Below are 91,183 nucleotides of genomic sequence, written 5' to 3' on the forward strand. Positions count from 1 at the left end.
ACAAGGTGTTCACGTTCCACACTGACAAGGCGACGATCGATGTCAAGGTCGTCAAGCTCCCGACGTACTCCACGCTCGAGGTGGTCGGGTTGGACGCCGCGCCCGGTGCCGACGTGCAGACCCTGCTGTGGGGTCCGGTCCCGACGAGCGTCACCCAGACCATCGGTGAGACGGCGGGTGTGGTCCGTAACGACTCGTTCGCGTTCGGGTTGCATCCGCTCAACGACAAGACGGTGGGTGGTTGGCCGAACGAGCACCTGTCCTACGGGTTCGGCCCGGACCTCATCTGGAATCCCTACCGCCTGCAGACCGGCGCGAGGGATGAGTGGCTGGCCAGTAACGTCGCGGCGAAGACCACGTGGGGCAGCATTCTGCGCGCTTCTACGTATGACTACAGCCGGGTGCGGATCCGGCAGCGCACCACCGGGTATGAGATCCCGCTCGGGCCGCTGCCGGCGCCGGAGGGCCGGATCGTGGGGTCGAAGATCGCGTTGTTCGGCAGTGCTCCGGATCTCGCGCTCAGTGTGCTGAGTGAGATCGCCCAGGGTCAGGGCCTGCCCTATCCGACCATCAACGGCCAGTGGCAGAAGGTGGCCCAGCGCACCTCGCAATCCCACTTCTGGGTCCACGGCCTCAACACGAGCAATGTCACCGCCGCCAGCCGGTATGCCAAGCAGGCCGGGATCAAGAACATTTACGCGATCTCCGGAAACGGGCCGTGGGTATCGCACGGGCACAACCAGTTCAACAGCTCGTTCGGTGGCTCGGACGCGGCGGCGGCCCAGTTGGTGGCTACGGCGGCGAAGGAGGGGATCGAGGTCGGCGTACACACCCTGTCCGACTTCATCGACGTTCATGACCCGTACGTGAAGCCGCCGGCTGACCCGCGGCTGGCGGTGGGGGGGAGTGTCAAGCTGACCCGTCCGCTCGACCAGTCGGACACCACGCTGTACGTGGACGCCGACCGCCCGTTGGGGCCCGGCCTCGACGGTAAGCGGCTGCGTATCGGTGACGAGTTCGTCACCTATGGCACCGTCACGAAGGTCAGCGACACCGAGTGGCGGGTCAGCGGCCTGGCGCGGGCGCAGTGGGGATCCGCCGCGAAGTCCTACCCGGCCGCCACCAGCGCCGCCCGGGTCAACCAGAACGGCTACGGCGGGGCGATCGGTGATCTGCCGATCATCGATGAGATCGCGACCCGGCTGGCCACCGCGTACAACAACACCGGTATTCTGGCTACCTCCTACGACGGGTTGGAATCGGCGGGCTACACCGGCTGGGGTGGCTACGGCTTCGCGCGTCTGGTTAACGGCGTCTACCGGCAGCTCGATTCCACGGACTTCATCACCGAATGCAGCAACCTCTCGTCCAACACCTGGGACGCCCAGTCCCGAGCCAGTTGGGGCGAGATCGGCCCCACGGACTACGCCCAGATCATTCGGAGCAACATCTTCTACCGCGCCAACTATCTGCCCGGGATGATGGGCCAGCAAGGGCTCTCCGGGAACTCCAGCCTTCAGACGATCGAATCCACCCTGGCGCGTGGGGCCTCTCTCGACGCTGGCATCAACTACGAGACCAGCGTGAGCAGCCTCGCCTCCGGATCGAACACCGCCGCGGTGCTTCAAGCTGTCAACCTGTGGGAGTCCGCGCGCAACAGCGGTGCGTTCACTCCCGAGCAGAAGAAGCTGCTGGGCGATGCCAGTACCTACTGGCATCTGGGTGAGGTCACGCCGGACAGGGCGTGGTCGCTGCAGCGGTTGGATTCGGCTGGTGAGCCGGTCGGGGAGCCGCAGCCGGTCACGGCTCCGGAGCCGGGGTTCACCACCCCGCAGCCGCCGGACGCTCAGATTGGCAAGCTGTACGAGTTCAAGGTCTCCTCGAGTACTCCGCAGACGATCCGGTACGAGGTCACCTCGGGTGCTCTGCCGGCCGGGTTGAGTCTGAACAAGGACACCGGTGCGATCACCGGTATCCCGACCGCGGAGGGTGGCAGCGAGTTCACGATCACCGCCCGTAACGGCGGGGTGGTTCCGGACGCGTCGATCAGCTACGAGATGAAGGTGACTCCGTTCCTGGCACCGCCGCAGATCACCCTCACCGCCGCCGTCGCGCGCGGCACGCTGGCCCGGGGCGACTCGGTCAATGTGTCGCTTACCCTGCGCAACGACAGCCCGCAGCCGGCGTCGGGTGTGCTGTTGCTGACCGGGCCGGACTCGGTGGGTGTCGACCCGGGCTCGGTGGAGTTCTCCGGGCTCGGATCCGGCAGGGCGGTGACCCGGACGTTCCGCGTCAGCGCCAAACCTGATGCCGCGCAGGGTGAGGCAGTGCTGACGGCCTCCGCCCAGGGGACCGGAAAGCCGGTGGCACCGGTCCAGGTGCCGTTGACGATTGTCAACCCCGTCAACATCACCGCGAATTCAGCGAGCCTGGATCTGGTCGCGGGGCAGGCCGGGCCGGTCACGGTCACGGTCGCCAGCAACCTGACCGGCACCACGACCACCACGGTGCAGGCGGACGTCCCGTCCGGGTGGACAGCCGGCGAGCCGCAGTCGGTCACGCTCGGTGCCGGCGAGTCCAAGACCCTCACGCTGTCGGTCACCCCGGCCGCGGATGCGTTCGGCAAGGCCACGCTCACGGTGTCTGCCAAGGGTGAGTTCGCCACGGTGAGCCACACCCTGCCGGCCGTTGTCAGCAAGCCGGTGACGATGGTCGGCAAGGCCGACGCCAGCACCCGGGAACTCGCGTTGAGCCCGGACCGATACAGCGCCTACCCGACGACGTTCCCCAACGACGTCAGCTTCACCGCGGGCGTGAATGACCCCGCCACCGCCTGGAGTTACATCCAGCCCGGCCCGGCCGACACCTGGGCCGGAGGCAAGCCACACACGTTCCAACTGACCTTCAACCTCACCGAAGCACCCAACGCCGATCTCACGTTCACCGCCTGGCTGTACGACACCCACGACGCCGCCCCACCCACGCTCCAGATCGGGCTCAACGGCACCACCGTCGGCACCGCCCAAACCCCGGCCGGCGCCGGCCGGGGCCACCGATGGACCGACGACATCAAACCATCCACAGTGAACATCACCCTGCCCACCACCAACCTCAAAGCAGGCGACAACACCATCACCATCACCACCACCAACGGGTCATGGATGGTCTACGACGCCGCCGCCGTACGACAACTCCCCGTGAGCTGAACCAGCACATCGGACCGTGATGCGGTAGGCGCGGCTGCTGACCAGAAACCAACAACCATCAGCAGCCGCGCCCACCCCAACACCGCCCTGCGCGACGGCGATCATCAAGCACACGCCGATCGCTTCGTTGCCGAACCCGCCGGGCTCACGGACCCCGACTGCCCTCATCGCCTCCCGGCACCGCGCCGCGCTCCGCCTATCAGCCGAGGACTCCGCCCGAGCTTCGCCTGTGGCGGATACGCGTCAAGGCGGCAACCCGCCGTCCCTGCAGGTTGAGCACCATTCTCGGCGACCGTCAGCATGAGCAGACCGTATTCATGCCGTTGTATGAGGAGTCGCATGCTGTCGTCCTTCGGCCGGAAGGTCGTCCCTCTCCTGGTCGGTGCTCTGGCGAGCATTGCGCTCGGGGCCTCGCCCGCACTCGCGAACGACACCCGCGATCCCGCAGCCCTGGCCGGGCACCGTCCGCAGCAGACCGGAAAGCCACCCAAGCCCGAGCGCCCCGATGCCTCCTTCGGCCAACGCAGCAAGGGCGGCCGCGCGCTTCACGCGAAGTTGGGCGACTACGACCAGCGAATGTTGCAGCGCGCACAGGCCTCCGGCCAGCGTACCGTCACGCTGCTGATGTCCGCCCGGCGCGGCTCGACCAGGTCCGTCGCCGCGGCGATCAGGCGGGCCGGCGGGTTCGTCGGCCGGATCGAGGATGATCTGGGCTACGTCCGGGCGGCCGTCCCCACCGGGGTGGTGGTGAACGTCGCCGAGCGCGACGACGTGCTGGCGATCGACCTCAACGACACGTTCCAAGTCCCGGACCCTCAGCAGACAAAGGCTGCCGGGGAGCCGGTGGACAGAATTGCGCCCCCCGACAAAACCACCCCCGCGAACAACCCGTACCTGCCGGTCGGCGAGACCGGCGCCGTCGACTTCGTCGACGCGCATCCCGGATGGGACGGGCGGAACGTCACCGTCGGAGTCCTGGACGGCGGTGTCGACCTCGACCATCCAGCCCTGCAAAAGACGACCGACGGTCGGCGCAAGGTCGAAGGGTGGTTCGCCGCCACCGACCCGTTGATTGACAACGACGCCACCTGGCTCCAGATGACCACCAAGGTCACGGGGCCGTCGTTCAAGTCGGTCGGTCGCACGTGGACCGCCTCCGCCGGCCAGTTCATGTTCGCCGTGTTCAACGAGGCGTCGTCATCCAGAAGCGAGGCGGCCGGCGACCTCAACCGCGACGGCGACACCACCGATCGGTTCGGGGTCCTGTACGACCCCGCAGACCACCGCATCTGGGTGGACTCCGACCTCGACGCCGACTTCACCGACGAGCCGGCGATGCGGCCGTACGGGGTCGACCACCAGATCGGCCACTTCGGGGTCGACGACCCGGCCACTGCAGTTTCGGAGCAGATGCCGTTCGTGGTCGACTACCGCGAGGACGTCGACCTGTCCCCGCTCGGCGGCGGTAACGTCGGCAAGGTCGCCGACTACGTCAACATCGGCGTCGTCGCCGGATCGCACGGCACGCACGTCGCCGGGATCATCGCCGGCAACGGGCTGTTCGACGGGCGAATGCACGGCGCAGCCCCGGGTGCCCAGATCGTGTCCGCCCGCGCCTGCACCTGGAACGGCGGCTGCACGGCCGTCGCGCTCACCGAGGGCATGATCGACCTGGTTGTGAACCAGCACGTCGACGTGGTCAACGTCTCGATCGGCGGTCTTCGGGCGCTCAACGACGACTCGGACGCGATCGCCCGCCTCTACGGCGAGCTGATCCGCCGGTACGGCGTTCAGATCGTCGTCTCCGCGGGTAACGACGGACCCGGCGTCAATACGGTCGCCTCGCCCTCCACCGGGGACGGCGTGATCAGCGTCGCCGCCTCGGTCAGCAAGCGAACCTGGTGGTCGAACTACGGTGCGAAGGTGCGAGCTGGTCAGAGTACCTTCGGCTTCTCCGCGCGCGGCCCGGGTGAGGACGGCAGCCTCAAGCCGACCGTGGCAGCGCCCGGCTCCGCGATCTCGGCGACCCCTGCGTGGCTTGACGGGCAGGCCGTGCCTGAAACGGGCTACCACCTTCCCCCTGGGTACGCCATGTACAACGGCACCTCGATGGCGGCTCCACAGGTCACCGGTGCCAGCGCGCTGCTGCTTTCCGGCGCGAAGGCGACCGGTGTCGCCGCGCCGGCATCGAGCCTGCGCACGGCACTGACGGACACCGCCCGGCTGATCGAGGACCTGCCCACGGCGGCCCAGGGCGCCGGTCTGATCGACGTCTCCGCCGCGTGGGACCTCCTGGCCAAGGGCATCACCACCGCTGGCTACGACGTCCAGGCCCCGGTCTGCACAGCACTCTCGGCATACCTCGCGACACCCGGCACGGGCAAGGGCGTCTACAACCGCTGTCTGCCGGAAGCGGGCGGCCAGCGGGTCGGCGTCAGCACGACGTACGACGTGACGGTGACCCGGCTGGGCGGCTCCGGCTCGCCGATGACCCACCAGCTGTCCTGGGTAGGGAACGACGGCACGTTCGAGGCCCCGCCGACGGTGCGCCTCGCCCACCGGCAGGCGACCCCCGTGCGAATCGTCGCCACACCGGCCAGCCCCGGCCTGCACTCGGCGATCCTGCGGATCGACGACCCTCGGACGCCCGGCACGGACCAGCTGATTCCGGTCACGGTGATCGCGACCCAGGCTCCGGCCGCACCCGGCTGGGCGGCGACCAGGCAGGGGTCCGTGCAGCGCGGGGACACGGAGTCGTTCTTCGTCGCGGTGCCTGAGGGTGTCGGCAACCTCCAGCTGTCCCTGGACGGCGTGGGTGACGGCCAGGTACGCGCCTTGGCAATCGACCCGACCGGAATGCCCGTCGACGGCACCGCAAGCAACCGCTGCTACACCAACCACTCTGACCCGGCGGCCTGCGACCCGAACGATCGCGCCTACCCGACCCCGATGCCCGGTGTCTGGGAGTTCCAGGTGGAGGCGCGTCGTACGTCGCCTCTGCTGGACAACGACTATCGGGCCCGAATCGCCCTGCAGGGCGCCGAGCTGTCGCCGTCGAAGGCCAGGATCCCGTCGCTCTCGGTCTACCGGCCGGCGAACGCATCCTTCACGGCCACCAACACCTGGGGCCCGGTCGACGCGAGGGCCGCGGAGAGCCAGCTGGGCCGGGTGCGCGACCTGTGGAGTACGGTCGCCGACGGCGCGACGACCGGCGCCCTGATCCAGGTGCCGCGCGACGCCACGGGACTCGACCTGACGCTCACCCCTCGGCAGGACGACGCCGACCTCGACGCCTACCTCATCTCCGCGTCAACGGGTGAGCGATGGAGCGCCAACCGGGTCGGCCCGGGCAGGGAGCGGATCACTCTGCGCAACCCGCGACCGGGGACCTACGTCATCGTGGTGGCCGCCGTCAACGTGCCGTCTGGTTCCACCGAGTTCGACTACCACGAGCGGATCCTCTCCTCGAGCATCGGCAAGGTGGCCGTCGGCGATGCGTCGCCGACGACACTCGAGCCTGGCGACCAGCTGGGTGTCGACGTGGAGGTGACCGCCTTCGCCGAGCCCCTCAACTCCAGCGGGCTCGCTGGACTGGTCTCGGTGGTCAACGCCAAGGGCGCGGTCATCGGCGAGGCAGAGGTGCTCGTCGACGAGGTGCGGACCCCGCAGGCCGAGGTCCTTGCCTCCTTCGCCCCCATGGTCGGGTTCGACCTGAACAACGCGGGGCAACTCGCGGGAGACAAGCAGATCAACGCCCGAACCAGGCCCGTGCGCTGGACCCAGGCCGGCGGCGTCGAGCCGCTGGGCATGGGTACCGACGGCCTCAGCGGCACCGCCCTTGACATCAACGAGGCCGGAGCCACAGCGGGCTTGATCGTCACCACTGCCAGCAAGGTCAAGGCAGTCACCTGGCACCCGGACGGCACCCCGGAGTTTCTGGGCGTCCCGGACTGGCGTCCGTACACCAGCGCCCGTTCATTCGCGCTCAACGACCACGGAACCGTCGTGGGCAACGCGACGGTCATCCAGCGCGAGGCCGACGGCCGCCAGCAGCTGTACAACGACCCCTTCGTGTGGACCGCGACGGACGGGTTCCGTCGGCTTCCGCACCTGGGATCCAACCCCAGCGCCACGGAGCCGCTCGCGATCAACGACGACGGGTACGTCGTGGGCCACTCGCTGGTTGACGGGGTCTCGCACGCGGCGCTGTGGCATCCCGACGGAACCGTCGAGGACCTCGGCAGCCTGCCCGGCATGCATGGCGGCACCGCGATGGCCATCAACGCCGACGGGGTCGTGGTGGGCGAGAGCGGGGACGACGCGTTCGTCTGGACCAGGACCGGCGGTATGCGACGGCTCCCCGACTTCGGCTTCGACGCCACCGCCACCAAGGTGACCTCCGACGGGTGGATCGTGGGTACCGCCGAGGTGCTGCCCGACGAAGAGCGGCCGGTCGTGTGGGACCCGCAGGGGCGGATCTACAACCTCAACAACATGGTCGGGCAGGATGTGATGTACGCGCTGCTGCCCATGGGCATCAACGACTCGCACCAGCTCGTGTTGTACGGCTACGTTGGTTCCGGCTCGGGCAACGCCCTCATCCGGCTCCCGAAGCAGCTGCCATGACGGGCCGCTGTCGGTGACATGAGTGCGTCGGCGTCCCGGAACTCTCCGGGGTGCCGACGCACTCATCGGTTGGCTCAACCGTCGAAATTCCTGAAACCAATCGAACGCTAGGCCAGGAGCACCGTTACGCCGGCCGCCCGCAGATCGGCCACGACCTTCTCGTCGGCTGCGTCATCAGTGACCAGGGTGTCCACGGCCGATGCATCGCAGATTTTGGCGAAGGAGTGGCGCCCGAGCTTCTCCGAGCCGGCCGCGACCACCACCTGGCGGGCCCGGCTCACCATCAAGGCGTCGATGCCCGCCTCGCTCTCGTCGTGACACGACGTCCCCTCGATGGAGAACCCGTCGACGCCGAGGATGAGGATGTCCAGCCACAGGGACTGCATGACCATGCTGGCCAGCGGCCCGGTCAGCTCGTACGACTGGGGCAGGGCGACCCCGCCGAGGATGACAGTGCGTAGGGACGGCCGCAGCACCATCTCGGTGGCGATGTTCAGCGCGTTCGTCACCAGCGTCAGGGCCGGTCGGTGGGTGGCCCGCGCCAGGTCGGGCCGCGCCGCGATGTGCCGGGCGGTGGCCGATGTCGTGGTGCCCCCGTTCAGCCCCACCACGCTGCCCGGTTCGACGAGCCCGGCGGCGGTGATGGCGATGCGCTCCCTGGTGCTGTGGTCGCCGCCGTGGCGGTAGCGGACCGGCAGGTCGTAGGCGACCGAGCTGGCCACGATGCCACCATGGGTGCGAGTCACCAGATGCTGTTCGGCCAGGGCGGTGAAGTCACGGCGGACGGTCGCCTCGGAGACCTGCAGGGCGGTGGCGGCCTCGGTGACGGACAGCCGCCCACCACGCGCGGCCAGGATCTCCAGCAGAGACTGCAGCCGGCGGGCGCGATCGGCCATCCCGCCCCCCGCGGCGGCTTCCGTCGTGGTCTCGGTCGAGGTCATTTGACGGCTCCGGCCGTCAGACCGGCGACCAGGCGCTTCTCGACCAGCGCGAAGAGGATGACCACGGGCACGATGCTAACGATCGAGACGGCGAACACATAGTGCCACGCGGAGTCGTACTGGCCGACGAACTTCGTGATCGCCACCGACAGCGGCTGGTTTTCCGCCGTGCTGAGGATGACCAGGCTCGCCGCGAACTCGTTCCAGCAGGCGACGAAGGTGAAGATGATGGCGGTGACGATGCCGGGCCATACCAGCGGCAGCGTCACGCGGCGCAGCGTCTGAAGCTTGCTGGCGCCGTCCATCATCGCCGCCTCGTCGATCTCCTTCGGCAGCCTGGAGAAGAAGCTGTGCATGATCCAGACGGCGAAGCTGAGGTTGAAGGCGGCGTTGACGAGAATCATCGCCAGCCAGGTGTCGTCGATTCCGAGCGCCAGGAACTGCCGGAACAGGCCCGGCGCCAGCACGGTCGGCTGGAGCATCTGGGTGGCCAGTACGAGCAGCAGGAACACCCCGCGGCCGGGGAACCGGTGTTTGGCCGTGTAGTAGGCGGCGGGCAGGGCGACCGCGAGCACCAGCAGGGTCCCGCAGAAGGAAATGATGAGGGTGGAGACGAGGTTGTACGGCAGTGGCGTCTCCGGAGTGGACCACATGGTGACGTAGTTGGACGGGCTCCACTCCGTCGGCAGGTACGTGGGCGGAATGCGCAGGATCTCCGCGTGCCGCTTGAAGGACCCGATGAGCATCACCAGGTATGGCGCCAGGAACACCACCGCCACCACCATGCCGGCGGCCGTCTTCAGCCAGCGCCGGTCTCGGCGGCCCCTGGTGCCCCGGTGCGCGTCCGTCGCGCCTGCGGTGGCTCGCCTGCCGGTCGTCTCTCGGGTCGTCGTAACCACGGCTACTCGTCTCTCATCGGCCGCAGAGCCGCCAGGTAGATGCCGATCACCGCGAGGACGATCAGGAAGTTCACCACGCTGAGCGCGCTGGCGAGGTCGACCTGACGGTCCTGCTGGATGTACTTGAAGATCAGTGTTGTCGTGGTGTCCGCGTCGTACCCGGGGATGCTGCCGGTCATCGTGCGCAGGATGGGCAGGGAGTTGAAGACGTTGATGATGTTGATGAGGACCGCGACGGCGATCGCGGGCCGTAGGATGGGCAGGACGACCGTGCGGTAGATGCGCCCGGGCCCGGCACCGTCCATCCGGGCCGCCTCGATCACGTCGTCGGGCACCATCTGCAGTCCGGCGAGGATGGTGTAGGTGGTGAACGGAAGGGACACGAACACCGCCACCACCATGGACACCACGAACGCGGGCACCGGTCGGCGGGTGAAACCGAACCCCGCGTCGAGGATGCCGAGGTCGACCAGGAACTGGTTGAAGATGCCGTAGAACGGGTCGAGCGCATAGTAGAAGACGGTCGAGGTCATCACGACGCTGGCCGCCCATGGCACGATCACCGCCAGCCGGACCAGGCGCCGGCCGGGGAACGCCTGGTTCAGGAGCTGAGCCAATGCCAGGGAGAGCAGCAGCGTCAGCAGGACCACGCCGACCACCCAGATCACGGTGTTTCCGAACACCCTGCCCAGCGCGGGGAGATTCAGCAGCGCCAGGTAGTTGTCCAGCCCCGCCGGGCCGCGATCGACTCCGGCCTGCGAGACGTCCCGGGAGGACGTCCACACCATGTAGGCGGCGGGGAACAGGACGATGGTTCCGATCAGTGTCAGCGCGGGCAGCAGCCAGGGCAGGGCCGTTGCCAACTCCCGGTGCGCCGGTCGTGCCGGCCTGCCGGTCGACACCGGCACCTGCCTGGTCTGCTCGCTCATCGTGTCCTCGATCAAGGCGTCAGGCGTCGGCCTTGGCCTGAATGTCCGCCAGCACCGTCTTGGGATCCTTGCCCTGCCCGATCTGGCCGATCAGGCTCTGGATGGCACCCTGGGTCGCCGACCAGCGGGGGTTGGTGCTCGGGTAGAACTGGGCGCTCGGGAGGACCTCCAGGAAGCTGGCGATCTCCTTCTTGTCCTTCAGCGCCTCCGCCCCCGACTTGGTGGTGGGCAGGAAGCCCTCCGTGTCCACGAACTTCTTGTAGACCTCGGCGCTGAAGAAGTAGTCCAGGAAGGCCTTGGTCGCCTCCTTCTTGCTGCCGTCGTTCTTGAACGCCATGAGGTGGTCGGCCACCCCGAGGGTCATCGGCTGCCCGTCGCGGGTGGGTATCGGCGCGGTCCCGTACTTGAGCTTGGGGTTCTTCTGCGTGATCTGCCCAACCGTGGGGGGCAGCCCCACAGCCATGGCGATCTTGCCCTGAATGAACACGTCCAGCATCGGCGTGCGGTCGCTCGCCCCGGGGTCGGGCTGGGTCAGCTTGGCATCGATCATCCGCTTCATGAACTGCACCGCTTCGACGTTGCGCGGGTTGTTGACGGTGATCTTGTCGCCCTCGTTCCACGCGCCGCCGTTGCCGAAGTTCCAGATCGAGGTCTCCGCCTGGGCCTCCTCGCTGCCCAGCGGCATGCCGTAGCCGTAGACGCCGGCGTTGAGATTTTTGATCTTCTGCGCTGCGTCGTACAGCTCCTGCCAGGTTGCCGGGGGCTTGGCCACGCCTGCCTTGTCGAGCAGTTCCTGGTTGTAGAAGAGTGTGCGGGCCGAGGCGATCATCGGCAGGCCGTACATCGTGCCGTCGATCGAGGCGTTCTTGGCGAAGGAGTCCTGGAAGTCGGTCAGGGTCTCGGGGGAGACGACCTCGGCGGCGGGGTAGAGCAGCCCGTCGGAGGCGAAGCCGGAGAACGCGTCGATGTTGAGGATGTCCGGCGCGGCGTTCGCCTGCACCTTGGTCCGGATGACGTCGTTGATGTTGTCCCAGGACTGGATCTCGAGGTTGACGGTGATGTCCGAGTGCTTCGCCTTGAAGTCGGCGATGATGCCCTCCCAGAGGGCCTTGGTGCCGTTGCTGTAGCTCGGGACCAGCAGCGACAAGGTCTTGCCGTCGCCGCTCTGCTCGTCGTTACCGCCGAAACCGCAGGCGGTCAGGGCCATGCCGGCGATCGCAAGCGTCGCCGACCAGCGCAGAAACCGTTTCACTCCTGCCTCCATCCTGAACGGATCATGAACAGCTGTGATCGAACGCGCGTGCCGACCCTTGTGGATGCCGCTCGCCGGCCACGACCTGGCAGAAGTGCGCCACCGTCTCGGTGATCGCCTCCCGGGCCGGCGCGAGATACCGGCGCGGGTCGACCAACTCCGGGTGCGCGGCCAGCAGGCCGCGCACCGTCCCGGTGAAGGCCAGGTTCAGCGCCGTACCGATGTTCACCTTGGCGATGCCGCCCACGACGGCGCGGCGCAGCTCCTCGTCGGGAACGCCGGACGAGCCGTGCAGCACCAGCGGCACCGCGACCACGGCCCGCAACCCCTCGATCAGGGAATGGTCCAGGAGGGCGCTGCGCGTGGTCATGGCGTGCGTGGAGCCGACCGCCACGGCGAGCGCGTCCACGCCGGTCTGCGCCACGTACGCCGCCGCCTCCGCCGGGTCGGTGCGGGACCCGGGGGCGTGCGGATCCAGCGGCGGCTCGCCGTCCTTCCCGCCGACCGTGCCCAACTCCGCCTCCACCCAGAGCCCCCGGGCGTGGGCGAACTCGGCCGCCGCCCGGGTGGCCGCGACGTTCTCCCGGTACGGCAACCGGGACGCGTCGACCATGACCGAGCCGAAGCCGTGCTCCGGCGCCTGCCGCCAGAGGTCGGGGGAGACGACGTGGTCGAGGTGCAGCGCCACGTCGACGGTGGCCGTCGCGGCGACGGCTCGGGTCGCGGCGGCGATCGGCGCGAGCCGACCGTTGTGGAACCGTACGGCGTTCTCGCTGATCTGCAGGATGACCGGTCGCCCCGCAGCCTCCGCGCCGGCGACGATCGCCTCTGCGTGCTCCAGGGTTATCACGTTGAACGCGCAGACCGGAGCCGCGGTGGTGATCTGTCCGGTCGGTACCAGTGGCATCACGCCTCCTTGACGATCACAGCTCGGCGCAACCGCCGGTAGTCGGACAGGTCCAGGCTTCCGGCCACCGGCGCCCTGACCGCCGCCGCTGACAGCGCCACCGCGTCGGCGAGCCGTTCCGGCCAGGGCCGAGGGTGGATCATGCCGTGCGCGAGCGCCGCGACACAGGCGTCCCCCGCCCCGGTCGGGTTGCCGGCGACCGGATGCGGCAGGAATGCGTGCCAGCTGCCCTGTTTGGTCAGGGCGAGCAGTCCCTCCGGGCCGAACGAGGCCACGACGGTACGCGCGGCGAGCGCGCGTAACGCGTCGAGGGCCGCGGCCGGCCGGGGGAGCGCATGCCCGACGAGGCCGGCGAGTTCCTCGGCATTCGGCTTGACCAGGTCAGGGCTGGCGCTCAGGCCGTGGCGCAATGCGTCACCGCTGCTGTCCAGCACCGTCCAGGCGCCGGCGCCGCGTGCCGCCTCGATCAGCGCACAGTACGCGTCGACCGGAACCCCCGGTGGCAGGGAGCCGGAGAGCGCGACCACCTCCGCGCCGCGTACCAGGTCGGCGAACCGGCTGAGGAACGCGGTCCACTCGTTCGGGGTGACGATCGGCCCGGGTTCCCACAGCCCGGTCGCCGCATCCGGCTCGGCCACCACCACGGTGCGCCGGGACTCGGCCGCGATCGGCACGAACGCCTCCCGTACCCCTTCGTCGGCCAGCAGGGACCGGATCCGGGCGCCACCGGCGCCACCAGCCAGCCCGGTGGCGATGACGGGGTCACCGAGGGTGCGCAGCACGCGGGCGACGTTGACGCCCTTGCCGCCCGCCCGCTCGGCCACCTCGGTGACCCGGTGCGTGGCGCCGGGCACGAGGGCGGGGACGCGGTACGTCACGTCAAGCGCGGCGTTCAGCGTGACGGTGAGGATCATCCGGCCGGCCCGTCGAGCACCGCACCGTCGGTCTCGCCACGGGTCGCCAGGACCACCGAGCGGGTCAGGTGGCGCGGCGCGTCGGGGTCGAGCCCTCGGTGGAGGGCCAGGGCGACGGCCAGCCGCTGCGCGAGGATCAGATCGGCCATCGGGTCGCGTGCGGAGTGGACGAAGGTGGCGCCGGTGCGCGTCACCTCGTCGGGCAACCCCGCCGGCACGGCCCCGAATGCCCACACCGCCCGACCGGGGCCGGCAATGGCGATCGGGCCGTGCCGGTAGTCCAACGCCGGGTATGCCTCCGCCCAGAAGCGGGCGGCTTCGCGGCATTTGAGCCCCGCCTCGTGGGCGAGGCCGACGGTCCAGTTCCGGCCGAGGAACGTCACCTGTTCCAGCGCCGCAGGATCCAGCGGCAGCGGTGCCGCCAGGGCCTCCGCCGCGTCGCGGAGCGCCCGGTCGAGGTTCTCGCCGAGGTGCGCGCGGAGCATCGCCAGCACGGTCGTCGCGAACCGGGTCTGCACCACCGACTTCTCATCGGCGAACGGCAGGCAGACGGGGTCGTCCACGAGGGCCACCGCCGGCGACCGCGCGTCGCCGAGGATGCCGGTGGTCCGGGTGTTGCCCGCGATGTCGCGCAGGACATCCAGCACCTCAGTGGTGGTGCCGGAGCGGCTGATCACCAGCACCCGGTCGTAGCGGCGCTGCTTCGGGAACTCCGACGCCGCGAACGCGTCGGTCTCGCCGTGGCCGGCCCGTTCGCGCAGTGCGGCGTACGCCATCGCCATGAACCACGACGTGCCGCAGCCGACGACGGCGACCCGCTCGCCACGTCGCGGCAGCTGGTCGGCGATCGAGCCTGCCAGGGCAACGCCTCGTTGCCAGCACTCCGGTTGGCTGGCGATTTCTTCGTCGACGTGTGTCATGACCGCTCCCGACCGCTGCCCACGATGCACCTCAGCCGGGGCGCGAAACCGCTCGGCTAGGCAGTGACCCGAGCGTAAATGAACAGCCGGCAGTTGAGCAATGCGTCGCACGCGATTCGATCAGGACAGCGCAAAGATGCTGGTCTACCACTTGCCATCGATGAGTGTTTGATTGACACTGCTCATCAGTTCGAGTAATCAGGCAAGTTCGATCAGAAACCGTCACAGAGGAGTGATCGCTGTGGTCCCACCGCCCCAGTTCAGTCCGTCCCGTCGTGACCTGCTCCGATCCGGTGTCGTGCTGGGCACCGCCGCCGGCCTGACCGGCGTCGTCGGCGCCCCCGCCGCAGCCGACCCCACCGGCGCCGAACCGTCGCGCGGCAGCGACGAGAAGAGCATGGCCAACGTGCCGTTCGAAGGCTTCGACCGCGTCCGCGTCGGGCTCATCGGCCTCGGCGAACGCGGCGGCGGCCAGGACCTGCGCTTTGCCGCGGTCGGCACGGTCACCGCGGTCTGCGACTTCCGTCCCGAGCGGGTCAACCGCACCATCGGCCGGATCATGCAGCAGGGCTTCCAGGACACCCCGCCGGTCGGCTACTCCGCCGGTGAGGAGGACTACCTCAACCTCCTTCGCCGCGACGACATCGACCTCGTCTACATCGCCACCCCTTGGGAGTGGCATTACCCGATGGCGAAGGCGGCCATGGAGCACGGCAAACACGTCGCCGTGGAGGTGCCGATCGCGCCGTACCTCGATCAGATCTGGGACCTGGTCCGCACCTCGGAACGGACGCGGAAGCACTGCATCCTGCTGGAGAACGTCAACTACTTCCGGCCCGAGATGGCGATGTTCAACATGGCCCACCGAGGGCTCTTCGGCGACCTGCAGCACGCCTCCGGCGGGTACGTCCACGACCTGCGCTGGCCGTACCTGTTCGGCGGCGCCTACTACCCCGAGCACTGGCGGCGCCGCTGGCAGACCAGGATGAACGCCTCGCACTACCCCACCCACGGCCTGGGGCCGGTGTCGGCCACCCTGGGCATCAACCGCGGCGACCGGTTCGAGGAACTGATCGCCGTGGCGTCCCTGCCCAAGGCGCTGGCGCTCTTCCGTTCCGAGGACCCGCGGGTGGGCCCCGACCACTCGTCGTGGGATGACGAGCCCTACATCTCCGGCGACCGGCACACCTGCTTCGTCACCACCACCAGTGGCCGGTTCATCCGGGTCGAGCACGACGTGAACTCCCCGCACCCGTACAGCCGGGAGACCACGCTCACCGGCACCCGAGGCACGATCCAGCTGGACAACAGCCGGGTCTACCTCGAGTCGCTCGGCCACCGGAACCACGCCTGGCGGACCGGCACCGACTACACGACGATCCTGCGGCAGCACGACCACTGGTTGTGGCCGACGCTGGAAGAGCTGGCCAACCGGTACGGCGGTCACGGCGGCGGGGACTTCATCGCCATCTGGCGTCTGGTCCAGACGATGCGGCTCGGCATGACCCCCGACATCGACGTCTACGACTCGGCGGCATGGTGCTCGGTGATCCCGCTCAGCCACGAGTCGTTGAAGACCGGCCAGATGCACGCGGTCAAGGTGCCCGACTTCACCCGCGGGCACTGGCAGGAGGCGCGGCCCACGTTCGACCGGCCGAAGCCCGAAGACCCCTGGCTGAAGGACAACTGAACCCGGTGCCCACCACCACACCGCCTCGCACCCACGCGTCGGAGGACCTCGTGAAACGACACTCCCGCCTGTCGCGGTGGCTGGCCCGGACACTCGGCGCCGGGCTGACCGCCGCCCTGCTCGCCGCGCCAGCACCGGCCGCCGGTGTGACACCAGCGGTCCCGCTGCCTCAGATAACGCCCGTTCCCCACCAGATCGCGCGCTCCGGCCACGACGTCGTCGTCCCCGGTAGGGTCGAACTGGTCACCGGCCAGGACACCGACGGCGCCGCCCGGCGGCTGCTCGTCGACCTGCTGACCAGCCACGGCGCCGACCGCGTCGACGTCGTGACCGCACCCTCGGGCCGCGCGCCGCTGTCGATACGGCTCGGCCCGGCAGACCGGCCCGACGTCGCGGCCGCGCTCGGCGCGACCGCCGTACCCGAGCACGCCGAGGGCTACGCGCTCACCGTTGCCCGAGCGGATGCGCCGCTCGGCACGGTCGCCCTCGGCGGCACCGACGCCGCCGGGCAGTACTACGCCGTGCAGACCCTGCGACAGCTGTTCCTTCCCACCGACGACGGCGGCTGGCGCATCGCTGGTGCCACCGTCAGCGACTACCCGGCGATGCCGCTGCGCGGCACCATCGAGGGCTTCTACGGCGCGCCGTGGACCCACCAGGAGCGCTTGAACCAGCTCGCGTTCTACGGAGACGTCAAGGCCAACACCTACATCTACGCGCCGAAGGACGACCCGTACCACCGGGCGCGCTGGCGTGAGCCGTACCCGGCGGCGAAGCTGGCCGAGCTGAGCGAACTGGTCGATCAGGCGAACGCCCACCACGTACGGTTCACCTTCGCGCTGTCCCCGGGCAACACCATCTGCTACAGCGGCACGGCCGACCGGGGCGCCCTGCTGGCGAAGTTCCAGGCGATGTACGACATCGGGGTGCGGGCCTACTCCATCCCGCTCGATGACATCGCCCTGCGCTTCAACTGCGCCGAGGATGCCGCCCGCTACGGCACCGCCACCCAGGCCAGCGTCGGCCGCGCCCAGGCCGAGCTGCTCAGCTACGTGCAGGAGACCTTCGTCGAGACCCACGGCGGCACGTGGGCGCTGCAGACCGTCCCGACCCAGTACGGCGACCTGTCCGAGACGCCGTACAAGCAGTCGTGGCGCACGTTCCTCGACCCCGAGGTCGTCGTGATGTGGACCGGCACCGCCGTCGTCCCGCCGAGCATCACCATCGCCGAGGCGGAGCGGATCTCCCAGCTGTTCGGCCGGAAGGTGTTCGTGTGGGACAACTACCCGGTCAACGACTACGGCAACACCAGGGGCCGGCTGCTGCTGGCGCCGTACGACAAGCGCGAAGCGGGGCTGTCGGACCATCTCGCTGGCATCGTGTCGAACCCGATGAACCAGGCCGCGGCGAGCAAGGTCGCGATTTTCGGCTTCGCCGACTTCACCTGGAACGACCGCGCGTACGACGCGGCACGCAACTGGCGGGAGGCGATGCGTTACCTCAGCGGAGGCGACCCCGCCGCGACGGAGGCTCTGCTGGTCTTCGGTGACCTCAACCACCTCGCCCCGAGCTTCGGCGCCCCGTGGCAGTCGCAGGCACCGGTCCTGGATGCGGCGATCGACGCGTTCTGGGCGGCCTGGCGGGGCGGCGACCGCAGCGGCGCAGTCGCCGGCCTTCGGGCCCACGTTGACCGGATCGCCGCCGCACCCGCCGACATCCGCGCCGGCGCGGTCGACCCCGGCTTCGTCTCCGACGCCTCGCCGTGGCTCGACGCGACGGAGCTGTGGGGGCGGTCGACGCAGCGCATGCTGGACGCGCTGCAGGCCAGGGTCGGCGGTGACGAGCCGGCTTCGGACGCGTTCACCGCACAGTCACAGGCGCTGATGGAGCAGGCGCGGACGCTCGTCGTCGACCCGCCGGACAACACGTGGGGCCGGGCACCGGTGCGCATCGCCGACGGCGTGCTCGACACCTTCCTGTTCGAAGCCAAGCTGACCCTTGAGCTGTGGGGGATCGGCGACGTCGAGAACCTGGCGCTCTCGGGAACCGCGACCGCCTCCAGCGTCGAGCAGAACCTCGACCGGCTCGCGCCGCGGTTCGTCAACGACGGCGACAACGCCACACGGTGGGCGTCCGGATACTCCGACACCGAGTGGGTCCAGGTCGAGCTGGCCGGGCCGTCGGTGATCGGAGCCGTGACGGTCAACTGGGAGTCCGCCTGCGCCACGGCATACCGGATCCAGACCTCGACCGACGGCGTCACCTGGCGGACAGCGCGGGACGTGACCGACTCCAGCTGCGCCCTCGACGTCGTCAGGCTCGACGACGACACACCGGTCCGCTTCGTGCGGATGCAGGGTGTCGACCGGAAGACGAACTGGGGCTATTCCATCTACGAACTGGGCATGTACGGCGCGGCCGGCTGACCGAGACCGTCGAGGCATCCTTCGGGGCTCTGCTGATCGGAGAGGTTCCGCACCGATCGCAGGCCCCGAAGGACCTCGCCCACTGGCGAGGCGCCTACCACTATCGGCGGAGCGCCTTGGTTGGTCGCCCCGCCTCGGTCGCCAAACGCGTCGCCGTTGCAGGAGACGATGCGAGGTGCAGGTCGAGCGGTCATGGAGGAGCGCCCGCTCGACCTGCACCTCGCGGACCTGCGTGTCACCTCGTCCACGACGACGGTGTCGAAGACCGGCAGTGGCGCATCGAGCACCCGGGACATCTCCCGGGGAGTCGGCGTGCTGCACGGTCGAGGCGAGCACCGTGTTGTACCGGGCCAGGTCCGCTCCACCAGTTCGAGGTCCTCCCGCAGGTCGTCCCGGTAGGCGCGGAGCACCTCGGCGGTGCTGTCGGCGGACGCGGCGTGGACCTGGTGCACCGCGTCCGCGATCTCGATCAGCAGGTCCTCGACGGGTCCTCCAGCACCTCGGAATGCGCTCTCCGGAGCTTCGCAGAGAGTGCGGGGAGCCCGCCCGTCCGAGGGTTCCCCGCACTCCGACTCGTGGAAGGGTCAGACTCCGACCCTGGCCTGTGCAGCCGAGATCGCCTTCGGTGAGCGGCGTCCGGGCATCCACCAGTTGGCCTCGCCGCACAGTTCCATCACCGCGGGGACGAGGATCATCCGGATGATGGTGGCGTCGACGAGTACGGCGACGGCCATGCCCAGACCGATCTGCTTGATCGAGACGTCGGGGCCGAGCAGGGCGGTCGTGAAGATGGCGATCATGATGGCGGCCGCGGCCGTGATGACCTTGGCGGTCCGCGCCAGTCCGCGAGTGACGGCCCCGCGGGTGTCGCCGGTGCGCTCGTACTCCTCACGGACCCGCGAGATCAGGAAGACCTCGTAGTCCATCGACAGGCCGAACAGGAGCGGGAACATCATCATCGGTACCCAGGTCGTGATCGGCATCTCGGTGGGGAAACCGAGCGCCGAGCCGAGCCATCCCCACTGCACGATCGCGACCAGCACGCCGTAGGCGGCGCCGATCGACAGCAGGTTCATCACGGCGGCCTGCAGCGCGATCGTGACCGACCGGACCAGCGCGACCAGCAGCAGCAGGGACAGCACGATGACGACCGTGATCATCAGGGGCAGGCGCGAGCTGGTGTCCTCGGCGAAGTCGATCGCGCCGGCGTTCGGGCCGCCGAGGTAGACCTCTTCGCCTCCGGGTGCCTTGAGCAGCACGTCGTCGCGGAGCTTGTGGACCAGGTTTGCGGTCGCCTCGTCCTGGTATCCGGTCTTGGGAAAGGCCATGAAGATGGCGGCCTGCCCGTCCCTGCTGACCCGGGGCGGCGTGGCGTAGGCGATGCCGTCGGTCTTCCTGACCGCGTCGACGACGGAACTCAGATCGGCGTCCTTGGAGTCGACCTCGGTGGCGAAGATCAGGGGTGCGCCGTAGCCGGGACCGAAGCCCTCGGAGATGATCCTGTGCGAGGTGTAGCTGCTCCGGTCGTGGGGCTGGACGCTGGCGTCGGGCAGGCTCAGCCGCATCGACAGCGCGGGGGCGGCCAGCACCAGCAGAATCGCGCTGGCCAGAATCGCGGCGACCAGCGGCTTGCGCTGCACCACGGCGGCCCAGCGCTCGGCGGAGGTGCGGCGCTTCGGGGACGGGACACCATCGGCCCTGGGCCGGCGGGACGTGCGACGGGGCAGGCGCAGAGAGTTGATCTTGTGGCCGATGAAGCCCAGGAACGCCGGCAGCAGGGTCACCGCGGCGATCATCGTCACCAGCACGGTCACTGACGCGCCGATGGCCACGCCGGTCATCATCTTCTGTCCCATGGCGATCAGGCCCAGCAGCGCGATCAGGACGGTCGTGCCGGCGAACAGCACCGCGTGACCCGCGGTGGTGATGGCCTTGACCGTGGCGCTCTCGGGCTCGTCGCCGTCCTGCAGGCTGTCCTTGTAGCGGGTCAGGATGAACAGTGCGTAGTCGATGCCGACACCGAGCCCGATCAACACGGCGACGAACACCGTGAAATCGGGCGAGGGGATCAGATGTCCCACGAGCTTCATCAGGGCGACGCCGCCGAGGACCGCCATCAGTCCGGTCACGATCGGCAGGCCCATCGCCACCAGCGACCCGAAGGCGATGAACAAGATCGCCGCCGCCGTCAGGAGGCCCACACCCTCGGCCGGACCCTGCGGGGGGGTCTCGGCCTTTTCCGCCTTGTCCCCGCCCAGCCCCAGCGTCACGCCGTCACCGGAAGCGTCCTTGACCGTGTCGACCAGAGGCTTGACCTCGGTCTTCGCCACATCCTTGTCGGTCAGCGGGATGGTCGTACGGGCGATACGACGATCCTTCGTCACCAGGTTCTCGTCCTGATACGGCGAGGTCACCGGCCCGGTGACGGGTGAGGCGTCCAGATCGGCGATGATCTTCTCGATCTTTTGCCGGGCGGCGGGATCGTCGATCCCCTTCTCCGCCTTGATCGCGAGAGTCAGCGTGTCCCCCTGCTGCTCGGGGAAGTGCTTCTCGATCAGAACCTGCGCCTTGGCGGAATCGGAGTCTCCACCGGCGTAGTCGTTGTCGGAGGCGGCGCCGTAGTTGAAGCCGACGAACGCCACGGCGATCACGCCCACGATCCAGGCCAGGAGGACCAGCCGGCGGCGCCGGTAACAGAACCGGGCCAGTCCCGCCAGAGCTCCATCCGTACGGGGAGCCTCGGTTGTCATCATCTTCTCCTCAAATCGTTGAACGATGCAATCAAACGCCTTGATCCGTCGCCTGCGTACGAAGCTAGGGATCAAGAAGGTCGCGGGACATCCAGGACGCCCACTCGCCGTGAACCAGCCATTTCCGTTCTCATGTCATCGGTGTTCATTCCGACGCCGAAAATGCGCGTCAGCGGAAGCGCTGTTTCCCATGGTGCGTTTCGCAGCGGGGCGAGAATCGCCGACTCGGCGAGCTCTTCCAGCACCGTGTTGATGACGTCCAAGTCGGCAGGGGAGAGGGACGGGGCTCGACGGGCCAGCCGATGCAGTTCGGCGTCGATGATGGCCCGGCTGTGCCGGTGGACCAGGGCAAGGAGTTTCGACTTGAGATCGTCCGCGTACCCAGCGGGCTGACGAGCGGCGCGAGCTGGATCAGTGGCCATGGCCCGGGCTTCCGCCGTGCGAGCCGCCGAATGGCGTCGTGACGCCGTCGTAGCGGAGTCGCAGCATCATGCCGCCCTGGTGGGCGTGGGGCAGGTTGTGGCAATGGTTCATCCAGATGCCGGGATTCGTAGCGCGGAATGCGACCTTCCATGTCTCGCCGGGCCGGACGTCGAATGTGTCCACCCACAGCGGGCTGCCCGTCGACGGCGTTCCGTCCCTGGACAGGATCAGCACGGGATGGCCGTGCAGATGCCAGGGGTGCGTTTCCAGGCTTCGGTTGACGACGGTGAACCGGACGATGTCGCCTTCGGTGACGAGCTGGTCGGGAATGGAGGGGTGGCCTCGGCCGTTGACGGTGTGCGCATACGCCGGTCGGCCGTCGACCATGGCCACTCCGCGGTCGAGGACCATGGTGAAGTGCCGGTCAGCCTTGCGGGGATCGAAGGGTACGGCGGCCGGAGCTCCGTACCGCAGCAGGTCGAGCTCCGGCAAGTCGGACGTGTCCTCGATGCGCGCCGCACCGGAGGTATCGCCAGGCGGGCGCAGGCGCAGCCCGCCGACGAGATCGTCGTCGACAACGAGTGCCACGACGGTGTCCGGCATGACGAACACCAGGTCGAATCGCCCGCCGGCCGGCAGGCGCAGGCCGACGTCACTGACCTCGCCCGGCTGGTTGAGGTCTCGGCCGTCGACGGCCGAGATCCGGAACGGGGTACCGGCGAGGACGATCCGGTGCGGATCCGAGTCGGTGTTGATCAATCGCAGCCGCACGGGTGCACCGGGTGGTGCGGGGTGTTCGGTCCGGTCGTCCCTGCCGGCGATCAGGACGACGCCGTCGAAGGTGTGCACGGGCAGGGTCAGGTCCACCCGCTCCGCCGCGGAGGGCTCGTCGGCTCGCTGTCCGTCGCGCGGTTCCACGACGAGGGTTCCGTACAGCCCCTTGCGTACGCCGATGTGGGACGCGTGATGGGTGTGGTACCAGTAGGTGCCGACCTGGTCGGCGCGGAACCGGTAGACGAACTCCTCACCGGGTGCCACCGCCAGCTGGGTCACACCCGGCGCGCCGTCCTCACCGCACGGTACGTCGTAGCCGTGCCAGTGCAGGGTCAACCCGTCCTCGATGTCGGCGTTGCGCAGCCGCACCTCGACCAGGTCACCCTGGGTCGCGGTGATCGCCGGACCGGGGACCTCGCCGTCGTAGGTCCACGCGTCGATCTCTCGCCCGGACGGGAGCCGTACGGTGGCCTTCTTCGCGGTGAGCACCTGCCGCCGCACGATGCCACCCGGTGCCGGTGAGCCGGAGCCCCGTAGGTCGGCCACCGACACGGCCGTTCGGGACGAGCGCCCGGGGCCGCCTCCCCTGGTCACCGATTCGGCGGGGAGGAACGACAGCCCGGTGCCGGCACCGGCCGCGGTAACCGCGACCGCGCCACCGGTCCAGCCGAGGAACCGGCGGCGCGAGATCGCGCGTCGGCCCTCCGGCGCCTGCGCGACGCCCGCATCAGCGGTGTTCTCGGCGGGAGGCGCGATCACGCGCGCGGTCAGCAACGCGCCGGCGCACACGAGCGAGATCGTGATCAAGGCCGCGCTCAAGGTGAGCGGGTATCCGACCAGGAAGGTCACCACAAGACCGGCCAGCGCCGAGTAACCCGCGGTGAACACCGAGACCACGCCACGTGCCGACCCTCCAGCTGCTCGCCCCCGTCTTACCGCGAGCAGTTGCGGGCCGGCGAGCAGCACGGCGACGGCCCCGGCAGCCCCTAGCATCGGCAGCCCCAGCAGCACCTTCTCCTGTACGAACCACCATCCCCGGCCGGCCAGCATCGCCACCGTGCCCACCCGGACAAGCGTCACGAGCACCGCGGCGACGAGGACGGCAGGCGCCAGCCGGATACGCCGCAGCGCCAGTGTGACGCCGGCCGCGAACCATGCGGCGATGCTCAGCAGCGCGACGACGTGGTCCAGAATGATCCACAGCCCGGTGGTCATGGCGCCTGTCGCGCGGGCGTGGCCGGCCTGGACAGCTGCGCGGCCGGCCTGGACAGCTGCCTGGCCTGACCGATGATCATCCCGGTCACTGCCACGATGGCGAGACCGTTGACCGCGTGCAGGCCGAAGACGAGCCCGCCGGCGGTGCCGTCGAGCGCCGTGGCGATCCCCTTGATCACGAACTGGACAACCGCGAGCCCGGCGACCAGGCCGCTCAGCCCGATGAGCCGCCCGGGCATCCGAGCTATCGCGGCGACGACGGTCACCAGGACCGCGATCAGGACGATTCCGCCGCCCAGCGCGCGGTGCGGCTGGAAGGACTCATCGTTAGGTGCCGTGTCGAAAGCACCGCTGGCAGCCAGGAAGAACTGCGTGACGACGGCCAGCATCAGCAGGGCCGCGAGGCCGGCGAAGAATCTACGCATGGCGCGCTCCTCGAAGTGGGTGACGGTGATCGCTCATGGCGGTGATCATCGCGCCGGGGAGGCTGCCGTGGCCTCTGACAGGGGATGGCAGCGTCTACGCAATTGGGCGTAGCCGGCCTCGTATCTCACTACGCCCGTCGGCGTAGCAGGTCGCGCATCTCTGCCGAGCGTTGTCCGTGGGCGAGAACAGTAGGATCACGGCATGCAACCACGTGCCGTGTCGTTTCCCGTGCAAAGGGTGGCGCAAGACGTGGCGCTCGCGCTCTTCGTCACCGTGATGCAGGTGCAGGGCACGGTCGCCAAGGTTGCCATCGAGGGGGCACCGCGCCCGCTCACCGACTTCGGAAACCTCGGATACGCGCTGTTGATGGTGAGTGGCCTGGTCCTGGCCGTCCGCCGCCGGTGGCCGGTTCCGGTGTTTGTCACCACCGCGCTCGCCAGCCTGGTGTATTACGGTCTCGACTTCCCGGACGGGCCCGGCTGGCTCGGGCTCTTCGTCGCCCTCTACACCCTCACCGCGTACGGTGACGGGCGCCGATCGCTGGTGGTAGCTGGTGTGGGTACCACGGTGCTCTCCGTCGGGTGGCTGGTCGCCGCAGCCGACATCGAGCCGCGCGCCGCCATCGGCTGGGTGTTCTTCCGGATCGGAGCGTCGGTCATGAGCGCAGCCCTCGGCGAGTCCGTCCGGTCTCGACGGGTCATCGCAGCCGAAGCTCAGGAGCGCGCTGAGCTGGCTGAACGCACTCGCGAGGAGGAAGCGCGGGCGCGGGTCGACGCCGAACGGCTCCGGATCGCGCGCGAGGTCCACGACACCGTTGCTCACGCCATAGCGATCATCAACGTCCAGTCCGGTGTCACCGCGCACGTGCTCGACAAGAGGCCGGAAGTGGCACGCGAGGCGCTGAAAACCATCGAGCAGACCAGTTCCCGGGCGCTGCGAGAGATGCGAGCCATCCTCGGGGTGCTCCGTGACGACAACAACGGGCGCGTGCCGTACCCCGGGCTTGAGCAGATCGACGAGCTCACCGCCAAGGCACGCGATGCCGGACTCGACATCAAACTCGAGCAGAGCTCGCCCGCGGCGCCGTTGCCGAGCGCGGTGGGGAGTGCTGCCTACCGAATCCTGCAGGAATCGATCACCAACGTGATACGTCATGTCGGCCCGACCCGGGTGACGGTAGCGCTGAACCCGGGGATCGACGTCTTGGAGATCCGGGTGACCGATGAGGGCCGCCGTGCCGCCCCTGGTGATGACCCCGCCTACCCGCACCTACCGGCCCAGCATCCGACCGGCACCGGCAGCTCGGCCAGGCCTGGCCGCGGGATCCTCGGCATGCGCGAGCGCTGCCAACTGCTGGGCGGAGAACTCGACGCCAAGCCGACTCCGGGCGGAGGGTTCGAAGTCATGGCCCGGCTGCCCCTCGCGCCGACCGGGTCGCGCCTGTGAACGCAACGGCCGCGTCACCGTCAACCAACGCTCCGATCAAAGTGCTGCTCGCCGACGATGAGGGTCTCGTGCGATCCGGCTTCAAGGTCCTGCTCGACGTCGAGGACGACATCCTGGTGGTAGGAGAAGCCACCAACGGCGCCGAAGCCGTCGAGCGGGCCCGCGCCACCCGCCCCGACGTCGTCCTCATGGACATCCGCATGCCAAAGCTGGACGGGATTCACGCCACCACCCAGATCACCGGGACGCACGGGTTGGAGCAGGTCCGAGTCCTCATCCTCACCACCTACGACACCGACGAATACGTCTTCGAGGCACTACAAGCCGGCGCCAGCGGCTTCCTGCTCAAGGACGCCGGACCGGCCGAACTCCTGCACGCCATCCGGGTGATCGCCGCCGGAGACGCGCTGCTCGCGCCGCGGATCACCCGACGCCTCATCGGCCAGTTCACCGCGCAACGAACAGCTACCCAGGCCGCGGAGGACCGGCTCGCGGTGCTGACCCAGCGCGAGCGCGAAGTGCTGGCCCTGGTGGGACAGGGACTGAGCAACAACGAGATCGGTGCCGAGTTGTTTCTCAGCCCGGCCACCGCGCGCACCCATGTCAGCCACTCGATGGCGAAACTGGGTGCGCGCGACCGCGCGCAACTGGTTGTCATCGCTTACCAGACAGGACTGGTCAGCCCCAACAAGGCATGAATGCTTGACATCCTCCCCCGCCTATGGGCAGGAGATTCCCGTTTCCGGCGTCGGTTGCCTGCGACGCTGGGTGGGTGGTCGACAGGACGCGTTTCGGCTCCTGTCCCGGACTGCCCGCCCGGTGAGTGGGGGCACCGCCTCGGTGGCGTCCCTGACGTTGATGGCCGCGTTCACGTCCGCGTTGGCCTGGTATCCGCAGGACCCGCACCGGAACATCGCTTGGCTTTCGCGGTTGTTCCGGTCGGTGTTCCCGCAGCGGCTGCACCGCTGGGAGGTGAACGCAGCAGGCACCTTCACGATTTGCGTGCCGGTGGTACGTGCACGGCTGGCCAGGGCTACCTCGAACAGACCCCAGCGCCCCAGCGTCCAGCCGTGGCTGGAGCAGGTGGATGATCCAGGGACTGGGCATCGGCCATGGCGGTGATGAGTTTGTCCACTGCCGCAAGAGCCGCGCCCCACCCGGTCCGAAACTGGTTTCGGACCGGGCGGGGCGCCGGTGACTCAGCGTGGATCAGGACACGTTGAGCGCGGTGTCATCGATGACGAACGAGGTCTGCAGTGAGGAGTCCTCCACGCCGTACCAGCGCAGCCGGACCGTCTGCCCGGCGTACGCGGCCAGACTGAACGACTTCTGGCTGTACCCCGTCGCCTTGTTCAGGTTCGAGTAGGTGGCCAGGGTCCCCAGCACGGTCGAACCGGTCGAGTTGAGCACCTCCACCTTGAGCGTGTCGTAGGCGGTGCTCGTGGTGGTCTCGGCACTGTCGACGTGCAGCCAGAAGCTGAACGTGTAGCTGCTGCAGCCGGAGGGCAGCGTCACGTTCTGGTACACGTAGTCGGTGTGGCTGGTGCCGTACCCGTCCAGCCAGGCGTTCCAGGTGCCACCGTGCGTCGGCTGGCCGCTGGAGCCGTGCTGGCCGATCACCCCGGAGGTCGAGGTCCAGCCGGTGGTGCCGGACTCGAAGCCCGGGTTGGTGATCTTCTGGCCGGGGCTGCTGCATCCGCCGCCGGAGCCGACGGTCAGGGTGTACGTCGTGGTACGGGTCACCGAGCCGGTACCGGTGACGGTGACGGTGTAGGTACCCGCCGGCGTGGACCCGGACGTGGTGATCGTCATGGTGGACGAGTTGCCGGAGGTCACCGACGACGGGCTGAACGACGCGCTCGCGCCGCTGGGCAGGCCGCTGGCCGAGAGGTTCACCGTCTGCGGGCTACCGGAGGTGGTCGTGGTGCTCACCGTCGCGGTGACCGAGCCACCCGGCGTGGTCGAGCCGGAGGTCGGGGAGACCGAGACGGAGAAGTCGTTCGTCTGCGTGCCGTTGACGACGTACAGCAGCTTGTTCGGCGAGCCGGTGCCCGGGCTGGTCACCACGTTGCTGGTGGCGTTGTTGACCAGGTAGTCGCGCACCTGCTGCGGGGTGTAGGAGGTGTTCTGGGCCAGCACCAGCGCGGCGACACCGGCCACGTGCGGGGTCGCCATCGACGTACCGCTGATGGTGTTGGTGGCGGTGTTGCTGCTGTACCAGGCCGAGGTGATGTTCGTGCCGGGCGCGAAGATGTCCAGGCAGGAGCCGTAGTTCGAGTACGACGCGCGGGCGTCGTTGTTCTGGGTGGCACCCACCGTGATCGCGGCGGCGACCCGGGCCGGCGAGGAGTTGCAGGCGTTGGTGTTCTCGTTACCGGCGGCGATGGCGTAGGTGACGCCGTCGTTGATCGAGTTGGTCACCGCGTTGTCGATCGCGGTGTCCGCCCCGCCGCCGAGGCTCATGTTCGCCACGGCCGGCTGGCCGGCGGAGTGGTTGCCGGTGACCCAGTCGATGCCGCCGACGACCTGAGCGGTGGTGCCGCTGCCGGAGCAGTTCAGCACCCGGACGCCGACCAGCTGCACGCCCTTGGCCACGCCGTACGACGAGCCACCGACCGTGCCGGCCACGTGCGTACCGTGCCCGTTGCAGTCGTCGGCGCTGCCGCCGTCGACGGCGTCGTACCCGGTCACCGCGCGCCCGCCGAAGTCGTTGTGGGCGAAGTTGATACCGGTGTCGATGATGTACGCCTTCACCCCGCTGCCCGTGACCGGGTAGGTGTACGAGTTGTTCAGCGGCAGGTTGCGCTGGTCGACGCGGTCCAGACCCCACGACGGGGTCGGGCTCTGCGTACCGTTGATGGTGTGGATGCCGTTCTGCTGCACGTACGCCACGGCCGGGTTCGCGGCGAGGCGCTCGGCGGCGGCGCGGGGCATCGCCACCTCGAAGCCGCGCAGGGCGTGCTGGTAGGTGTGCCCCACGGTGCCGCCGTACCGCGCGGTGAGGTCGGCGGCGGTGACCGCCACGCCCCGGCCACGCAGGGTCGCGGTGTCGTTGAGTACGACGATGTAGCTGTCGGCGACGACGCCGGCGGCACCGGCCGGCCGGACAGTGCCGGTGGCGGGCGCGGCCTGAGCCGCGGCGGTGCCCATGAGAGCGGCGGCGGTGGCCGCCACCGAGGCGATGGCGAGCGCGGCGATCCTGCCGCGTCGGCCCCGGCTGTTCGGGAGACTCATCCTCATCCTTCCTCAGATCGACGCCGGCCCGGTCGGGCGCTGGCCACCGGAACGGTGACGTGGGTCGATCGAGGAGAGAATATGGCTACGTCGATGAAAGGAGAATAGGCAGCGCCATCTACGGGGGGCCTGGACGTGTCCTACTCCGCGCGTTGTCGCGGCCGTCGGGCGGCGACAGGCCCGCCCGACTGCTCGGGCGGGCCTGTCGCATGCCTTCGTTACAGCGACTTCAGCGGGGTCTTCCAGATGCCGCGCCCATGGGTTGCGGCATAGAGGTTGCCGTCGCCGCTGACGTGCAGGTCGAACACGGCGGTCAGCGGCAGGGCGTCCCCGGAGGCGCCGGAGTTGGCGCCGACGCGCCGCCAGGTGATGCGGTCGGGCATGGCGCGCCGGTCGGCGACCAGGACCCCGAGGTCCGTGCTGACGACGAGCTTGTCGCCGACCACCACCACGTCCGTCGCGGGTACGTCCGGGAACCCGACGGACAGGTCCGTCCAGGCGACCGAGACCCCGGTGGCGGTCTTGGTCAGGTTGCCCCGGTAGACGTGCTTGACGCCGGCACCCGGCCCTTCGATGAAGCGCCGGTTGAACCCGTTGAACACGAGGTAGATGGTGGAGTTGGTCGGGTCGTTCGGGTCGAAGGTCACCGCGTTGGGGTAGCGGTTGGGCAGGCTGGTCATGTCGAGTTCCGTCCAGCTGCCGCCCCAGTTGGTGGCCACGCCCCGGTTGAAGCCCGCGCTGTTGCAGTTGGCCTGGCCGCACCAGGCCGCGAGGTAGGTGTCCTTGGCCGGGTCCGCCGGGGCGGCGGCGTCGGCCACGGCGTCCATGCCGACGATGAGCCGGGCGCCGGTGCTGTCGAGCGCGTACAGCTGCTGCCAGCCGTTCGCGTCGTCAGCGGCGGCTTCCGCCGGGGTGTACGCGAAGGCCAGGTCGTGCCGCCAGAAGGAGTTGCCGCCGGCCACCCACCGCTCGCTCGCCCCGTCGCGGACGTTCTTCGAGCCGCGGATGGCGCGGAACGGCGCGGTGAAGCGGGCGTTGATGTCCGGCACGGTGACGTCGAAGATGGCGCTGGTGGACCCGTTGCTCTGCCCGCAGTTGGTGGTCAGCCACAGCGCGAGGAAGACGTACTCGTCGAGGATCTGGCAGCCGTTGCGCGGGTTGACGATGATGTCACCACCGTCGCCGCCGAACGGGCTGACCATCTTCCGCGCCCCGCCGCGCAGCAGCGACCCGCCGTTGTCCTGCAGACCGCCTGCGACTGCCCAGCCACGGCCGTTGGGGTCACGCCCGGTGCCGACGGAGTAGTACTGCAGGGTACGCAGCGTCGCGTTGTGGTTCGTCCAGTCGGTGGCGTGGCCGTCCGCGTCCTCTTTGCTGGCCGCCGGCGCGAGCGGGCGGGAGTAGACACCACCGTCGTTGCCGATCAGGACGGTGCCGCCGGAGACGGCGATGGAGTGCTGGTCGGCGTGGGTGGTCGACGGGCAGCCGCCCGACGGGATCGACGGGTCGAAGCAGGGGAATCCGAAGTTCCAGTACGGGCCGATCGTCTTCCACGTCGCGCCGGCGTCCTCGGTCTCGTAGACCTCCTCCAGCCCGACGTAGACGTGCCGGGGGTTGGTCGGGTCGACCTCGACGAAGTTGTTGTACCAGGCCTGCACACCCGGCGGGTAACCCATGTCGGCGCCGATCGCCGATCCCGAGTTCTCGAGCTTGACCGGGTCCGCGATGCGGGTCCACGGACCGAGCACACCGTTGGTGGAGTGGTAGACACCGGACAGCGCGCTCGCGCCGGCGGCGAGCCCGGCCGGGCTCGACTGCACCGCGTAGAGGTGCCGGCCGTCGACCGACGCGGCGAACTCGGCGTTGCCGACATCGGCGTTGTTGATGTCGCCGGTCAGGGCGGCCCGTGTGAAGCTGCCCGGCTGGCCACCCTGGGTGGACAGGTAGTAGCCGTTGTAGGCCGCACCTGAACGCCACGCCGCGTTGATCAGCACGGTCTTGCCGCCCGTGCCGGGCTGGATGAGAACGTCGTTGATGATGTTGTCGTACGGCCTGGTGACGTCCGTGTCGGAGGCCGGGTTGGGCAGAAATACCAGCTGCCAGCGTTCGCTGTGCCGCCTCGGGTCGGTCGAGTGCCGCCACAGGCCCCGGCTGGTCGCCGCGTACACCCATCCGGCGCCGTCGAACTTCAACTGGTTGATGCTGCGCGACTCCAGCTCGTCCCCACCGACCCGATCGGCCTGCGAGAAGCCGCGCGCCGTGCTGGCCTTCCGCAGCCGGTACACCCCGGCGCCGGCGTAGCTGGTGGCGCCGGTGTTCGCCTCACCCGTCGCGTACCACAGCGTGTCCGCCTTCTCGTCGTAGACGAGGTCACCGGTGGACAGGGCGAGGATGCCGTCGGAGATCGGCCGCCACGTCCCGCCCTCGCCGAGCTTCTTGCGGAACACGCCGCCGTTGGCCCCACCGGCGAACGTCCAGCCGTTCCCGGCGGCCAGGCCGGTGACCCGGCCCGCCACCAGTCCCGCGCCGCCGCCGGAGTTGGAGAACTGCGGGTCTCGGTAGTTCGGGTCGTCGGCGTCGTACGCCTTGTCGGTCACCTCGTACCAGCGCGAATCCGTGCCACGCAGGCCCTTCAGGTCGGCCAGGGCGTCGCTGTACTCGCCCGCCGCCACCGACCCGTACGGTGCCGTCCGCGCCGCTGCCTCCTGCGAGGCGAAGGTCTTGATCCCCGCCTGACCGGCGTGCACCCCGGCCACCGGCTTCGGTCGCTTGACCGGCCGATCGTCCGCGTACGCCGGGACACCCGCCGCCACCGTGACCAGCGCCGCGAACCCGGCGACCGCGGCACGTCCCGCACCACCCCGCCGACGTTGCCCAATGATCATGTCCGATCCTTCCCGGATGGGCTCGGCCCACGCCGTGATCAGCATGGGTCCACGTTGGACGTTAGCCATCGATCCCGATCGCGTGAAGGCCTGCTGGTGGCACCCTTGGCCGAGGTCAGCATCCGAACTGGAGCCGAACGACCAGCCCATTGGTCCGTTCGGCTCGCATCCCCTCGGTCATGTTGCTGATTGCGCCGGCACCCGGGTGACAAGGGCGGGTCAACCACACCCACCAGCCGCGACGGAAGATGCCGATCGGTCGCGAAGGTGATAGCTGCCCACCGTGCGTTTCGCTTGGCCGGCTGCCCTGCTCACGTGGGGACTCTGCCTGCCGCGGGCTCGGCGTCCTCACGAAGTAGATCTCCTCAAGGCCCTGCGGTCACCCGATCCCGAGTCCACGTACGGTGTCCGCCGGCCGGACGCGCTTGATCTCGGCGTGCGTCGGGGTGGAGCTTGATCGCTTTCTCGGTGTTCATGGCCGGGAATTGTGGCGGTGGACGCCGAGAAGAGCCGGAGACGCGCTTCAGGAGTCACCCGGCTCGATCCGGACGGTGACGCCGTCGAGGATCAGCTCCAGCCCGAGCGAGAAGTCCGCGTCGGCGACCGTCGCGTCGGGGGTGCCCGGCGGCGGCGCCTCGAACAGCGCCGAGGAGAACAGCCGGGCCGTCTCGGGGAAGCGCTCAGGATCGACGAGCCGGACCAGCGCGCGGCCGTAGTCGCGCTCGGCATCGGCCTGCCCCTGGCCGTCGGCCCTGCCCTCGGCGAGTTCGCTGTGCTGCCGTACAGACTGGACGACGTAGCCGCTGATCAGTGACAGGACGCCGACCTTGTGCGCCCAGTCGAGGCGGGTGCGGGACATGATCGCCAGCGCGGCCTCCATCCAGGCGATCTGGTTCGGTCCGGAGGGCGGTCCGGAGGTGGGCACGTGCGTCAGCCATGGCCGACGCTGGAACACCGCGCGCTGCGCGAAGGCCCAGCTGCGCAGCCCTTCGCGCCAGCCGGCGGTGTCCATGTCCGGCGGCGGGCCCAGGGCGGAGTCGGCCATGAGCGTGAGTAGTTCGTCCTTGGATCCGACGTGCCGGTAGAGCGACATGCTCGTGAAGCCGAGGCTCTTGGCGACCTTGGGAAGCGTCACGCCGCCGAGCCCGTCGCGGTCGGCGATCTCCACCGCCGCGGCGACGACCAGGTTGACGTCGAGGGCCGCGGGCCGCCCGAGACGCGCGGGCTCTGATATTCCCCACAGCCGGCGCAGTTGCGCCGGAACGAAGTCCTCGCTGGTCATGGCTCCCACGTTCGCCCCCGGACAGTTGGGCCCCATCATGCCAGCCCTCATTAGTATATCTGTGATACTTTCTCTCTGAAACTATAGTGTGGATCTCGGGGAGAGCGACGAACATGAGCATTGACACCACACCGCGGACATCGAGAGGGCCGGTGCGGCGCGCCGAACGCACCCTCGCGCCGGACCTGGCCAGGGGAGCGATGCTGCTGATCATCGCGCTGGCCAACGTCGCCGGAGTCGTCTTCGCCGGCGAGCCCGGCCTCGACGCCACGCCAGAGGGCACCGACCGCGGCCTCAACTTCCTGCTCTTCGAACTCGTCCACGCCCGCGGATATCCGGTCTTCGCCGTGATGTTCGGCTACGGACTCGTCCAGCTCGCCCGCCGCCAGGACGCCTCCGGCGCCACGCCGAAGCAGGTCCGCTCGGTGCTGTTGCGCCGCAATCTTTGGCTCGTCGTCTTCGGGTTCGCGCACGCCGCCTTGCTGTACTACGGCGACTTCCTCGGCGCCTACGGGATCGTCGGGATCGTGATGACCCTGGTGCTGCTGCGCCGTGGCGACAAGTTCCACCGGATCGTGCTGGTGCTCTGGGCGCTGTCGGCGGTCGAGATCCTGGCCATTGGCGCCATCGTGGTGAGCGGCATCCTCGAAGGTTCGGGCGGGTCGGCCCCGCTGCCGTCGGGCCACGTCGACTCCCTCGCCGCGCCCGGGTACTTCGCGTCCATGGTGGACCGCCTCGCCGAATGGCCTGTGCACACGCTGACCGTCCTGCCCTTCATCATCATCGCCTGGCTGGGCATGTGGGCCGCCCGCCGCCGCGTGCTCGAAGAGCCGGCCCGCCACAAGACCCTGCTCACGTGGACCGCCGTCCTCGGACTCGGCGTCGCCGTCGCCGGAGGTCTCCCGGCGGCCCTGGTCAGCGCCGGATGGCTGCACGTCGACGATTCGGCCACCAGTCTGATGCTGATGCTCCACGGCGGCAGCGGCATGTTCGCCGGCCCGGGTTACGTGGCCGTCTTCGGCCTGATCGCCATGCGGGTCACCCGGCCCGGCCCCGTCGTCGGCGCGCTCTCGGCTCTGGGCCGGCGCTCCCTGTCGGGATACCTGTTCCAGTCGGTGGCCTGGCTGGTCCTCCTGGCGCCCTTCACGTTCGCCCTCGGCGACCGTTTCGGCAGCCCCACGGTGACCGGCCTGATCATCGCGCTGGCCGTCTGGCTGGTGACCGTTCTGATCGCCCGCCTACTCGACAAGCGCAAGCAGGTCGGTCCCGCCGAGATCGCCCTGCGCCGCCTGACCTACGGGCCTCGCGGCGTAGTCGGCGCGGAGTGAAACCGGCCCGGCCGGATGGCCGGGGTTTCCGGTAGTAGGTCAGCCGCAAGCCGAGCTGGGCGGTAGATCTTGACCAGGTCGGCCGGCATCGGTGTCCCGGATCGCGGGGTCGATGACTTGCCGACCGTTTCGGTGCTTATGACGCATCTAGGCCATCTGCCCGGGTTTGGTCCTTATGCTCCAGGTGACATCCCGTCGGCGCGGGCTTGCGCTGCTCGCTCCGCACGCCCTGAGGGCGCCGGCCGCGCGTCGGTTCGCGCGGCCTCGACCGCCGGATCCGACAGAAATGCGTGAGACACCATGATGGACGCGGACACCATAGTCCTGCCCCGGCTGGCGTCGACGGAGGTCAGCGTCGAGGACCCCTGGGGAGAAGACCACGGCAACGTCGCCGACCCGGCAACCGACACCCGCCGGTGGCGGGTCGCCGCGTGGCTGGTGCCGGCGCTGCTGATGGGCGCGCTCTGCCTTGTCAGGGCCGGCGCGCCCGCCCTGTCGAGGGACGAACCCGCGACCTGGGGCATGGTCGCTCCAGCGCTGATGCGCTGGTGGACGGAGGCGCTCGGCGCGTCCGGCCTGGCGGCGCGTGCGCCGTCGATGGTGGCCGTCACCGCTGCGGCGGCCTTCATCGGAGTGCTGGCGGCCCGGCTGTTCGCGCCGCGGGTCGGCCTGCTGGCCGGTGTGATCTTCGCGCTGCTGCCGACATCGACGCGGTACGCGCAGGAGGTCCAGCCGTACGCGCTGACGGTGCTCGCTGCCGTGCTCGCCACGCTCTTCCTCGTGCTGGCCATCGATCGGCCGACGTTCGGGCGCTTCGCCGTCTACGGCGCCTCGGTGCTGGTTCTGGGCTTGTGCCACGGTCCCGCGCTGCTGTTGCTCGCCGGGCACGGCTGGATCGTGTTCGCCTTTCGGCGCGGCGTGGCCGGCCGATGGTTGGTCGTCGCGTTCCTCGGCGCGCTACCCGCGGCCGCCGCGCTGGTACTGCTCGGGGAGCAGCCCGGCGCGCAGATCGCGCGGGGATCGGCTCCGAGCCTGGATGTGTTGGCCGCGACCCCTCGGGAACTGTTCGGCGTCACCGCCCTGGGAGTCGTGCTGCTCGTGTTGGCGCTGTTCAGCCTCCCGCTGCGGCGCTCCGCCGCCATCTACACCGCGTGGGCGGTGGTACCGCCGCTCGTGTTGCTGCTCGTCGCGCAGGCGACGCCGATCTGGCTGCCGCAGTTTCTGCTCTTCACGCTCCCGGCGTGGGCGACGCTCGGCGCGGTCGCCCTTGCCCGGGCGCGCGCCCGATGGTGTGCGGCTGTCCTGGTGTCGATCGCGTTGCTCGGGGCGTCGGTACAGGTGGACCCGCGCGTGGCGCACGTCGACGCACCGCAGGGGGCGCACGCCGGCTCGGCCGGTGAATGAGGGCGGTTGTGGGCGCCGCCTGGTCCCCCTGGCCGAACCTCAGGGTCATTTGCGCAACCAGCACCTTTTGACCGTATTGCCCGAATAGCATCAGCTGCGGTCGAGTTCGTGTCGGGCAGATTCCATTCCTTGGGGGCAACGTGGGCGTCGCCGGCGATACACGCCTGTCTCACGTCAGTGGGAGGGGGACGTCGGGCGGCGGCGCTCCGGTCGTCTCCTCAGTTCAGGCCTCGTCCGGCCAGCCCTCCGATCGTCGTCAGCGAAACGTCAGAGCTCGCCGCGCGTACGCGGCATGCGGCACCACGGCCGGACCCCTGGTCGCGCCGCGGCACCCGCAGGCGGCGGTTGAGTTCCGCCCTGCGGTCTCGCCAGCGTCACGGCTGATCCTGACGCTCTTCGTTCTCGTCAACAGTGCGGCCGGCCTGCTGTTCATCGGCTGGCTGCTGCTTCCCGCCCACGTGCCCGGACCGGGCGTGATCGGGGTCGGCAGTTGGCAGACGATGGCGGCCCGGCTCGGCTTCTGCGTGGTCGTCGGCGTGGAGCTGATCCGCCTCGCGCAGAACGTGGTGATCTGGGTGTTCGCGTTCAACGCGAAGGATCCGGTCCCGGTCGATCCGCCGGTCGGCCTGCGGGTGGCCCTGCTCACCACGATCGTGCCCAGCAAGGAGCCGATCGATGTCGCCGAGCGAACCCTGCGGAGGATGACCCAGATCGTGTACTGCGGCCAGGTCGACGTCTGGATCCTCGACGAGGGTGACGACCCGGCGGTGAAGGAGATGGCCGCGCGGCTCGGGGTGCGTCACTTCAGCCGTCGGGGCCGACCGGAGTACAACCAGCCGAGCGGTGAGTTTCGCGCCCGGACGAAGTCGGGCAATCACAACGCCTGGCGGGCGGAGCACGAGCACGGCTACGACGTGGTCGCCAACGTCGACCCGGACCACGTGCCGTTGCCGGGCTTCCTCGAACGGACCCTCGGCTACTTCCGCGACCCGGATGTCGCCTTCGTGGTGACGCCCCAGGTCTACGGCAACATGCACCAGAACTGGGTCGCGCACGGCGCGTCGGTCCAGCAGTACCTCTACAACGGGCTCATCGCGCGTGGCGGAAACGGTCTGGACGCGCCGCTGCTCACCGGCACCGGCCATCTCTACCGACCAGCGGCATGGCGGAGCGTCGGCGGCTACCAGGACTCGATCATCGAGGACCATCTCACCAGCATCCGGGTCCACGCCGCCGTCAACCCGCAGACAGGCAATCAGTGGAAGGGTGTCTACACCCCGGACGTGGTGGCCATCGGGGAAGGCCCGACGTCGTGGGCGGACTACTTCAACCAGCAGAAGCGGTGGGCGGCCGGGATCTGCGAGATTCTGGTACGCCCCGACCTGCGCGCGCCGCGCGAACTGCGGTCACGACGCCGCTGGCAGTACCGCCTGCTCCAGTTCTACTACCCGAGCGTGGCCGTCAGCCTGTTGCTGGGCAACGTCGCCACGGCCATGTACCTGCTCACCGGTGTGAGCACGGCCCAACTCGACGCCACCGTGTGGTCGGCGCTGTGGGGCTCGACCATCGGCACCTGGTTCGCGCTGTGGCTCTGGCTCCGCCGCTTCAACATCGCTCCCCACGAACGTGAGGAGATCGGCCTGGTCGGCATGGCGCTGGCGTTGTTCACCGGTCCCGTCTACGTGGCCGCCGCGGTCGGTGCGCTGCTGCGGCGCAAGCTCGCGTTCGTGGTGACGGCCAAGGGGAAGCTGCGCACCACGGAGTCGCTCGCCACCTTCCGGCTGCACTTCGGGTGGGCGGCCTTCGCCGCTGCCCTGCTCGGCGCGAGCTTCGTGCTGGACAACAGCGTGACCCTGCTCCGGGCGTGGCCGGTCCTGACCCTCCTGACCGGCCTGGGCCCGCCGCTGATCGCGATCGCGTCAGGCGTGACCGCCCGCGGCGGGCGGCGCGACGACAGCGCCGACGTCGCCGCTCCTGCCACGATCGAGGAGCACCGCCCGCCGAGGTCGCGGGTGTCGACCGACCGGGGTGTGCCATGGCGAGGCTGACCCTCCCGCGGGGCGCGATGGCGTTGATCGCCGCGCTGCTGCTGACCTACGCCTTCGTCATCGCGCCGAGGACCACGTCCGGGGGGCCGAGGGATGCCGCGGCGACCAGGGCTGCGACGGCCGAACCGAGCGTGACGGCGACGGCCGGACCAACCCCGTCGCCCCGACCGGACCCGGTGCTCTTCCCGCCGTCCGGAAAGACGTTCATCGGCGTCACGACGAATGAGGGCCCGTACGACTTCAGGACCGTGGACACCTTCACGGCGGCCGCGAAGCGCCAGCCGCAGGTGATGCTGTTCAGCTCGGGATGGGCATCCGCCACGTTCGACCGGACACTCTTCGACCGGATCAGCGACCGCGGCATGCTGCCGATGCTGGCGTGGGAACCATGGGACTACCAACTGGACATAGCAGCCCGTAAGAAGGGCTTCAGCGCCCGTAAGATCGACAGATTGCGGTCCAACCAACCCGGCTACCGGTTGTCCAGCATCTCGCGCGGGAGCTTCGACAGCTACGTGCTGTCCTGGGCGAGGGGGATCAAGTCGCTCGGCTACCCGGTCGCCATCCGGTTCGCCCACGAGATGAACGGCGACTGGTACCCGTGGTCCGAGACGGTCAACGGCAACCGGCCGGGTGATTACGTCAAGGCCTGGCGCCACGTCCATGACCTCTTCACGGCGGCCGGGGCCACCAACGTCATCTGGGTGTGGAGTCCGAACGTCAAATGGGACGACTCGACCCCGAAACTCTCCAAGCTCTACCCGGGCGACGACTACGTCGACTGGGTGGGACTCTCGGGTTACTACGGCACCGGGGCACTCTCGACGTACCGGTCCTTCGACGCGATCTTCAACCAGACGATCAAGGAGATCCGCACCTTCACCCCCAGGCCGTTGGTCATCACCGAGACCGGCGCCTCCGACGGTGCCGGGCGCAAGGCCGAATGGATCAGACAGACGTTCCAACTGCTGCCCCGCCACAAGGACATCATCGGCCTGATCTGGTTCGAGGTGAACAAGGAACTGGACTGGAGGATCGTGAGTTCTCCCGCCGTGACCAGTGCCTTCGCCCAGGCGGTCGCCGCCCCTCGGTACGACTTCAGCTGGTCGCCGGCCATGCTCCCGCGTACCGAGGTCGAGAAGTAGGCATGCCCTGCCGCAGTCTCTGACCGACGCCGACCACCCCGACTGGATGGTGCCAGCGTGACCGTGTCCCGATCAGCCAGCTCGGGTGGGCGCCCCGCTCCGACGGCGCCCGTCACGTTGGTGCCGGCCGACCCGCCGCGCAGCGTAACGAATGCGCCGGTGCCGCGAGCCCGCATCGCGTTGCCGGTCTCCCTCGCCGCGTTCACGATCGCGGTCATCGGCAGCACCGGCCGCCAGATCTGGTACGACGAGTCCGTCACCTGGCTGGCCACCACCATCTCGTGGGCGGAGTTGTGGCGCGTGCTCGGCAACCTGGACATCGCCCACGCCCTCTACTACGTGGTGATGCGGTTGTGGACCACGGCGTTCGGAGAGTCGACCCTCGCGCTGCGACTCCCGTCGATCATCGGCGTGGCGGTGGCTGCCGGTGCACTCGCGCTGCTGGGCCGGAAGCTGTACGACACCTCCGTCGGGGTCACCGCGGGGCTGCTGTTCGTCGCGATCCCGTCCGTCTCGCGGTACGGGCAGGAGGCGCGCTCGTACGCCTGGGTGGTCGCCCTTGCCGTGCTGGCCACGCTCGCGCTGGCCTGGGCGCTCGACCGGCCGTCGTGGCGCCGTTTCCTGCTGTACGGCGGCTGTCTGCTGGCGCTGACCTACCTGCACTTCGTCGCCGCGATGGTGCTGGCGGCCCACGCGTTGATGGTCTGCTCCGCGGTCAGGCGGGGACGTGGACGTCGAACCCTGGGGAGCTGGAGGGCCACGGTGCTGCTGCTGGCCCTGGCCGCGGCGCCGATGCTGTACGAGGCGTCCACCCAGTCCGGTCAGGTCTCCTGGATCACCCGGGACGGGCAGGCACTCGTCCGTTTCCCGACGGAGTTGTTCGGCTCCTCCGCGATCGCCTGGACGTTCGTCTCGGCCGGCCTGCTCGGCGCCGTCGTACTCTGGCGCTCCCGGCGTGCCCTGATCCTTCCCCTGCTTGTCTGGGCCGTGGCGCCTCCGGTGATCTGCTACCTGAGCTATCCGCTGGTGCACCTCTTCCTTGCCAGGTTCGTGCTGTTCACCCTCCCCGCCTGGTCGCTGCTGGCCGCGGTCGCGATCGCCGTGCCGGTGTCCGGTCTGCGGGGCAGGATTCCTCCCGGCACGACCGTCGCCGTCCTGGGCGCCGCCGTGGTGGCGGTCGCCGCCGTGGGTGTGCCCGGCCAGACGGAAGCCCGGCGCAGCCCGGTGGCCGGGGAGGCGGACTACCGCGCCGCGGCCGGCCTGATCGACCGGCGGTACGAGACCGGTGACGGCATCGCGTACTCGGGTTGGCGCGGCTGGAGTGCTCCCCTGCCGATGGCGTACCAGCTGCGGACGAAGCCGCGTGACGTGTTCGTTGCCGTGCCCGCGGGCAGGTCCGGGTGGTTCTGGGCGATCGACTGCGTGGACCCCGCTCCCTGCGTCGGGGATGTCCGACGGATCTGGCTGGTTGTCGGCGAGTCGTGGGATCCGTTCGACCGACTTCCGCCCACCCGGGCTGATCTGCTCCGCCACGAGTTCGACGTCACCAGCACGGACCGGTTCCTCGGGGTCACCGTGGTGCTGCTGGTCCGGGGGCAAACCGGTCAACACTGAGTGGGGTCCGCGCCGGCGTCCAGGGCCCGGGGGGCGTCCAGCACGGACCACCGGCTCGTGGCCCACGGTCGCGTTGCGCGGCCCGGCCCGACACGTCGACCACACCCGGCGGTTGCACCCCCGGTTCACCGTCACGCCGCCGGCCGGGTGAGCGGTGGCGTTCACCGACCTGCCCGAGGAACAGCTGCGGGCGTACCGCAGCGGGGTGCGGGAACCGGAGGACTTCGACAGGTTCTGGGCGGACACGATCGCCGAGTCAACGGGAGTGCGGCTGGCCGGTGCGCATCGAGCCGGTGGACACCGGGCTGGCCACGACCGACGTCCTCGACGTCACCTTTCCCGGGTTCGCCGGGCAGCCGGTCCGGGCCTGGCTGCGGCTGCCGCGTGGCGCCCGCGCCGTCGCGGCTGCCGTCGTGATCGCGGCGCGGTGACCGTCCTGCCGCGCCGGGGCTGTCACTGGTCGTCGTCGACGACCTCGGTCCGGTCCTCTCGCGTGACGGTCACCGGAGGGTGCTCGTCGGGCTGAGGCGCCTGCGCCACGGTGTGGTGGGGATCCCCGTCGGGGGAGTAGAGCACCCGGTCGGTCTTGGCGGTCTTCTCCCGGTCTTCCTCCGGTTCCGTCACGTCACCCTCCTGCTGCCGCTCGTGTCGCCCACGCTACGCGGCCGGCCCGCCGGCCGGTCCCGTTTCCGCCCGGTACATGGCGGTCGTTGTCAGCTGTCCACGTCGAGCAGCGCGCCGCCGCCGGTGGACACCAGGTACGGGGTCATGGATGCCGTCATCGGGCCTGGTGACGGTCGCGCTGGTGTCGCGGTTCGGGAGGATGTCGCCTCAGCTCGCGAAGGAGTGCGCGCCCAGTTCCCAGCGGCGCAGGTCCGCCGGGCCGCGCTGCGCGTTCATCCGGGCGATGTTCTCGCGGACGTGCCGAAGGTGCAGCGAGAACGCCTCCGGGTTGGCCCCGCCCCAACGCGCGAACACCTCCTCGGCCTCGCTGTTGGCCTGCAGCGCCTCGGTACGGCGGCCCAGCTGCCAGAGGTACCCGCTGAGGTTCGCCAGCACCGCGGCGAGGTCCAGTTCGAAGGCCACCGCGTTGACCCGGACGAGGTCGCGGTAGATCCGCACCGACCCCTCCGCGACGTCCACCGCCGCCGTCAGCTGCCCCAGGTCGGCGTGCCGCAGCCCGACCGTGTTGAGCGCCAGCGCGAGTTCGGGCAGGTAGACCGAGGGCCGCTCGGCACTGAGCCGGCGCCAGATGCGCTCCGCGCGCCCGACGGTGGCCAGCGCCTCCCGGCCCAGGCCCACCTGCGCCTCGATCACCGCGAGGTTGGTCAGCGCCCCGGCCAGGCCCAGCTCGCCGGTCACCGACCGGGGGCCGCCCTCGAAGCGGTCGACGGCGCGCCGTGCCACCACGACGGCGGCGTCGCCCTCGACGTACCCGGAGACGGCGACGCTGCCGGGTGTGCCGGCCCACGCGTCGCCGGTGTTCGTGACGAGGTAGCCGACGGGGTGTCGCCCGCCGAGCGGATCGCCGGTCATCGGTCGCGGCGCCGGATCCCGCTGATCGCCTGCCTGCCGCCGGTGGCCTCGGCGTCGCCGGTCCGGGAGACCTCCACCGGGGCGGGGTCGCCGGTGGGCGCGTCGATGCCCGAGGTGGCGTAGCCGGCGGTGCCGGCCGTCGCCCGGCCGGTCGCGTGGGCCCGGTCGCGGCCCCGACCGCCGGTGAGGGCGGCCCAGACGGCCACCCCGACCCCGGCGACGCCCGCCAGCGCCGATACCGCCGTCGCGACCCGGTTCGCCGACTCCCACCGCAGGACGACGAACGCCGTCGCGAGCAGGGCGACGAGCGCTCCCGTCGTTGTCAACGCCAGGTGACGGCCTCTGTTCATTCCGTCATGCCGGCCGCCCCGCCCGAGCGGTGGTATCCACCGCTCGGCTGCTTCCCCGGGCCACCCTCGGCGTCGCGGGCGCGATCCCCGCTCCGCCGTCGGCGAGGGCGGCGGCGATGGCGCGACGCGCCGTCCGGACGCCACACCTACCCCGGCGCCGGGGCGGACGATCGCCACGGCGCCGGGGACGGGCCGGCGGTCACCAGGTGGCGGGCGGCGGCGGTGGCACGACCGGCGGCCGGTCGTCGCAGGTGATGGTGTTGGGCAGTTGCCACGGGGCGAGCCAGCCGCCGTCGTTGCCGCCGAGGTCGGTCAGGCTGAACTCGGAGCCGGCGGGGGTGAAGTGGAAGGAGCCGCAGTTGTTGACGCCCACCGCTCCCACGTTCCGCGCGTCGACGTTGGCGAGGGACGCCGAGCCCGCCGAGCGGGCGCTCACCACGGAGGTCCCGGCCCCGTCGACCCTGATGTCCCTGAAGTGGACGTTCGTGATCGAGTACCGGTCCTTCACCGGCCAGTCGCTGACCAGCATGATGGCGTTGTAGGTGTTGTCGAGGTAGTGGTCGCCGACCACCTGGATGTCCGCGTCGATGCTCCGGTCCAGGGTGTAGAACCAGATGGCGCCGAGACCGATGTTCCAGTTCAGCTCGTAGGTGCCGGCGCGGACCGTGGTGTTCTCCGTGATCCGGAGGTGCCCGGTGAACGCCTCGGCGCCGAACCGCGATCCGACCTGGATGGCGCTGCCCTCCCGGACCGGGTCGGCGACCAGGTTGTGCGAGACCGTGTTGTCCGTGCCGCCGTAGATGGCGATGCCGTTGGCCAGCACCGGTGACTGCACGGTGTTGTGGTCGAAGGTGTTGCGGGCGTTGCCGGTCTTCTCCGACCACATGGCGAGGCCGTCGTCGCCGGTGTTGCGGACGACGTTGTTCCGCACCATGGAGTCGGTGACGCCGGTGTGGAAGTTCAGGCCGTCGGCGATCTGGTCGACGATGACGTTGTTCGTGACCCGCAGGTCGGTCATCGGCCCGTCGAACCAGAGCCCCACCTTGGTGTGGTGCAGGTAGAGGCCGTCGATGCTGGAGTGGCTCAGGGCACCCCCGACGCCGTTGACCTGGTCGGTGTCGATCCGCTCGCGGACGTCGCCCTCGATCGCGAACCCGGACAGGTGGACGTTGCGGCTGCCGCCCGCCGATGCCGCCCTGCCGTAGAAGCCGACTCCGGTGTGCACCGAACCGTCGGGGGTCGGGGCGTCCAGCGCGACCTCGCGTCCCTTGACGATCGTGTACCAGTTGCCGGCGCCCTCGATGGTGACGTCGTCGACGACGATGTGGCGGTTCACCTGGTACGTCCCCGGCGGCAGGTAGACCTTCAGATTCGTTCGGCGGGCGAAGGAGATCGCCCGGTCGAAGGAGTCGGCGGAGTCGCGCCGGCCGGTCGGGTCCGCGCCGAACGCCAGCACGTTCGCCGCGACCGGCGCGACGCGCGGCGGGCCGACCAGTTCCGAGTCGAGCAGGTCGATGACCGTCCACGGGGCGACGCTCCCGGTCGGGACCGCGAGCCGCAGCACGCTGCCGGCCGGGTACGTCCTGCCGAGCAGCAGGCGCTGCTCGTCGTAGAAGTGGTGCGGGCGGAACGGCGTGGCGATCGTCGGGGTGGGCGTGGTGGCGGCGGGGACGCAGGAGCACTCGGTGATCCACCATTCGGGGTGGAGCAGGCCGGCGGTGGGGTCGTTGGAGAACGGGTACTGGTTGTACAGCCAGGCGTACTGCGAGGTGAGGGTCATGGTCCGGGCAGGCCGGCGACCGACCGAGACGTCCAGCGGCGCGGTGATGCCGCCGCCGGTGGGCGCGTCCGGGATGCTGTAGCGCACGGTGATCGCGTTGGCCGCGGCCGGCAGGGTGAACTCGACGAACTGGCCCGGCGCCAGGCTCACCGCCCGGCGACCGGAGGCCTCCGACGCCAGGGTGTACGCCGTCCGTCCCGGGCCGATCACGGTGCCGTTCGTCGTGGCGTGCTCCGCCTCCTGCTCCACGAACCCGACCTCGGCGCCTCGGCCCGCGACGAGTGACGGGTCGAGGGCGGCCCGGGTGACCACCGGAGGCGCGGGGGAGACCCCCTCGGCGCGGGCCGCCGCGGCCCCGCCGGTCAGGGTGCCTGCCATGACCGCCGCCACCGCCGCCGCGCCCACCGGCAGCCAGCGTGCCGGTCTGCCCGGCCGTCCTGTGGTGATTCGAGACATCGCGTGATCCGTTTCTCCCGAGGGCCCGACGACCGTCATCGACGCCGCGGGCAGTCCCCGTCCTGCCTGCGGTGGGTGTCAGAAGCGAGGCGAGTTGCTTGTGGCGATGTTATTTCTACGAGCTGTCAATATTCAAGCACGTGTTTGTGCAGGAATTGCAGCGCTGACGTCCTGCCCCCGCTGGGCGCCTGCGACCCACCCGCCGGGACGTCGTCGCGGGTGATGTGGACCGGACTGAACCCCGGCGGACGCGCTCCGTACCCCACCAAGCGAGGGCCGGACGCCGTCGTTGAACCGTTCACGTCATCAGCTCCAAAGGGCCGCACGGACATGTCCACCCCCGCAGCACGCGCCGACCAACCCGGCCGACCGCCGGACCGCCACTCCCGCCCTCGCCCTCGGCCGCTGACGTGACACGTCAAGGCACAGTCCATTTCTTGCAGATCCTGTGCCGTATCATCGCGGCGTGACGAAGCGACTGACCGAGGTGGCGAGGAAGGCGGGCGTCAGCGAGGCCACCGTCAGCCGGGTGCTCAACGGTCGTGGCGGCGTCTCCGAGTCGACCCGTACCGCCGTCCTCACCGCCCTGGACGTGCTCGGCTACGAACGGCCGACGAAGCTGCGGGGGGAGCGGGCGCGACTGGTCGGGCTGGTGCTCCCGGAGTTGCAGAACCCGATCTTCCCGGCGCTCGCCGAGGTGGTCACCGGGTCGCTCGCCCAGCGGGGCTTCACCCCCGCGCTCTGCGCGCGGACCATCGGCGGGGTGTCCGAGGCGGACTACGTCGAGATGCTGCTCGACCACCAGGTCTCCGGCGTGATCTTCGCCGGTGGGTCGTACGCGCTGGCTGACGCCTCGCACGACCACTACCGGCGGCTGACCGACCGTGGACTGCCGGTGGTGCTGGTCAACGCCGGGGTCGACGCGCTGGACTTCCCCCGGGTCTCCACCGACGACGCGGTCGCGGTGGAGCAGGCGTACGGGCACCTGCGGTCGCTCGGGCACGAGCGGATCGGCATGGTGCTGGGCCCCGAGGATCACGTGCCGTCCCGACGCAAGCTCGCCGCGCTGGCCCGGATCGCCGGCTGGCAGGACCCGGACGGGCGCGTCGAGCGGTCCAGCTTCTCGATGGAGGGCGCGCGGGTGGCCGCGGCCAAGCTGATCGGGCGCGGCATCACCGGGGTGATCTGCGCCAGCGACGTCCTGGCGCTCGGCACGATCCGGGCGGTGCGCCGGCTCGGCTTCTCCGTACCCGGGGACGTCTCGGTGATCGGCTTCGACGACTCGGCGTTCATGACCTGCACCGATCCGCCGCTGACCACGGTCCGGCAGCCGATCGAGACGATGGGCCAGGCGGCGGTCGACCTGTTGGTCACCCAGATCGACGGCGCCGGTGTCCTCCGCGACGAGTTGCTGTTCGAGCCTGAACTGGTGGTACGCGGTTCCACCGCGCCTGCCCCCGGCCGCTGACTGAACGACGCTCCGTCCGTCGACCGATGCTCGCGGTCGGCGGCCGTTTCGTCGTCGCCGGCGCCGAGCAGCGCCGGCCCGATCCATCCGCCAGCGCGGCGCCACCTGGTTGAGCAGTTGCGTTGATTCACTCTGCTCCGTGACCGCGCTGACCAGGTTGGCCGCCAGATCTTCCGGCGGCCTCTGAAAGTCTGCGACCAGATGTGCGGCCTCATTGCTGCTCGGCAAAAGGGGCGAAAAGCTGCAGAGCCGGCTCCTCCCAAACCCCTGTCAACATCTGCCACCAACAAGTCGCATCCTTTCAAGGTGAGATCGATAGCTTGCCGAAATGAGTTCGCTTCGTTACAGTGACGTCGCTCACACCTGGCCTCGGCGCAGATCCAGGGGGCAGGTCACATGGCGGAGACAGATCAGTAGCAGGGCATGGCCGCGGTGACGATCACCGCAGGCCAGCGAAGGTCATGGAGACTCCCGTTCCCGAAGGGATGGACAGATGTCCGTACCGCAGTACCGGAAGGCTGCGGCGTTAGCGCTCGTGGCCGGCCTGGGGCTCAGCCTTGCGGCTTGCTCCACGAAGAGTGACGATGCAAAGACCGATGCAGGCGGCAAGGCCACCATCACCGTCGACTGCCAGCCGGTCGGCGCCCAGAAAGAGCTGTTGAAGAACTGGAACGACGATGTCATCGAGTTCCAGCGGCAGAACCCCGATATCGTCGTCAAGAGCGTCAGCGTCGGCGAGCAGTGCAACAACCCGCCGGACTTCACCGCTCGCCTCGCCGGCGGCACCGTTACCGACCTGTTCTACGGGTACATGACCGATCTCCAGCAGGTGCTCGACTCCGGTCAGGCGATGGACATCACCGAGTTCGCCGACAAGGACACGGTCCCGACCTGGGACAGCATCGACCCGGCACTCAAGGAGGTCTTCACCGACGGCGGCAAGATCTACGCCGTCCCGGTGAAGAACTACTCGATGGGCCTGGTCTACAACAAGGTCCTGTTCCAGCAGGCCGGGCTCGACGTGAACAGCCCGCCGAAGACGTGGGTCGAGGTCCGGGACGCCGCCAAGAAGATCTCCGCGCTCGGTAAGGGCATCGCCGGCTACTCGGAGTACAGCGCCGGCAACACCGGAGGCTGGCACTTCACGTCCTTGCTCTACTCCCAGGGCGGCCAGGTGCTGACCGCCGACGGCAAGAAGGCCGACTTCAACAACGCGATGGGCAAGCAGGTCCTGCAGAACCTCAAGGACATGCGGTACGGCGACAACAGCATGGGCGACCGCCAACTGCTGCAGTGGGGCGACCTGCTGACCAACGCCGGCGCGGGCAAGGTCGGCATGTTCATCGGCGCGCCGGACGCCACCCAGGCGATCGTCAGCCAGTTCCAGGGCAAGTTCCAGGACTGGGCGATGGCCCCGCTGCCCGGCCAGGACGGCGCGGCGAAGGGGACGCTCGGTGGTGGCGAGGGTTACTTCTTCACGAAGGGCCTCTCCCCCGAGCAGGTCAAGGCCGGTCTGAAGTGGATCGCGTACCAGAAGCTGACGCCGGGTAAGGGCCAGTTCGACTACGTCCGGGCCAAGCCGCAGAACTACCCGGTGGGCCTGCCCCAGCCGCTGCTCTTCGCCAACGGCAGCGACGCGCAGAAGCAGGAACTCGAGCTGCGCAAGACGAACGCGAACGTCGACACCGCGAACTTCGCGATCTTCGAGGCGACCCCAGTCCCGATCAAGGGTGAGCCCCGCAACGCGCAGGCGATCTACGCGGTGCTCGACGCCGCGATGTCCGGTGTGCTGACGAACCCGAACGCGAACATCGACGCGCTTCTCAAGACGGCCGAAGGAAAAGTCAACCAGCTCCTGACCGCCGAAGGGTGATCCGAGGGCGTGGGGGCTGGCCTGCCGCCGGCCCCCACACCGTCCGCGCCGCAGCGTCGGCGTCACTGACTCATGCAGGAGATGCCTTGGCGATCACCACCGCCCCGGGGACCAAGAGAGAACCGGGTCGCCCCGCGTCGCCGTACCGGGCAGGGCCGCAGCGTACGAGCCTCGGCCGAAAGGTACGAGACAACCTCACCGGGCACGCGTTCCTGATCGGCGCGGTGATCTGCTTCGCGTTCTTCTCCTGGTATCCGATGATCCGCGGCGTCGTCATGAGCTTCCAGCGCACCCGGCGCGGCGTCACGACCTGGGTCGGCTGGGACAACTACGACCGCATCATCGCCGATCCCAGCTTCTGGACGGCCTGGAAGAACACGTTCTACTTTACGATTCTCGCGCTCGTACTCGGGTACGCGGTGCCGTTCTTCGTGGCGATCCTGCTCAACGAGTTTCGCCACGCGAAGGGGTACCTGCGGATCCTGGTCTACCTGCCGGTGATGCTGCCGCCAGCCTCGGCGCTCTTTCTCTTCAAGTTCTACGGGTACGACCCCAGCGACGCGGGACTCTTCAACTCGATCCTCAAGGCGCTGCACCTGCCGACATCGCAGTGGATGCAGTCCCCCGAGATGACGATGCCGGCGATGGTGATCGCGTCGACCTGGATGAACATGGGCGGCGCGGTACTGATCTACCTGGCGGCACTGCAGAACATCCCCGGCGAACTCTACGAAGCGGCCGAGCTCGACGGCGCCGGGATCTGGCGGCGGATCCGCCACGTGACAATCCCGCAGACCCGGCTGATCCTCGCGCTCCTGGCGATGCTGCAGATCGTCGCCACGATGCAGTTCTTCATCGAGCCGCTGATCCTCGCGAACGGTACGGGCGCGGAGGACTCCGCGACCTCGGTGGCGTACCTCATCTACCAGCACGGGTTCTTCCAGAACGACCTCAACGGCGCCGCGGCGCTCGGCGTGATCATGCTCGTGGTGCTGGCCGGCTTCTCCGCCGTCTACGTGCGGCTGAGCTCGAAACAGGAATAGGACGGGGCGAGGAATGGCACAGGACTCCGGGACCCGGACCCTCATCTCCCACGCCCAGCTTCGGCGGGGGCGCGGCAGGGTTATCTACTGGACGCTGCTCGCCGTCGTCGTCGTGGGCTTCACGCTCGTCTTCCTCGGGCCGCTCTACTGGATGGTCACCGGCGCGCTCAAGTCCGGCCAGGAGATCGCGCAGACCCCGCCATCGCTGTTCCCGAAGGATCCCCAGGTGCAGAACTACGCTGATGCGTGGAACAACCTGGACCTCGCCAAGCTGCTGTTCAACACGTTCTACTACGCGACCGGCGCGCTGCTGTTCCAGCTCGTCCTCGACACCGCTGCGGCGTACGCCTTGTCGAAGCTTCGACCGGCGTTCGGCAACCTGATCCTCGGCCTGATGCTGGCAACGCTGATGATCCCGGCGATGGTCCTCATCGTCCCGCAGTACGTGACCGTTATCGACCTGCCGATCCTGCACCTCAACCTGCTCGACTCACCGTTTGCGATCTGGCTGCCCACGGTCGCGAACGCGTTCAACATCTTCCTGCTGAAACGGTTCTTCGACTCGATCCCAGAGGAGCTGATGGCGGCGGCCCTCATGGACGGGGCCACGCCGCTGCGCACGCTGTGGTCGATCATCCTGCCGATGTCGCGGCCCATCCTCGGCGTAGTTTCGATCTTCGCTGTGACGGCGGTCTGGAAGGACTTTCTCTGGCCGAAGCTGGTCATGCCGTCGCCCGAGACCCGGACGGTCAGCGTCGGCATCTACGCCTTCTCGGGTGGTACGCCCATGAACGTGGTGATCGCCGCGTCGGTCATCGCCGCGATTCCGACCGTCATCGTCTTTCTGATCTTCCAGCGGAACATCATGTCCGGCCTGACCACAGGCAGCCTCAAAGGATAGCCCCGAAGCAACATCCCGCGGCGAACAACGACCGTTCGCCCGATACACATTCAGGTCCGGCGAACCCGCCGACGTACTGACGCAGAAAGCAGGTGCTCGTGTCCACAGCAGCCAATAGTCCGTGGTGGCGTGGAGCGGTGATCTACCAGGTGTACCCACGTAGCTTCGCCGACGGCAACGGCGACGGGATCGGCGACATCGCCGGTATCCGGGCGCACCTGGACCACCTGTCCGGCCTCGGGGTCGACGCCGTGTGGCTCAGCCCCTGGTATCCCTCGCCGATGGCCGACGCCGGCTACGACGTCGCCGACTACCGGGGCATCGACCCGGTGTTCGGCAGCCTTCCGGAGGCCGAGGCGCTGATCATCGAGGCGCACCAGCGGGGCATCCGGATCATCGTCGACGTGGTGCCCAACCACTGCTCCGCGGCGCACCCCTGGTTCCAGGCCGCGCTGGCCGGCGGCCCGGAGGCGCCCGAACGGGAGCTGTTCTGGTTCCGTGCCGGTCGGGGCCCCGGCGGCGAGCGCCCGCCCACCGACTGGGTGTCCCAGTTCGGCGGCGGGACCTGGACCCGGACCACCGACCCGGACGGCACCCCCGGCGACTGGTACCTGCACCTGTTCACGCCGGAGCAGCCCGACTTCAACTGGGACCACCCCCGGGTGCGCGCGGAGTTCGAGGACGTCCTCCGGTTCTGGTTCGACCGGGGGGTGGACGGCATCCGGATCGACTCGGCCGCCCTGCTGGCCAAGGACCCGACGCTGCCCGAGGTGAGCGACGACCGGCCCAGCCCGTTCGTCGACCTGGCGGCGGTGCACGACGTCTACCGCGCCTGGCGACGGATCGCCGACGAGTACCCGGGGGAACGGGCGCTGATCGGCGAGGTGTGGCTGCCGGACCGGGAACGGTTCGCCAACTACCTGCGCCCGGACGAGCTGCACTCGGCGTTCAACTTCGACTTCCTCGGCTGCGCCTGGGAGGCGGCGGCACTGCGCCGCTGCGTCGACGAGACGCTCGCCGCGCACGCCCCGGTCGGCGCGCCCGCCACCTGGGTGCTGTCCAACCACGACGTGACCCGCCACGTCACCCGGTACGGCCGCGCCGACACCACCTTCAGCTTCGCCAGTAAGCGCGAGGGGGTGGCCACCGACCTGGAACTGGGCACCGTCCGGGCCCGGGCGGCGGGGCTGCTCACCCTGGCCCTGCCCGGCGCGGTCTACGTCTACCAGGGCGAGGAGTTGGGCCTGTGGGAGGTCGAGGACATCCGGCCCGAGCTGCGTCAGGACCCGATGTGGGAGCGCTCGGGCCACGGCCGGGACGGCTGCCGGGTGCCGCTGCCCTGGGCCGGCGACGCGCCGCCGTTCGGGTTCAGCCCGGACGCCGCGAGCCGGGCGCCCTGGCTGCCCCAGCCGGCGGACTGGAAGGACCGGACGGTCCGGGCGCAGACCGACGATCCCCACTCGATGCTGGAGCTGTACCGGTCGGCGATCGGCGTCCGGCGTACCGAGCCGGACCTCGGTGACGGGACGCTGCGCTGGCTGCCGGCCCCGGACGGGGTGCTCGCCTTCGCCCGTGGTCCCGGCTTCGCCTGTCTGGTGAACCTCGGCGCGACCCCGGTCCCGCTGCCTCCGCACGAGGCGCGACTGCTCGCCAGCGGACCGCTGGACGGCGACCTGCTGCCGCCGGACACCGCCGTCTGGTTGCGTACCGCGCCGCACTCGTCCGCCGCCGCCGGCACGCCGACCTCCTGACCCGTCCCGGCGCCGGCCGATCCGTCCCGACCGGCCGGCGCCACCCGTCGGCCGGTCCGTCCCGACCCGACGCCACACCGCCGGCCGCGCGCCGGCCCGACCGAACGGAGGTGCCGCCGCAGCCCGACACACGGGGGGACCCGGCCCGCCTGACGAAACGGAGAGCACCGCTCATGGCCCACCACACCATCGGCACCTCCCCTCCACCCCCGCGACGACCCGCCCGCGCCCTGCTGGCCGCGGTCGCCGGCGCCACGCTCGTGGCGGCCTGCGTCAGCGCCGTGGCGGTCTCCACCGCCACCCCCGCACGCGCCGCCGGGCTGTCCCCGTTCGACATCGCCGGCCGGGGCGCCACCGTGCCGTTCGTCGAGCACGAGGCGGAACGGGCCACCCACAAGGGTACGAAGATCGGTCCGACCCGCTACTACGGCCAGTTGCCGTCCGAGGCGTCCGGCCGGGAGGCGGTCACCCTCGACGCCGTCGGTGAGTACGTCGAGTTCACCCTGACCGCCCCGGCCAACGCGGTGACCTTCCGCTACAGCCTGCCGGACAGCGCCGCCGGCACCGGCCGGGACGCCAGCCTCGACCTGCGGGCGAACGGCACGCTGGTCAAGGCAGTGCCGGTCACCTCCCGGTACGGCTGGTACTACGGCGGGTACCCGTTCAACAACAACCCGGGCGACACCAACCCGCACCACTTCTACGACGAGACCCGGACCCTGTTCGGGACCACCTACCCGACCGGCACGAAGATCCGGTTGCAGGTCTCCTCGACCGCGCAGTCGCCCACCTTCACCGTCGACCTGGCCGACTTCGAGTTGGTCGGCGCGCCGATCGCCAAGCCCGCCGGCGTGCTCGACGTCGTCACGGACTTCGGCGCGGACCCGAGCGGCGCCACCGACTCGACGGCGAAGTTCCAGGCGGCGGTCGACGCCGGGAAGGCCCAGGGGAAGCCGGTCTGGATCCCGGCCGGCACCTTCACCCTCTGGGACCACGTGGTGGTCGACGGGGTGACCCTGCGCGGCGCGGGCCCGTGGTACTCGGTGCTCGGCGGCCGGCACCCCACCGACCGCAAGCGCGCGGCCGGCATCTACGGCAAGTACGTTCCCGGCGGCGGCTACAGCGGGGAGATCCGGCCGCACGAGGCCGGCGGCCCCAGCCGCAACGTCACCCTGCGCGACTTCGCCATCATCGGCGACATCCGCGAGCGGGTCGACGAGGACCAGGTGAACGCCATCGGCGGCGCGCTGAGCAACTCGGTGGTCGACAACGTCTGGATGCAGCACACCAAGGTCGGCGCCTGGATGGACGGCCCGATGGACAACCTCACCATCCGCAACAGCCGGATCCTCGACCAGACCGCCGACGGGGTGAACTTCCACTGGGGCGTCACCAACTCGACGGTGACCAACACGTTCGTCCGCAACACCGGCGACGACGCCCTCGCGATGTGGGCGCAGAACGTGCCGAACGTCGGCAACTCCTTCACCCACAACACGATCGGCGTGACCGTCCTGGCGAACCACCTGGTCACCTACGGCGGCCGGGACATCACCATCGCCGACAACGTCACCGCCGACTCGGTGACCAACGGCGGCGGCATCCATGTCGCCAACCGGTACCCGGGGGTCCAGGGTCCGACCGCGGTCTCCGGGACGATCACCGTCGCCCGGAACACCTTGATCCGCACCGGCAACTCCGACTACAACTGGAACTTCGGCGTCGGCGCGATCTGGTTCTCCGCGCTCAACGAGCCCATCCAGGGCGCCAGCATCCGGGTCACCGACACCGACATCCTGGACAGCTCCTACGCCGCCCTGCACTGGATCGAGGGCCAGACCAGCGGGATCAGCCTCACCAACGTGCGGATCGACGGCACCGGGACGTACGCGCTCCAGGTGCAGGCGCCCAGCCAGGTGTCCTTCACCAACGTGCAGGCCACCGGGATCGCGCAGAGCAACCCGATCCACAACTGCGTCGGCAGCGGCTTCCAGATCACCCAGGGCGCCGGCAACTCCGGCTGGTACACCCCCACCCCGTACTGCGGGCCGTGGCCGGAGCCGCAGTGGGGCAACGGCCCGACCAGCCCGCCCACCGGCACCCCGACCACCTCACCGACGACCACGCCGTCCCCGACCACGCCGCCGCCCACGGGCGGGAACCTGGCTCAGGGCCGGCCGGCGACCGCGTCGAGCGTGTCGCAGAACTACGTGGCGGGCAACGCTGTCGACGGCAACCCGGCCAGCTACTGGGAGAGCGCCAACGGCTCCTTCCCGCAGACGCTCACCGTCGACCTGGGCGCGGCGGTGAACACCGACCGGATCGTGCTGAAGCTCCCGTCCGGCTGGGAGCGGCGGACCCAGACCCTGTCGGTGCTCGATTCGACCGACGGCGGCACGTACGCGACGGTGCTCGGTTCCGCCGGCTACACCTTCGACCCGGCCAGCGGCAACACCGTGTCGATCAACCTGCCGGCCGGCAGCCGCCGGTTCCTCCGGTTGAACTTCACCGCCAACACCGGGTGGCCGGCGGGCCAGGTCTCCGAGTTCGAGGTGTACGGCGGCAGCGCGCCGCCGCCCACCACCACGCCCCCGCCGACCACGCCCCCGCCCAGCGGGAACCTGGCGCTTGGCCGCCCGGTCAGCGAGACCAGCCACGCCGACGTGTACGCCGGCGGCAACGCGGTCGACGGTAACGCCAGCACCTACTGGGAGAGCGCCAACAACGCGTTCCCGCAGTCGCTGACCGTCGACCTGGGCGCCGCGCGGTCGGTGTCCCGGGTGGTGCTGAAGCTGCCCCCGGCCACGGCCTGGCAGACCCGCACCCAGACGCTGTCGGTGCTCGGCTCGACCGACGGCTCGTCGTACGGCGTCCTGAAGTCCTCGGCCGGCTACACCTTCGACCCGGCCACCGGGAACACCGTGACGATCACGTTCCCCGCCGCCAGCCAGCGGTACCTGCGGGTGACCGTCACCGGCAACACCGGCTGGCCGGCCGGCCAACTCTCCGAGTTCGAGGTCCACTCCGCCTGAGGGCACCCGTCTCCGGGCCGGTCGGCGCTCCCGCGCGACCCGGCCGGCCCGGCCGCCCCACCCCGCCGCGGCACCCCCGCCCGTCGGCGGCACCACCACCCCCGAGAGAAGGTGCAGCTCCGCCATGCCCGGACAGCGCACGAGACGACGTACCCCCGGCCGGTGGCTGATCGCCGGCCTGCTCACCACCGGACTGCTGGTCTCCGGCGGCGGCCTGCCGGCCCCGGCGGCGGCGGCCCCCGCCAAGCCCGCCGCCGCCCGGGGCGCCGCGCCGGCCCCGGCGTCCGCGGCGGCCCTCGCCGGAATCTCCGCCACCATGACCGCCAGCAGCTTCACCCAGACGTACGGCCCGGCCAACGCCAACGACGGCAACCCTGACACCTACTGGGAGAGCGCCAACAACGCCTTTCCGCAGTGGATCCAGGGCGACCTCGGCGCCACCGTCTCCGTCGACCGGGTGGTGCTGAAGCTGCCCCCGGCCGCCGCCTGGCAGACCCGCACCCAGACGCTGACCGTGCAGGGCAGCACCGACGGCGGCACCTTCACCAACCTGAAGTCGTCCGCCGGCTACACCTTCGACCCGGCCACCGGCAACACGGTGACCATCACCTTCCCCGCCGCCAGCACCCGGTACGTCCGGCTGAACATCACCGGCAACACCGGCTGGCCGGCGGGGCAGGTCTCCGAGTTCGAGGTGTACGGCACGGCGAGCGGGGACACCCAGGCCCCGACCGCGCCCGGCAACCTGGCGTACACCGAGCCGGTCAGTGGGCAGATCAAGCTGACCTGGAACGCCGCCACCGACAACGTGGGGGTGACCGGCTACGACGTCTACGCCAACAACGCCCTGCGCGGCAGCGTCGCCGGCAACGTGTTGACCTTCACCGACAACCAGCCGGTCAGCGCCACCGTCTCCTACTACGTGCGGGCGAAGGACGCCGCCGGCAACCAGTCGGCGAACAGCAACACGGTGACCCGCACCGGCAGCGGCAGCGGCGGCACCAACCTCGCGGTCGGCAAGCCGATCACCGCCTCGTCGTACGTGCACACCTACGTGGCGACCAACGCCAACGACAACAACACGGCCACCTACTGGGAGAGCGCCGGCTACCCGGGCACGCTGACCGTGCAGCTCGGGGCGAACGCCGACGTCAGCTCCGTGGTGCTCAAGCTGAACCCGGACGCGGTCTGGGGCACCCGTAACCAGACGGTGCAGGTGCTCGGCCGGGAGCAGAGCGCCGGCTCGTTCACCAGCCTGGTCGGCGCGGCCAGCTACACCTTCAACCCGGCGTCCGGCAACACGGTGACAATTCCAGTCTCCGCGACCGCCGCCGACCTGCGGCTCACCTTCACCGCCAACTCCGGCGCGCCCGGCGGCCAGGTGGCCGAGTTCCAGGTGATCGGCACCCCGGCGGCCAATCCGGACCTGACCGTCACCGCCCTGTCGGCCAGCCCGGCCAACCCCACCGAGGCCGACGGGATCACCCTCTCCGCCACCGTCCGCAACGCCGGGACGGCGGCCTCCGCGGCCACCAGCGTCAACCTGTACCTGGGTGGCGTGCGGGTCGGCACCGCCTCGGTCGCCGGCCTGGCGGCCGGCGCGTCGACCACGGTCACCGCGAACATCGGCACCCGCGCGGCGGGCAGCTACCCGCTGAGCGCCAAGGTCGACGAGAGCGACACGGTCATCGAGCAGGACGAGACGAACAACAGCTACACCAGCCCGTCCCCACTGGTGGTGAACCCGGTGGCCAGCTCGGACCTGGTTGCCTCGGCGGTCGACTGGACGCCCGGCAACCCGGCGGCGGGCAACACGGTCAGCTTCTCCGTGACGCTGCGCAACGCGGGCAGTGTCGCCTCGGCGTCCGGCGCGCACGGCATAACGCTGACCGTGCTCAACGACGCCGGCACCGCGGTGCGCACGCTGACCGGCTCGTACTCCGGGGTGATCAACGCCGGGGCCACGGCCGGCCCGGTCAACCTGGGCACCTGGACCGCGGTGAACGGCCGGTACACCGTCCGGGTGGCGCTCGCGGTCGACGCCAACGAGCTGCCGGTCAAGCAGCAGAACAACACCAGCGACAAGCCGCTCTTCGTCGGGCGCGGCGCCAACCTGCCGTACGACATGTACGAGGCCGAGGACGGCGTGGTCGGCGGCGGCGCGGCCGTGGTCGGGCCGAACCGGACCGTCGGCGACCTGGCCGGCGAGGCGTCCGGGCGGCGGGCGGTCACCCTCAACACCACCGGCAGCTACGTCGAGTTCACCACCCGGGCCAGCACCAACACCCTGGTCACCCGCTTCTCCATCCCGGACGCGGCGGGCGGCGGCGGCATCAACTCGACGCTGAACATCTACGTCAACGGCACCTTCCACAAGGCCATCGACCTCACCTCCCGGTACGCCTGGCTGTACGGCAACGAGACCAGCCCCGGCAACTCGCCGGGCGCGGGCGGACCGCGGCACATCTACGACGAGGCCAACGTCATGCTCAACTCGACGGTGCCGGCGGGCAGCAGGATCCGGCTCCAGAAGGACCCGGCCAACACCACCACGTACGCGATCGACTTCATCAACACCGAGCAGGTCGCGCCGATCGCCAACCCGGACCCGGCCCGCTACCTGGTGCCAGCCGGCTTCACTCACCAGGACGTGCAGAACGCGCTGGACGCCGCCCGGCAGAGCAGCACGGCGCTCGGGGTGTACCTGCCGGCGGGCACGTACTCGACGGCGCAGAAGTTCCAGGTGTACGGCAAGGCGGTCAAGGTGATCGGCGCCGGCCCCTGGTACACCCGGTTCGCCGCGCCCTCCGGCCAGGAGAACACCGACATCGGCTTCCGGGCGGACGGCACGGCCAACGGCTCGACCTTCTCCGGCTTCGCCTACTTCGGCAACTACACCTCCCGCATCGACGGGCCGGGCAAGGTGTTCGACTTCGCCAACGTGACCAACATGATGATCGACAACGTCTGGGCGGAGCACCAGGTCTGCCTCTACTGGGGCGCCAACACCGACTACGTGACGATCAAGAACTCCCGGATCCGCAACCTGTTCGCCGACGGCGTCAACATGACCAACGGCAGCACCAACAACCTGGTCAGCAACAACGAGGCGCGGGCGACCGGCGACGACAGCTTCGCGCTCTTCTCGGCGATCGATGCCGGTGGCGCCGACATGAAGGACAACGTCTACGAGAACCTGACATCGATCCTGACCTGGCGGGCCGCCGGGGTGGCCGTCTACGGCGGCTACGGCAACACGTTCCGCAACATCTACATCGCCGACACGTTGGTCTACTCGGGCATCACGATCAGCTCGCTGGACTTCGGCTACCCGATGAACGGCTTCGGCGCCGACCCGCCCACCCGGTTCGAGAACATCTCCATCGTCCGGGCCGGCGGGCACTTCTGGGGCTCGCAGACCTTCCCGGCGATCTGGGTCTTCTCCGCCTCGAAGGTGTTCCAGGGCATCCGGGTCAGCGACGTGGACATCGTCGACCCGACCTACAGCGGCATCATGTTCCAGACCAACTACGTCGGTGGGCAGCCGCAGTACCCGATCACCGACACCGTCTTCACCAACGTCTCGATCAGCGGGGCGCGCAGGAGCGGTGACGCGTTCGACGCCAAGTCCGGCTTCGGCATCTGGGTCAACGAGATGCCGGAGGCCGGCCAGGGGCCGGCGGTCGGCTCGGTCACCTTCACCAACCTGCGGTTGAGCGACAACTACCAGGACATCAAGAACACCACCTCCACCTTCACCATCAACCGGAACTGACCGTCGTACCGGAAACCGGACGCCGTCGGAGGGCTCACCGCCGTCCGGCGGCGTCCGGCCAGGGACGCCGCCACGACGGACGTCAGCGGGTCGGGCGCGCCGCGCGACGTCGGCGGTGCCCGGCCGGGCACCGGGCGTAGGCTGACCTGCGTGGATCACGAAGATCGCATCGCCCTGTTCCTCGACTACGAGAACCTCGCGCTGGGCGCGCGCGACCATCGCGGCGGCATGGCCTTCGACTTCCGTCCCATCGCCGACGCCCTCGCCGAGCGGGGCCGGGTGGTCGTGCGCCGGGCGTACGCGGACTGGTCGTACTTCGACGAGGACCGCCGGATGCTCACCCGGTCCCACGTCGAACTCATCGAGATACCCCAGCGCATGGGCGCCTCCCGCAAGAACGCCGCCGACATCAAGATGGCGGTCGACGCGGTGGAACTGGCCTTCGAGCGCGACTACATCTCGACGTTCGTGATCTGCACCGGCGACAGCGACTTCACCCCGCTGGTTCACAAGCTTCGCGAGCTCAACAAGCGCGTGATCGGCGTCGGGGTGGAGAAGTCCACGTCGGCGCTGCTCCCGCCCGCCTGCGACGAGTTCCTCTACTACGACCGCCTGGAGGGGGTGGACATCCCACCGACCCGGGCCCGGCGTGGCCGCCCGGCGCGGCTGCCCAGCCCCGAGCCGCAGCAGGTGGAGCAGGAACCGGAGCCCCAGGCCGCGGCGGAGGAACCGGCCCGGGACGTGGACACCCTCGCGGTCCTCGTGGCCCAGACCGTGGCGGGCCTGCAGGGCAGCTCCAGCGGTGCGGTGACCGCCTCGACGTTGAAGCGCACCCTGCTCAGGAAGGACCCGACCTTCAGCGAGTCCGACTACGGGTTCCGCACCTTCGGTGAACTGCTGCGCCACCTTGCCAAGCAGAACGTCGTCGAGCTGGCGGAGGGCCCCGCCAAGGGCGACCCCGAGGTCTCCCTGCCCGAACACGGTGACCGGGAGGAGGCGTTCGGGCTTCTCCGCACCGTGGTCCAGGAGTTGGCCGGCAGCGACGGCGCGGTGGCGCTGTCCGGCCTCAAGAACCAGCTCCGGCGGGCGCGGCCCGACTTCAGCGAGAAGAAGCTCGGCTACCGCAGCTTCCTCCAGTTCTGCAAGGCGGCCGCCACCAGCGGCGTCGTTCACCTGGAGTGGAACGCCGAGGCCGACGACTATCTGCTCACCCCGCAGGCTTCCTGACGCAACGGGCTCAGCGCAGCGGCAGCCCCAGCCGCCGGCCCGCCTCCCACCGGCACCCCGGTCACCGGTCGAGCGCGGCGGTCAGGCGCCGCGCCTCGGTGACCAGCCGGCTCGACCCGCCGCGCGCGGCGACCTCGGCCAGCCCGGGCACCTCGATCCGGGCGCCGGTCGTGCCCGCCGTCTCCGCCGTCAGCGTCAGCAGATCCGGGGTGCCACGCGGGGTCTTCGGCGCCGCGAGCAGCGCGGGCAACGCGGCGGCGAGCAGTCGCCAGGTGCTCAGCGGGGCACCGGCGGCGGCCGCGTCGCGCAGCGGTTGGAGGGTGCGGGTGAGCGTGAGGTCACCGACGGCGGCGAGGGTGCCGAGGTGGGCCCCGACCGCGGGGGCGTCCAGGTCGCCGGCGGCGGCCAACATCAGGAGGGCGTCGAGGGTGGCGACCCGGTCGGACTCCTGCCGGGCGCCCAGGCCGTACGCGAGGGCGAGGTCGACGGCGGGGCCGCCGTCCCCGCCGCTCTCGGCGAGCAGCGGCAGGATCGCGGCGGCGCCGGGCAGGTCCTGGTCGGCGCCGCTGGCGATGTCGGGCAGTGCGTACGCCGCGACCAGTCCCCGGTAGCCGGGCAGCACGGCCGGCCAGAGCAGGGCCGCGCCGCCGATGTGGCTGTCGACGGATCCGGCCGGCACGGTCAGCAGGCCGAACGGGTCGTCGGCGCCGTCCGGCGGGCTGACCCGCACGTGCGTCCGCTGCCGGGGCAGGTGGTCGTATCCCCAGTCGTAGGCCGGTCGGCGTTCGCGGCGGGGCAGCGTGACCACCCGCTGGTCCGGGGTCGGCAGGCCGCCGGCGCGCAGCCACCCGGCGAGCCGGTCCCCGGCGGGCGTGCCGAGCGCCGCCGCCCTGGCCGCGAGCGGTTCGTCGACGCGCGCGGGCAGCCGCAGCAGGGCCTGCGTCAGGTCCACCTCCCACGCGCCGCGCTCGCCGAGTCGGGCCAGCCGGTCGTACAACGCCTCCGGGTCGATGACGCCGTTGGCCGCGGTCGGGGCCGCGAGCAGGCCAGGGTGGTGGGGCGGGCCGACCCGGTCACCGATCTCGGCCAGCCGGGCGCGCAGCAGCCGGTGCGGCGGTGGCACCCGCGGATCGGCGGACGGTCCGCCCGGCGTCCGGCGCCGGAACGCCGCCAGCATCGCGGCCCACCGTCCCCGCCGGACGCCCCCCTCGACCGGGTCGGCCGCCGCGTGCAGCACCCCGGCGAGGAGACCGCACAGGCAGCACGGATCCCAGGAGTGCTCCTGCGCGCCGCCGCGATGGCGGCGCAGCACCGGGGCCAGGGCGTCGCCCAGCCGGGGCCGGTCGAGGCTGGCCAGCCGGACCACGGCATCGAGCACCCGTTCCAGACCGGACGCCGTCGTGGGGCCGCCGAGCAGGGCGGCCACCTCCTCAGCCAGCTCGTCCGGGTCGGTGATCGCCGGTAGCGCGGGCAGCGGGCCGGCCGGTGGCGGCAGGTCGTCGCCCACCGTGCCGACCACGACCGGCGGGGCGACCACGTGCCCGTGCCGGGCGGCCAGCGTGCAGGCCCGGTCGCGGACGTCCGCCGCCGGGTGGTCGCCCGCCGTCGCGATGACCGCCGCGATCTCCGCCACCCGGTCGGGGTGCCGGCGGGCGAGCTGGTCGAGCCAGCCGAGCTGAGCGCGTACCAGCGCCTTGTCGGGCCGGACGAGGACGGCCCGGGACGCGTCGAGCAGGCCCTCGATCTCCAAGCCGTCGACAGCCCGCAGCGTCTTCTGGGCCATCGACGCGATGGACCCGGGGGCGTCAGCCAGCAGGCGCAGGTAGTCACCGCGCCGCCGGTCGGTCTCCGCGGCGGTGGGCTCCAGCAGGGTGTGCAGGGCGACGAACGCGCGCAACGCGCCCGGCCGGTCGCCGCGCAGCAACCGGCTCAGGCAGCCGTCCAGCAGCGTCGTCCGGTCGAGGCGACCTTCGCCGGCCAGCCGCGCCAGCGCGCGCGGCAGGGCGAGCTTCTCGTCGGTCATGAACTCGTCGAAGATCATCCGTGCCCCGGCGCCGTCCACCTCGAACAGGCGGGGCACCAGCGGATCGAGGAACGGGTCCGCCCGGAGCCGGTCGACCAGCGGAATCCGCCGCTGCGACTCCGGCGGCCACGCCATCCGGCCGAGCCAGCCCTCCACGAACCGGTCGCCGGTGGGTGGCGCGACCTTCTCGGCGGTGAGGAGATCCGCGACGAATCCCCAGCCGGACCCGGGGTTCGCCTTGTCGAGCCGGTCCGCCAACCGGTACGCCAGCTCGGGCAGCCAGGTCACCCCGCGCGTCCGCGCGACCTGGACCACCGGGCCCGCGTCGGTGGCCCGCAGCGACACGTTCCGGCGGCCCAGCAGCTCGGCCGCTCTCGCCGCGGTGGGCAGGCAGCCGACCGCGGCCACCGCCAGGGCCGTCGCCTCGTCGTTCCACCACCAGTTGTCGCGCCGTCGGCGCACGTGGGCCACCAGCCCGTCGGCGAACTGCCGCCGCCGCTCGTCGTCGAGGCCGGTGACCGCGGCGACGGCCGCGTCGACATCGCCCCGGACCAGGAACTCGAACGGATCCGTCATGCCCCGACCTCCACCGGCGCGGTCACCGTCGACGTGCCCACCATCGTCGTGGCGAGCGCGTGCTTGCAGGGCCCGCGCTGACCGCGGTGCCGCGCCCACCAGGGGCAGGAGCAGGTGTACGAGCCATCCGGCCGGCGACGGACCCGGTAGACCTCGTCACCGTGGCGTACGGTCGCCGCCTCGCCGTCGAGCGTGACCGCGCCCGCGTCGACCAGCGCCCGCGCCCCGACCAGCCGGGGGTTGTCCCGTTCGGCCCGGCCGGCGTCGTACGGCAGCACCCGGTGGAAGTACGCCGCCTCGGCCACGTCGAAGCCGACCCGGCCGGCGGTGCCCAGTTGGGTCAGCGCGGACCGGACCCGGTCCGCCGGGATCGCCGCCGAGGCGGCCAGCGCGTGGACGTCGATCGTCGGGTCCCAGGACAGCAGCGCGCCGACCAGCGCGGCGTCGTCGGCGACGTCGTCCGTGGCGAGCGCGGTCAGCGCGCCGCCCTCGCCGGAGAAACCTCGGTAGGGCTCCGGCGACAGGGTCAGCGACAGCCGCAGCGCGCCGGTGTCGAGCTGCCACACGCTCGGCAGCGGCGGGGACCCGGCCGCCGCCGGTGGCCCGTACACCCGCAGGGTCTTCGCGTACCGGAGCAGCGCACGCAGCGTGGTCAGCCGTCCGGCGCCGGCCAGGCACACCGCGCCGGGCAGCGGGCGCGAGGTCAGCCGCAGTGAGCGCCCGGCCGGCACCACCCAGAGCACCGACCGGTCGTTGCCCGCCGGCAGCCGGCGCAGGAAGGCGACCGCCTCCGCCGCCGGGATCTCCGCCCTGGGTGCCATGGCCGCGGCGATCAGGTGGACCTCGGCGAAACCCCGCAGCCAACGCCCGGGCAGCGGCACCTTCTTCTCCACCACCGGGCCGTCGAGGGTGGACACGGTCAGGTCGTCCGGCCCCACCGACAGGTGCAGCGGGTCGAGGCCGCCCACCCGGGCCAGCGCCTCCCGCAGTGGTGCGTTCACGTCGACGTTGGTGGTGCCGTGCTCGACGATGTCGCCGTCGAAACCGGCCGGCACGACGTCCAGGCGCGCGTACACCCCGCAGCAGCCAGAGAACGACTCGAAGCGCATCCGGTCCCGGCTGCCGGTGACCACGGGATCGAGGCTCGCCGGGCTGACCGGCTGGTGGTACCGGGTCCGGGCGACCTCAGCGACCGCCAGCAGCCCCGCGGCCGCCGCCTGCGGAGTCGTCAGGAAACCCGAGAAGAACCGCGGGTTGGTCGCGGGCCCGCCGCTGGTCTGTAGCGCCAGGGCACCCCGGTGCAGCGTGGACGGCTGGAGGTAGCGGTACGTCTGAAGGGCGTTCACGGCTGCACACCGTACGAGTGACCCCCGACACGGTGTCCCCGGCCGGCAGCCGGATGCCGGCGCAGGAACGGAGGGGCACCAGCGCAACCTGCGGGAACTCCGCGATCGTCGATGGCGCGGGTCGGCCGGACAACCGTGGCCGCCCACCAGGGCGTGTGGCAGGCTGGAGCGGTGCGCGTGTCGTTGACCGGCGTTGTGCTGGTGGTGGCCGTGCTGGTGGCCGCCTCCGTCTTCGGCGGGTGGCGTCGGCGATGCGACGGCCGGTTGCGTCCGACCGCCGAGGCGGCCGGGGCCGCCGGCGCGGACACCGCCACCCTCGCCGCCCTCGGCGTGCGCCCCGGCGAGGTCACGCTGGTGCAGTTCTCGTCTGCGGTCTGCGCCCCCTGCCGGGCCACCCGCCGCATCCTGGAGCAGGTCGCGGCCGACACCCCGGGCGTCCACCTGCTGGAGGTCGACGCCGAGCGGCACCTCGACCCGGTGCGCGCGCTCGACGTCTGGCGTACCCCCACCGTGCTGATGCTCGACAACACCGGATGGGTCGTGCGGTGCGTCTCCGGCGTTCCGGCGCGGGACGAGTTGACCGAGGCGCTGGGGCCGCTGCTCGCCGGGGCCGGGCGATGACCGGCGTGGCGTTGACCCGCCGGCGGACGGTGGATCACGGCGGCTTGTCGGCCAGCCTCTGTCCGCCCTTCCGCTCCGCCTGACGTCCTCGCCCCGCGCGTCGCCCGGACAGGCCGCCCCTCGTCGCCGAACGGAACCCCCTCATGCTGCTCGACCCTCGCGCGCCCCGGTTCGCCACGGCCGTCACCACCGTCGTCCTCTCCGCCGCGCTGATCACCGGCTCCGTGCCGGTGCTGCTCGCCCAGGCGGCCGTCTTCGCGCTGACCGCCGCGAGCCCACGCCTCGGCCCGTACGGGCTCTTCCACCGGGCGGTCGTGGCGCCCCGGCTGGACCCGCCCACCGAACTCGAACCGACCGCCCCGGTGCGCTTCGCGCAGTTCGTCGGCCTGGTCTTCACGCTGGTCGCGGTGGTCGGGCACCTGGTCGGCGTACCAGCACTCGGGGTGGCGGCCACCGGTGCGGCGCTGGCCGCCGCGTTCCTCAACGTGGCCTTCGACATCTGCCTCGGATGCGAGGCGTACCTGGCGCTGCGTCGGCTGACCGGCCGGCCGCTCGCCGCCCGGGTGCCGACGGGTTCCTGACCCGGCCGGGTCACGTCGGGCGGTACTCGACCTCCGGGCGTCCGGGCGTGCCGTAGCGGGGGCTTCGGGTCACCCGGCCGGCGTCGGCGAGGTGTTCCAGGTAGCGCCGGGCGGTGACCCGGGACATGCCCGTCCGCTCCGCGACCTCTGACGCCGACTGGCCGGGCCGGCTGCGCAGCGCGTCCAGCACCGCGTCGAGGGTCGGCGCGACGAGCCCCTTGGGCAGCGTGTCCGGCGCGGTGCCGCGCAGGGTGGCGAGCATCCGGTCCACCTCGTGCTGGGCCGCCACCGCGCCACCGGCCGACGCCTGCGCCCGGTACGCGGCGTACCGCTCGAGCTTGTCCCGGAACGCGGCGAAGGTGAACGGCTTGAGCAGGTAGTGGGTCACCCCGAGGGCGACCGCCGCGCGCACCATGCTCAGGTCCCGGACCGAGGTGACCGCGAGAACGTCGGCGGAGCTGCCCGCCGCGCGCATCGCCCGGCACACGTCCAGCCCGTGCATGTCCGGCAGGTTGAAGTCGAGCAGCACCAGGTCCACCCGGTCGCCTGAGCGCAGCACGGACATCGCCGCGCGGGCCGTGTGCGCCACCGCCACCACCAGGAATCCCGGGATCCGCTCGGTGTACGCGCGGTGCGCCTGCGCGATCAGCTCCTCGTCCTCGACGACCAGCACCCGGATCTCGTCGCTCACGCCCGCGTCCCGAGGGTGAGCGGCAGCTGGATGCGGAAGACGCTGCCGCCTCCCGGGGCGGGGCCCACCTCGTACCGGCCGCCGTGCCGGGCGATGACCTGCCCGACCAGGGCCAGCCCGAGACCCCGGCCTTCGCGCTTGGTCGACCAGCCGCGGCGGAACGCGTCGGCGACCTGGTCCGGGGGCAGCCCGGGCCCGTTGTCACCCACCTCGACGACCACCTCGCCGTTCCCCTCGGTCACCCGGACGCGTACCCGTCGGGGTGCTTCCGCCGTGGCGACGGCCTCCAGGGCGTTGTCGACCAGGTTGCCCACCACTGTCAGCAGGTCGGCGGTGGGCAGGGTGCCCACGTCGAGCCGGGAGTCCGAGTCGACGCGGAGCTCGACGCCCCGCTCGGCCGCCTGGGCGGACTTGCCGAGCAGCAGCGCGGCGAGGGCCGGCTCGGCGATCGCCCCGACCACCTGGTCGGTCAGCTGCTGGGCCAGGGCCAGTTCTTCGGTGGCCAGTCGGACGGCCTCGTCGGCGCGTCCCAGCTCGACCAGGGTGAGCACGGTGTGCAGGCGGTTCGCGGCCTCGTGCGCCTGGGACCGCAGCGCCTCGGTGAGCCCGCGCACGGAGTCCAGCTCGCTGCTGAGCGCGCGCAGCTCGGTGTGGTCGCGCAGGGTCAGCACGCTGCCCTGGGCGCGGCCGTCGAGCGCGGTCGGACGCTGGTTGGCGACCAGCGACCGGTCGGCGCTGAGGAACAGCTCGTCGTGCGCCGCCCGACCGGAGGCGGCCAGCTCGACCAGGGCCGGGGGCAGGTCCAGCCCGGCGAGCGGCTGGTCGACCAGCGGCGCGTCCGCGTCGACCCCGAGGAGACGGCGTCCCTCGTCGTTGATCAACGCGATCCGTCCGTCGGCGTCGACCACCACCAGGCCTTCGCCGACCGAGTGCAGGACGGCGTCGTAGTACTCGTACATCCGGGTCATCTGGGCCGGACCGAGGCCGTGGGTCTGCCGTCGCAGCCGCCGGCTGAGCAGCCAGGAACTCAGCCCGGCCAGGGCCAGCACCAGCCCGGTGACGGCGAGCAGGACGGGCGCCCGGCCCAGCAGTTTCTGGTTGATCGACTCGGTGGTGATGCCGACCGACACCAGCCCGGTGACCGTGCCGTCCGGGCCACGTACCGGGACCACGGCGCGCACCGACTCGCCGAGGGTGCCGGTGTTGACCACGGTGTAGGGGCGGCCGGTCAGGGCCGGGCCGATCTCGCCGATGAAGGGCTGGCCGATCCGGGCCGGGTCGGGGTGGGAGTAGCGCGTCCGGTCCGGGGCCATCACCACCACGAAGTTGGTGCCCGTCCCCTTCCGCACCGATTCGGCGTACGGCTGGAGGGCGGCCGCCGGGTCGGGGGCGCGCAGCGCGGCGCCGACCTCGGGCGCCCGGGCGACCGTCTCGGCCACCGCGAGCACCTCGTCCGTGGCGGCCTCCCGGGCGTCGGCGCGGGCGAGCAACGCGGCGCCGACCGCGCCCGCGGCGACGAGCAGGGTGACCACCAGCGCCTGCAGGGCGAAGAGCTGCCCGGCGATGCTCCACTTCCGTGTGGTCATGTCCCCCCTCGGATCAGGTCGTCGTTTCGTCGACACTTCACGTCGGTGAACAGAATGAACGCAAGGCTGCTTCCGGTTGAGACCTGGACCACAGTCTCACCCATGCAGACCCCCACCACCAGCACACCTGCCGTGCCGTCCCGCCGGGACCGCACCCACTACCTGTACCTCGCGGTGATCGTCGCGGTCCTCGCTGGCATCGTCGTCGGCTTCGTCGCCCCGGAGTTCGCCAAGGAGCTCAAGCCCATCGGCACCGGGTTCGTGGCCCTGATCAAGATGATGATCAGTCCGATCATCTTCTGCACCATCGTGCTCGGCGTCGGCTCGGTCCGGCAGGCGGCCAAGGTCGGCAAGGTCGGCGGCCTCGCGCTCGGCTACTTCCTGATCATGTCCACGGTCGCGCTGGTGATCGGGCTGGTCGTCGGGAACCTGATCCACCCCGGCGCGGGCCTTCATCTCAACTCCGAGTTGGCCGGGGCGGGGCAGAAGGCGGCCGGCGGGGCCAGCGAGGGCACCGTCGACTTCCTCCTCGGCGTCATCCCGACCTCGCTGCTCTCCTCGCTGACCGGTGGGGAGGTGCTCCAGACGCTGCTGGTCGCCCTGCTGGTCGGCTTCGCGGTGCAGGGCATGGGTAGCCGGGGCGAACCGGTGCTGCGCGCCGTCGGCGTGATCCAGCGGCTGGTGTTCAAGGTGCTGGCCATGATCATGTGGGTGGCGCCGATCGGCGCGTTCGGTGCCATCGCCGCGGTGGTCGGTGCGACCGGCGTGGACGCGCTGAAGAGCCTGGCCCAGATCATGCTCGGCTTCTACGCCACCTGCCTGATCTTCGTCGTGGTGGTGCTCGGCCTGCTGCTCCGGCTGGTCGCCCGGGTCTCGATCTTCTCGCTGCTGCGGTACCTGGGCCGGGAGTTCCTGCTGATCGTCTCGACCTCCTCCTCGGAGTCGGCGCTGCCCCGGCTGATCGCCAAGATGGAGCACCTGGGCATCAGCCGTCCGGTCGTCGGCATCACCGTGCCGACCGGCTACTCGTTCAACCTCGACGGCACCGCGATCTACCTGACCATGGCCTCGCTCTTCATCGCCTCGGCGATGGGGAACCCGCTGTCGGTCGGCGAGCAGGTGTCGCTGCTGGTCTTCATGATCATCGCCTCGAAGGGCGCCGCCGGCGTGACCGGCGCCGGCCTGGCCACGCTGGCCGGTGGGCTCCAGTCGCACCGGCCGGACCTGGTCGACGGCGTCGGGTTGATCGTCGGCATCGACCGGTTCATGTCCGAGGCGCGGGCGCTGACCAACTTCGCCGGCAACGCGGTCGCCACCGTGCTGGTCGGCACCTGGACCCGCGAGTTCGACCGCGAGCAGGCTCGGGCGGTGCTGGCCGGCGAGCGCCCTTTCGACGAGAGCACCATGGTCGACGACGACCACGGCGCGGGCGATGCCCCGACCGCCGGCGAGCGGGCGGCCACCGCGACGCCGGCGGCCGAGCCGGCGCGGGTCGGCCACTGACCGCCTCGCGCACACGACGGGCCGTCCCGGCAGCGGGGCGGCCCGCCGCGCCTTCCGCTCAGCGGTGCCGCCACCGACGCAGCGCGTACAGCGCCGCGCTGACCGCGAAGAGCCCTCCGCTCACCGCCAGCCAGCGGGCCAGCAGCGGCCGGGGGGTCAGGCCGGTCGCCGCCGTGTACGTGCCGTCGCCGAGCCCGAGGATGCTGGGCAGGTAGACGAGCAGGAGCAGCCCGGCGGCGAGCGCGGGCAGCCGCACGTGGTTCAGCGCCGACGGGGTGCCCCGGCGGCCCGCACCGGCCCGCAGCGTCCGGTCGGCCAGGGCGTAGACCGGGAACAGGACCAGGTCGTGGGCGATGACCGCGCCGAGGAACCAGAGCAGCATCCGAACCGCGGCCGGTTCCCCGGACAGTCGCAGCACGATCCAGCCCGTCACCGCGAAGCAGCCGAGCAGGAGCAGCAGGTGCCAGGGCGCGGCGCCGTAGCCGCGCCGGAAATCAGCCATCGTCCCGTCCCTCGAAGGTGATCTCCCGGACCCACTTGGTGCAGTGCACGCCGGGCAGCGCCGGCACGATGACCCGCGCTGGATGGCCGTGGTCGAGGGAGAGGTCGGCCCCGTTGACCCGTAGGGCGAGCAGCGAGTCCGGGTCGCGGACCTGGTTGGCCTGCAGCCGGGCCTGGCGGAACAGGCCGGCTCGTTCCAGCGACCGGACCTGCGCCGAGGCCGCCTCGGGCGCGCCGACCAGGGCGGCCAGGTCGCGCAGCCGCACTCCGGTCCAGGTCTGTTCCGTCGACCAGCCCTCCACGCAGGCGATCGGCAGGTCCACGGTGTGCTGAGCCATCGCGAGCAGCCCGGCCCGGTCCAGTTCGACGGTGCGGCCGCCACCGCGCAGGGTCAGCCGCCAGCCCGCCCCGGTGTCGGCCGGCTGGATGCCGGCCGCGGCGGCGCTGCGGTTGACCTGGAAGCCGTTCGGCCCGGTGCCGGGCTGCCCGCCCCGGGGCAGCAGCAGGGCGGTGCGGCGCAGCACCCCGTCCAGGGTCTGCCCGACGGTCAGCGCGGCCAGCAGCAGCGCGCCGCCGCCGGCCAGGGCCAGCACCCCGCGCCGGCTCATCGTCGCCGGCCCGGGCCGCCGGGACACCAGGCCGTCCGGATCCGGCGGCTCCGGCCGGGTGTCGATCATGGGGGTACGCGCGAAGCCCGGACCGCGCAGCGCGGTGACCATCCGGGGCAGCTTGATCGCGACGTGGGTGACCAGGGCGGCGGTGAAGACCCACGCGCCGTACCAGTGCGCGGTGTAGAAGTCGAACCCGAACAGGTACGCGTACTGGATGTTGAGCAGGCCGGTGGCGATCTCGAAGAGGATCCCCCCGACCAGCAGCACCAGCGACAGCCGCTCCAGCACCTGCGCCACCGAACGGGCCGGCGGCCAGTCGAAGAGCTTCGGCACCACCGACCAGAGCTTGGTCAGCACCACCGGGACCAGCACGATGCCGAGCGTCACGTGCAGGCCCTGGGTGAGCCGGAACAGCCAGGCCGGTCGGGTCGGCCAGGCGAACACGGGCGGGTGCAGCCAACCCACGTCCGGCGGGAACGCCTGACCGAAACGGGGGCCGTAGGCGATCCAGTCCAGCAGGCCGGTGACGAACACCAGCGGCAGGGTGGCGAGCAGGACGGCGCCGAGCACGGAGGTCAACCAGGGACCGCGCACCGGGCTGCGCCAGGCGTCGGCGGTGGCGTCGACGCCGGGCGGGCGGTGCCGGTCCAGCGCCCGCCACAGCCGTGCCGGGTAGGCGTACCCGTGGGGGGCGGTCGTGCCGGTGGACGGCCCGGCGGCGGAGGGTCGACGCCGCGCGCCGGACGGCCCGGACCGGTCGGACGCCCGCCCTGGCCCGTCCCGGTCGGGCGTCGGGCCGCCGGGCGGTGGCGGCGGATCGGCGGGCACGGGTTCCTCCTGCGGCGAGAGTGCTCGGGCGGGCCGGGCGTGGCGGGCCCTGTGCAGGACGCTAGACGGCGACGCCGCCCGCCGAACGGCTTTGCCGCATTACCGATGGCTTACCGTCCGTCCCTTACGGAGTGCTGACGTCCGGCCCGAACCGGCCCGCCGGGACGGCGGACTGACCTAGCGTGACGGGAATGCGGGTACTGGTCACCGGCGCGGCCGGGTTCATCGGATCGCAGGTCGCGGACCTGCTCGTCGCCGAGGGGCACCGGGTCGTGTGCCTGGACGCGTTGCTGCCGCAGGCGCACGGGGGCGCGCTGCCCGAGTGGTCCCGCCGGCACGACCCGGTGGTCGGCGACGTCCGGGACCCGGGGCTGCTCGACGACCTGCTGGCCGGGGTCGACGCGGTCTGCCACCAGGCGGCGATGGTCGGGCACGGGCTGGACCCGTCGGACGCTCCCGACTACGCCAGCCACAACGACTACGGCACGGCGGTGCTGCTCGCCGCGATGCACCGGGCCGGCGTGTCCCGGCTGGTGCTGGCCAGTTCGATGGTGGTCTACGGCGAGGGGCGCTACACCTGCGCCCGGCACGGCGTCGTCCGGCCCGCCCCGCGCCGCGATGCCGACCTGGCCGCTGGCCGGTACGACCCCACCTGCCCGGACTGCGCCGGCACCCTCGCCCCCGCGCTGGTGCCCGAGGACGCCCCGCTGGAGCCGCGCAGCACGTACGCGGCCAGCAAGCTGGCGCAGGAGCACCTGGCCGCCGCCTGGGCCCGGCAGACCGGGGGCGGGGTGTGGGCGCTGCGCTACCACAACGTCTACGGTCCCCGGATGCCCCGCGACACCCCGTACGCCGGGGTCGCCTCGATCTTCCGGTCCGCGCTGGCGGACGGCCGGCCGCCCCGGGTCTACGAGGACGGCCGGCAGCGGCGCGACTTCGTGCACGTCACCGACGTGGCGCGGGCGAACCTGCTGGCGCTGGCCGCGCCGGCCCCGGACGGCCTGGTGCCGGTGAACGTCTGCTCCGGCGAGCCGCACACCGTCGGCGACCTGGCCGCCGCGCTGGCGGCGGCGATGGGCGGGCCGGCGCCGGTGGTGGTCGGCGGGGCGCGGGCCGCGGACGTGCGGCACGTGGTCGCCGACCCCGGCCGCGCGCGCGAGCTGCTCGGCTACACCGCCCGGGTCGGTTTCGTCGACGGGGTGACCGCCTTCGCCAGCGACCCACTGCGCGAACCCGCCGCCGTGGCCGTCTGACCGAGCGGGGCCCGGGTCCTCTGCCGGCGGCCGGCCCGGGCGTGTCGCCCCGCACCGGACGTAGGTCTGTTGAGCGATATGCCTGTGAGGCATATCGCTCGTACCTGCGTCCGGCTGCGGGGGCGCTACCGTCCGTCCGTAGCCAGCCTGCGGGTCAGGAGACGGTGAGGAGCAGGTGGTTGACGGCCAGGGCGGTGAGCGCCTGCCCGGCCAGCCACCAGCGACGGGCCGGCGCGGGCAGGTGCGCGGCGGCGACCAGCAGCCAGACCGCGAACGGCAGCCAGATCCGCTCCACCTCGGCCTTGCTCATCCCGGACAGGTCGGCGCCGATCACCGCCAGCGCGGCGGCCCCCGGCAGCAGCACGGTCGGCCCGAGCCCCCGCACCCGCGACGCGAGCGCGACCAGCCGGCGGTGCCCGACCAGGCCGCCGAGCGGCCGACCGTCACCCGACCCGGGACCGCCCGACCCGGGACCACCGGCCGCTGCGAACGCGGCCCGCCCCGACGGACCGATCCCGGCCCGCGCCGCGGCCCGCCAGCCCGCCCGGGCCGCCAGCAGCGCGCGGCGCAGCGCCGGCCCGGCCACCGGCCCGGCCGAGAGCAGCAGCGCCGCCAGGTTGGCCCAGACCCAGTAGCCGTACGGGCGGTCGGCCGCCCAGCCCTGGTAGTAGCGCTCCACCACCCGGTCGTACCCCTGCCACCAGTGGAAGCCGGCGAGGGCGAACGCGGCCACCACCGTGGCCACCCCGGCCGCCCCGGCGAGCAGCGCGCCCCGCCGACGTGTCGGCCGCAGCGCCAGCACGGCCAGGGCCAGCGGCCCGACCAGCACGAAGCCGTACGACAGGTGCAGCGCGAAGCCGAGCAGCAGCCCGCCGGCCAGCGCGGTCGCGGGTCCCCGTACCGCCAGCAGGGCCAGGCCGGCGGCGACCACGCCGGCGAAGACGCCGTCGGCGGAGGCGCCCACCCAGACCGCCCCCGGCAGCAGCACCAGGAACGGCAGCACCGTCCGGGCCGCCTCGCCGGCGCCCAGCGCCCCCAGGGCGACCGGCACGGACACGGCCACGCTCGCCCCGACCAGGACGCAGGCCAGCGCCGCCGCCGTCCCGCCGCCCAGGCCGACCCGGTCCAGCCCGACGAACACCAGCAGGGCGCCCGGCGGGTGGCCGGCGGTGTGGGTGGACCACGAGTCCGGCTGGAAGTCGAGGATCCGGTCGGTGAAGCCGGCCAGCATCCCCCGGACGTCGGTCACCCCGGGCACCTCCCGCAGGTACTCCGCCTGCGGGGTGAGCCGCCGGGTCAGCCCCGCCGACCAGCCGTCCACCAGCGCCAGGGCGAGCGTCCAGGCCACCGCCGCCAGGTAGCCGGCGCACAGCAGCGGGCCCCACCGGGCGGTCCGGGCCCAGCGCAGCCCGGGGCCGAGCACGGCGGCGGCGACCAGCAGCGCGGCCGGGGTGCCCCAGCCCAGGTGCGGCCGCCAGGTGGCGTAGAGCGGCGCGGCGTCGGCGTGCAGGCCCACACCCCGGTGGTTGAGCACCGCGCCGACGGCCACCGCGGCGGCCAGCAGCGCCGCCTCGACGCCCAGCACGACCAGGTCGCCCCGGTCGCGGGCCGGGACGCGGTCGGGGGCGGGCGAGCGGGGGAGCGTGGCACCGGGTCTCATGTCGACCGGACGGTACGGGTTGCCCCGCGCATCTGTCAGCCGAACCACGGGTACGTCACCGGACGGTAAGAAATGCCTGCTCGGTAAGCGTTCCGTAAGGCCGAACGCGGCGCGCGCGGCCCCGTGCGGACCTAGCGTCGGCGGTATGCCGACACAGATCGACGTGGTGCTGCCGTGCCTGGACGAGGCCGCCGCCCTGCCCGGCGTGCTGACCGCGCTGCCGCCCGGATACCGGGCGATCGTGGTGGACAACGGCTCCCGGGACGGCTCGCCCGAGGTGGCCGCCCGACACGGCGCCCGGGTGGTGCACGAGTCCCGCCGGGGATACGGGGCGGCCGTGCACACCGGGATCGAGGCCGCCGAGACGGAGCTGGTCTGCGTCCTGGACGCCGACGGCTCCTTCGCCCCCGGGGAGCTGCCCGCCCTGGTCGCCCCGGTCGCCGAGGGGATCGCCGACCTGGCCGTCGGTCGCCGCCGGCCGGTCCGCGTCGGGGTCTGGCCCTGGCACGCCCGGGCCGGCACGGCGCTGGTCGCCGCGCTGCTGCGGCACCGGGGCGTGCCGCTGCGCGACCTCAGCCCGATCCGGGTGGCCCGGCGCGAGGCGCTGCTGGGTCTCGGCGTCACCGACCGGGCCTTCGGCTACCCCCTGGAGCTGCTGATCCGGGCCGCCGCCGCGGGCTGGCGCATCCACGAACTCGACGTCGCGTACGCACCGCGCGCCGCGGGCACCCGCTCCAAGGTCTCCGGTTCGGTCCGCGGCACCCTGCGCGCCACCCGGGACTTCGCCGCCGTGCTGCGCAGCGTGGAAGGCCCCCGGTGAGCGTGCTGCTGGTGGTCGCCAAGGCGCCCGTGCCCGGCGCGGTGAAGACCCGGCTCTGCCCGCCCGCCACGCCGGAGCAGGCGGCCCGGATCGCCGCCGCCGCCCTGCTCGACACCCTCGACGCGGTTCGCGCCACCCCCGGCGTGACCCCGGTGCTGGCCCTGGCCGGGCGGATCACCGACGCCGTCGACCCGGTCGGGCTGGCCGCCGCGACCACCGGCTGGCCGGTGCTGGCGCAGCGGGGCGCCGACCTCGCCGCGCGGCTCGCGCACGCCCACGCCGACGTGGCGGACGCGTACCCCGGCCGGTCGGTGTTCCAGATCGGCATGGACACCCCGCAGCTCACCCCGGCGCGGCTGGCCGGGGCCGTACGCCGGCTCGCCGGCACGGACGCGGTGCTGGGCCGGGCCGCCGACGGCGGCTGGTGGGGGCTGGGCCTGCGCGAGCCCCGGCACGGGGCCGCGCTGCGCGCGGTGCCGACGTCCACCCCCGACACCGGCCGGCTCACATGGGCGGCGCTCGCCGGGCGCGGCCTGCGGGTCGCGCCGCTGCCGATGCTGCGGGACGTGGACGACTGGGCCGACGCGGTCGCGGTCGCGGCGGCCGTCCCCGGCGGTCGGTTCGCCCGGGAGGTCGCCGCGCTGCGGCGCGGCCTGGTCGTGGGGGGCTGGCGGTGACCGCCGACAGCTTCGCCGCAGCCCTGCGCGGCGGGCAGGCCGAGGCCCACTGGTTGGTGCACCCCGACGGGTTCCGCATCCGGCTGCCGGTGGACCGGTGGCACGGGCCGGCCGAGTCGGCGACCGAGGCGGTGATCGCGCGGTGCGCCGGCCCGACGCTGGACCTGGGCTGCGGGCCCGGGCGGCTCACCGTGGCGCTTACCCAGGCCGGGCTGACCACCCTCGGCGTCGACGTCTCGGCCCGGGCGGTCGCCCTGACCCGGGCCCGGGGCGCGGTGGCCGTGCAGGCCGACCTGTTCGACCCGCTGCCGGCGGAGGGCCGGTGGGCCCACGTCGTGCTGTTCGACGGCAACATCGGCATCGGCGGCGACCCGGTAGCGCTGCTGCGCCGGTGCCGAGCGCTGCTTGACGCCAGGGGCACCGTCCTGGTCGAACTCGACCCGCCGGGCACGGGCGTCTGGCAGGGACAGGTCCACGTGCTCTCCGGGCGGGACCGGGGCCCGACCTTCCAGTGGGCGCGTCTGGACACCCGGGCGGTGCCCGACACGGCCGCGTCGGCGGGGCTGGTCGTCCGCGAGGTGTTCCGCCGGGGCTGGCGCTGGTTCGCCGAACTGGTCACGGCGTAGGGCGTGGCACCGTCCTCCGTCGCCTCCCCGGCGAAGGGGGAGAGAAGGGGGAGAGAAGGGGACCGGTTTGTCACCTACCGGCGTCGCACCGGTGCCTGGTTTCCTGACCTGCGGCTGATCATGCGCGTCCGGTCACCGCGACCCGGAGCGTGGTCCAGCCGTCCCACCGGCACCGACGAGAGGAACCCGGGTGAACACGAACCGGACGCTGGCGAGCGTCGGCACGGTCGCGGCGCTGGCCGCCGGCACCATCGCCGTCACCGCTGCCCCGGCCCGGGCCGCCGGCTACAACGGCGCCTGCGGCAGCGGCTACACGGTGATCGACAAGATGGACGCCGGCAACAGTCGGGGAACCATCTACCTGACGTACAACAACGGCTGGAACTGCGTCGTCACCATCACCAACACCCCCGGCACCAAGCAGTTCATCTCCGCGATGGTGGAGCGCTCCGGCGGGGACTGGGTCGAGGACGAGGGCAACTACACCAAGTTCGCCGGACCCGTCTACGTGTACGCCCCGAGCAGCTGCATCGACTGGGGTGGCATCGTCGGCGACAAGTACATCCGCATGATCGAGTGGAACGACCACTGCGGCTGAGCCGCGAGGAGGTGACCGGCGGTCCGGCCCGGCCGCCGGCACGCCCCTCGAATGCGTCGGCCAGGACCCGGATATGGTCACTGACGGTGTTCGACCCGGCGTTGCCGGGTCGCAGCGGCCTGGCGAGGGACTCGCCGGTGTTGGCGTACCAGGCTCCCAGGGGATGGAAGCCGAATCCCCGTGCGATCAGCGCACCGGCGCAGCAGCACCGCACCGACGTGGCCAACCAGGCTCCTGCCCCCGACAGCCAGCGACAACCGTCGCTCACTGAGTTGCCGGCGCTTGCGGACGTCCTGCCGCCCTGCGGCGCGAGCGGCGGGCCAGGAAGGCCAGCCCGGTGACCATGACCAGTCCGATCACCAGTAACCCACCCGCCATCGCCCAGAGGGTACGCAGCTGGGCGAGAGGCCTGCTTGCCTCACCGACCTCGCCCGGGTTCGGAAATTTGATGTTCGTGACCGCGCTTCGTTTCACCATCCCGCTCTCCAGGTTCACCTCGATTCGCCACGGCCCATTGGCCAGTTCCCTGGGGAAGAGCACGTTGACCGTGCCGGAACTGCCCGGCGCCAGCGTGGTGCTTTTCACCACCTCGAACGGCCCTGCGCGCGTACCGCCGGGTCCTTCGGAAAGGTTCACCGAGCCGCTCATGTCCAGCGCCCGGCCCCCGGTGTTGTTCACCTTGATGGCGACCGAGGGTTGCCCGTGCTTGCTGCGGGCCGGCACCAGCTCCCCGATGGTGAAGTCCGAGGCGGGCTCGCCGCCCGAACCGATGTCGAGGTAGATCCGAACACCGATGCGGTGGATCTGGTTGACGTTCGCGGACGGCCGCGGGGCGGAGGCGACCGAGGCCCACACCACTGCGTACCGCTCGCCGGCCGAGGCGTTCCACGGCACCTGGATGGTCACCTTCACCCGGGCCTCGCCGTTTGGCGGCAGGTCCAGCTCGGTGCGGTCGAGGGATATCCAGGACGTCAGTTCGTTGGCCGCGCGGCCGTCCCCGATCTGGAACGCCTCTTTGTCGACCGTTGCGGCGCCCGGGTAGAGCTCGATGTGCAGCCGCTTCGAGGATTCGTTTTTGACCAGCACCTTTCGGTGGATAGTCGTGCCCGGCGGCAGATGGTCCACAATAGATCTCTGGGCGCGGGGGTCCGCGCGGCGGTTGACCGGTGCTTCCAGCAACTGGATGCCCAAGCCGCCGTCCGATTGCGGTTCAGCCGCGCTGGCCTGGGCCGGAAGGCCCAGGCCAGCGAGGAGCAGCACCGTCAGCGAGGCCCACAGGGCCAAGCGGCCGTGCTGACTAGACACCCGTCACCGAATGGGTCACGGTGCCGCTGTAGGTGCCCGCCACGTTGGTCGTCGCGACCGTGACGACCAACGTGGGGTTCCAGGAGCAGGTGTTGTTGCCGCTGCCGCCGGTGTGGGAGGCCGCGGTTATTGGGGTCGTGTTGTCCAGCGGCGTCGCGGTGGATGCGTTGCAGGTACCCGTTTGGCCGGCGCCTGGGGTTACCGTGCCCGACGCGTAGGTGATGCTGGTGGCCGGGACGACCTGGCCGGTTCCGCCGGCACCGGTGGTGAAGTCCGTCGAGATCACACTGGCCGTCCAGTTGGGGGTGGTCGAGGCCCGTTGGTCGCTGACCGAGACGGCGCCGAGTGAGCCGGTGATGGCGCTGCCCGGCGTACCGGTGCCGAGGTCCGCCGTGTCGGGCACGGTGATCTCCAATACGCCGGCGGTTACGTCAAACGTAGCGGCGGTCTCGCAGGGGGCGTCTGCTGCGCACGTGACGGGCGCAGCCTGGGCCGGCGAAGCGACGGCCACCCCCGTCGCCAGCGCGGCGGCGCTCAGCAGCGCCGCGCCAGTTCGTCCCGTTACCCGTGCCCGGCTGCGAGCGGCGGTCGAAAAGCCTCGCCGGCCGTCGGCGATCCCGCCGTCCTTGGTGAACCCCTTCATCGCATGAACCCCCGTCGAACTCGTTGTGCTGTTATTTGCCCGTATTGTGGCGGTTTCGATGTTACATCGAATGGATCGCTAAAGGTAGTTTTGCCCGATTCCGTCGACTGGGTGACCCTACGTCGTCCCGAACGGGCGGACGATGACCCGCGCGCCACGGACCGCCTCGACCATTCCGGCAAAGGTCACGGTGGTCGAGGCGTGCCGGTCAGCGTAGCGGCGGGCGGGGCCGGCGACGGGGCACGGAACCTTGCGATGTCCTTACGGCGCTCGGCGTGCTCCCTGGGGCGACGGGGTCCGCCGGCGCGTGCTCCCGTCCGGTCGGGGCGTTCCTCGTGTACGCCCCGAGCAGCTGCATCGACTGGGGCGGCATCGTCGGCGACAAGTACATCCGCATGATCCGGTGGGACGACCACTGCGGCTGAGCCGCGAGGAGGTGACCGGCGGCCCGGGCCGCCGGCACGCCCTACGCATCCGCCAGGGGCAGCCGGACGACGAACCGGCACCCGTCGGCGACGTTGCGCACGTCGACCCGGCCGCCGTGCGCCTCGACCAGCCCGCGCACGATCGCCAGGCCCAGCCCGCCGGAGCCCTCGACGCCACCGTTGCCGGGCCGGGGGGTGCGGGCCGGTTCGCCCCGGAACGCCACGTCGAACAGCCGGGGCAGGTCGGCCTCCGGGATGCCGCCGCAGGTGTCCGCGACGGCCAGCCAGGCGGCGTCGCCGTCGCGGCCCGCGTCGACCCGCACGGTGCCGTCGTCCGGGGTGTAGCGCACCGCGTTGAGCAGCAGGTTCCCCACCACCCGGGCCAACTCCGGCTCGCTGGCGGCCACCGTCGGCCAGCCCGACTCGGCGGCGACCAGCCGGATCCGGCGGGCCGCGGCCAGCGGCGCGGTGCCGGCCAGGGCGTCGGAGACCACGTCACCCAGCGGCACGGCGGACAGCGACAGCCGCAACGCCCCGGCGTTGATCCGGGACAGTTCGAACAGGTCGTCGACGAGCCGGGTCATCCGGTCGGTCTCCACCCGGATCCGTCGGTGGTACTCGTGCACCGTCTCCGGGTCGGCGACCACCCGGTCCTCCAGCGCCTCGGCCATCGCCCGCAGCCCGGCCAGCGGCGTACGCAGGTCGTGCGACACCCAGGCGACCAGGTCCCGGCGGCCCTTCTCGATCCGCCGCTCCCGCTCCCGCGCCTGGTCCGCCCAGACCGCCGCCGCGGCCAGCCGCCGGCCGAAGAGCCAGCCGACGGCGAGGCTGACCACCGCCGCCGCGGAGACGGTGATCAGCACCACCTCCAGGTCGTGCGGGGAGAGGAACATCGCCTCGGCGATCACCGCGACGCCGGCCACCACCGCGGTCACCGTCATCACCAGCAGGACGGAGATGTGTACGGTGATCGACCGACCGCGCAGCAGGCGCAGCGCCGCCGCGCCGAGCAGCCCGACGCAGCAGGCCGCGCCGAGCGCCGCGCCGAAGATCAGCGCCAGGTCAGCCATCGACCGGCTCGTACCGGTAGCCGACGCCCCACACGGTGACGATCCGGCGCGGGTCGGCCGGGTCGGCCTCGATCTTCTCCCGCAGCCGGCGCACGTGCACGGTGACGGTGGACTGGTCGCCGAAGCTCCAGCCCCAGACCCGCTCCAGCAGTTCGGTCCGGCGGAACGCGTGCGCCGGGTGGCGCATCAGGTGGGCCAGCAGGTCGAACTCGCGCAGCGTGAGGGCCAGTTCCCGGCCGTGCAGCCGGGCCACCCGGGGGCCGGTCTCCACGGTGAGGCCGCCGTCGGTGAGCACCTCCGCCGTCGCGCCGGCCGGCTCGCCGCCGGCCCGGCGCAGCACCGACCGCACCCGCAGCACCAGCTCGCGAGGGGAGAAGGGCTTGCTCAGGTAGTCGTCCGCGCCCAGTTGCAGGCCGAGGATCCGGTCGGCCTCGTCGCCGCGCGCGGTCAACATCACGATGGGTACGCCGTCCGGCCGCTCCCGCAGCCGGCGGCAGACCTCCAGCCCGTCGAGCCCCGGCAGCATCACGTCCAGCACGACCAGCTGCGGCGGCGCCGCGGCGACGGCGGCCAGCGCGGCGGCGCCGTCCCCGACGTGGTCCACCTGGTAGCCGGCGTGTGCCAGGTAGCGGCAGACCACGTCGCTGACCGTCCGGTCGTCGTCGACGACCAGCACCCGTTGCGGCACGCTCACCTCCCCCTCGTGCCGGTCAGCGTAGCGGCGGGCGGGGCCGGCGACCGGCCCCGCGAACCTTGCGATGTCCTTACGGGACGCGACCGGGTCGGCGGGTCAGCCGGCGCGGGTTCCCGTCCCGTCGGCGCGCTCGGCCATGGCCTCGACCAGGTCCGCCCTCGCCCGGGCCACCCGTGACCGGATGGTGCCGACCGGGCAGTCGCAGACCTGCGCCGCCTCGGCGTACGACAGGCCGAGGACCTGGGTGGCGACGAAGGCCTCCCGCCGCTCGGTGGGCAGCTGCCGCAGCAGGGCGTCCAGCACCACGCCGTTCTCGAACAGGCCTGCCGCCGGCGGGTCCCACCCGTCCAGGTTGGTGGTCGACGGGCGGGCCCGCCGCGACCGGAGGTGATCGGCGGCGACCCGCCGGGCGATGCCGAACAGCCAGGTCCGCGCCGAGGAGCGGGCGGCGAACCGGGGCAGTCCGCGCATCGCCCGCAGGTACGTCTCCTGCACCAGGTCGTCGGTCTCCGCGTCGGCGCGCAGGTGGTGCAGGAACCGCCAGGTCGGACCCTGGGTGGCCCGGACGAACGCGGCCAGCGCGAGCGGGTCGCCCCGTCCGGCGGCCAGCGCCCACGCGGTCACCTGCTCGTCGCTCTCGTCCACCACACCCGCCCCCTCGTCCGCCGACCCATCCGTTACGACGCAGCGTAGTAGGGCGGCTCTCCGTGTCGGCCGGTGGTACGGACGAAGCCTGCCGACCGGTTCACCGCCTCAGGCCTCCGGGCAGCGCTCCGAGAGGGCGTACCGGACCAGCACCACGTCACCGATCCGCCGGGTCTCGACCAGCCGGGCCCGCCGGCCGGGGTGCCACGGGAACCGACCGTCGCCGACGAAGCGGGGCGCCCCGGGGTCGCCGACGAAGAACGGGGCGACCACCAGGTGCAGCTCGTCGGCGAGACCGGCGGTGAGGAACTGCCCGTGCACCGACCCGCCGCCCTCCACCATCAGCCGGCCCACCCCGCGCCCCGCCAGGTCGGCCAGCGCCCGGGCCGGGTCCAGCGGGTCACCGGCGTCCACGACGGTGGCCAGCCCGTCCAGCAGCTCGGTGGTCTTCGCCACGGCCGGCGACGCGCAGTACACGATCCGGTCCGCGTCGCCGACGGTGAAGAACCGGGCGGCGGGGTCGAGGTCGCCCCGCCCGGTCAGCGTCACCTTCACCGGCGACGGCGGCAGCCCGCGGGCCACCCGCGCCCGGCGCAGCCGCTCCGAGCGGACCACCAGGCGCGGGTCGTCCCGGCGTACGGTGCCGGCGCCGACCAGGATCGCGTCGCACCCGGCCCGGACCGCGTCGATCCGGGCCAGGTCCTCGTCGTTGGACAGCACCAACCGCTCCTCGGTGGTGTCGTCGATGTATCCGTCGATCGACGTGGCGCAGCTGAGCAGCACGTAGGGCCGCCCACCCGCCGGCACGACACCCATGTCAGGTCAGCGACGGCGAGTCGACGGTACGGGCGACGGCCCGGCTCGCCTTCGCCGTGGTGGCGTACCCGGCGGGGAAGCGGAGGGGGACCGTGACCTGCGTGCGGACCGTGGCGACCGGCAGCGCTCCGTACATGTGTCTCCTCCGTCAGGCGCTGCCGGCCAGGCCGGCAGCGGGTACCGCGGCAGAACCACCCTGGTTCACCGTACGTGCCGTGGACCGGTGCGGGAGCCGGGCCGGACGCCGACGCAGCAGCAGCACGGCGGCGCCGGGCAGGGCGGCGAGGACCACCAGCGCCCCGTACACCAGCGCGGCGGACACCCCCTGGGCGGCGCCCAGGCCGGCGGCCCCGAACGCCCACGCGGCCACGCCCTCGCGTGGACCGAACCCGGCCACGTTCGCCGGCAGCCCCATCGCCAGCAGCGCCAGCAGGGTCAGCGGCACCAGTTGCGCCAGCGGGGCGGTGACGCCGGCGACCCGGGCCGCCACCACGAACGTGCCCAGGTGGCCGAGGACGGCGACCACCGAGGCGAGCAGCACCCCCGGCCCGGTCCGGCGGGCCAGTAGGCCGGCGCGGACGTCGGCCGCGGCGGCGCGCAGCGCCCGGGCCCGGCGGGACGGCCCGGAGCGGGGCAGCGCCCGGGCCAGCAGCAGCACGCTGAGGGCGACCGCCACGGCCAGCCCGGTGGCCTTCGGCAGCCACGGCCGCACCGGCGACGGCAGCGCCAGCAGGAGCACCACGGCGAGCGTGACCTGGACGACCTGACCGGCGGTACGTTCCCAGACCACGGCCCGGACGGCCCGACCCACGTCGCCGGCCTCCCGGCCGTGCCGCACCGCCCGGTGCACGTCGCCGAGCATCCCGCCGGGCAGGGTGGCGTTGAGGAAGACCGCCCGGTAGCAGTCGGCCACGGCGGCGCCCAGCGGCAGCCGGACGCCGAGCCCCTCGGCGACCAGCCGCCACCGCCAGGCGCAGCAGACGGTGCTGAGCGCGCCGAGCAGCAGCGCCGCGACCACCGCCGGGGTGTCGATGCGGCGCAGCGCGGCCAGCAGCGGCCCGGTGCCCAGCCACCACAGCAGCGCCGCCACCAGCGTGACGCCGCCGAGGTTGCGCACCCAGGCCCAGATCGGGCGGACCGGGGCGGTGGGTGTGTCGCCGGCAACCTGTGGCACGCGCACCTCCTCGGAAGATCTTTTCTTTTCTCCACGTACCGGCGGGCCGTCGGGTTCAGTCCGCCCCGGCGAGCAGGTCGTCGTGGCCCACGGTGACGGTCAGCCGGCCGGCCGCCGCCTGAGCCAGCCGGCGGCGGGCGTATCCGGCCGTCCGGGCGGCCAGCTCCGGGCGCTGCTCGACGGCGGCGTCGTACCAGCCGGTGAACCACTCGGCGGTCAGCGCGGCGTGCATGGTGCCCAGCCGCCACGGGCTGGACCGGACCGTCACCGCGATCCTGTGCCGTCGGAACGCGGCGACGGTGGCCGCGGCGGCGTCCGGCCCGAGCAGGGTCCGGCCGTCGACGGTCCGCCGCTGGTGCGCGTCGAACGCGGCGGCGATCTCCGCGTCCAGCGGGTCCGGCGGGTCGAGCCGCACCCGGCCGACCACGGAGAGCGTGAACAGGGCCGGGCGGCCCGCCCCGGCGCAGGCCGCCACGATTCGGTCGATCTCCTCGGCGGTCAGCATGTCCAGCAGCGCCGAGGCGGTGACCAGGTCGGCGCCGGCCAGGTCGTCGACGGTGAGCCGGGTGATGTCGCTCCGCCGGGTCTCCACGCGCACCGGGCTGCCGTCGGCGGCGCGGGGCGGGGCGGCGCGGGCCCGGTCGAGCAGGTCGGCGTCCCGGTCGTGGAGGACCCAGTGCTGCGGGCCGGGCAGCCGGGGGGCCAGCCAGCGCGCCATCGACCCGGTGCCGCTGCCCAGGTCGTGCACCACCAGAGGCCGGTCGGCGGCCGGTCGGGCGCGTACCCGGTCGACCAGGTCGCCGGCGCGGGCGGCGGCGTCGGCGGGCTCGCGCAGCGCGAGCCAGTCGGCGAACGGATCGGTGGCGTGCGTGGTCACACCCGCACTCCGTCCAGGACGTGGGCGATCAGGGTGGCGGTGGCCGGCCAGCCGGCCAGGCCGTCCCGGCGGGCCAGGGCCGCCTGCCGCAGCCGGTGGCGCAGCGGCGCCCCGGTGAGCCAGCGGCGCAGCGCGCCGGCCAGCGCGGCCGGTTCGTCGGCGGGCACCAGCAGGCCGGGCGGGTCGCCGTCCGGGGCCCGGCCGAGCGCCTCGGGCACCCCGCCCACCGCTGGGGCCAGCACCGGCAGGCCGCGGGCCAGGGCCTCGGTGACCACCATCCCGTACGTCTCGGCGCGGGAGGCGAGCACCAGCAGGTCGGCGGCGGCGTACGCGGCGTCGAGGCCGGTCCCGGTGCGCGGGCCGAGCAGCCGTACCCGCCCGGCCAGCTCCAGGTCGTCCACCTGCCGGCGCAGCCCGGCGACGAAGCCGGGATCGCGGGTGAGCGCGCCGACGCAGTCCAGCGTCCAGGGCAGGTCGGCGACCTCGGCGAGGGCGCGGACCAGCACGTCGTGTCCCTTGAGCGGGGTGACCGCCGCGACGCAGAGCAGCGCCGTGCCCGCCCCCGTTCCGGGGGCCGGGGGCGCCGGGTCCACCCCGGGGGCGGCCACGTGCACCCGGTCGGCGGGCAGCGGATACCGGTCGAGCAGGCGGCGGCGGGTCCACCCGCTGGTGGTGACGACCGCGGCGGCGCAGGCCAGCGCGGCGGCCTCGGTGACGTCCTCCAGCGGCAGGTGCACCAGCAGCACCAGCCGCAGCCGCCGGGCGTGCGGGGCCAGCACCTCCGGCACCGCCGAGGCGACCAGCCCGTCGAGCAGCACCACCGCCCCGTCGGGCAGCGCCGCGAGCACCCCGGCCAGCTGGACCCGGGACGGCCCGTCGGGGCGCGGCCACCGCCCGGGTACGCCGTGCTCGCGCACCGCCCACCCCCGCTCGGCGAGCCCCCGGCAGACCCGGCGGTCGTACGTGTTGCCGCCGCTCGGGGTCGCCGGGTCGTCGATGTCGCCGGGGAGGACGACGTGCGCCACGGGCACGTCTACAGCGACCGCTCGTAGCTGGCCCAGGCGATGTGCGACTCGTGCAGCGTCACGGTGATCCCGGCCAGCTCGCGGGCCCCCGCGCCGAGCCCGCCGGCGTGCGCCCGCTCGGCCAGCCGGTCGGCGACGGTCCGGCACAGCACCTCGGTGGTGGTGTTCACCCCGGCGAAGGCGGGCTCGTCGTCGAGGTTGCGGTAGGTCAGCTCGGCGAGGACCGCCCGCAGCTCCGCGGTGGCCCGGCCGATGTCCACCACGATGCCGTCCGCGTCCAGCTCGGCGCGGCGGAACGTCGCGTCCACCACGAACGTCGCCCCGTGCAGCCGTTGCGCGGGCCCGAAGACCTCGCCCCGGAAGCTGTGGGCGACCATCATGTGGTCCCGTACGGTCACGCTGAACACGGCGTCACTCCCCGTCGTAGGTGATGAGGTGGCAGAGCGCGGGGAGGCTTCCCGCGGCCAGTCGGTCGAGCACGTCGGGCAGCTCCGCGAAGCGGGACCGGCCGGTGAGCAGCGCGTCGAAGACCGGGTCGGCGAGCAGCTCCAGGGCCAGCGCCAGCCGGTCGGCGTAGCCGCGCCGCGCCGCCCGGGCCGGCGAGACCGTGCCGACCTGGCTGCTGCGGACGGTCAACCGGCCGGAGTGGAACGACCCGCCCAGCGACAGCTGCACCGGCCGGTCGCCGTACCAGCTCAGCTCGACGACCGTGCCCTCCGGGGCGAGCAGCTCCAGCGCGCGCTGCAACCCCTGGCCGGTCGCGCTGGCGTGCACCACCAGGTCCCGGCCGTCGGCCGCGTCGCCCGGCAGCGCGAATTCGACGCCCAGCGCCGCGGCCACCGCCGCCCGCGCCGGGTCGGTGTCCACCAGCTCGACGCGTACTCCGGGGAAGCGGGCGAGCAGCGCCGCGACGGCGCAGCCCACCATGCCGCCGCCCACCACGCTGACCCGGTCGCCGACCAGCGGCGCGGCGTCCCAGAGCGCGTTCACCGCTGTCTCCACCGTGCCGGCCAGCACCGCCCGCGCCGCCGGCACGTCGTCGGGCACCGGCGTCACGGCCGAGGCCGGTACGACGTACGCCGTCTGGTGCGGGTGCAGGCAGAAGACGGTCCGCCCGCGCAGCCCCGCCGGACCGGTCTCGACGACGCCGACGCTGAGGTAGCCGTACTTGACCGGGGCGGGGAAGTCGCCCTCCTGGAACGGGGCGCGCATCGCCGCGTACTGGCTCTGCGGCACGCCCCCGGTGAAGACCAGCGTCTCGGTGCCCCGGCTGACCCCCGAGTACCCGGCGCGCACCAGGACCTCGTCCGGGCCCGGGGCGGGTAGCGTCACCGGCCGGATCTCACCCACTCCGGGGGAGCGGAGCCAGAAGGCACGGGCGTCGCGGATCACGGGGGATGTTCTCCTCATCTGGCGGCGGGACCGAACCGAACGGCCGCGCGCTCCGTGTTTCCTGTCGAGGCCGTCGATCATAAACACGGAGGCAGGGTGTCCAAGGTTCGAATCGGTCCGGTGGTCGGGCTGACCGCCCAGATCGTCCTGCTCGCCGGGCTGGCCGCGACCGTCGGGCTCGACGTCGCCGGCTGGCTGGCCGGCGTCGCGTACGGCATCGTGCTCTGCGGGGCGCTCGACCGTGGTCTGCGCCGGCGCGGCGCGGACCGGCTGGGCCCGGCGGACCGGGTGACCCTGACCCGGGCGGTGCTCGTCGGCGGGGTGACCGCCCTGGTGGTGGACGCTCTCGACGGGGTGGCGCCGCTGGCGGTGCTGGTGCCGATGGCCGCGGTGGCCCTCGCCCTCGACGCGGTGGACGGCTGGGTGGCCCGGCGCACCGGCACCGCCAGCGGGCTCGGCGCGCGCTTCGACATGGAGGTCGACGCCTTCCTCATCCTGGTGCTCAGCGTCCACGTGGCACCGGTCACCGGTGGCTGGGTGCTCGCCATCGGCGCGATGCGGTACGCCTTCGTCGCCGCCAGCCGGGTGCTGCCCTGGATGTGCGGGACGCTGCCGCCGCGCTACTGGCGCAAGGTGGTGGCGGCGGCGCAGGGCGTCGTGCTGGCGACCGCCACGGCGGACGTGCTGCCCCGGCCGGTGACCGCCGTGGTGGTGGCGGCCTCGCTGGCGCTGCTGGTCGAGTCGTTCGGCCACGACGTGGGCTGGCTCTGGTGGCACCGTCGCGTCCGGACCGCGCCCGGGTGGCGGCCGGTGCCGGCGGCCCGACCGGGGCCCGGGACCGTCGCCGACCGGCCGCTCGCCGCGCACCAGCCCGTCTGAGCCGCACCGGCCGCCCGGCCGCCGTGGACGGGGGTCGTCCAGGGAAGGGGACATCGCAGTGTCGGTGCTGTCGCGCCTGCGCCGCCGGACGGCGGTGGACGGACCCGCCCTGGCCGACCCGTCACCGGAGACCGGTCCGTCCCCGCAACCCCGGCCCGAACCGCCCGCCGACTCCCCGTCCGGGCCGGAGTCGGTCGGCGTCGACTCGGGCGGCACCGGTGGGCGCGGTCGGGTGCGTCCCGTCGCGGCGCGGGTGAGTACCGTGGCGGCCGGCCTGCTCGTGCTCGCCGTGCTGGTCGCGCCGAACCGGCTCGACCAGCTCGGCCCCGCCGCGTTCCTGCGTATCCCGGTCGAGGGGCTGGTCGCCGCCGCGCTGCTGCTGGCGCTGTGCGGCGCGGCCCGGCGGGCGGTGGCGCTGGTGTTCGGCGTCGCGCTCGGGCTGCTCGCCGTCGTCAAGCTGCTCGACATGGGCATGTCCGCCAGCCTCGCCCGCCCGTTCGACCTCGTCCTCGACTGGGTGCTGCTGGACGACGCGTACGGCTTCGTCCGGGACTCCGTCGGCCGGGTCGGCGCGGTCGGCGCGATCGTGGCGCTGGTCGCCGGAGTCGGCGCGCTGCTGGTGTTGACCACCCGGTCGGTGCTGCGGCTGACCCGGCTGGTGGCCCGGCACGACCGGCGGGCGGTCCGGGTGCTGGCGGCGTTCGCCGCGGTCTGGCTCGCCGGCGCGGCGATCGGCGTGCCGGTCGCCGACTCGGGGACGTCCGCGCTGGTCGGCCAGCACGTCGGCCAGGTGGGCGCGGGACTGCGGGACCGGGACGCCTTCGCCGCCGAGGTCGCCGCCGACGCCTTCCGGGACACCCCGGGCGACCAGCTGCTCACCGCCCTGCGCGGCAAGGACGTGATCGTCGCCTTCGTCGAGAGCTACGGCCGGGACGCGGTGCAGGACCCGGAGTTCGCCCCGCAGGTCGGCGCGGTGCTCGACGGCGGTACGCGCCGGCTCGCCGAGCGGGGCTTCCACGGCCGCAGCGGCTTCCTCACCTCGCCGACGGCCGGCGGGGGCAGCTGGTTGGCCCACGACACGCTGCTGTCCGGGCTCTGGGTCGACAACCAGCAACGCCACCTCAGCCTGCTGGCCGGTGACCGGCTCACCCTCAACGGCGCGTTCCGGCGGGCCGGCTGGCAGACGGTGGGGGTGATGCCGGCGGCCACCCAGCCCTGGCCGGAGGGGAGCTTCTTCGGCTACGACCGCTACCACGACGCGGCGGGGCTCGGCTACCGCGGCCCGAAGTTCAGCTTCGCGCCCATGCCCGACCAGTACACCCTGGCCACCTTCCAGCGCCGGGAGCGGGCCACCCCGGGACACGCGCCGATCATGGCGGAGATCCCACTGATCTCCAGCCATTCGCCCTGGGCGGCGATCCCCCGCATGCTCGACTGGGACCACGTCGGCGACGGGTCCGTCTACCACCGGCCGACCTCGGTCGCCGCCAACCCGAAGGACGTGGTGGGGCGTAGCGCCACCGAGGTCCGCACCGGCTACCGGCGCTCGATCGAGTACTCGCTGAACAGCCTCATCTCCTTCGTGCAGACGTACGGCGACGACGACCTGGTGCTGGTCTTCCTCGGCGACCACCAGCCCGCGCCCGTGGTGACCGGGGAGGACGCCGGCCGGGACGTGCCGGTCACCATCGTGGCCCACGACCCGGCGGTGCTGGCGCGGGTCGCCGGCTGGGGCTGGGACGAGGGACTGCGGCCGGGCCCGGAGGCGCCGGTCTGGCGGATGGACACCTTCCGGGACCGGTTCCTCACCACGTTCGGGCCGCAGCCGCCGGCGGCCGCCCCGTCGCCCCGCTGAGCCGGGGCGATCCTCCGGTCCGCGTTCGCTGGCCGCGGTCGGTATCGGGCTGCTGGTGGGCTTCGCTGGACGAGCAGGATGCGTTGGCGCAGATGACCCAGGTTGGCGGGTACGCCGCGGCGTTGGCCGGGTCCTCGACGATCCGGCACGGAACAGTTGCGGGCCGAGGCGCTCGCCTGACCCGGTCCGCCCCGGCCGCATTCCGAGTGGGTGCGCGGCACCACTCCGACTCCTCGGGACGGGTGCCGCCGCGCGCCCCGTCGAACGGCGGTCAGCCGTCGAGGACCGCCAGGTCGAGCCGGCGCAGCCGGTCGGCGTCGGAGAGCACGTCGACGGCGACGATCCGGCCGCCGGTGACGGTGAAGCCCATCACCGACAACGGCCGGCCGTGCGCGGCGACCACGACGCCGGCGGCCCCGTTGACCAGCGCCGGCCGGACGAACGGGTAGAGCCGTCCGAAGGTGACCGCCTGTCCGGCTACTGCCCGCGCGCCGGTGACCACGACCGTGTGGCGGCTGCCCGCGCCGCCGTCGGAGCGCAGCACGACCTCGGGGTGGAGCACGGCGACGAGCGCGTCGAAGTCGCCGTCGCGGGCGGCGGCGAAGAACGCGTCGACGACCACCCGCTGCCGGGTGAGGTCGGCGTCGGGCACGGGGGCCTGCCCGCGTACCCGCCGGCGGGCGCGGCTGGCCAGTTGCCGCGCCGCGGCCGGGGACCGCTCGACCATCGGGGCGATCTCCTCGAACGGCACGGCGAACATGTCGTGCAGCACGAACGCGAGCCGCTCGGCCGGGGTCAGCGTCTCCAGCACCACCAGCAGCGCGAGCCCGACCGAGTCGGCCAGCACCGCCGCGTCCTCCGGGTCGTCCCCGGACTCGCGGCCCACGATCGGCTCCGGCATCCGCACGTCGAGCGGTTCCTCCCGGCGCCGGTCCCGCGAGCGCAGCACGTTTAGGCACACCCGCGCCACCACCGTGGTCAGCCACCCACCGAGGTTCTCCACGCCGCTGGCGTCGGCCCGGCTGATCCGTAGCCAGGCGTCCTGGACGGCGTCGTCGGCCTCGCTCACCGAGCCGAGCATCCGGTAGGCCACCGCCCGCAGCCGGGTCCGGTGCTCCTCGAACCGCTCCGTCAGCCATTCGTGCTCGTCCACCGCTGCCACGTCGCCCCCTCATCGTGTGTCACAGCAGTAGACACACCAGATCCGGCTGATGTGACCGGGGGTCGGCTCCGGGATCGGACGAGTGGAGAATGCTGGCTGATCCTCGGCCGAGTTCGCCGCTCTCCGGGAGCACCTGCCACCGGCCTGAGCCGGTCGCGGCCACAACCACCCGTTCCGGTGGTTTGCGGCGCACCGACCCGGGCATGCGGAGCCACACGGTATCCGACGGAGGTGGCTGACATGGTGAACAGACCCGGCCGAGGGGCACCGGCGACCGCCGTGTCCCCCGTCCGTCGCGCCGCCCAGGTGGTCGGCGCGGTCTTCCTGCTGATCGGGGTGCTCGGGTTCATCCCCGGCATCACCAGCGACTACTACGATCTGATGTTCGCCGGGCACGAGTCGGAGGCGAAGCTGTTCGGGCTGTTCCAGGTGTCGGTCCTGCACAACATCGTGCACCTGTTGTTCGGCGTCGCCGGGCTCGCCCTGTCCCGTGCCGTGTCCGGCGCGCGGACGTATCTGGTCGCCGGTGGCGCGATCTATCTGGTGCTCTGGCTCTACGGCCTGGTCGTCAACCACAACAGCGCCGCCAACTTCATCCCGCTCAACGGCGCGGACAACTGGCTGCACCTGTTGCTCGGCATCGGCATGATCGCGCTCGGGGTGGGACTGACCCGCCGCCCCGCCGGCGCCCGACGCTGACCCTCGTCCGACGACGCCGTGCTCCCCGGGGAGCACGGCGTCGTCGTGGGCGGGGGGCGGGCGCCGCGCCCCCCGCGGTTCGGGCCGTCGGGGGCCAGGGGGGGGGGGGGGCGCACAACGCGGGGATGAAATCCCCCGAGCCGGG

General features: G+C 71.7%; 70 protein-coding genes and 1 pseudogene. 32 read left to right on the forward strand and 39 right to left on the reverse strand.

The genetic code is table 11. From position 1 onward, the window contains the following. Both AB0I41_RS18505 and AB0I41_RS18510 read left to right on the forward strand, forming a co-directional pair. A partial coding sequence (locus tag AB0I41_RS18505) for a putative Ig domain-containing protein (protein WP_357108684.1) occupies positions 1 to 3,206 on the forward strand: 3,206 nt, incomplete at its 5' end. Between the two features lie 339 nt (positions 3,207 to 3,545). After that, positions 3,546 to 7,832 carry a S8 family serine peptidase gene (locus AB0I41_RS18510; protein ID WP_357108687.1) on the forward strand — a complete coding sequence of 1,429 codons (4,287 nt, stop codon included), beginning with the start codon at positions 3,546 to 3,548 and terminating at the stop codon, positions 7,830 to 7,832. A 107-nt stretch (positions 7,833 to 7,939) separates the two neighbouring features. Here AB0I41_RS18510 and AB0I41_RS18515 read toward each other — a convergent pair whose 3' ends face one another. Genes AB0I41_RS18515 through AB0I41_RS18545 form a run of 7 tightly spaced genes read right to left on the reverse strand, consistent with a single transcriptional unit; the run spans position 7,940 to position 14,594 of the window. Further along, a complete protein-coding gene (locus AB0I41_RS18515) occupies positions 7,940 to 8,773 on the reverse strand; it encodes a DeoR/GlpR family DNA-binding transcription regulator (protein ID WP_357108689.1) in 834 nt (277 codons plus the stop codon). Beyond that, positions 8,770 to 9,672, reverse strand: coding sequence for a carbohydrate ABC transporter permease (locus AB0I41_RS18520; RefSeq protein ID WP_357108692.1), 903 nt, complete (start codon positions 9,670 to 9,672; stop codon positions 8,770 to 8,772). The genes AB0I41_RS18515 and AB0I41_RS18520 overlap by 4 nt, the downstream gene beginning before the upstream one ends. Before the next feature lie 2 nt (positions 9,673 to 9,674). After that, positions 9,675 to 10,601: a sugar ABC transporter permease gene (locus tag AB0I41_RS18525; RefSeq protein ID WP_357108695.1), complete on the reverse strand. Its 927-nt coding sequence runs from the start codon at positions 10,599 to 10,601 to the stop codon at positions 9,675 to 9,677. 19 nt (positions 10,602 to 10,620) lie between these two features. After that, positions 10,621 to 11,853, reverse strand: a complete 1,233-nt coding sequence (locus AB0I41_RS18530) for an extracellular solute-binding protein (protein ID WP_357108698.1) — start codon at positions 11,851 to 11,853, stop codon at positions 10,621 to 10,623. A 22-nt stretch (positions 11,854 to 11,875) separates the two neighbouring features. After that, positions 11,876 to 12,760 (reverse strand): class II fructose-bisphosphate aldolase, encoded by an 885-nt coding sequence (locus AB0I41_RS18535; protein ID WP_357108701.1) that lies wholly within the window; start codon positions 12,758 to 12,760, stop codon positions 11,876 to 11,878. Beyond that, positions 12,760 to 13,674, reverse strand: a complete 915-nt coding sequence (locus AB0I41_RS18540; RefSeq protein WP_357108703.1) for a 1-phosphofructokinase family hexose kinase — start codon at positions 13,672 to 13,674, stop codon at positions 12,760 to 12,762. The genes AB0I41_RS18535 and AB0I41_RS18540 overlap by 1 nt, the downstream gene beginning before the upstream one ends. Continuing rightward, positions 13,671 to 14,594 (reverse strand): sugar isomerase, encoded by a 924-nt coding sequence (locus tag AB0I41_RS18545; protein WP_357108706.1) that lies wholly within the window; start codon positions 14,592 to 14,594, stop codon positions 13,671 to 13,673. Before AB0I41_RS18545 ends, AB0I41_RS18540 begins: the two co-directional genes overlap by 4 nt. Before the next feature lie 241 nt (positions 14,595 to 14,835). Between AB0I41_RS18545 and AB0I41_RS18550 the strand changes: the two genes are divergently transcribed. Both AB0I41_RS18550 and AB0I41_RS18555 read left to right on the forward strand, forming a co-directional pair. Further along, positions 14,836 to 16,284 (forward strand): Gfo/Idh/MocA family oxidoreductase, encoded by a 1,449-nt coding sequence (locus tag AB0I41_RS18550; protein ID WP_357108709.1) that lies wholly within the window; start codon positions 14,836 to 14,838, stop codon positions 16,282 to 16,284. Between the two features lie 50 nt (positions 16,285 to 16,334). Beyond that, positions 16,335 to 18,710, forward strand: a complete 2,376-nt coding sequence (locus tag AB0I41_RS18555; protein WP_357108712.1) for a beta-N-acetylglucosaminidase domain-containing protein — start codon at positions 16,335 to 16,337, stop codon at positions 18,708 to 18,710. A gap of 584 nt (positions 18,711 to 19,294) precedes the next feature. Here the strand turns inward: AB0I41_RS18555 and AB0I41_RS18560 are convergent. From AB0I41_RS18560 to AB0I41_RS18575, 4 genes are all read right to left on the reverse strand, one after another. Continuing rightward, positions 19,295 to 21,361, reverse strand: coding sequence for an MMPL family transporter (locus tag AB0I41_RS18560; RefSeq protein WP_357108715.1), 2,067 nt, complete (start codon positions 21,359 to 21,361; stop codon positions 19,295 to 19,297). A 170-nt stretch (positions 21,362 to 21,531) separates the two neighbouring features. Continuing rightward, positions 21,532 to 21,882, reverse strand: a complete 351-nt coding sequence (locus AB0I41_RS18565; protein ID WP_357108717.1) for a hypothetical protein — start codon at positions 21,880 to 21,882, stop codon at positions 21,532 to 21,534. Next, positions 21,872 to 23,872, reverse strand: coding sequence for a multicopper oxidase family protein (locus AB0I41_RS18570; RefSeq protein WP_357108720.1), 2,001 nt, complete (start codon positions 23,870 to 23,872; stop codon positions 21,872 to 21,874). The genes AB0I41_RS18565 and AB0I41_RS18570 overlap by 11 nt, the downstream gene beginning before the upstream one ends. Further along, positions 23,869 to 24,297, reverse strand: coding sequence for a DUF6220 domain-containing protein (locus AB0I41_RS18575; protein ID WP_357108723.1), 429 nt, complete (start codon positions 24,295 to 24,297; stop codon positions 23,869 to 23,871). Before AB0I41_RS18575 ends, AB0I41_RS18570 begins: the two co-directional genes overlap by 4 nt. 202 nt (positions 24,298 to 24,499) lie before the next feature. Between AB0I41_RS18575 and AB0I41_RS18580 the strand changes: the two genes are divergently transcribed. Beyond that, the gene (locus AB0I41_RS18580) at positions 24,500 to 25,744 is read left to right on the forward strand and encodes a sensor histidine kinase (protein ID WP_357108726.1); all 1,245 of its coding nucleotides are present in this window, start codon (positions 24,500 to 24,502) and stop codon (positions 25,742 to 25,744) included. 35 nt (positions 25,745 to 25,779) lie between these two features. After that, positions 25,780 to 26,442, forward strand: coding sequence for a response regulator transcription factor (locus tag AB0I41_RS18585; RefSeq protein WP_357108871.1), 663 nt, complete (start codon positions 25,780 to 25,782; stop codon positions 26,440 to 26,442). Positions 26,443 to 26,463: 21 nt separating this feature from the next. Here the strand turns inward: AB0I41_RS18585 and AB0I41_RS18590 are convergent, their stop codons facing one another. The 4 genes from AB0I41_RS18590 to AB0I41_RS18605 form a co-directional block, all read right to left on the reverse strand. After that, entirely contained in the window at positions 26,464 to 26,901 is a 438-nt protein-coding gene (locus AB0I41_RS18590; protein ID WP_357108729.1) for a zinc ribbon domain-containing protein, read from the reverse strand. A 52-nt stretch (positions 26,902 to 26,953) separates the two neighbouring features. Continuing rightward, positions 26,954 to 28,894, reverse strand: a complete 1,941-nt coding sequence (locus AB0I41_RS18595) for a S8 family serine peptidase (RefSeq protein WP_357108874.1) — start codon at positions 28,892 to 28,894, stop codon at positions 26,954 to 26,956. A 302-nt stretch (positions 28,895 to 29,196) separates the two neighbouring features. After that, a complete protein-coding gene (locus AB0I41_RS18600; protein ID WP_357108731.1) occupies positions 29,197 to 31,863 on the reverse strand; it encodes a glycosyl hydrolase in 2,667 nt (888 codons plus the stop codon). Between the two features lie 523 nt (positions 31,864 to 32,386). Further along, positions 32,387 to 33,145: a TetR/AcrR family transcriptional regulator gene (locus AB0I41_RS18605; RefSeq protein WP_357108734.1), complete on the reverse strand. Its 759-nt coding sequence runs from the start codon at positions 33,143 to 33,145 to the stop codon at positions 32,387 to 32,389. 113 nt (positions 33,146 to 33,258) lie between these two features. Between AB0I41_RS18605 and AB0I41_RS18610 the strand changes: the two genes are divergently transcribed. From AB0I41_RS18610 to AB0I41_RS18635, 6 genes are all read left to right on the forward strand, one after another. Further along, positions 33,259 to 34,473 (forward strand): DUF418 domain-containing protein, encoded by a 1,215-nt coding sequence (locus tag AB0I41_RS18610; protein ID WP_357108737.1) that lies wholly within the window; start codon positions 33,259 to 33,261, stop codon positions 34,471 to 34,473. Between the two features lie 300 nt (positions 34,474 to 34,773). Then, positions 34,774 to 35,877 carry a glycosyltransferase family 39 protein gene (locus AB0I41_RS18615; RefSeq protein ID WP_357108739.1) on the forward strand — a complete coding sequence of 368 codons (1,104 nt, stop codon included), beginning with the start codon at positions 34,774 to 34,776 and terminating at the stop codon, positions 35,875 to 35,877. A gap of 473 nt (positions 35,878 to 36,350) precedes the next feature. Continuing rightward, positions 36,351 to 37,925 carry a glycosyltransferase family 2 protein gene (locus AB0I41_RS18620; RefSeq protein ID WP_357108741.1) on the forward strand — a complete coding sequence of 525 codons (1,575 nt, stop codon included), beginning with the start codon at positions 36,351 to 36,353 and terminating at the stop codon, positions 37,923 to 37,925. Further along, positions 37,913 to 39,070 (forward strand): glycosyl hydrolase, encoded by a 1,158-nt coding sequence (locus tag AB0I41_RS18625; protein WP_357108743.1) that lies wholly within the window; start codon positions 37,913 to 37,915, stop codon positions 39,068 to 39,070. The genes AB0I41_RS18620 and AB0I41_RS18625 overlap by 13 nt, the downstream gene beginning before the upstream one ends. A gap of 159 nt (positions 39,071 to 39,229) precedes the next feature. Then, entirely contained in the window at positions 39,230 to 40,684 is a 1,455-nt protein-coding gene (locus AB0I41_RS18630) for a glycosyltransferase family 39 protein (RefSeq protein ID WP_357108745.1), read from the forward strand. A gap of 278 nt (positions 40,685 to 40,962) precedes the next feature. Next, positions 40,963 to 41,115: an acetylxylan esterase gene (locus AB0I41_RS18635; protein WP_357108884.1), complete on the forward strand. Its 153-nt coding sequence runs from the start codon at positions 40,963 to 40,965 to the stop codon at positions 41,113 to 41,115. A 22-nt stretch (positions 41,116 to 41,137) separates the two neighbouring features. On the opposite strand, the gene AB0I41_RS18640 is transcribed toward AB0I41_RS18635, so the two are convergent. The 4 genes from AB0I41_RS18640 to AB0I41_RS18655 all read right to left on the reverse strand — a co-directional run bounded on the left by AB0I41_RS18640 (position 41,138) and on the right by AB0I41_RS18655 (position 44,728). Then, positions 41,138 to 41,308, reverse strand: a complete 171-nt coding sequence (locus AB0I41_RS18640; protein WP_357108747.1) for a hypothetical protein — start codon at positions 41,306 to 41,308, stop codon at positions 41,138 to 41,140. A 207-nt stretch (positions 41,309 to 41,515) separates the two neighbouring features. Further along, positions 41,516 to 42,220 (reverse strand): tetratricopeptide repeat protein, encoded by a 705-nt coding sequence (locus tag AB0I41_RS18645; protein WP_357108749.1) that lies wholly within the window; start codon positions 42,218 to 42,220, stop codon positions 41,516 to 41,518. Then, entirely contained in the window at positions 42,217 to 42,570 is a 354-nt protein-coding gene (locus tag AB0I41_RS18650; RefSeq protein WP_357108752.1) for a hypothetical protein, read from the reverse strand. The genes AB0I41_RS18645 and AB0I41_RS18650 overlap by 4 nt, the downstream gene beginning before the upstream one ends. A 199-nt stretch (positions 42,571 to 42,769) precedes the next feature. Beyond that, positions 42,770 to 44,728, reverse strand: coding sequence for a glycosyl hydrolase family 28-related protein (locus AB0I41_RS18655; protein ID WP_357108877.1), 1,959 nt, complete (start codon positions 44,726 to 44,728; stop codon positions 42,770 to 42,772). 544 nt (positions 44,729 to 45,272) lie between these two features. Between AB0I41_RS18655 and AB0I41_RS18660 the strand changes: the two genes are divergently transcribed. The 8 genes from AB0I41_RS18660 to AB0I41_RS18695 all read left to right on the forward strand — a co-directional run bounded on the left by AB0I41_RS18660 (position 45,273) and on the right by AB0I41_RS18695 (position 59,876). Beyond that, positions 45,273 to 46,274, forward strand: coding sequence for a LacI family DNA-binding transcriptional regulator (locus tag AB0I41_RS18660; protein ID WP_357108755.1), 1,002 nt, complete (start codon positions 45,273 to 45,275; stop codon positions 46,272 to 46,274). Between the two features lie 493 nt (positions 46,275 to 46,767). Continuing rightward, positions 46,768 to 48,147 carry an extracellular solute-binding protein gene (locus AB0I41_RS18665; RefSeq protein WP_357108757.1) on the forward strand — a complete coding sequence of 460 codons (1,380 nt, stop codon included), beginning with the start codon at positions 46,768 to 46,770 and terminating at the stop codon, positions 48,145 to 48,147. 86 nt (positions 48,148 to 48,233) lie between these two features. Then, positions 48,234 to 49,190 (forward strand): sugar ABC transporter permease, encoded by a 957-nt coding sequence (locus AB0I41_RS18670; protein ID WP_357108759.1) that lies wholly within the window; start codon positions 48,234 to 48,236, stop codon positions 49,188 to 49,190. Between the two features lie 13 nt (positions 49,191 to 49,203). After that, on the forward strand, positions 49,204 to 50,091 hold the full coding sequence (locus tag AB0I41_RS18675; RefSeq protein ID WP_357108762.1) for a carbohydrate ABC transporter permease: 888 nt from the start codon (positions 49,204 to 49,206) through the stop codon (positions 50,089 to 50,091). Between the two features lie 98 nt (positions 50,092 to 50,189). After that, complete coding sequence (locus AB0I41_RS18680; protein WP_357108764.1) at positions 50,190 to 51,842, forward strand: glycoside hydrolase family 13 protein; 1,653 nt, start codon at positions 50,190 to 50,192, stop codon at positions 51,840 to 51,842. 173 nt (positions 51,843 to 52,015) lie between these two features. After that, on the forward strand, positions 52,016 to 54,874 hold the full coding sequence (locus tag AB0I41_RS18685; protein WP_357108767.1) for a discoidin domain-containing protein: 2,859 nt from the start codon (positions 52,016 to 52,018) through the stop codon (positions 54,872 to 54,874). Positions 54,875 to 54,998: 124 nt separating this feature from the next. Then, a complete protein-coding gene (locus tag AB0I41_RS18690; protein ID WP_357108770.1) occupies positions 54,999 to 58,649 on the forward strand; it encodes a discoidin domain-containing protein in 3,651 nt (1,216 codons plus the stop codon). Positions 58,650 to 58,799: 150 nt separating this feature from the next. Beyond that, entirely contained in the window at positions 58,800 to 59,876 is a 1,077-nt protein-coding gene (locus AB0I41_RS18695) for a PIN domain-containing protein (protein ID WP_357108773.1), read from the forward strand. A gap of 61 nt (positions 59,877 to 59,937) precedes the next feature. On the opposite strand, the gene AB0I41_RS18700 is transcribed toward AB0I41_RS18695, so the two are convergent. Then, complete coding sequence (locus AB0I41_RS18700) at positions 59,938 to 62,475, reverse strand: DUF6493 family protein (RefSeq protein WP_357108775.1); 2,538 nt, start codon at positions 62,473 to 62,475, stop codon at positions 59,938 to 59,940. Further along, positions 62,472 to 63,821, reverse strand: coding sequence for an SWIM zinc finger family protein (locus AB0I41_RS18705; protein WP_357108778.1), 1,350 nt, complete (start codon positions 63,819 to 63,821; stop codon positions 62,472 to 62,474). The genes AB0I41_RS18700 and AB0I41_RS18705 overlap by 4 nt, the downstream gene beginning before the upstream one ends. A 171-nt stretch (positions 63,822 to 63,992) precedes the next feature. On the opposite strand from AB0I41_RS18705, the gene AB0I41_RS18710 reads away from it, so the two are divergent. Both AB0I41_RS18710 and AB0I41_RS18715 read left to right on the forward strand, forming a co-directional pair. Beyond that, positions 63,993 to 64,442, forward strand: a complete 450-nt coding sequence (locus AB0I41_RS18710) for a thioredoxin family protein (RefSeq protein WP_357108781.1) — start codon at positions 63,993 to 63,995, stop codon at positions 64,440 to 64,442. A 143-nt stretch (positions 64,443 to 64,585) separates the two neighbouring features. Further along, positions 64,586 to 65,023, forward strand: a complete 438-nt coding sequence (locus AB0I41_RS18715) for a DUF4395 domain-containing protein (RefSeq protein WP_357108784.1) — start codon at positions 64,586 to 64,588, stop codon at positions 65,021 to 65,023. Positions 65,024 to 65,033: 10 nt separating this feature from the next. Here the strand turns inward: AB0I41_RS18715 and AB0I41_RS18720 are convergent, their stop codons facing one another. Together AB0I41_RS18720 and AB0I41_RS18725 are read right to left on the reverse strand one after the other, a co-directional pair. After that, positions 65,034 to 65,714: a response regulator gene (locus tag AB0I41_RS18720; RefSeq protein ID WP_357108787.1), complete on the reverse strand. Its 681-nt coding sequence runs from the start codon at positions 65,712 to 65,714 to the stop codon at positions 65,034 to 65,036. Further along, the gene (locus tag AB0I41_RS18725; protein WP_357108790.1) at positions 65,711 to 67,300 is read right to left on the reverse strand and encodes a sensor histidine kinase; all 1,590 of its coding nucleotides are present in this window, start codon (positions 67,298 to 67,300) and stop codon (positions 65,711 to 65,713) included. Before AB0I41_RS18725 ends, AB0I41_RS18720 begins: the two co-directional genes overlap by 4 nt. 102 nt (positions 67,301 to 67,402) lie before the next feature. Between AB0I41_RS18725 and AB0I41_RS18730 the strand changes: the two genes are divergently transcribed. Then, positions 67,403 to 68,803 carry a cation:dicarboxylase symporter family transporter gene (locus tag AB0I41_RS18730; protein WP_357108793.1) on the forward strand — a complete coding sequence of 467 codons (1,401 nt, stop codon included), beginning with the start codon at positions 67,403 to 67,405 and terminating at the stop codon, positions 68,801 to 68,803. A 58-nt stretch (positions 68,804 to 68,861) separates the two neighbouring features. On the opposite strand, the gene AB0I41_RS18735 is transcribed toward AB0I41_RS18730, so the two are convergent. Together AB0I41_RS18735 and AB0I41_RS18740 are read right to left on the reverse strand one after the other, a co-directional pair. Next, positions 68,862 to 69,305: a hypothetical protein gene (locus AB0I41_RS18735; RefSeq protein ID WP_357108795.1), complete on the reverse strand. Its 444-nt coding sequence runs from the start codon at positions 69,303 to 69,305 to the stop codon at positions 68,862 to 68,864. Further along, positions 69,298 to 70,578 (reverse strand): molybdopterin-dependent oxidoreductase, encoded by a 1,281-nt coding sequence (locus AB0I41_RS18740; RefSeq protein WP_357108879.1) that lies wholly within the window; start codon positions 70,576 to 70,578, stop codon positions 69,298 to 69,300. The genes AB0I41_RS18735 and AB0I41_RS18740 overlap by 8 nt, the downstream gene beginning before the upstream one ends. Positions 70,579 to 70,934: 356 nt before the next feature. Between AB0I41_RS18740 and AB0I41_RS18745 the strand changes: the two genes are divergently transcribed. Then, the gene (locus AB0I41_RS18745; protein WP_357108798.1) at positions 70,935 to 71,996 is read left to right on the forward strand and encodes an NAD-dependent epimerase/dehydratase family protein; all 1,062 of its coding nucleotides are present in this window, start codon (positions 70,935 to 70,937) and stop codon (positions 71,994 to 71,996) included. Positions 71,997 to 72,150: 154 nt separating this feature from the next. Here AB0I41_RS18745 and AB0I41_RS18750 read toward each other — a convergent pair whose 3' ends face one another. Continuing rightward, the gene (locus AB0I41_RS18750; RefSeq protein WP_357108801.1) at positions 72,151 to 73,656 is read right to left on the reverse strand and encodes a hypothetical protein; all 1,506 of its coding nucleotides are present in this window, start codon (positions 73,654 to 73,656) and stop codon (positions 72,151 to 72,153) included. A gap of 145 nt (positions 73,657 to 73,801) precedes the next feature. Here AB0I41_RS18750 and AB0I41_RS18755 point away from each other — a divergent pair, with 145 nt between their 5' ends. The 4 genes from AB0I41_RS18755 to AB0I41_RS18770 all read left to right on the forward strand — a co-directional run bounded on the left by AB0I41_RS18755 (position 73,802) and on the right by AB0I41_RS18770 (position 76,377). Next, complete coding sequence (locus tag AB0I41_RS18755; RefSeq protein ID WP_357108804.1) at positions 73,802 to 74,476, forward strand: glycosyltransferase family 2 protein; 675 nt, start codon at positions 73,802 to 73,804, stop codon at positions 74,474 to 74,476. Beyond that, positions 74,473 to 75,153 (forward strand): DUF2064 domain-containing protein, encoded by a 681-nt coding sequence (locus AB0I41_RS18760; RefSeq protein WP_357108807.1) that lies wholly within the window; start codon positions 74,473 to 74,475, stop codon positions 75,151 to 75,153. The genes AB0I41_RS18755 and AB0I41_RS18760 overlap by 4 nt, the downstream gene beginning before the upstream one ends. Beyond that, on the forward strand, positions 75,150 to 75,779 hold the full coding sequence (locus tag AB0I41_RS18765; RefSeq protein ID WP_357108810.1) for a class I SAM-dependent methyltransferase: 630 nt from the start codon (positions 75,150 to 75,152) through the stop codon (positions 75,777 to 75,779). The genes AB0I41_RS18760 and AB0I41_RS18765 overlap by 4 nt, the downstream gene beginning before the upstream one ends. A 190-nt stretch (positions 75,780 to 75,969) precedes the next feature. After that, positions 75,970 to 76,377, forward strand: a complete 408-nt coding sequence (locus AB0I41_RS18770; protein ID WP_357108813.1) for a spore-associated protein A — start codon at positions 75,970 to 75,972, stop codon at positions 76,375 to 76,377. A gap of 264 nt (positions 76,378 to 76,641) precedes the next feature. Here AB0I41_RS18770 and AB0I41_RS18775 read toward each other — a convergent pair whose 3' ends face one another. Next, positions 76,642 to 77,661: a hypothetical protein gene (locus AB0I41_RS18775; protein ID WP_357108815.1), complete on the reverse strand. Its 1,020-nt coding sequence runs from the start codon at positions 77,659 to 77,661 to the stop codon at positions 76,642 to 76,644. Between the two features lie 13 nt (positions 77,662 to 77,674). Beyond that, a complete protein-coding gene (locus AB0I41_RS18780) occupies positions 77,675 to 78,325 on the reverse strand; it encodes a hypothetical protein (RefSeq protein ID WP_357108817.1) in 651 nt (216 codons plus the stop codon). A 275-nt stretch (positions 78,326 to 78,600) separates the two neighbouring features. On the opposite strand from AB0I41_RS18780, the gene AB0I41_RS18785 reads away from it, so the two are divergent. Beyond that, a complete protein-coding gene (locus AB0I41_RS18785; RefSeq protein ID WP_357108820.1) occupies positions 78,601 to 78,750 on the forward strand; it encodes a hypothetical protein in 150 nt (49 codons plus the stop codon). Between the two features lie 41 nt (positions 78,751 to 78,791). On the opposite strand, the gene AB0I41_RS18790 is transcribed toward AB0I41_RS18785, so the two are convergent. The 10 genes from AB0I41_RS18790 to AB0I41_RS18835 form a co-directional block, all read right to left on the reverse strand. Next, positions 78,792 to 79,820, reverse strand: coding sequence for a HAMP domain-containing sensor histidine kinase (locus AB0I41_RS18790; RefSeq protein ID WP_357108823.1), 1,029 nt, complete (start codon positions 79,818 to 79,820; stop codon positions 78,792 to 78,794). After that, positions 79,813 to 80,508 carry a response regulator transcription factor gene (locus AB0I41_RS18795; RefSeq protein WP_357108882.1) on the reverse strand — a complete coding sequence of 232 codons (696 nt, stop codon included), beginning with the start codon at positions 80,506 to 80,508 and terminating at the stop codon, positions 79,813 to 79,815. The genes AB0I41_RS18790 and AB0I41_RS18795 overlap by 8 nt, the downstream gene beginning before the upstream one ends. A 102-nt stretch (positions 80,509 to 80,610) precedes the next feature. Next, positions 80,611 to 81,162 carry a sigma factor-like helix-turn-helix DNA-binding protein gene (locus AB0I41_RS18800; protein WP_357108825.1) on the reverse strand — a complete coding sequence of 184 codons (552 nt, stop codon included), beginning with the start codon at positions 81,160 to 81,162 and terminating at the stop codon, positions 80,611 to 80,613. 105 nt (positions 81,163 to 81,267) lie between these two features. Next, complete coding sequence (locus AB0I41_RS18805; RefSeq protein ID WP_357108829.1) at positions 81,268 to 81,975, reverse strand: dihydrofolate reductase family protein; 708 nt, start codon at positions 81,973 to 81,975, stop codon at positions 81,268 to 81,270. Position 81,976: 1 nt separating this feature from the next. Next, positions 81,977 to 82,111 carry a hypothetical protein gene (locus AB0I41_RS18810; protein ID WP_357108832.1) on the reverse strand — a complete coding sequence of 45 codons (135 nt, stop codon included), beginning with the start codon at positions 82,109 to 82,111 and terminating at the stop codon, positions 81,977 to 81,979. Positions 82,112 to 82,123: 12 nt separating this feature from the next. Then, positions 82,124 to 83,149, reverse strand: a complete 1,026-nt coding sequence (locus AB0I41_RS18815) for a lysylphosphatidylglycerol synthase transmembrane domain-containing protein (protein WP_357108835.1) — start codon at positions 83,147 to 83,149, stop codon at positions 82,124 to 82,126. Between the two features lie 55 nt (positions 83,150 to 83,204). Further along, a complete protein-coding gene (locus tag AB0I41_RS18820) occupies positions 83,205 to 84,026 on the reverse strand; it encodes a class I SAM-dependent methyltransferase (protein ID WP_357108838.1) in 822 nt (273 codons plus the stop codon). Then, entirely contained in the window at positions 84,023 to 85,057 is a 1,035-nt protein-coding gene (locus AB0I41_RS18825) for a glycosyltransferase family 4 protein (protein ID WP_357108841.1), read from the reverse strand. The genes AB0I41_RS18820 and AB0I41_RS18825 overlap by 4 nt, the downstream gene beginning before the upstream one ends. Positions 85,058 to 85,059: 2 nt before the next feature. Continuing rightward, complete coding sequence (locus AB0I41_RS18830; RefSeq protein ID WP_357108843.1) at positions 85,060 to 85,458, reverse strand: 6-carboxytetrahydropterin synthase; 399 nt, start codon at positions 85,456 to 85,458, stop codon at positions 85,060 to 85,062. Between the two features lie 4 nt (positions 85,459 to 85,462). Then, positions 85,463 to 86,443, reverse strand: coding sequence for a zinc-binding alcohol dehydrogenase (locus AB0I41_RS18835; protein ID WP_357108846.1), 981 nt, complete (start codon positions 86,441 to 86,443; stop codon positions 85,463 to 85,465). A gap of 96 nt (positions 86,444 to 86,539) precedes the next feature. On the opposite strand from AB0I41_RS18835, the pseudogene AB0I41_RS18840 reads away from it, so the two are divergent. Both AB0I41_RS18840 and AB0I41_RS18845 read left to right on the forward strand, forming a co-directional pair. Then, positions 86,540 to 87,214 (forward strand): annotated as a pseudogene (locus tag AB0I41_RS18840) (CDP-alcohol phosphatidyltransferase family protein); the annotation flags it as partial. Between the two features lie 166 nt (positions 87,215 to 87,380). Further along, on the forward strand, positions 87,381 to 89,177 hold the full coding sequence (locus tag AB0I41_RS18845; RefSeq protein ID WP_357108848.1) for a sulfatase: 1,797 nt from the start codon (positions 87,381 to 87,383) through the stop codon (positions 89,175 to 89,177). Between the two features lie 271 nt (positions 89,178 to 89,448). On the opposite strand, the gene sigJ is transcribed toward AB0I41_RS18845, so the two are convergent. Then, positions 89,449 to 90,330, reverse strand: coding sequence for an RNA polymerase sigma factor SigJ (gene sigJ, locus AB0I41_RS18850; RefSeq protein WP_357108850.1), 882 nt, complete (start codon positions 90,328 to 90,330; stop codon positions 89,449 to 89,451). Between the two features lie 249 nt (positions 90,331 to 90,579). Here sigJ and AB0I41_RS18855 point away from each other — a divergent pair, with 249 nt between their 5' ends. Next, positions 90,580 to 91,038 (forward strand): DUF4383 domain-containing protein, encoded by a 459-nt coding sequence (locus tag AB0I41_RS18855; RefSeq protein ID WP_357108854.1) that lies wholly within the window; start codon positions 90,580 to 90,582, stop codon positions 91,036 to 91,038. Positions 91,039 to 91,183: the final 145 nt, after the last annotated feature.

The sequence above is a fragment of the Micromonospora sp. NPDC050200 genome (genome assembly GCF_040656135.1).
Taxonomy (GTDB): Bacteria; Actinomycetota; Actinomycetes; order Mycobacteriales; family Micromonosporaceae; genus Micromonospora.

Bases quoted from the DNA above. Each gene is read 5' to 3' on its own strand.
- AB0I41_RS18510 (WP_357108687.1), top strand. From the start codon at position 3,546: ATGCTGTCGTCCTTCGGCCGGAAGGTCGTCCCTCTCCTGGTCGGTGCT.
- AB0I41_RS18515 (WP_357108689.1), bottom strand. From the start codon at position 8,773: ATGACCTCGACCGAGACCACGACGGAAGCCGCCGCGGGGGGCGGGATG.
- AB0I41_RS18525 (WP_357108695.1), bottom strand. From the start codon at position 10,601: ATGAGCGAGCAGACCAGGCAGGTGCCGGTGTCGACCGGCAGGCCGGCA.
- AB0I41_RS18535 (WP_357108701.1), bottom strand. From the start codon at position 12,760: ATGCCACTGGTACCGACCGGACAGATCACCACCGCGGCTCCGGTCTGC.
- AB0I41_RS18540 (WP_357108703.1), bottom strand. From the start codon at position 13,674: ATGATCCTCACCGTCACGCTGAACGCCGCGCTTGACGTGACGTACCGC.
- AB0I41_RS18545 (WP_357108706.1), bottom strand. From the start codon at position 14,594: ATGACACACGTCGACGAAGAAATCGCCAGCCAACCGGAGTGCTGGCAA.
- AB0I41_RS18565 (WP_357108717.1), bottom strand. From the start codon at position 21,882: ATGGCCACTGATCCAGCTCGCGCCGCTCGTCAGCCCGCTGGGTACGCG.
- AB0I41_RS18570 (WP_357108720.1), bottom strand. From the start codon at position 23,872: ATGACCACCGGGCTGTGGATCATTCTGGACCACGTCGTCGCGCTGCTG.
- AB0I41_RS18575 (WP_357108723.1), bottom strand. From the start codon at position 24,297: ATGCGTAGATTCTTCGCCGGCCTCGCGGCCCTGCTGATGCTGGCCGTC.
- AB0I41_RS18580 (WP_357108726.1), top strand. From the start codon at position 24,500: ATGCAACCACGTGCCGTGTCGTTTCCCGTGCAAAGGGTGGCGCAAGAC.
- AB0I41_RS18595 (WP_357108874.1), bottom strand. From the start codon at position 28,894: ATGGGCACCGCCGCGGCTCAGGCCGCGCCCGCCACCGGCACTGTCCGG.
- AB0I41_RS18600 (WP_357108731.1), bottom strand. From the start codon at position 31,863: ATGATCATTGGGCAACGTCGGCGGGGTGGTGCGGGACGTGCCGCGGTC.
- AB0I41_RS18605 (WP_357108734.1), bottom strand. From the start codon at position 33,145: ATGACCAGCGAGGACTTCGTTCCGGCGCAACTGCGCCGGCTGTGGGGA.
- AB0I41_RS18610 (WP_357108737.1), top strand. From the start codon at position 33,259: ATGAGCATTGACACCACACCGCGGACATCGAGAGGGCCGGTGCGGCGC.
- AB0I41_RS18615 (WP_357108739.1), top strand. From the start codon at position 34,774: ATGATGGACGCGGACACCATAGTCCTGCCCCGGCTGGCGTCGACGGAG.
- AB0I41_RS18625 (WP_357108743.1), top strand. From the start codon at position 37,913: ATGGCGAGGCTGACCCTCCCGCGGGGCGCGATGGCGTTGATCGCCGCG.
- AB0I41_RS18645 (WP_357108749.1), bottom strand. From the start codon at position 42,220: ATGACCGGCGATCCGCTCGGCGGGCGACACCCCGTCGGCTACCTCGTC.
- AB0I41_RS18650 (WP_357108752.1), bottom strand. From the start codon at position 42,570: ATGAACAGAGGCCGTCACCTGGCGTTGACAACGACGGGAGCGCTCGTC.
- AB0I41_RS18655 (WP_357108877.1), bottom strand. From the start codon at position 44,728: ATGGCAGGCACCCTGACCGGCGGGGCCGCGGCGGCCCGCGCCGAGGGG.
- AB0I41_RS18665 (WP_357108757.1), top strand. From the start codon at position 46,768: ATGTCCGTACCGCAGTACCGGAAGGCTGCGGCGTTAGCGCTCGTGGCC.
- AB0I41_RS18675 (WP_357108762.1), top strand. From the start codon at position 49,204: ATGGCACAGGACTCCGGGACCCGGACCCTCATCTCCCACGCCCAGCTT.
- AB0I41_RS18685 (WP_357108767.1), top strand. From the start codon at position 52,016: ATGGCCCACCACACCATCGGCACCTCCCCTCCACCCCCGCGACGACCC.
- AB0I41_RS18690 (WP_357108770.1), top strand. From the start codon at position 54,999: ATGCCCGGACAGCGCACGAGACGACGTACCCCCGGCCGGTGGCTGATC.
- AB0I41_RS18700 (WP_357108775.1), bottom strand. From the start codon at position 62,475: ATGACGGATCCGTTCGAGTTCCTGGTCCGGGGCGATGTCGACGCGGCC.
- AB0I41_RS18715 (WP_357108784.1), top strand. From the start codon at position 64,586: ATGCTGCTCGACCCTCGCGCGCCCCGGTTCGCCACGGCCGTCACCACC.
- AB0I41_RS18725 (WP_357108790.1), bottom strand. From the start codon at position 67,300: ATGACCACACGGAAGTGGAGCATCGCCGGGCAGCTCTTCGCCCTGCAG.
- AB0I41_RS18730 (WP_357108793.1), top strand. From the start codon at position 67,403: ATGCAGACCCCCACCACCAGCACACCTGCCGTGCCGTCCCGCCGGGAC.
- AB0I41_RS18735 (WP_357108795.1), bottom strand. From the start codon at position 69,305: ATGGCTGATTTCCGGCGCGGCTACGGCGCCGCGCCCTGGCACCTGCTG.
- AB0I41_RS18745 (WP_357108798.1), top strand. From the start codon at position 70,935: ATGCGGGTACTGGTCACCGGCGCGGCCGGGTTCATCGGATCGCAGGTC.
- AB0I41_RS18750 (WP_357108801.1), bottom strand. From the start codon at position 73,656: ATGAGACCCGGTGCCACGCTCCCCCGCTCGCCCGCCCCCGACCGCGTC.
- AB0I41_RS18755 (WP_357108804.1), top strand. From the start codon at position 73,802: ATGCCGACACAGATCGACGTGGTGCTGCCGTGCCTGGACGAGGCCGCC.
- AB0I41_RS18780 (WP_357108817.1), bottom strand. From the start codon at position 78,325: ATGAAGGGGTTCACCAAGGACGGCGGGATCGCCGACGGCCGGCGAGGC.
- AB0I41_RS18790 (WP_357108823.1), bottom strand. From the start codon at position 79,820: ATGGCTGACCTGGCGCTGATCTTCGGCGCGGCGCTCGGCGCGGCCTGC.
- AB0I41_RS18805 (WP_357108829.1), bottom strand. From the start codon at position 81,975: ATGGGTGTCGTGCCGGCGGGTGGGCGGCCCTACGTGCTGCTCAGCTGC.
- AB0I41_RS18810 (WP_357108832.1), bottom strand. From the start codon at position 82,111: ATGTACGGAGCGCTGCCGGTCGCCACGGTCCGCACGCAGGTCACGGTC.
- AB0I41_RS18855 (WP_357108854.1), top strand. From the start codon at position 90,580: ATGGTGAACAGACCCGGCCGAGGGGCACCGGCGACCGCCGTGTCCCCC.